103 protein-coding genes (1 of these 103 cut by a window edge) are annotated in these 114190 nt (G+C 71.0%); 31 read left to right on the plus strand and 72 right to left on the minus strand.

What is annotated here, in order from left to right:
* Window positions 1-181: 181 nt before the first annotated feature.
* Window positions 182-1579, minus strand: coding sequence for a cytochrome c peroxidase (locus VF092_12180; GenBank protein ID HEX6748042.1), 1398 nt, complete (start codon window positions 1577-1579; stop codon window positions 182-184).
* A gap of 790 nt (window positions 1580-2369) precedes the next feature.
* Window positions 2370-3041 carry a BON domain-containing protein gene (locus tag VF092_12185; GenBank protein HEX6748043.1) on the minus strand — a complete coding sequence of 224 codons (672 nt, stop codon included), beginning with the start codon at window positions 3039-3041 and terminating at the stop codon, window positions 2370-2372.
* 267 nt (window positions 3042-3308) lie between these two features.
* On the opposite strand from VF092_12185, the gene VF092_12190 reads away from it, so the two are divergent.
* The 13 genes from VF092_12190 (at window position 3309) to VF092_12250 (ending at window position 16893) form a co-directional block, all read left to right on the plus strand.
* Entirely contained in the window at window positions 3309-3662 is a 354-nt protein-coding gene (locus tag VF092_12190) for a DUF5335 family protein (GenBank protein HEX6748044.1), read from the plus strand.
* A 146-nt stretch (window positions 3663-3808) separates the two neighbouring features.
* The gene (locus VF092_12195) at window positions 3809-4447 is read left to right on the plus strand and encodes a hypothetical protein (protein ID HEX6748045.1); all 639 of its coding nucleotides are present in this window, start codon (window positions 3809-3811) and stop codon (window positions 4445-4447) included.
* An 83-nt stretch (window positions 4448-4530) separates the two neighbouring features.
* Window positions 4531-5079 (plus strand): DsbA family protein, encoded by a 549-nt coding sequence (locus tag VF092_12200; protein HEX6748046.1) that lies wholly within the window; start codon window positions 4531-4533, stop codon window positions 5077-5079.
* Between the two features lie 74 nt (window positions 5080-5153).
* Entirely contained in the window at window positions 5154-5774 is a 621-nt protein-coding gene (locus tag VF092_12205; GenBank protein HEX6748047.1) for an HdeD family acid-resistance protein, read from the plus strand.
* Window positions 5775-5787: 13 nt separating this feature from the next.
* On the plus strand, window positions 5788-7053 hold the full coding sequence (locus VF092_12210) for an FAD-dependent oxidoreductase (GenBank protein ID HEX6748048.1): 1266 nt from the start codon (window positions 5788-5790) through the stop codon (window positions 7051-7053).
* 287 nt (window positions 7054-7340) lie between these two features.
* Window positions 7341-7871, plus strand: coding sequence for a redoxin domain-containing protein (locus VF092_12215; GenBank protein HEX6748049.1), 531 nt, complete (start codon window positions 7341-7343; stop codon window positions 7869-7871).
* Between the two features lie 66 nt (window positions 7872-7937).
* Window positions 7938-8258, plus strand: coding sequence for an antibiotic biosynthesis monooxygenase (locus tag VF092_12220; GenBank protein HEX6748050.1), 321 nt, complete (start codon window positions 7938-7940; stop codon window positions 8256-8258).
* Between the two features lie 162 nt (window positions 8259-8420).
* Window positions 8421-8969: a DsbA family protein gene (locus VF092_12225; GenBank protein HEX6748051.1), complete on the plus strand. Its 549-nt coding sequence runs from the start codon at window positions 8421-8423 to the stop codon at window positions 8967-8969.
* A 36-nt stretch (window positions 8970-9005) separates the two neighbouring features.
* The gene (locus VF092_12230) at window positions 9006-9677 is read left to right on the plus strand and encodes a hypothetical protein (protein HEX6748052.1); all 672 of its coding nucleotides are present in this window, start codon (window positions 9006-9008) and stop codon (window positions 9675-9677) included.
* A 231-nt stretch (window positions 9678-9908) separates the two neighbouring features.
* Window positions 9909-10562 carry an MEDS domain-containing protein gene (locus tag VF092_12235; protein ID HEX6748053.1) on the plus strand — a complete coding sequence of 218 codons (654 nt, stop codon included), beginning with the start codon at window positions 9909-9911 and terminating at the stop codon, window positions 10560-10562.
* A 5-nt stretch (window positions 10563-10567) separates the two neighbouring features.
* Window positions 10568-12364 (plus strand): HAMP domain-containing sensor histidine kinase, encoded by a 1797-nt coding sequence (locus VF092_12240; protein HEX6748054.1) that lies wholly within the window; start codon window positions 10568-10570, stop codon window positions 12362-12364.
* A 1258-nt stretch (window positions 12365-13622) separates the two neighbouring features.
* Window positions 13623-16037, plus strand: a complete 2415-nt coding sequence (locus VF092_12245) for a PAS domain S-box protein (GenBank protein HEX6748055.1) — start codon at window positions 13623-13625, stop codon at window positions 16035-16037.
* A 376-nt stretch (window positions 16038-16413) separates the two neighbouring features.
* Complete coding sequence (locus VF092_12250; GenBank protein HEX6748056.1) at window positions 16414-16893, plus strand: hypothetical protein; 480 nt, start codon at window positions 16414-16416, stop codon at window positions 16891-16893.
* A gap of 59 nt (window positions 16894-16952) precedes the next feature.
* Here VF092_12250 and VF092_12255 read toward each other — a convergent pair whose 3' ends face one another.
* Together VF092_12255 and VF092_12260 are read right to left on the minus strand one after the other, a co-directional pair.
* Window positions 16953-17717 carry a response regulator transcription factor gene (locus tag VF092_12255; protein ID HEX6748057.1) on the minus strand — a complete coding sequence of 255 codons (765 nt, stop codon included), beginning with the start codon at window positions 17715-17717 and terminating at the stop codon, window positions 16953-16955.
* A gap of 7 nt (window positions 17718-17724) precedes the next feature.
* The gene (locus tag VF092_12260) at window positions 17725-19410 is read right to left on the minus strand and encodes an ATP-binding protein (GenBank protein ID HEX6748058.1); all 1686 of its coding nucleotides are present in this window, start codon (window positions 19408-19410) and stop codon (window positions 17725-17727) included.
* Window positions 19411-19692: 282 nt separating this feature from the next.
* Between VF092_12260 and VF092_12265 the strand changes: the two genes are divergently transcribed.
* Window positions 19693-19854 carry a hypothetical protein gene (locus tag VF092_12265; GenBank protein ID HEX6748059.1) on the plus strand — a complete coding sequence of 54 codons (162 nt, stop codon included), beginning with the start codon at window positions 19693-19695 and terminating at the stop codon, window positions 19852-19854.
* Window positions 19855-20319: 465 nt separating this feature from the next.
* Here VF092_12265 and VF092_12270 read toward each other — a convergent pair whose 3' ends face one another.
* Complete coding sequence (locus VF092_12270; protein HEX6748060.1) at window positions 20320-21507, minus strand: aspartate aminotransferase family protein; 1188 nt, start codon at window positions 21505-21507, stop codon at window positions 20320-20322.
* 625 nt (window positions 21508-22132) lie between these two features.
* On the opposite strand from VF092_12270, the gene VF092_12275 reads away from it, so the two are divergent.
* Both VF092_12275 and VF092_12280 read left to right on the plus strand, forming a co-directional pair.
* Window positions 22133-22456, plus strand: coding sequence for an antibiotic biosynthesis monooxygenase (locus VF092_12275; GenBank protein ID HEX6748061.1), 324 nt, complete (start codon window positions 22133-22135; stop codon window positions 22454-22456).
* A 504-nt stretch (window positions 22457-22960) separates the two neighbouring features.
* Complete coding sequence (locus VF092_12280; GenBank protein HEX6748062.1) at window positions 22961-23569, plus strand: hypothetical protein; 609 nt, start codon at window positions 22961-22963, stop codon at window positions 23567-23569.
* Between the two features lie 45 nt (window positions 23570-23614).
* On the opposite strand, the gene VF092_12285 is transcribed toward VF092_12280, so the two are convergent.
* Window positions 23615-23923 (minus strand): hypothetical protein, encoded by a 309-nt coding sequence (locus VF092_12285; GenBank protein ID HEX6748063.1) that lies wholly within the window; start codon window positions 23921-23923, stop codon window positions 23615-23617.
* Between the two features lie 166 nt (window positions 23924-24089).
* Here VF092_12285 and VF092_12290 point away from each other — a divergent pair, with 166 nt between their 5' ends.
* Entirely contained in the window at window positions 24090-24329 is a 240-nt protein-coding gene (locus VF092_12290) for a hypothetical protein (protein HEX6748064.1), read from the plus strand.
* Between the two features lie 173 nt (window positions 24330-24502).
* Here the strand turns inward: VF092_12290 and VF092_12295 are convergent, their stop codons facing one another.
* Complete coding sequence (locus VF092_12295; protein ID HEX6748065.1) at window positions 24503-25186, minus strand: hypothetical protein; 684 nt, start codon at window positions 25184-25186, stop codon at window positions 24503-24505.
* Window positions 25187-25324: 138 nt separating this feature from the next.
* Entirely contained in the window at window positions 25325-25924 is a 600-nt protein-coding gene (locus VF092_12300; GenBank protein ID HEX6748066.1) for a TetR family transcriptional regulator C-terminal domain-containing protein, read from the minus strand.
* A gap of 454 nt (window positions 25925-26378) precedes the next feature.
* Here VF092_12300 and VF092_12305 point away from each other — a divergent pair, with 454 nt between their 5' ends.
* Window positions 26379-27614: a sensor histidine kinase gene (locus tag VF092_12305; GenBank protein HEX6748067.1), complete on the plus strand. Its 1236-nt coding sequence runs from the start codon at window positions 26379-26381 to the stop codon at window positions 27612-27614.
* A 318-nt stretch (window positions 27615-27932) separates the two neighbouring features.
* Window positions 27933-28178, plus strand: coding sequence for a hypothetical protein (locus VF092_12310; protein ID HEX6748068.1), 246 nt, complete (start codon window positions 27933-27935; stop codon window positions 28176-28178).
* A gap of 615 nt (window positions 28179-28793) precedes the next feature.
* On the opposite strand, the gene VF092_12315 is transcribed toward VF092_12310, so the two are convergent.
* The 21 genes from VF092_12315 to VF092_12415 form a co-directional block, all read right to left on the minus strand.
* A complete protein-coding gene (locus VF092_12315; GenBank protein HEX6748069.1) occupies window positions 28794-29918 on the minus strand; it encodes a DegT/DnrJ/EryC1/StrS family aminotransferase in 1125 nt (374 codons plus the stop codon).
* Window positions 29878-31692, minus strand: a complete 1815-nt coding sequence (locus tag VF092_12320) for an AAA family ATPase (GenBank protein HEX6748070.1) — start codon at window positions 31690-31692, stop codon at window positions 29878-29880. The genes VF092_12315 and VF092_12320 overlap by 41 nt, the downstream gene beginning before the upstream one ends.
* A gap of 15 nt (window positions 31693-31707) precedes the next feature.
* Window positions 31708-32553 carry a hypothetical protein gene (locus VF092_12325; protein ID HEX6748071.1) on the minus strand — a complete coding sequence of 282 codons (846 nt, stop codon included), beginning with the start codon at window positions 32551-32553 and terminating at the stop codon, window positions 31708-31710.
* Window positions 32554-32596: 43 nt separating this feature from the next.
* The gene (locus VF092_12330; protein HEX6748072.1) at window positions 32597-33715 is read right to left on the minus strand and encodes a hypothetical protein; all 1119 of its coding nucleotides are present in this window, start codon (window positions 33713-33715) and stop codon (window positions 32597-32599) included.
* 8 nt (window positions 33716-33723) lie between these two features.
* Window positions 33724-34548, minus strand: coding sequence for a hypothetical protein (locus tag VF092_12335; GenBank protein HEX6748073.1), 825 nt, complete (start codon window positions 34546-34548; stop codon window positions 33724-33726).
* A gap of 239 nt (window positions 34549-34787) precedes the next feature.
* Window positions 34788-35429, minus strand: a complete 642-nt coding sequence (locus VF092_12340) for a group II intron maturase-specific domain-containing protein (protein ID HEX6748074.1) — start codon at window positions 35427-35429, stop codon at window positions 34788-34790.
* Window positions 35318-35851 (minus strand): reverse transcriptase domain-containing protein, encoded by a 534-nt coding sequence (locus tag VF092_12345; protein ID HEX6748075.1) that lies wholly within the window; start codon window positions 35849-35851, stop codon window positions 35318-35320. Before VF092_12345 ends, VF092_12340 begins: the two co-directional genes overlap by 112 nt.
* Window positions 35852-35896: 45 nt before the next feature.
* A complete protein-coding gene (locus VF092_12350) occupies window positions 35897-36142 on the minus strand; it encodes a hypothetical protein (protein ID HEX6748076.1) in 246 nt (81 codons plus the stop codon).
* A 529-nt stretch (window positions 36143-36671) separates the two neighbouring features.
* Window positions 36672-38600 (minus strand): hypothetical protein, encoded by a 1929-nt coding sequence (locus VF092_12355; protein HEX6748077.1) that lies wholly within the window; start codon window positions 38598-38600, stop codon window positions 36672-36674.
* Between the two features lie 178 nt (window positions 38601-38778).
* A complete protein-coding gene (locus VF092_12360; protein HEX6748078.1) occupies window positions 38779-41319 on the minus strand; it encodes a pyridoxal-dependent decarboxylase in 2541 nt (846 codons plus the stop codon).
* On the minus strand, window positions 41316-41879 hold the full coding sequence (locus VF092_12365; protein ID HEX6748079.1) for a hypothetical protein: 564 nt from the start codon (window positions 41877-41879) through the stop codon (window positions 41316-41318). Before VF092_12365 ends, VF092_12360 begins: the two co-directional genes overlap by 4 nt.
* Before the next feature lie 152 nt (window positions 41880-42031).
* Window positions 42032-42793, minus strand: a complete 762-nt coding sequence (locus VF092_12370; GenBank protein ID HEX6748080.1) for a hypothetical protein — start codon at window positions 42791-42793, stop codon at window positions 42032-42034.
* Between the two features lie 2 nt (window positions 42794-42795).
* Window positions 42796-47430 (minus strand): class I SAM-dependent methyltransferase, encoded by a 4635-nt coding sequence (locus VF092_12375; GenBank protein HEX6748081.1) that lies wholly within the window; start codon window positions 47428-47430, stop codon window positions 42796-42798.
* Complete coding sequence (locus VF092_12380) at window positions 47427-48626, minus strand: ABC transporter substrate-binding protein (protein ID HEX6748082.1); 1200 nt, start codon at window positions 48624-48626, stop codon at window positions 47427-47429. Before VF092_12380 ends, VF092_12375 begins: the two co-directional genes overlap by 4 nt.
* On the minus strand, window positions 48623-49393 hold the full coding sequence (locus tag VF092_12385; protein HEX6748083.1) for an ABC transporter ATP-binding protein: 771 nt from the start codon (window positions 49391-49393) through the stop codon (window positions 48623-48625). Before VF092_12385 ends, VF092_12380 begins: the two co-directional genes overlap by 4 nt.
* Entirely contained in the window at window positions 49390-50157 is a 768-nt protein-coding gene (locus VF092_12390) for an ABC transporter ATP-binding protein (protein HEX6748084.1), read from the minus strand. Before VF092_12390 ends, VF092_12385 begins: the two co-directional genes overlap by 4 nt.
* Window positions 50154-51023, minus strand: a complete 870-nt coding sequence (locus VF092_12395) for a branched-chain amino acid ABC transporter permease (protein HEX6748085.1) — start codon at window positions 51021-51023, stop codon at window positions 50154-50156. The genes VF092_12390 and VF092_12395 overlap by 4 nt, the downstream gene beginning before the upstream one ends.
* Window positions 51020-51904: a branched-chain amino acid ABC transporter permease gene (locus VF092_12400; protein ID HEX6748086.1), complete on the minus strand. Its 885-nt coding sequence runs from the start codon at window positions 51902-51904 to the stop codon at window positions 51020-51022. Before VF092_12400 ends, VF092_12395 begins: the two co-directional genes overlap by 4 nt.
* 319 nt (window positions 51905-52223) lie before the next feature.
* Window positions 52224-53978 (minus strand): Druantia anti-phage system protein DruA, encoded by a 1755-nt coding sequence (locus VF092_12405; protein HEX6748087.1) that lies wholly within the window; start codon window positions 53976-53978, stop codon window positions 52224-52226.
* Window positions 53979-54134: 156 nt separating this feature from the next.
* On the minus strand, window positions 54135-54281 hold the full coding sequence (locus tag VF092_12410) for a hypothetical protein (protein HEX6748088.1): 147 nt from the start codon (window positions 54279-54281) through the stop codon (window positions 54135-54137).
* Between the two features lie 50 nt (window positions 54282-54331).
* Entirely contained in the window at window positions 54332-54808 is a 477-nt protein-coding gene (locus VF092_12415) for a cupin domain-containing protein (protein ID HEX6748089.1), read from the minus strand.
* A gap of 254 nt (window positions 54809-55062) precedes the next feature.
* On the opposite strand from VF092_12415, the gene VF092_12420 reads away from it, so the two are divergent.
* From VF092_12420 to VF092_12435, 4 genes are all read left to right on the plus strand, one after another.
* Window positions 55063-56355, plus strand: coding sequence for an amidohydrolase family protein (locus tag VF092_12420; GenBank protein HEX6748090.1), 1293 nt, complete (start codon window positions 55063-55065; stop codon window positions 56353-56355).
* Window positions 56356-56618: 263 nt separating this feature from the next.
* Window positions 56619-56948, plus strand: a complete 330-nt coding sequence (locus VF092_12425) for a PadR family transcriptional regulator (GenBank protein ID HEX6748091.1) — start codon at window positions 56619-56621, stop codon at window positions 56946-56948.
* A gap of 8 nt (window positions 56949-56956) precedes the next feature.
* Complete coding sequence (locus VF092_12430) at window positions 56957-59623, plus strand: ABC transporter permease (GenBank protein ID HEX6748092.1); 2667 nt, start codon at window positions 56957-56959, stop codon at window positions 59621-59623.
* A 634-nt stretch (window positions 59624-60257) separates the two neighbouring features.
* Complete coding sequence (locus VF092_12435) at window positions 60258-61925, plus strand: retropepsin-like aspartic protease (GenBank protein HEX6748093.1); 1668 nt, start codon at window positions 60258-60260, stop codon at window positions 61923-61925.
* 477 nt (window positions 61926-62402) lie between these two features.
* On the opposite strand, the gene glmS is transcribed toward VF092_12435, so the two are convergent.
* Both glmS and glmM read right to left on the minus strand, forming a co-directional pair.
* Window positions 62403-64265: a glutamine--fructose-6-phosphate transaminase (isomerizing) gene (gene glmS, locus VF092_12440; GenBank protein ID HEX6748094.1), complete on the minus strand. Its 1863-nt coding sequence runs from the start codon at window positions 64263-64265 to the stop codon at window positions 62403-62405.
* 315 nt (window positions 64266-64580) lie between these two features.
* A complete protein-coding gene (gene glmM / locus VF092_12445; protein HEX6748095.1) occupies window positions 64581-65951 on the minus strand; it encodes a phosphoglucosamine mutase in 1371 nt (456 codons plus the stop codon).
* A 482-nt stretch (window positions 65952-66433) separates the two neighbouring features.
* Here glmM and VF092_12450 point away from each other — a divergent pair, with 482 nt between their 5' ends.
* A complete protein-coding gene (locus VF092_12450; GenBank protein ID HEX6748096.1) occupies window positions 66434-67858 on the plus strand; it encodes an AMP-binding protein in 1425 nt (474 codons plus the stop codon).
* Window positions 67859-67958: 100 nt separating this feature from the next.
* Here the strand turns inward: VF092_12450 and VF092_12455 are convergent, their stop codons facing one another.
* The 5 genes from VF092_12455 to VF092_12475 form a co-directional block, all read right to left on the minus strand.
* Window positions 67959-68531: a hypothetical protein gene (locus tag VF092_12455; protein ID HEX6748097.1), complete on the minus strand. Its 573-nt coding sequence runs from the start codon at window positions 68529-68531 to the stop codon at window positions 67959-67961.
* 85 nt (window positions 68532-68616) lie between these two features.
* Window positions 68617-69600, minus strand: coding sequence for a hypothetical protein (locus VF092_12460; GenBank protein HEX6748098.1), 984 nt, complete (start codon window positions 69598-69600; stop codon window positions 68617-68619).
* The gene (locus tag VF092_12465; GenBank protein ID HEX6748099.1) at window positions 69594-70445 is read right to left on the minus strand and encodes a hypothetical protein; all 852 of its coding nucleotides are present in this window, start codon (window positions 70443-70445) and stop codon (window positions 69594-69596) included. Before VF092_12465 ends, VF092_12460 begins: the two co-directional genes overlap by 7 nt.
* A complete protein-coding gene (locus tag VF092_12470; GenBank protein HEX6748100.1) occupies window positions 70439-71365 on the minus strand; it encodes a hypothetical protein in 927 nt (308 codons plus the stop codon). The genes VF092_12465 and VF092_12470 overlap by 7 nt, the downstream gene beginning before the upstream one ends.
* 19 nt (window positions 71366-71384) lie before the next feature.
* Entirely contained in the window at window positions 71385-71900 is a 516-nt protein-coding gene (locus tag VF092_12475; GenBank protein ID HEX6748101.1) for a UPF0158 family protein, read from the minus strand.
* 143 nt (window positions 71901-72043) lie between these two features.
* Between VF092_12475 and VF092_12480 the strand changes: the two genes are divergently transcribed.
* Both VF092_12480 and VF092_12485 read left to right on the plus strand, forming a co-directional pair.
* Window positions 72044-72298 carry a hypothetical protein gene (locus tag VF092_12480; protein HEX6748102.1) on the plus strand — a complete coding sequence of 85 codons (255 nt, stop codon included), beginning with the start codon at window positions 72044-72046 and terminating at the stop codon, window positions 72296-72298.
* A gap of 74 nt (window positions 72299-72372) precedes the next feature.
* Window positions 72373-72567, plus strand: a complete 195-nt coding sequence (locus tag VF092_12485) for a hypothetical protein (protein ID HEX6748103.1) — start codon at window positions 72373-72375, stop codon at window positions 72565-72567.
* A gap of 8 nt (window positions 72568-72575) precedes the next feature.
* Here the strand turns inward: VF092_12485 and VF092_12490 are convergent, their stop codons facing one another.
* From VF092_12490 to VF092_12500, 3 genes are read right to left on the minus strand one after another with little or no spacing between them, the layout of a single operon-like run.
* Complete coding sequence (locus tag VF092_12490; protein HEX6748104.1) at window positions 72576-73583, minus strand: asparaginase; 1008 nt, start codon at window positions 73581-73583, stop codon at window positions 72576-72578.
* Window positions 73576-74343: an SDR family oxidoreductase gene (locus tag VF092_12495; GenBank protein ID HEX6748105.1), complete on the minus strand. Its 768-nt coding sequence runs from the start codon at window positions 74341-74343 to the stop codon at window positions 73576-73578. The genes VF092_12490 and VF092_12495 overlap by 8 nt, the downstream gene beginning before the upstream one ends.
* Complete coding sequence (locus VF092_12500) at window positions 74328-74750, minus strand: hypothetical protein (protein ID HEX6748106.1); 423 nt, start codon at window positions 74748-74750, stop codon at window positions 74328-74330. The genes VF092_12495 and VF092_12500 overlap by 16 nt, the downstream gene beginning before the upstream one ends.
* 20 nt (window positions 74751-74770) lie before the next feature.
* On the opposite strand from VF092_12500, the gene VF092_12505 reads away from it, so the two are divergent.
* The 3 genes from VF092_12505 to VF092_12515 all read left to right on the plus strand — a co-directional run bounded on the left by VF092_12505 (window position 74771) and on the right by VF092_12515 (window position 76036).
* The gene (locus VF092_12505; protein ID HEX6748107.1) at window positions 74771-75043 is read left to right on the plus strand and encodes a hypothetical protein; all 273 of its coding nucleotides are present in this window, start codon (window positions 74771-74773) and stop codon (window positions 75041-75043) included.
* Between the two features lie 129 nt (window positions 75044-75172).
* Complete coding sequence (locus VF092_12510; GenBank protein ID HEX6748108.1) at window positions 75173-75490, plus strand: hypothetical protein; 318 nt, start codon at window positions 75173-75175, stop codon at window positions 75488-75490.
* A 111-nt stretch (window positions 75491-75601) separates the two neighbouring features.
* Window positions 75602-76036: a low affinity iron permease family protein gene (locus VF092_12515; protein HEX6748109.1), complete on the plus strand. Its 435-nt coding sequence runs from the start codon at window positions 75602-75604 to the stop codon at window positions 76034-76036.
* Between the two features lie 138 nt (window positions 76037-76174).
* On the opposite strand, the gene VF092_12520 is transcribed toward VF092_12515, so the two are convergent.
* The 4 genes from VF092_12520 to VF092_12535 all read right to left on the minus strand — a co-directional run bounded on the left by VF092_12520 (window position 76175) and on the right by VF092_12535 (window position 79294).
* On the minus strand, window positions 76175-76492 hold the full coding sequence (locus VF092_12520) for a hypothetical protein (GenBank protein HEX6748110.1): 318 nt from the start codon (window positions 76490-76492) through the stop codon (window positions 76175-76177).
* Window positions 76485-78374 carry an ATP-binding protein gene (locus VF092_12525; protein ID HEX6748111.1) on the minus strand — a complete coding sequence of 630 codons (1890 nt, stop codon included), beginning with the start codon at window positions 78372-78374 and terminating at the stop codon, window positions 76485-76487. The genes VF092_12520 and VF092_12525 overlap by 8 nt, the downstream gene beginning before the upstream one ends.
* Before the next feature lie 115 nt (window positions 78375-78489).
* The gene (locus VF092_12530; GenBank protein HEX6748112.1) at window positions 78490-79041 is read right to left on the minus strand and encodes a GNAT family N-acetyltransferase; all 552 of its coding nucleotides are present in this window, start codon (window positions 79039-79041) and stop codon (window positions 78490-78492) included.
* 73 nt (window positions 79042-79114) lie between these two features.
* Window positions 79115-79294 carry a hypothetical protein gene (locus VF092_12535; GenBank protein HEX6748113.1) on the minus strand — a complete coding sequence of 60 codons (180 nt, stop codon included), beginning with the start codon at window positions 79292-79294 and terminating at the stop codon, window positions 79115-79117.
* 208 nt (window positions 79295-79502) lie between these two features.
* Here VF092_12535 and VF092_12540 point away from each other — a divergent pair, with 208 nt between their 5' ends.
* Entirely contained in the window at window positions 79503-81110 is a 1608-nt protein-coding gene (locus tag VF092_12540; protein HEX6748114.1) for an MFS transporter, read from the plus strand.
* A 63-nt stretch (window positions 81111-81173) separates the two neighbouring features.
* On the opposite strand, the gene VF092_12545 is transcribed toward VF092_12540, so the two are convergent.
* The 21 genes from VF092_12545 to VF092_12645 form a co-directional block, all read right to left on the minus strand.
* Window positions 81174-83618 (minus strand): polysaccharide biosynthesis tyrosine autokinase, encoded by a 2445-nt coding sequence (locus VF092_12545; GenBank protein HEX6748115.1) that lies wholly within the window; start codon window positions 83616-83618, stop codon window positions 81174-81176.
* Between the two features lie 482 nt (window positions 83619-84100).
* Window positions 84101-85093, minus strand: a complete 993-nt coding sequence (locus VF092_12550) for a GDP-L-fucose synthase (GenBank protein ID HEX6748116.1) — start codon at window positions 85091-85093, stop codon at window positions 84101-84103.
* 9 nt (window positions 85094-85102) lie between these two features.
* Entirely contained in the window at window positions 85103-86230 is a 1128-nt protein-coding gene (locus VF092_12555) for a glycosyltransferase (protein ID HEX6748117.1), read from the minus strand.
* Window positions 86231-86354: 124 nt separating this feature from the next.
* Window positions 86355-87605: a glycosyltransferase family 1 protein gene (locus VF092_12560; protein ID HEX6748118.1), complete on the minus strand. Its 1251-nt coding sequence runs from the start codon at window positions 87603-87605 to the stop codon at window positions 86355-86357.
* A complete protein-coding gene (locus tag VF092_12565) occupies window positions 87581-88354 on the minus strand; it encodes a methyltransferase domain-containing protein (GenBank protein ID HEX6748119.1) in 774 nt (257 codons plus the stop codon). Before VF092_12565 ends, VF092_12560 begins: the two co-directional genes overlap by 25 nt.
* A 61-nt stretch (window positions 88355-88415) precedes the next feature.
* Window positions 88416-89582, minus strand: a complete 1167-nt coding sequence (locus VF092_12570) for a glycosyltransferase family 4 protein (protein HEX6748120.1) — start codon at window positions 89580-89582, stop codon at window positions 88416-88418.
* Window positions 89583-89832: 250 nt separating this feature from the next.
* Window positions 89833-90765 carry a glycosyltransferase gene (locus VF092_12575; protein HEX6748121.1) on the minus strand — a complete coding sequence of 311 codons (933 nt, stop codon included), beginning with the start codon at window positions 90763-90765 and terminating at the stop codon, window positions 89833-89835.
* The gene (locus tag VF092_12580; GenBank protein ID HEX6748122.1) at window positions 90762-91664 is read right to left on the minus strand and encodes a decaprenyl-phosphate phosphoribosyltransferase; all 903 of its coding nucleotides are present in this window, start codon (window positions 91662-91664) and stop codon (window positions 90762-90764) included. Before VF092_12580 ends, VF092_12575 begins: the two co-directional genes overlap by 4 nt.
* Window positions 91665-91671: 7 nt before the next feature.
* Complete coding sequence (locus tag VF092_12585) at window positions 91672-92424, minus strand: SDR family oxidoreductase (protein ID HEX6748123.1); 753 nt, start codon at window positions 92422-92424, stop codon at window positions 91672-91674.
* Window positions 92417-93757 carry an FAD-binding oxidoreductase gene (locus VF092_12590; GenBank protein HEX6748124.1) on the minus strand — a complete coding sequence of 447 codons (1341 nt, stop codon included), beginning with the start codon at window positions 93755-93757 and terminating at the stop codon, window positions 92417-92419. Before VF092_12590 ends, VF092_12585 begins: the two co-directional genes overlap by 8 nt.
* A gap of 406 nt (window positions 93758-94163) precedes the next feature.
* A complete protein-coding gene (locus VF092_12595; GenBank protein ID HEX6748125.1) occupies window positions 94164-94886 on the minus strand; it encodes a methyltransferase in 723 nt (240 codons plus the stop codon).
* Window positions 94887-94889: 3 nt separating this feature from the next.
* Complete coding sequence (locus VF092_12600) at window positions 94890-96026, minus strand: glycosyltransferase family 4 protein (GenBank protein HEX6748126.1); 1137 nt, start codon at window positions 96024-96026, stop codon at window positions 94890-94892.
* Entirely contained in the window at window positions 96023-97063 is a 1041-nt protein-coding gene (locus tag VF092_12605) for a hypothetical protein (GenBank protein ID HEX6748127.1), read from the minus strand. The genes VF092_12600 and VF092_12605 overlap by 4 nt, the downstream gene beginning before the upstream one ends.
* Window positions 97064-97386: 323 nt before the next feature.
* The gene (locus VF092_12610) at window positions 97387-98526 is read right to left on the minus strand and encodes a glycosyltransferase (protein ID HEX6748128.1); all 1140 of its coding nucleotides are present in this window, start codon (window positions 98524-98526) and stop codon (window positions 97387-97389) included.
* 13 nt (window positions 98527-98539) lie between these two features.
* Entirely contained in the window at window positions 98540-99769 is a 1230-nt protein-coding gene (locus VF092_12615) for a glycosyltransferase family 4 protein (protein HEX6748129.1), read from the minus strand.
* 7 nt (window positions 99770-99776) lie between these two features.
* Window positions 99777-100499: a hypothetical protein gene (locus VF092_12620; protein ID HEX6748130.1), complete on the minus strand. Its 723-nt coding sequence runs from the start codon at window positions 100497-100499 to the stop codon at window positions 99777-99779.
* Window positions 100499-101230: a hypothetical protein gene (locus VF092_12625; protein HEX6748131.1), complete on the minus strand. Its 732-nt coding sequence runs from the start codon at window positions 101228-101230 to the stop codon at window positions 100499-100501. Before VF092_12625 ends, VF092_12620 begins: the two co-directional genes overlap by 1 nt.
* Window positions 101227-101949, minus strand: a complete 723-nt coding sequence (locus VF092_12630) for a hypothetical protein (protein ID HEX6748132.1) — start codon at window positions 101947-101949, stop codon at window positions 101227-101229. Before VF092_12630 ends, VF092_12625 begins: the two co-directional genes overlap by 4 nt.
* Window positions 101950-101956: 7 nt before the next feature.
* Window positions 101957-102799, minus strand: coding sequence for an FkbM family methyltransferase (locus VF092_12635; protein ID HEX6748133.1), 843 nt, complete (start codon window positions 102797-102799; stop codon window positions 101957-101959).
* Complete coding sequence (locus VF092_12640) at window positions 102796-103953, minus strand: glycosyltransferase family 4 protein (protein HEX6748134.1); 1158 nt, start codon at window positions 103951-103953, stop codon at window positions 102796-102798. Before VF092_12640 ends, VF092_12635 begins: the two co-directional genes overlap by 4 nt.
* On the minus strand, window positions 103953-104798 hold the full coding sequence (locus VF092_12645) for an FkbM family methyltransferase (GenBank protein HEX6748135.1): 846 nt from the start codon (window positions 104796-104798) through the stop codon (window positions 103953-103955). Before VF092_12645 ends, VF092_12640 begins: the two co-directional genes overlap by 1 nt.
* A 78-nt stretch (window positions 104799-104876) precedes the next feature.
* Between VF092_12645 and VF092_12650 the strand changes: the two genes are divergently transcribed.
* A complete protein-coding gene (locus VF092_12650; GenBank protein HEX6748136.1) occupies window positions 104877-105008 on the plus strand; it encodes a hypothetical protein in 132 nt (43 codons plus the stop codon).
* A gap of 183 nt (window positions 105009-105191) precedes the next feature.
* On the opposite strand, the gene VF092_12655 is transcribed toward VF092_12650, so the two are convergent.
* The 8 genes from VF092_12655 to VF092_12690 form a co-directional block, all read right to left on the minus strand.
* On the minus strand, window positions 105192-106730 hold the full coding sequence (locus VF092_12655; GenBank protein ID HEX6748137.1) for a hypothetical protein: 1539 nt from the start codon (window positions 106728-106730) through the stop codon (window positions 105192-105194).
* Window positions 106727-107614, minus strand: a complete 888-nt coding sequence (locus VF092_12660; GenBank protein HEX6748138.1) for a glycosyltransferase — start codon at window positions 107612-107614, stop codon at window positions 106727-106729. Before VF092_12660 ends, VF092_12655 begins: the two co-directional genes overlap by 4 nt.
* A gap of 399 nt (window positions 107615-108013) precedes the next feature.
* Entirely contained in the window at window positions 108014-108988 is a 975-nt protein-coding gene (locus VF092_12665) for a class I SAM-dependent methyltransferase (protein HEX6748139.1), read from the minus strand.
* Window positions 108989-108996: 8 nt separating this feature from the next.
* Window positions 108997-110142, minus strand: a complete 1146-nt coding sequence (locus VF092_12670) for a glycosyltransferase family 4 protein (GenBank protein HEX6748140.1) — start codon at window positions 110140-110142, stop codon at window positions 108997-108999.
* Window positions 110143-110416: 274 nt separating this feature from the next.
* Window positions 110417-111829: a hypothetical protein gene (locus VF092_12675; GenBank protein HEX6748141.1), complete on the minus strand. Its 1413-nt coding sequence runs from the start codon at window positions 111827-111829 to the stop codon at window positions 110417-110419.
* Entirely contained in the window at window positions 111826-112734 is a 909-nt protein-coding gene (locus tag VF092_12680) for an FkbM family methyltransferase (GenBank protein ID HEX6748142.1), read from the minus strand. The genes VF092_12675 and VF092_12680 overlap by 4 nt, the downstream gene beginning before the upstream one ends.
* On the minus strand, window positions 112731-113396 hold the full coding sequence (locus tag VF092_12685; GenBank protein HEX6748143.1) for a class I SAM-dependent methyltransferase: 666 nt from the start codon (window positions 113394-113396) through the stop codon (window positions 112731-112733). The genes VF092_12680 and VF092_12685 overlap by 4 nt, the downstream gene beginning before the upstream one ends.
* Window positions 113393-114190 carry the 3' portion of a glycosyltransferase family 4 protein gene (locus VF092_12690; protein HEX6748144.1) on the minus strand. Its footprint extends 309 nt past the window's final position, so 798 of the gene's 1107 nt are visible here — the last part of the coding sequence; its start codon lies beyond the right edge, outside the window; the stop codon is at window positions 113393-113395. The genes VF092_12685 and VF092_12690 overlap by 4 nt, the downstream gene beginning before the upstream one ends.

Here is a 114190-nt window from a genome sequence, read left to right on the forward strand (position 1 = left end):
ACCTGCAGCAGGTGCGGCCCGGGGAAATTCCCAGACCTGGATTACCGGAGGGTGGCCCGGTCCAATCCCACCGCCCCTGGACCGTGAATGACGGAAGGGCCGGACAGGTGTCCGGCCCTTCACGCCAACTGGCAAGCCCGGGTGTCTGTTATGTGACGGCCGTGCTGCACTCGGAGGCTTTTCAGCCTGGGAAGGGATCGCTGAACTTCTCGGCAGTCAGGAAGGCCGGGTCTGTCAGGGTGCCGAGAAACGCCACCAACGCGTCACGCTCCTCCTCGGTCAGGTTCAGCCGCCGGACCCGGCCGTCCGGTGTGCGCAACAGCGGGTCCAGGTTTGGAGTGTCCTGCACGCCCGCGTTGTAGAAGTTCACCACGGCCCACAGGGAGGAGTGCCGTCCGTCGTGCATGTAGGGCGGTCGCACCGCGACGTTGCGCAGCGAGGGGACCTTCATTCGCCCGGCGCCGGCACCCTGGTCCCGAATCGTCCCGGGGAGTCCGTTGTTGCGCGGCTGGTTGCCGACCTGAGCGTGGGTGGTGTGGCACTGCGCACATCCCGACGATTCGAACAGCTGCTGCCCGCGCTGCTCCCGGTCGGTGAACACCGCCGCGAAGTTCGGCACCGCACTGCCCGCGAACGCCTGGTCGAAGCGCGACCCGGTGGAGGTCATCGAGCGGATGAACTGCGCCAGCGCCCTGGAGATGCGGTCGCTGGTGACCTCGGGCGTGCCGAACGCAGCCTGGAACAAGGCCGGGTAGTACGCGGTGAGACCCACCTTGAGCACCGCGTCGTCCAGCCTCATCCCCATCTCCACCGAGTCCTGGATCGGCTGCAGCACTTGTACTTCCAGGGTGGCGGCGCGCTCGTCCCAGAAGAAACGCCCGTTGTCATAGAAGCGGGCGTTCACGAGCGACATGCCTCGCCGGCCGGTGAGCTCGCCGGCGAAGCCGCGACTGAAGCGGAGGGAATCGGAGAAGGCGCGCGACTGCTGATGGCACGACCCGCACGACACCCGGTCGTTGGCGGAGAGTCGCCGGTCGTAGAAGAGGACGCGCCCCAGGGTGGCGCCAGCATCGGTGGTCGGGTTGCCTGGCGGGGTGTTGTCGGTCGAGAAGACGCTCCCGCCGGGGCCGTCGGCCAGGAAATGCTGCGGAAGCGGCACCCGCGCGTCGGAGTACGCGTGCGGCGCGAACGGGAGCCTCGGCGAGCCCAGGTCCGCGGAGAAAGCCACCACCGCGAAGCTCTGCGTGGCGGTGGCGCCGAGGTTATCGCGGGCGGTGAGAGTCACCGTGATGGTGCCGGCCGCCTCCGGCCGGCCGGTGATCCGCCCCGCGGAGGCCGACAGCCCGTTCGCCGACGGTGCGAACGCCACAGCGTAGCTCAGCGATCCGCTCCCGCCGCTGAACGCCGCGCCTCCGCGGGTGGCGTCGTAGTCGAAGGGCGTCCCGACCACCGCGGCCTGGGGCGCGTTCTGGGTCCGCACGGCGAGGGGGACGGCTTCCACCACCGCGGTGGTCGGGCCGGCGCCACCATCGCAGGCGGCGAGGGCGATGAGCCCTACGAGCGCGGGACGCTTGAGCATGGAGCGGCTCCGGTCGGCGGGTGGGTCGCAATGGCCTTCCCACGGACGACACGCTGAGGATTGTTCACGACAGGGGCGGAGAGCCTTACGCCCTTGGGCGCCGCGTGAACCCGGTGCGAAGGCTCAGCCCCGTCGCGTCGCTCAGCGGCGCGCATGGCGGGCGAGAGTCCTGGGCCCCTGAGTTCCTCCTGGACCGGGTGAGGGGCGGAGAACCGTCGGTTGGTCGACGGAGGAGCATGGCGACTCGATCGGCATCGCCCGAGGTGCCCACACCCTCCGCGTCGGCGCATGAACGCCAACGCCTGATGTGTAGGCGAGATTCGGCGGGCCGTCAAGAAGCTTCCAGGTGAGCGCCTTCAGGCCGCAGAGTCGCCAGGATACTCTACCGGCAGATGCCCTGCGGAATCACCGCGGCCACCGTGCCGGCTTCTGGCGATTCCCACGGCTGGTCGGGAAGGTCCTGCGCATCGACCAGAGCGCCCTCGTCGTCGCGAAACTCCACTCGTCGCGTGGCCGAAAGCGTCCAGGGACCGGTTCATTCCGAACACGAGCTTCGCCATCCCACTTCCTTTCCTCACGCGCGGCGGCGGCGGACACCGCCGCCACCCGGTACCGGCCCGCCGCATCGGTCCGGCCTCCGCGCTCACCGCCGCGCTGCCGGTCACCTGCACCCGTGCATCGCTGACCGCTGCCGGAGCTTTCGCTGGTCCCTGCCGGGAAAAAGGACGCCTCACGCAGGCGCGGAGATGCTGAGAATCTCCGCGTCTCTGCGTGAGGCGCCGTTTCGCCGTCAGACGGCCGCGGGGATCAGCGGGTCGACGATGATCAGGTTCTCCACCTCCGTCACCCCCGGGGCGTTGCGCGCCGCGCGTTCGGCGTCGCGCTTCTCGGTGTACGAGCGCACCGTGCCGCGCAGGATCACCCGGTTACCCTCGACCTCCACCCGGATGCGGTCGGCGTCGAGCTCGGCGCCCCGCTCCAGCGCGTCGCGGATCTTCTCCTTAACGTCCGACGAAGCCGGCCGCACGGCCACCGTGACCAGGTTGGTCACGCCCTTCACTCCCCTCAGCTTCCGCACCGCGCGCTCCGCCTCCTCCTTCTGGTAGTACCAGTCCACCTCCCCCTCCAGCGTCAGCCAGCCGTTCGCGACCTTCACCCTGATCCGGTCGTCCGGCACCAGGACGTTCCACTTCAGTGCGTCCACCGCGGCACGCGCGAGCTCGGGGTCCGGCCGCTCGGAGCTGGACGGGAGCCTCACCTTGATGTCGTTGGCCACCGCCTTCACGCCCCGCACCCGGCTCGCCACCCGCTCCGCCTTCCACCGGTCGGCCCAGCTGTCCGCGAACCCCGCCAGCGTGACCACGCCGTCGCGGACGGAGACGGCGATGTCGTCGTTGGCAAGGCTCGGGTCCCATCTCAGCTCCGCCAGCACGTCTTCCTGGATCTCGCGGTCGGTGCGCATCTGCCCCCCTCGCTCTCGCGGTTGATTGCACGAGCAGCCGCGCGACGGCGTGCCGGCGGCCCTCGTGCCACAAGCTCGTGCCGGCGGGCCGGTTCGAGTACCGGCGAAGGAAGAGATTCCGCTTCCGCCGCCGCCCCGGCCACGTGCCGGACGAACCGGAAGCGATTCGTCCCCATTTCCCGACGGTGCGGCGCGCAAACGGGCGTAGCTTCGTTCCCACCCGTGTGTGCGAGCAATGCGCTGACCCCTGCCCAAGGAGGGAACCGGATGCGCGAGACGACGAGAATCCCGCTGGAGCGGCTGGCCTCGTATCTGGAACACTTCACCCGGCGTTTCCTGGACGGCCCCCGGCCGAGAGCGGTGGACGTGGAGCACCTGGAGTCCGAGCTGGGCGACCAGTACCCGGTGCTCGGCGCCCGCCTGACGGGAATCACGTACGACGCACGCACGCATTCGCTGGAGATCGCGCTCGACTCCGGCGACCACCGCGTCTCCGAGCCGAGAGAGGTGTGGACCATCGAGGAGGCGGACGGCTTTCTCAGCACGATCGCCGTGGTGTGCTCGAACGGCTCGCGCGAGATCGTGAGCGTGAAGCGCGTCGGCCTCCTGCGCCTGGAATGATGTCGATCTCGAACGGACGTCGGACGCTGGAAGGCCGGGCCGGCCGGCGCAGCCGCTCTCCATCCCCCCGTCCGCCGGCGGACGGGAGGGTCTCCGGGGCGACGCCGTGCGCGCCTTCCCCTGACCCCGCATCCCCGCGAGCATCCATGAATCCGGGTTCCGTCTCCGAACCGTCGGAAGAACAGACACGCAGGCCCCGCGTCTCGCGTGCGCGGCCGCCGGGCGCGCCGCTCGCCGACCTGGTGAAGCTCACCACGCTACCCGCCTGGTGGAGCGGCCGCCCGCCGGGGGCGATCGCGGAAGGCCTGCGCGACCTGCTGGCGGGGATGCTCGCCCCGGACACCGTGTCGGTGGAGCTGCGGGACCCGTCGACCGGCGAGCCGGTCGACGCCCCGGCGGGCGCCCTTCCCGCCGCGGCCTCGACTGCGGCGGAGGCGTCCACCTGCGGCGGGCGGGCGGTGCGGCTCGCGCGGTTTCCCGTGGGGCCGGAGGGTGAGCTGGGGACGCTCACGGTAGGCTCGCGGCGGCCGGGCTTTCCCAGCCGGACCGAGCGGGTGCTCCTGTGGATGGCGGCCAGCCAGGCGGCGCTCGCGCTCCAGCACGCCTCGCTGGCCACCGTGGGGCGGCTCGCGGAGGAGCTGCGCGTCCGCGCCTCGGCGGTGCGCGCGGCGGCGGAGGCCCGCCGCGGCGGGGCGGACCCGGACGGAGACGGCACCGCCTCCGCCCCCAACGATGCCGGCGCCGCCACCAGCCCAGGTGAGCCCGCGGCGGGAGGCGCGGCATGAGCCGAACCGCGCCGCCCTTTCCGGCTGGAGCTCCCCGCGATCCGGCAGCCGCTCCACCACGACCCATTCCTCGGAGGCAGCGAATGACCACTGCACTGCTCACCCCGCCCGTGGGGCCGGACGACCACGTGGAGGGACGCGACGGAGCGCCCGTGACCCTGGTGGAGTACGGGGACTTCGAGTGCCCCCACTGCGCGGCCGCGTACCCGGTGGTCGAGGCCGCGCGGGCACGGCTGGGCGACGGCCTGCGCTTCGCCTATCGGCACTTCCCGCTGGCGGAGGTGCACCCCCACGCCATCCGCGCGGCCGAGGCGGCGGAGGCCGCCGGCGCGCAAGGGAAGTTCTGGGAGATGCACCGCCTGCTGTTCCTCAACCAGCACGCGCTGGCCGACGTGGACCTGATCCGCTACGCCGCCACGCTCGGGCTCGACCTGGTCCGATTCGAGGACGAGCTGGCCACGCATGCGCACGCGCCACGGGTGCGCCGCGACTACGTGAGCGGGGCGAGCAGCGGAGTGGAGGGCACGCCCACCTTCTTCGTGAACGGCGTGCGCTACGAGGGGCCGTGGAGCGACCCCGCGCTGTTCATCGCGGCGCTGGAGCTCGTGGAGCAGGGCGCGGCGGTGCCGTAGCGCGCGCCCGCCCGCCGATCGCACCGCCGCGCGCACGCCCTCCGGGGGGCGCGGCCGAACCAGGGAGGAAGACGATGCAGATCCCGATGGTGGAGGTGGACACCCTGTCCCGGAACTGGTGGGCCGTGGCGCTGCGCGGCGCGTGCGGCATCCTCTTCGGCATCCTCACCTTCCTGGCGCCGGGGATCTCGCTGGCCGCGCTGGTGCTGCTCTACGGCGCCTGGGCCCTCGCCGACGGCGTGCTCGCGATCGCCAGCGCCGTGCGCCGGCGGACCGAGGAGCGCTGGTGGGTGCTGGTGCTGAAAGGGAGCCTGGGGATCGCCGCCGGCGTGGTGACACTCTTCTGGCCCGGCGTAACGGCCATGGCGCTGCTCTACGTGATCGCCGCCTGGGCGCTCGCCTCCGGCGTGCTCGAGGTCGCCGCCGCCATCCGGCTGCGCAAGGTGATCACCGGCGAGTGGCTGCTGGCGCTGAGCGGCGTGCTCTCCATCGTCGTGGGCGTCCTGCTGATGCTCTTCCCCGGCACCGGAGCGCTGGCGGTGGTGCTCTGGATCGGCGCGTACGCCCTGGTTTCCGGCGCGCTCCTGGTGGCGCTCGCCCTGCGGCTGCGCGCGCGGCGGAAGTCGGGCACGCCGTACGCGCCGCTGGACGGCGTCACCATCGGCGGGCCGCGGCCGGCGCCGCACGCGAAGTAGGAGGGCGGGAGCAATGTCCCATCCCCGCCTGGTGGAAGGGGAGGTGCGCGTGATCGGGCACCGCTGGTCCCCGCGCGTGCACGAGATCAAGGAGTTCCTGGCGCGGAGCGGCGTCCCGTTCCGCTGGCTGGAGGTGGAGGGCGACGGCGCGGAGGTCGGCGCGGCCGAGCGCGCCCGCCCCGCCTTCCGCCGCTTCCCCGTGGTGCTGTTCCGCGACGGCTCCGCGCTGGAGGAGCCGGACGTACGGGCGGTGGCGCGGAAGCTGGGGCTGGAGGTGCGGCCGGAGGGGCGCGAGTACGACCTGGTGGTCGTGGGCGCGGGGCCGGCGGGGCTGACGGCGTCGATCCACGGGGCGTCGGAGGGGCTGCGGACGGTGGTGGTGGAGCAGGAGGTGCCGGGCGGCCAGGCCGGGCACAGCGCGATGGTGGAGAACTACCCCGGCTTTCCGCGCGGCCTGGGCGGGAGCGACCTGGCACGCAGGACCGTGGAGCAGGCCGAGCGCTTCGGGGTGGAGATCGTGGTGACGCGCCGCGCCACGCGGCTGCGGGCGGACGCCGGCCGGTGCCGGGTGGTGACGCTGGACGACGGGACGCAGCTGGCCGCGCACGCGGTGCTCCTCGCCCTCGGCGCCACCTTCCGCTGGCTCGACGCGCCGGGCGCCCGCCCGCTGGTGGGCGCGGGGGTCTACTACGGCGCGGCCACCGCCGAGGCGTCCGCCTGCCGAGGGCAGGAGGCGTACGTGCTGGGCGGCGGGAACTCGGCCGGGCAGGCCGCGCTCGTCCTGGCGCGCCACGCCCGCCGCGTCACCCTGGTGGCGCTGCAGGATTCGCTCGCGGAAACGATGTCGGCGTACCTGGTGGAGCGCCTGGGCCGTGCGCGCAACGTGGCGGTGCGGACCCAGCACACCGTGGCCGCCGTGGAAGGGAACGGGCGGCTGGAGCGGCTCACGCTGAAGCACGTGAAGACGGGGGAGACGGAGCGGGTGCCCGCCGACGCGCTCTTCGTGTTCATCGGCGCCGCGCCGCGCACCGAGTGGCTGGCGGAGGCGGTGGTGCGCGACGGCAACGGCTTCATCCTCTGCGGCCCCGAGGCCGTGCGGGGCACGCGGGTGCGCACCGGGTGGCCGCTGGAGCGCGAGCCGTACGAGATGGAGACGTGCACGCCCGGCGTCTTCGTTGCCGGCGACGTGCGCGGGGGATCGGTGAAGCGGATCGCGTCGGCGGTGGGCGAGGGCGCGAGGGCCGTGCAGTCCATCCACCGCTACCTGCGCGACCGCTAGGGCGCCGCCGTGCGCGGCACGGACCGTGGCCGGGCGCCCCGGCGCGATTCGCTACGGTCGTCTGCCGGCCGAGCAGGAAGCCGGGCTTCGCACTTTCCCGACAGCACCCGCGGTGCGCGCCGTATACCTTGACCGTTGCCCGCGCTCACGGAAGACAAGCGGCCCCAGGCGCTCCCCCGGGACATCGTTCGCCTCTCGGCGATGGCGAGCTGGTGGTCCAGCCGCTCGCGCTCCAGCACGTCGCGCAGCCGCCGATCATGCACGCGGTCACCCCAGAGGAGGTCGACATGCCGGAACGCGAAGCGCCCTCTCACGCCGCTCAGCTCCTCGGTCCCGGAACCCGGGCGCCCCAGTTCGAGCTGCACTCTACGCCCGACCAGACCGTCTCGCTGAGCGAGCTGGGCGGCCGGCCGGTGATTCTCGCCTTCTACCCCGCGGACTGGAGCCCGGTGTGTGGGGACCAGGTGGCGCTCTTCAACCAGGTGCTTCCCCTCTTCCGGGAGCACGACGCCGAGCTGCTGGGGATCTCGGTGGACAGCGCCTGGTGTCATGCCGCCTTCGCGGGTGCCCGCAAGCTGCACTTCCCGCTGCTCAGCGACTTCGAGCCCAAGGGTGGGGTCGCGCGCCAGTACGGGGCCTACCGCCAGCGCGACGGATTCTGCGAGCGGGCGCTCTTCCTGCTCGATGGCGAGGGGATCATCCGTTGGAGCTACTGCTCGCCGGTGGGTGTCAACCCGGGCGCCGACGGCGTCCTCGGCGCTCTGGAGTCGCTGGCCGGGGGGCGTAGCGGCGGAGCCGGCGAGGCGACCGCGAGCTGACGGCGCCCGGCCCCCCCGACCGCGACCCGTTCGGGCCACCAGACCCCCACCACCGGGAGACGTACGATGGAAACCACCAGACAGGAGCCGGCCACCCTCGGGCTGTTCGTACGGCTGGAGGCAAACCCCGGAAGGGAGGACGACGTCGTGGCCTTCCTCCTCGGGGCGCTGGCGCTCGTGCGCGAGGAGCCGGCAACGACCACCTGGTTCGCCGTCCGCATGGGACCGGCGACCTTCGGAATCTTCGACACGTTCCCGGACGAGGCGGGCCGCCAGGCCCACCTGGAGGGCCGCGTCGCGGCGGAGCTGAAGGCGCGGGCACCCGAGCTCTTCGCGGAAGAGCCGGCCATCGAACGAACCGAGGTCCTGGCCGCGAAGCTTCGGTAGGCTCCAGCGGGCGAGCCGCCGGAGCCGCGCCCCGCCCGGCGGGCTGCGCCCCCGCGGCGACGGCCGGCGGCCCTCGGCGCACCGGCCATCGCACTGCGTCAGCGCGGCTGGCCAGACGCATCGCCGAAAGCACGCTCCCCTTGATTCCGAGGATGGACGGCCGTGAGCAGAACTACACTTACCCCACCCGTCGGCCCGAGCGACCATGCCCGCGGCCCCGCCGACGCCCCCGTTACCCTGGTGGAGTACGGCGACTACGAGTGCCCGCACTGCGGGGCGGCTCATCCGGTAGTGCAGCTGGCCATGCGCCAGCTCGGCGACCAGCTTCGCTTCGTCTACCGTCACTTCCCGCTGGCCGAGATCCATCCGAACGCAGAGCCGGCGGCCGAGGCGGCGGAGGCCGCTGGAGCGCAGGGCCGCTTCTGGGCGATGCACGATGCCCTCTTCGAGCACCAGGATGCCCTCCAGGCCCGGGACCTGGCAGCCCTGGCGATGGCGTTGGATCTCGACGCCACGCGCCTCGCGCGAGAGCTGCTGGCACACACCCACCTGGATGCCGTGCGCGAGGACTTCCTCAGTGGGGTGCGCAGTGGGGTGAACGGAACGCCGACCTTCTTCATCAACGGAGTGCGCTACGACGGCGACTGGCGCGACCCGGTGGCCTTCATCGGCACGCTCCAGGCAGCGGGGACGGGGCTGGGGGTGCGGTGACCCACCCGCCACTACCCTCCAAGGAGCCTGGCCTCGATGGCGAAGCGAACGAAGTCGGAGCGGTTCGCTTTGGCAGACGAGCCAGTCTCGGCAGGCGACGAGTTCCCGCCCGGCAGCGGGAGGATCGAGGTCTACGTTCGTGACCTGGATCAGCTCTTCAACTCGATGGACCCCTCCCCCTTCCACCGGAAGACGCTCGATCGCGACGCCGAGGACTTCATCGTGAGCAGCGCGAAGGAGCAGCCAGCGGACGCACCGCTGGCGCTGCTCGTCCACTTGGCGAGACCGGTGGGACTGGCGGACGACAGCGGTATCCTGATGGACGCCATCCGGCAGCACTTCGCCCGCCGGCGCGAGATGGTGCGGCGTGAGCTGCGGCAGCTGCTGCGCCGGGGCCGGAAGAGCCTCATGATCGGCCTCCCCCTTCTGGCCGCGTCGGTGCTCGGCAGCCATGTGATCGCCGGCCTCACCCAGACGTTGCCGATCGCGGTGGTGCTGAGGGAAAGCCTGGTGATCGGCGGATGGGTCGCCATGTCGGGGCCGCTGGAGATCTTCCTCTACGAGTGGTGGCCGATCCGCGACCAGGGGCGGCTCCACGACCGCCTGAGCAGGCTGGCGATTCGCATCGTCCACACGGCCACTGGCCAGGACGACGGGGTCTGGTGGGGTCCTGGAGACGCGGAGAGACCGCGAGGCGCGGTGAAGTGAGGCGGGGACAGGCACTCATCGACCCCGGCATCCGCAGCGCGCGCCTGGTGCGGACCTGCGCGACCGCTAGTGCCGTGATTCGCTGCGGCCGTCTGCCGGCCAGGCAGGAAGCCCGGGCTCGCACTTTCCCGACACCACCCGTGGTGCGCGCCGTATACGTTGACCGTTGCCCCCGCGCGTGAGCGTCCGCTCCCAGGGGAGCCCCATCCTCCCCCCCTCGACGGAGTCCCGATGCATTCCGCGGCCGCCCCGATCCGCTTCGCCGGCTCCACCCTGGGCAGGTACCGGCACGTCTGCGCCTTCTTCAACACGCCGCAGGACGAATACCGCACCCTGCTGCCCTTCATCCGCGACGGGCTGGAACGGGGCGAGCGCGCCTTCCACGTCCTTGACCCCGAAAATCGTGCGCCCCACCTGGCCCGCCTGCGCGAGGCCGGGATCGACGTGGATGGGGTGCAGGAGAGCGGACAGCTCGAGGTGCGGGTGCCGCAGGAGACCTACCTGCGCGGCGGCTGCTTCGACAAGGACGCGATGCTGGAGCTGATCCGGGAGGTGCTCGAGGCGGGACTCGCACGCGGCTACCCGCTCACCCGGCTGGTGGCGCACGCCGAGTGCGTGCTGCACGACCGGCACGGGTCCGACGACTGGGTGGAGTACGAGACGCGGCTGAACCACGTGCTGCCGCGCTACGACGACCCGGTGATCTGCACCTACGACCTCCATCGCCTGGACGCCGCGACCGCGATCGACGTGATGCGGACGCACCCCGTGGTCATCGTGGGGGGCGTGCTGCAGGAGAATCCCTTCTTCGTGCCCCCCGACGAGTTTCTCCGCGAGCTGGAGGAGCGGAAGGGGCGCCGGCCGGTGTCGGGCTCGGGCCGGTGATCCGCATGGCCGAACTGCCCGATTCCGCCGCCGAGACGAAGCGGCTGCGGGCGTGCCTTCGCGACCTGGTGGCCCTCTCCACCACGCCCGTGTGGTGGGTCGGCCGCCCGCCCGCGGCGATCGCCGAAAGCCTGCGCGACCTGCTGGTGAGCATGCTGCGCGCCGACGTGGCGTACGTTCGGATCCGCGACGCCGACAGCGGGGAGTGCCTGGTGGCCGCCGCCGGCGCCGATCCGGCCCAGGTGGAGGCGGCGCTGGAGCGGGCGGCCGGGAGCGGGGAGCTCCCCACGCTCCCCGGCGAAGGGGGCGTCGGGGTGCGCCTGGCCTCCGTTCCCGTGGGGCTGGACGGCGACCGGGGCTGCATCGCGGTGGGCGTCGAGCGGTCCGGCTTTCCGGACGAGATCGAGTCGCTCCTCCTGCAGGTGGGGGCCAGCCAGGTGGCCGTCGCCCTGGAGCACGCCGCCCTCCTGGAGCGGCACGAGCGGGTCGAGCGGCTGATGGCGGCGCAGGCGGCGGAGCAGGCCGCCGTGGCCCGGCTGGGGCTGCGCGCGCTCACCGGGCTGGGCCCGGCGCGTCTCCTCCAGGAGGTGGTGGAGGCGGTGCGCGACGCCCTCAAGGTGGACTTCTGCACCGTGCTCGAGGTGGCCGGCGGCGGGGATTCGCTCCTGCTGAGGGCCGGCGCCGGCTGGGAGCCGGGGGTGGTGGGGCACGCGCGGGAGAGCGCGGGGCCGGGCTCGCAGGCCGGGTACACCCTGCTGGTCAGCCAGCCGGTGGTGGTCACCGACCTGGAGCGGGAGACGCGGTTCACCGCTTCGCCCCTGCTGCGCGAGCACGGGGTGGCGAGCGGGATGAGCGTGCTCATCCTCGGCCACGACGCACCCTTCGGCGTGCTCGACGCCCACACCCGCGCGGCGCGCGTCTTCGGCCGCGATGACGTGCACTTCCTGCAGTCCGTGGCCAACCTGGTCGCCACGGCGCTCCAGCGCCACCGGGCCGAGGCCGAGCGCGAGGAGCTCCTCGCCCGCACGCTGGCGGCGCAGGAGGAGGCCGAGCGGGCCGCCCGCAGCAAGTCCGACTTCCTGGCGGTCATGAGCCACGAGCTGCGCACGCCGCTGGGCAGCATCTCCGGCTACGTGGACCTGCTGGAGATGGGGGTGCACGGGCCGCTCACCGACACCCAGCACCACGACCTGGCGCGTATTCGCCGCTGCCAGGAATTCCTGCTCGGCCTGATCAACAACGTGCTCGCCTACATGAAGCTGGGGAGCGGACACGTGAGCTACGACATCACCAGCGTCCCGGTGGGCGACCTGGCCGCCTCGGTCGAGGAGTTGATCCGTCCGCAGATGGACGCCCGGCGTCTGCGCTACGAACGGCGCGTTCCCGGGGGCGACGTCCGGGTGCGCGCCGACCCCGGCAAGCTGGAGCAGATCGTACTGAACCTCCTCTCCAACGCCACCAAGTTCACCGAGCCGGGAGGCAGTGTGGAGCTGGAGTGCGCCGCGGAGGCAAGCACCGTGGGCATCCGGGTCCGCGACACCGGCTGTGGCATTCCCCGGGAGCAGCTCGAGAGGGTGTTCGACCCATACGTCCAGGTAGCGGACGCCGCTCCGCGGCGCTCCGGCCAGGGCACCGGCCTGGGCCTCGCCATCAGCCGCGACCTGGCGCGGGGGATGGGCGGCGACATCCTCGTGGAGAGCCGGCTGGGGGAAGGCTCCACCTTTACCGTGCTCCTCCCGCTGGACACGGAGCAGGTTCCCCGACCTCCCGCCGCGGCCGACCCGGGCCCCGGCCGGTCCTGACGCGGCGTCCCACCGGGGCCGGCGCCTTCGCTCAGGTTCCTGGGCCGTGGTGCGATCATCTCCACCGTCCGCCCTGCGCATGGGGCGGGTGTGCGCGTCGGTCGGCGCCAACGTGCAGCGTACGGGAGAGTCTGGAGCGGCGCTTCCTTCAAGGAATACCGGCTGCCGCAATTGATTGTGCATTCCGATCGGATGTCATTCCGAGCGGCGCCGCTGCTCCGAACCTCCAATCGCGCTGATGCCAGGCGGCGCCCGAGGAATCTGTGGCCTGCGTCTGAGCGACAGGCGGCCTGTGGCTCGGGAGCCGGCCACAGATTCCTCAGGCGCCACGGCTTTGGCACGGAGGACAGGGCGGCGCAGCGCCTTCGGAATGACATTCCTTCGTCCAATGCACAGTTGATCCTGGAATCCGGTAGAAGTCGACCAGACAGATTCTTGAACACACCCTGATACCGGATCCGTAGACTCACGTCCGGGAACCGTGCCGCTCACCTCGACCGTGGGGTGGGCGGATTGCTTTCAAGATCGCGCATCAGGGGGGCGGCCGGCTTGTTCCCGTGTGGTGCGGGGATCATCGGCCGATCCGCATCCGTCCCAAAACAACAAAAAATTCTCATCGCCCCCTGCCGCGCTTCCATCCCTCTCCCGTTCCCGACATCCTGCTGATACCGCTTCCACCGCTTGATTGTGCAAAGCCCTCGCACGTCATCCTGAGGCCGGACAGACCGCAACCGATTGCGGCGCAGTCACTTCGCAGGCCGAAGGATCTATACTGTGGGTCCGAGCGACAGGCCGCCTGTGGAGCGGACGCACGCGATAGATCCTTCGGGCTGCGGCCGATGTGCACGACGCGGCTGCGTCCGGTCCGCCCTCAGGATGACGTCCATAGCGTTTGCACCATCGATTCTCCGAAACGGTATGAGACGGTCTTCTGGTTGCTTCCGGATGCGGCGGGCGCCTTGCTCGCCGTCCCCATCGCCTGCGCGCTCGAGGTGCCGACGGACCGCACCGTCCGCATTGCCCCCTCGGCCGGCTGCCCGGCCGACCAGGTCGGAAGGCCGACGCCCATCATTCCGCGACATTCCGGAAGCCGGCGGTCGACCCGTGCCGGAGCACCCGGTCCGCCGCTGGGACACGCGTGGGTGCGTAATTGCAAAGCGTACGAAGGCCCCCGCACTTCGGACGCGCCGGACCCGCGAAGCCCCCGCCCCCATGCCACGCGGTCCGGCTCGAACCTCCCCATCAGGAAACGGTAGCGGTGACCCAGGAACCCTTCGTTCGATCCGAAACCCGGTCCGGCCGTGAAGCCGGGACGGGCACAGCAGGAGCCCCGACACCCGGGACCGACGGCGCGGACCGCGGCCCGGATCTCCCGGCGCCGGCGCCGCCGGCGGCTGAAGTCCGGTCCAGGGCGCGCCGGCGCCAGGCGGAGCTCCGGGACGGCACTGCCGACGTCCTCGACGCGATGACGGACGGGTTGATGGTCGTCGACCGCGGCTGGCGCCTTACCTACCTGAACGCCGCAGCCGAGAAGGAAAACGGAGTGGCGAGGGAAAGCGCGCTGGGGAAGTCGTTCTGGGAAGTGTTCCCGGCCGTGGTGGGGACGGAGGCGGACGGGGCCCTGCGCCGGGCCATGGCCGAGCGGGTGGCGATCGATCTCGAGTTCTTCTTCCCGCCGCACGGCACCTGGTACAGGATGAGCGCCAACCCGGTCGGGAAAGGGGGCCTGGCGTTCCACGGGCGCGACATCACGGAGCGCCGGAAGGCCGAAGAAGCCCGGCTGCGCCTCCAGCGCGAGCGGGACGAGCTGCTGGAGCGCCTGCGTCTGCAGTTCGAGCGGATGCCCATCGCGTGCTTCGTGACCGACACACAGTCGCGCATCGTGGAATGGAACCCCGCGGCCGAGGCAACCTTCGGCTGGCGGTGGGAGGAGATCCTGGGAAAGGAAGCTCCCGCGCTCCTGGTGACACCCGAGGTCCGGGCACGGACCGCCGGGATCATCCGCCGCCTGGAGCAGGGCGACATGGCCGCCCACTCGGTGAACGAGAACGTCACCCGGGACGGACGCACCATCGTCTGCGAGTGGCACAACACGCCGTTGCGCGATGCCGCGGGCGCGGTGACCGGCATCATGTGCATGGCCCAGGACGTCACCGAGCGAACGCGGGCGGAGGAGGCGCTGCACCAGGTCACCACCCGGATGGAGCTGGCCACGCGGGGCTCGGACATCGGCGTCTTCGAGCTCGAGTTCCCGGACGGGGCCTTCCCGGACGGCCGCGTCCTCTACAGCAGCGTGTGGGAACAGCTCGGCTACGGCCGCGAGCCGCTGCCCACCTTCGCCGCCGGGGTGGAGCTGGCGCATCCCGATGACCGGGCAGCTCAACAGGAGTTCTTCCGGGCCTTCCTGGCGGGCGAAAGCGGGCACCTCGAGTTCGAGCACCGGCTCCGGCACCGCGACGGCTCGTACCACACCCTGCTGGTGCGCGGGGTGGCCGTCCGCGACCCGGGAAAGCCCGTCCGGGTGATTGGCAGCTGCGTCGACATCACCTACCGCAAGCGGGCCGAACAGGCGCTGCGCGACAGCGAGGAGCGCTTCCGCGGCGCATTCCAGGCGGCGGCGATCGGCTTCGCCCTGGTGGAGACCGACGGCCGCTTCCGAGCCGTCAACCCTTCCCTGTGCAGGATGCTGGGCTACGGCGAGGCGGAGCTGCTCGCGATGACCTGGCAGGACGTGACCCACCCGGACGACGTGGAACGGGACCGCTCGCTGCGCGCCCAGATGGCGGCCGGCAGGATCGAGAGCTTTCACCTCGACAAACGGTACGTACACAAGGGGGGAACCGTCGTCTGGGGGCAGCTCGCGGTATCGCTGGTGCGCGACGCCGCGGGCGCGCCCGCCTACACCGTCACGCAGGTGATCGACGTTACGGCGCGCAGGGAGGCGGAGCAGGCGCTGGCCCGGCACGCGGCGGAGCTGGAGCGCTCGAACGCCGAGCTCGAACAGTTCGCCGCCATCGCCTCGCACGACCTGCAGGAGCCGCTGCGGGCGGTGGCCAGCTACGTCCAGCTCCTGGCCGAGCGGTACCAGGGGCTCGACGAGCGCGCCGTCCGCTGGACCGGCTACACCGTGGGCGCCGTGAAGCGCATGCAGCGCCTGGTCGCGGGGCTGCTGGCGCTGGCGCAGGTGCGGACGGACGGCGGCGCGCTCGCCCCGGTATCGCTCGAAGCCGCCCTTGCCCACGCCTGGGAGCACCTGCGCCCGCGGCACGCCGGCAGCAAGGCGCGGCTCACTCACGGCGCGCTTCCCACGCTGGTCGCGGACCCCGCCCAGCTGGAGCAGCTCTTCCAGAACCTGCTGGGCAATGCCCTCAAGTACCGGCGCCCCGGCGTGCCGCCGCGCATCCACGTTTCGGCCGAGCGCCGGGCGACCGCATCGGGGGCCGAGTGGGAGCTGGCGGTGCGCGACCACGGGATCGGGCTGAAGGTGGAGGACGCCGGCCGCATCTTCGAGATCTTCCACCGGCTGCACCGCGACGACGAGTACGAAGGAACGGGGATCGGGCTGGCGATCTGCAGGAAGATCGTGGAGCGCCACGGCGGCCGGATCTGGGTGGAGTCGCCCCCCGGCGACGGCGCCGTATTCCGTCTCACGCTCCCGGAGCGGAGGGACTGATACCCGTTTCCGAGGATTCATTGTGCATTCTGATCTCCTGAACTGAAGAATGTCACACGGCCACGGAGGGACGGAGGTAACGGAGGAACTTCGATCGCGTTCAGTTCCTCCGTTACCTCCGTTCCCTCCGTGTGAGCTCATTCTTCTGAGGAGGCCAGAATGCACACTGAATCCTCGAACTTGGTACGACGGAGACGATCGAGACCATGCCGTTTGCCGCCGGTCGGCCTACGGGCGGCGTCGGGCAACCGCGAAGCCGGAGGTGGCGCTGGCCCGGCGGCGCGTCCGCATTCCAGGCATACCTTCCATCCCACCGTGATCGTGCGGGGAGGCGGCCGTTCGGCCGCCCCGGGATTCCATCCGGAAGGGGGACAGGATGCACGCGCTCGTGACTCGCCGTGGAGCTTCGCTCACGCGGCTGCTGGTCCTGCTGCTCGCCACCGGTGGTCTCGCGGCGTGCAGCGACGAGGCCGAGGTCGACAAGGTGCCCGAAGTCGCCGAGGTGAAGGCCGACACGGCACCGGGAGGGGTGGTGGAGGTGAAGCTGGAGAAGGCGTACCCGCTGGGGCCCGAGGACGTGGGGAAGGTGATCTACGCAACCGGCACCGTGGTGGGGAAGGTTCTCCCGGCGGGGTTCTTCCTGAAGACCGAGGGGAACCAGGTGATCTTCGTGGCGACCCCCCCGGCGGTGAACCCTCCGCTGGGCGTCGCGTTGCGCGTGGTCGGCCCGCTGCGGGCGTCGACCGCGGCGATCTTCGAGGGGTGGAAGACCGACGCCCTGGAGGGGAAGGTCGAGGCCCAGTGGCAGCTCGTCACCACGTACTTCATCGAAGCCACCGCGGTCGCGGCCGCGTAGGCGGGACGAGTGCGAAGGTGCGAAAGCGCGGGAGGACACCTTTTCGCGCTTTCGCACCCTCACGTCCCCAGGATTCCCGCCTCGACGGCGAAGCGGACGTACTCGGTGCGGTGCTCCAGCCCCAGCTTCTCCCGGATGCGCTGCTTGTACGCGGCCACCGTCTTGGTGCTGATGCGCAGCCGCTCCGCGACCTCTGCCCCGCTGTACCCCTGCGCGACCAGCTGCAGCACCGTCCGCTCGCGCGGGCTGAGCTCCTGGAAGCGCCCGCTGGCCGTCCGCGCCGCGCGCCGGGTGACCACGGCCGAGGCGAGCAGGCGGACCGTGGCGGGGCGGACGTAGACCTCGCCCCCGGCCACCACCCGGATCGCCTCCACCAGCTCCTGCGACGCCGCCTCCTTGGTAAGGTAGCCGCCGGCGCCCGCCTCCAGCAGCTCCAGCAGGCGCTCCTGCTCCGGGTGCATGGTGAGGATCAGCACGCGCACCGCCGGCAGCACCGAGAGGATCTCCCGCAGCGCCGCGAGGCCGCCCCCCTCCGGCATGTCCAGGTCGAGCACGGCCACGTCTGGAGCCAGCCGCCGGGCCAGCGCCACCGCGGAAGTGCCGCTGGCGGCCTCGCCCACCACGTCGATGTCCGGGGCCCCGCGCAGCACCAGCCGCAGCCCCTCGCGAACCAGCTCATGGTCGTCGGCCAGGATCACGCGGATCGTCTCCGTGCTCGGCGGCACGCCGCGCCGGGCATACGGCTTGGCGGCGAAGCTTGCGCCGAGAGCCGCCAGGGCGTCGGGCGGGCCGTCGCCGGTCCGCCGCCTTGCCGTGGTCTCCATCGCCATTTCAGTTGATCGTGGTCGGTTCCGGCGCCGCCGGGACAGCCGCCGCCAGGGTGAACCAGAAGGTGCTCCCCCTTCCCGGCGCGCTCTCCACGTGCAGCCGGGAGCCGTGCGCCTCGATCAGCCCGCGCGCGATCGCCAGCCCCAGCCCGGCGCCGCCGCGGCGGGTGCGGTCGGACTGCCAGAACCAGTCGAAGACGTGGGGCAGGTCTTCCGGCGGGATCCCGGGGCCCGTGTCGCTCACCACGAAGCAGACCGCGTCCGCGCCGCCGTTCCCCTCCTCCGCGGCGGCCGTGCGCACCCGGAGCGCCACCCGGCCGCCGGCGGGCGTGAACTTGAGCGCGTTGCTCAGCAGGTTCGCGAGCACCTGCAGGAGCCGCCCGGGGTCGGCGTCGATCTCGGGCAGCCCCGCCTCGCACTCCACCGTGAGCTCGATCTCTTCCTCCTCCTCCGCCGCCACCACGAACATCACCTGCGCGGCCCCGATCACGTCGGAGACGGCGGTGGGCCGCCGCTCCAGCGCCAGCCGGCCGGCGTCGAGGCTGGCGCGGTCCAGGAGGTCGCGTACGATCTGCTGCATCCAGTCGGCCGAGCGCTGGATGATCCGGGCCATGTTGCGCATCCCCTCCGCGGGCTGCGGCTCCGGGTCCAGCAGCGCGGCGGCGCACACCTGGATGGTGCCGAGCGGGTTGCGCAGGTCGTGCGAGACGATGCCGAAGGCCCGGTCGCGTGCCGCCACCGCCCGCTCCGCCCGGCGGAGGAGGCGCACCCGCTCCAGCGCCACGCCCAGCCGGTCGGCGAGCGAGCGGGCGAACTCGGCGGCCAGAGCCCCGTCGGCGCGCGCGGGCCCGCACGCGAGCACCACCACCCCGTGGCCGGGGCCGCCGGTGTGCAGGCGGACCGCGCTCCCCGAGGCCATCGCCAGCGAGTCCAGCAGCGGCCGGAGGACGTCGCCCCTCGGCTCCGGGCCGTCCAGCGCCGCGAGCAGCGGGTCGCTGGTTCCGGCCGGCGGGTCCAGGAGGTGCCGGACGCGCCTGCGGAGCGCGGCGCCCCGCCGCCGGTTCGCGTGCTCCGCATCCGCGACCCCCGCCACCGCGTCTCCGCCGGAGAAGAGGAGGACGAAGCAGTCCGCCTCCGCCGGCACCACCAGCCGGGCCACCTTGCGGACCGCGGCAGCAGGGTCGTCCGTCGCGGCCAGCACGCCCGCCGCCTCGGCCAGGAGTTGCCAGCGCCGGGCGGCGGTCTCCTGCGCGTGCATCGCGGCGTCCAGCTCGCGCAGCAGGTGCTGCCGCTCGCCGGCGTAGCGGAGGATGCGGCGCAGGGTGGCCCCGTCGGGCGGGGGCTTCAGTACGTAGTCCTGGGCGCCCGCGCGCAGCGCCCGCAGCGCCAGCGCCTCGTCGGCGGTGCCGGTGAGCACGATCACCGGCACCCCGGGCGCCTCGGCTCGCACCCGGTGGAACGCGCCCGGCCAGCGCGCGTCGGGGAGGGAGAGGTCCAGGATCACCGTGTCGACCGGAGTCTCGCGGAGCGCGGCGCACGCTTCGGCCGCGCTGCCTGCGTGCAGCAGGCGCACCGGGGGCCCTCCCGCCGCGCCGGCGGACTCCAGCCGCAGGGCGATGAGCTCCGCGTCGGCGGGGTTGTCCTCGACCAGGAGCACCACGAACTCGGCGGTACCCGGCAGCGCGGTCATGTCGCCACCCTCTCCCCCGGATCTCGTCGCCCTGCTTCGTGCTTCGCCGCAATCCCCGGTCCCCTCCTGGTATCGGGGCCGGAGGGGCCGATGGGCGGCGCCGCACCAGAACTCGCAGTTGGCGCGGCCGAGCTGCGCCGGCTTCGCCACGCGGGCGTTCGCTCCCGGCTCGTACGACAGGATGCGGTCCTCCCGCAGCGCGGAGCCGGAGAGGGCCACCGCGGAGAGTGCGCGGAGCGCCGCGCCGCGCTCGATTTCCGCGAGCACGCGGCGCCGGTTCGCGTGCGGGAGGTCGAGGTCGAGGAGGACCAGGTCGGGCCGCGGCGGGCCGCCCGCGCCTCCATCATCATCGGGTACGCCAGCGCCTCGGCCCCGTCGGACCTGCACCGCGCGGTCACCTCGTCGCGCGGCAGCTCCGCGTCGGCCGGGTGGTCCTCCACGTAGAGGATCTCGGTTCGGCGGGCGCGCACCCGCTCGGGCTGCGGGATCTCGGGCGTCATGGGCTCGCTCGGGGTGGCACGGCGCGGCGGGAGGTTGGGCCCTGCGAGCCGCTGTGCCCTGCGCTCGTGCGCCAAGGAGGCAGGCGGCGCCCTCCAGACGCGGTGGCGCGCCGGATTCCGGCCGGGACACCCGCGGGAACGGATCGTCCGCGCAAACCACGCGCGGGCCACGCGGGTCCCTCCCGAATCTGGCAGCACAAACGGCCCGCCGCTGTCGGAGAAGAGGGAAGCTCCTGTCCTACGATCGGGAAGCGTCTGGACGGAAGCCGCGCGGGATCCGCCTGGCCGCCGGCCGCCCGACGCGGCCCAGGCCGCTTCGCCCTCGTCGGGCAGGCGCTTCCCGAATGCCCGGGACCGCTCGATGTGACCCCTTTTCTTCCCCGCCCGGCGGAACCCGTCGCGACCGACTTCATGTGGGCTGAAGGGACTTTTCGAAGATGTCGAGTCCGCGCTGGGCGGTTTGGCGGGTGATGGTCAGGGCGGGAAAGAGCATGAGGACGTCTTCTTCGGCCGAGACGAGTAGGCCGTTTTCGCGGCAGGTGTCGCCGACCTCGGAGGCATAGGCTTCGTCTTCGACTTCGATGCCGATGGCGAAGCCTTTGCCGTGGATGGTGGCTTTGCATTTGAAGCTCATCTGGGAGAGCCGGGTGAGGAAGTACTCGCCCAGCTGGGTGGCGTTCTTGAGAAGCCTGTTCCGGTGGCGCGTCAGATAGCGGAGGTTGGCCAGGGCAGCGGCGACGGCGCGCGGGTGCCAGCCATAGGTGGAATAGAGGCCGAAGTCTTCCTTGATGGCGTTTGCTATTCTGGACGTGGTGATCACGGCACCCAGGCCGCCGTAGCCGCCGGTGATTGCCTTGGCCATGCACAGGACATCGGGCTCGAGATCGAAGTGCTCGCAGGCGAACAGCTTTCCGGTCCGGCCGAAACCCGTGGCGACTTCGTCGGCGATGAAGAGGGTGCCGTAGCGGGTGCAGAGCTCGCGGACGCCGCGGACGAACTCGTCCTCGGGGACGAGGGCGCCCAGGTTGCAGATGATCGGCTCCATGATGAAGGCGGCAACGTCGCGCTTCTTCAGCAGCGTCTCGACCTTGCCAAGAGCCTTGTGATCCAGCGGCGGCTCGATCTTGTGGCAGTTGGGCAGGAGGTTCTTGAACGTTTCGCGGTTGCTCGATGCGCCGATGCTCATGGCGGCGATGGAGTTGCCATGGTAGCTGTCCTCCACGGAGACGAACGCGCCGCGGCCGGTGTAGGCCATGGCGATCTGCAGCGCGCCTTCCACGGACTCGGTGCCGCCGGTCGTGCGGTAGGAGACCGCGAGCTTGCCCGGCGTGATGCGGGCGAGCATTTCGGCCAGCTGGGCCCAGGGGCGGTAGAGGTAGTCGGGATGAACGTAATCGGGGCCGTCGAAATCCCGCACCGCCGCGCGGATGTCGGTGTTTCCCCAGCCCAGGTTGCCGACGCACCAGCCCATCATGAAGTCGATGTATTTGCGCCCGCGGGTATCTGTGAGATAGCTGTCGGCGGAGTCGCCGACGATGACGTCCCTGGGTTCGCCCTGGCGGCCGAAGTGCTTTTTGTCGAGCTGGCGGAGGTCCATGCGGGGGCTCCTCGCACATGCGGAAGCACGATCCGCGCAGCGTGGGGGTAAACGAAGAGGACGCGATTCCATCGCAGCAAATCGAGCGCCATCCAACTGCGTCCCCTCATCGACTCCCACCATGATGCGTCCCTCTGCGGCATGACTCGTTCTTGAATGGACGGATCTCCAGCGAACGCACATGCCTCGCCGGGTTCCAAAAAGCGCGCGGACCGCGCCGATCCTGTCTTGCGCATGGCCGAATTCGCTCATCTCCAGAAAACAACCCACCCCCCGGCCGTCGAGCGACGGTAAATCGCGCGCATTCAACTCGCTGCCAGGCGAGCCGAAGCGCGTTACGCGGGATACCACCTTCGGTGGCGGGATAACGCTCTGTGCGGCGCGCTATCGGGAACCACCGTGCACCGGCCACGACTCGTCTCTCTTTCCCTGCGCCAGGCCGCTTCGCCCTCGTCGGACAGGCGCTTCCCGAATGTCCGGCGGCCCGCAGCCCGGCATCCGGGCAGCTTTCGAGATCGGGATAGCTCCCACGCCCGTACGCCGGGGGCCGGCTCCATCCACGGCGGTGCGCCGGCGGGGAATCGCCTGAAATCTGCTCGATCCGTATCACGGGAGGAGGCATGCGATGATGGAGAGCACCGCAGAGAAGGTGGCGATGGTGGGACTGTTCGCGAGGCTGGAGGCGAACGCCGGGCAGGAAGACGACGTGGAGACCCTGCTCCGCGGCGTGCTGGAGCTGGTCCTCGAGGAGCCCGCGACCCTCGCCTGGTTCGCGATCCGCCTGCGACCGTCGACCTTTGCGGTCTTCGCCACCTTTTCCGGCAAGGCCGGCCGACAGGTACACCTCGCCGGGCGCGCGGCGGCGGCGCTGACTGAAAAAGCGCCGGAGCTGTTCGCGGAGCCGCCCGCCATCGAGCGGGTGGACATCGTCGCGGCCAAACTCCCGTAGCGCTGACCGCCGCGAGCGCGATGCAAACTGTCAGTTCTTCGCACGCCGCTTTCGCTGCTGTGGCGAACAAATAAAGTTGGCCAGTGATGACAGCCGAGGGCTGGCGCGGCTGATGGGCGGCGAGGTGTCGATTGACCGGACTGCCGCGGGCCCCGGGGCCACGTTCATACTCCGGCTCCCACCGCATCACCCGCGCCGGGCCACGAGCCGGCGGAGACCGCAGTGGGTGGGGAGGTGATTCCGCCGTCGGCCTTGGAGTCGGAGCGCGCGACAGCGGTGCGCGGACTCCGGGCGGCCGCCGAGGCGCTGCTGCGCCAGGTTGCTCCCACGATGAACGAGTTCGGCCGAGGCATGGCGCGGACCGTGCACCGTTCCGCAGGCTGCGGGTCGACGACGGGTCTGGGCGGTTCGGTCCCCCATAGGCAGCCAGGGCGACCGTTGCGCCCCGCTCCATGCGCATGATCGCGCCCCGGAGCGTTGTCTCCTGCCAGGTCGGTAACTCGGGTGCACCACACTCGTCCGCGGCACTTCTACGACGTTTTCGCCGACCTTGCGCGCGGCGCGTCGAACGCAGCCCGCATCCTGCACCGGATTTTCGCGGAGCCGCATCCGTTCACCGAACTGCTGGCGGAGATGACGGAGGTGGAGCGGGTCTCCAGCAATGCGCGGCAGGAACTGGTCGGAAAGATCGATGGCGCCACGGTGACGCCGCTGGACCGCGAGGACGTGCACGCGGTGGCGTCGCGCCTCGGCGGGTTGGTCAGCCTGCTGCACGACACGGCAAGGAGCGCCCAGGACCTGCACCTGATGCACCAGGGCCAGGCGGCACGTTCGCTCGCGGAGCTGCTCGTGCGTGCCACCGCGTGCATCGAGGAGTCGGTGGCCCAGCTCAAGCATCCGGCAGCGGTGGTGGAGATCCGCACGGAGATGGAGGGCCTGGCCGAGGAGGGGATCGCGGTGTACGACCAGGCCTCGGGTGTCCTGTTCTCAGGCGCGCCCGTGGCGATGGAGGTGCTGCGGTGGAAGGAGGTCTACGATGCCCTGGAGCAGGCGCTGGCCGAGTGCAGGAGCGTGCAGAACCTGCTGTCCAGCATCGCCCTGGAGAACCGGTAAGCGCTCCGCGGAGGCGCAGCAGCAGGCACCGGGGACCCGTGGAGATCAGGGAGGGACAGGCAGAACGCCGGCCGCGGCGTGTGCCAGCGCGTCATCCAGGCGGGCGGTGGCCCGGCGCACCGCCTGCGCACGCGTCTCTTCCGGGAGAGCATGGGATGCGTCGAGGTCGGCGAGCGCCGCGGTGAAGCAATCCGCGATCTCGCGCGAACGGGCGTAGCCGAGCCCGTGAAGGCGCCGGCCCAGCTGATCGATCTCGCTCGACGCGCGGTTGAGGACGACGTGCGTGAGGGGGGCGCCGCAAAGTTCCCTCGTGATCCTTCGCAGCGCTTCGTTGAACGCCGATGGTTCGCCCACGTCTCTCCTCCTTCGCATCTCCCCGCGCCCGCCGGCTGCTGCCCGCGATTCGCGCGGCCGCGGCCACGCGTGCACCGCATCAGGCGTAGATACTTCCCGGTCTCGCGGTTAGCTTCAGGTGCGCCCCCGTGGGCGCCACCTGCCGGTTCCCCTGTCCGGAGAAGTCATGGCAAGCTCGTTCTCGCTCCGTCTTTCCCACGTTTCGTCCACCCCCGGCGACACCCTGCGCGACGAGATCCGCGCGCACACCGAAGACGACGAGGCCGCCGAAAGCATCCTGCGTGGAATCGAGCGTCTCGGCAGCGACCCCTCGATCGCGCACTACGAGATGACACGCGTGGAGAACCGCCGCTCCTACCGCGGAGCCCAGCGCACGTCGTGGAGCGTGCGCGCCGTGCGGCCGTAACCGCCGCGCCTTACGCCGCTTCCGCGGCCGCACGCGGCCGCGCCGTTCCACCTGACCGGTCGCGAAACGGGGGGATTCCGTTCCCGTTGCAGCCCCTCGCCCCGAGCTCGCCCGCGCCCCCCGTCGCGGGCGTTTCAATTCAATCCACCGCGGGCGGACGGAACACGGACGCCTCACCCTCCACACAGGCCTCGCGGCGTCCAATCCGCCGCCGCCACGGAGCGCGGTTTCGTGGCGTCCTGGAGAATGAGCACCACCGAGCGCCGCACGCCCGTGCCGGTGCCGGTCAGCCTCATGGGAAGGCCACCCGGAACCATCACGCCCGGCCCTCCTGCCCGCTGTTCGAGCCTGCCATCGGGCGTCTCAACGCACATGGAGCCCTCCAGCGTATACCACGCCTCCACCCCCGGATGTCTGTGTGTCACCGAGCTCATTCCGGGCTGGAACACCCCCTCCATGTATACCGCCGCGAAACTGTCCGCATCCACCAGCGGCAGCGGACCGATGCGCGCCACGCGATGGCCCGCGGGCGGACGCCAGTCGGCCGCGGCCACGGTAAACAGCCACACCCGGCCGAATGACTCCACGACCGTCGAGCGCGGCCCCCGGTCCGCTTCCGCGCGGGCCCGGGTGGCGTACGTGTGCAGGTGCCAGAACAGGGCGGGAGTGGCGGAAAGCGGGCCCAGCTCCTGCCTTGCGGTGATGAAGCACCCGTAGATGCGGCCCGCCCGTTCGGCGGCTGGCACGCAGGTGCCGTCCGTCTGCGCGGCCAGCGGCGCGGCCGCGGCCGCGACCATGGCGATGGCGAGTCCGGGAAAGGATGCGCGGATCGCCCGCGCGAGTGGAATCCGGAGCATGCTCTGTAGCCTCGGTTCAAGTGCCTCGAGTCGCCTCGATGGGGCGCGGGCGTGAATCCGGCGCGCCGCGTGATTCCAGCCGGTCCAGGTGGCGCAACGCGCTCTCCCAGACCGTCCGGCGGCCGAGGGCCCACGGCATCACGCCAGGCGCCCGATCACGCCGCGCACGGCGGCCAGGTAATCGTCGGTGTCGAAACCCCCGGGGTCGATCATGGCCTGCACCGCGCAGCCGTGGATCCAGCTCACCGCCACGGCCGCCATCCCGTCGGCGGTCACGCGCGCGAGCGGGCCCGGCTCGGCCTCGAGCAGCTCTTCCACGATGGCGCGGAAGGCCGCCCGGTAGCGCCTCAGCTCCGCGCCGATGCGCGTCCGGATCTCCTCGTGCCGCGCGCCCAATGCCCAGAACTCGAAAAACAGCCGGGTGTGCCGCGGCTGGTGGCTGAGCCGTGCCATCTCCTGCTGCAGCAGCGCGTGCAGCCGGTCCACCGCGCGAGGGAGCCGGGCGATGTCGTCGGACATGTGCAGCACCGTGGTAGTCTCGATGAGCCAGTCCAGCAGCGCGTGCACCAGCCTTTCCTTGCGCTGGAAGTAGTGGACGACCAGCGCGTGGCTCACCTCGGCCTCGGCGGCCACCGCGCGGATCGTCAATCCCCCGATCCCCTCGCGCGACGCCACCTCGAAGGCAGCCCGCAGGATCTGCTCGCGCCGCACGTCCACCGGTGCCCGATTGCGTGCCATCGTTCGTCCATCCGCGAATGCCGTTTCACCCAAGGACCTCGCCCGGGTGGTTATTGACCACCTGTACAATTCAGTGTAGCTTCTCTTGAACGGTTGGTCAATAAGATGTCTGCCAAGCGTTTGCCGGTTGCGGACGAACGCCGGCAGACGAGCTCACCCGGAGAAGGAAAGCCGCGATGGCGTGCCGCCTCAGCCATCTTACGGCAACCGGGCAGCCCGGCTCGACGCCCGAGCGCGCGCAGGCGCCGAGGTCCGCGACACCGACATCGCCCGCGAGCACTCGCCCGCGTCTTCGGCCGCTCCTGCGCCCCTGGTCCGCTTCTTCGGAGGGATCGGGCTGTCGGCGGCCCGTGAGTTCAGCCGGCTGCTGGGGGGCGGGGTGGAGGATCGAGAGCGAGCCGGGGCGCGGGAGCATCCTCCGCGTCCAGCTTCCCCGCACGCGTGGAGACGAGTGATGCCGAGGAGAGAGCCGCCGGCCTCGTTCGCCAACGGCCGCGGACGCGAGCATGCCCTGCAGCGGGCCGTCGCCGTCCCCGCGCCGGCCGCGGAAGCGATGCGGCTGGCCGACTTCATCGTCGCGAACCGCGAGCCGATCCTTGCGGAGTGGGAGGCGTTCGCGCGCACCTGCACGCCGGCCAGCGGGGCGATGGACATCGTGGCGCTGCGTGACCATGCCAACGAGATGCTCACGGTCATCGCCGCCGACCTGCGCACGCCGCAGGGCGAAGACGCGCGGTCGGAGAAGTCGAAGGGAAACGCGCCGGACGACGGCGCGGACTCGCCGACGGCGGCCGAGGAGCACGGGGCCGGACGGGCCGAGAGCGGATTCACCGTCGAGCAGATGGTGTCCGAGTACCGCGCCCTGCGCGCCAGCGTGATCCGGCTGTGGACGCTCGGGCGGGGCGAGCTCGGGCCGGCGGACCTGGCCGACCTGACCCGGTTCAACGAGGCCATCGACCAGTCGCTGGCCGAGTCGCTGTCGCGGTACACCGACGACCTGGACTACTCCAAGGAGATGTTCCTGGCGATCCTAGGGCACGATCTGCGGACGCCGCTCGGGGCGGTGAGCACGTCCGCGCAGTTCATGCTCGACACCCAGGAACTGAAGGAGCCCTCCCTGACGCTCACCTCCCGGATTGCCAGCAGCTCCGCCCGCATGATCCAGATGGTCGGCGACCTTCTGGACTTCACCCGCAGCCGCCTGGGCGGCGGGATCCCGGTGGTGCGCGCCGACATGAGCATGGCGAAGGCGGTGCACGACGTGGTGGACGAGCTCGCCGCGGCGCGCCCCGACCGGACGCTGCAGGTCGAAACCCGCGGCGCGCAGCGGGGGGAGTGGGACTGCGCGCGCATCACCCAGGCGCTGACCAACCTGGTGGGGAACGCGCTCGAGCACGGCTCCCCCGGGACCGTCGTCCGAGTCGACGTCCAGGGCAACGACGACGAGATCACGGTGGCCGTCCACAACCGCGGAGCCGCAATCGCGGCGGACCGGCTGAACGGGATCTTCAACCCCATGAAGCCGCGGGAGGCGGGCGGGAGCACTACCGCGGGCGGGTCGGCCGGGCACCTGGGGCTGGGGCTCTACATCGCCGAGCGGATCGTGAACGCGCACCACGGCAGGATCGACGTGGAGTCTTCGGAAGAGCGCGGCACCACCTTCACCGTCCACCTGCCGCGCCACGGATGAGCGCCGGCCGCATTCCGCGCATCGTTCTGCCGGTGCGGCCTGGCCCCCCGGGTCGTCCGGCGCCTGCGTGTACCACGCGGGCGCGCCGCGGCGGACAGGTCCGGTCTGAACCCGTCCGGGGATTCCCGGCCCACGAGCGGCCGGACCCCGCGGGTTCCATCACCGACCCGGTGCGGAACACCCGCGGAGGAGCCGCGCATGGACGATCCCGCCGGCTCTATGGACCGATGGACCCGGTCGCCCAATCCTGACGGCCGCGCAGGTAACTCACAGCAAAGCGAGGCGATTGTGACTCCCTCCTCCGACGCTCCTCCTGGGATGCTTCATCCGCCGGGCACCGACGCCTTCCCCACGACCGCTCCGCACGGCGTGAGGCCCTATGCCAGCACGCGCCGGACGTCCCGGCTGGCCCGCTGGTGGCACGCGATCTTCGCGCGGAACGCATACGCGCGCGGGCCCGACACGGTGCGGTCCGGGCGCAGCGGCCACCGCTTCTTCCAACACCTGATCGAGACGGATGACACGAACGGCGCCCCCGCCGGTCACGAGGCGGGGGAGAAGTAGCCGCGCCCTGCTCTCCCCCGCTCCTTGTCGTGATGCAGGAACGGAGGTTTACGGGTGCAGCTCGGCGCGCGGCTCATTTCCGGGCCGCGTGAAAGTGATGGAACTGAACCAAGCGCGCGCAGGCGGCGGGGTGGTGTGGATTCCGTGCGTGAAGCGGCAAGGGGAAAGGCTCCGCGAGCACTGCGCTCACGGAGCCGATTTCTACTAGCCAACTTTATTTCTTACCAGGCTAGCCAACTTTATTAGTTCAGCACAGCTGCTGCTGTGCGATGATAATAAACTCGGCTACCGGAACAACAGCAAATACCCGCGAAATTCGAGAACGTCTAAAGAATTACTCGGCTACTGAGCAGGGATTCAGACGAAGGAGGGTGATTGCATGCGAAATAATAGAGTTGGCTACTCGTCCCAAGGACCGTCCCGCGCGCCTCCCGCAACGGTGCGGCGATGGCCTCGCGCTCAAGCGCGGCACCGCCCCCAGCGCTGGACGGCGCGGTTGTCCCCGCCTGGCGCGCCAGTTTCCTCTATCCGGACTGAACCCCCCACAGCACCACGCTCAACTCCTCCTCCGTCACGCCGCCGTACTCGATAGCAATCCGCCCCCGCGCTGCGGCGCTAGAGTGCTATCTCAAACCTGCGCTGCAGCTGTTCTTCTGCATTTTTGCAGCATGGGTGCCCGGCGACGAGCGTGCTGGGCACTTGAGCATAAAGTGGTTCTATCGCCAGCGACCGAACGCGCGGAGCGTCACGGACCGGACCGAGAAGCTCTTCCAGGCGTCCAGCATCCGGACGGTCAGCCCACGCGCATGTGAGCCGAAAATACGATGGCTGGAGCTCGCGCTCAGCGAACGAGAGCGGTTGGACCAGTCCGGAGGCTTCCACTTTCCTTCGAATCGCGTTCGCGCGCCGCTGCCGTGCACCCAGACGGCGCAGAGCGGCGGAGAAATCCTCGTTGGCCCACACCGCGGCGACCGGGTGGATACGGAGGTTTAACGCGAACTCATTGGCGAGTCGCAGACCGAGTTCCCGCTTGTGCCGGTGCGGGTGCTGGGTCAGCCACACGAGGCGTGCGTAGAGGTTGTCGTCGTCGGTGAGCACCGCCCCGCCCTCCCCCGCGAAGAGCGTCTTCCCAGCCGTAAACGAGGTGACCACCACGTGCGCGAGCGCCCCAGCGGGCCGTCCCTCGCGCGTCGCCCCCAAGCTTTGCGCAGCATCATGGATGTACCACAGCCCCTTCTCGTCCGCTAGCGAGCGGAGAGCTTCGTCGTCGGCAGGCACGCCAAACAGGTCAACGGCAAGCAGCGCCCGCACTCGGGAGCTAAGAGCCTCTTGTGCTGCGGCAGGACAGAGGGTGAGTGTCAACGGATCGACATCTCCAAACAGCAATCGGGCACCGACGTGGAGGAACCCCGCGATACTTCCCCCCCAGGCAAGCGGCGGCGCAACCACCTCCCCCTCCCCGAGGTCCAGCGCGATCGCCACCGCGAGCAGAGCGGACGTGGCGTTGGCCACCACCAGCGCGTGCCGTTTCCCATAGTGCCGGCGGAGACGGTCCTCGAGCTCGCCCACTGCCCCAGTCCCGAGCAGGTGCTCGTGCGCGGCAGCTGCATCAACCCGCGCCCGACGCAGATACGCCACCACCGCGGCCTCCACGCCGGGGGCGGCGCTGCCGACGCCCCGCGCCGCCCGTGCGGTCTGGCTAGACATGGGCACCCGGCCCGAGCGCGCGGATACGCGCATCCAGCCGCTCCACGTCCACGTCTCCGCTAACAGGATCCACTAGCTCCCGGAGGTGGGCCGGGTACGGATAGGCGCCGGGGTCGGCATACCAAGGCAGGTAGCGCTTCGACGTGCACGCTCGGATCGCCCACAGGTCCGCGTATTCGCTGGATACGCGGTCTGCGCTGGGCCGGAGATCGCGAGCCGCCTGCAGCACGATCTTGGGGTCGAGCCCGGACGCCGCCAGAAGAGCCATGCTCAGCGCCGCGCGAATCTCCCGGGGCGACGCGCCCTTGTCGTAGAACAGGTCGGCCGCGCCCCGCACCTCGTCAGGGCCCAGCCGGGCCTCCGGCATCATTCGCGTGGCGATCACGGAGATGATGGCGGGATAATCCTCCCGCAGCGGTTGGAGCACCGGCACGATGGTGAACCGGCTCCGCATCGCGGCGCCCATCCGCCACGGGCAGTTGGTCGTGGCCACCAGGAGCGACCGGCCCCGCCGCGATTCGTCCGAGAGGGCCGTGAGTAGTGCGGCAGTTACCGCCCTGCTCGCGCCCGAGTCGCCGTCGAAATCGGAGCGCTCCAGGGGAAGCGCCTCGGTGATCTCGTCCACGAACGCCACGTTGGGCGTCCAGTCGGAAAGCGCCAGCGTCAGGAGGCGGGCCTTCCGTTCTGTCTCGCCCACGATTCCACCCTTGGGCGAGTGGACCTGGTATGCCGACGCTCGCGCCTCGCGCGCCGCGAGGAGCGCCAGGTCCGTCTTCCCCGTACCGGGCGGCCCCACCAGGAGAACGTTGGCCGGGATGTGCGGGTTGCCGTGCAGAAGCCCGTTCCCGAACCGGAGCAGGAGGTCCAGGGGACACTTGATGTTGCAGCCGACCAGCCGGAGCTGGTCGATCCGGCGGGTGTCGAGCACGGTGAGGGTGTGCTCCGAGAGAATGACCACGTCGCGGCTCTTTTGCTCCTGCAGCTCTTCCACCGTCACCGGAGCCGCGCGCAGGTGCGAGGCGCGCATCCGCCCTTCGAGGCCCCGGTTGGGGGTGTTGCTCGTCAGCCGCGCGACGTCCTCGTCCGTGACTCCCTCTTCGAAGCGGGCCTCCGGGTACACCGCGCGCGCGGCGACCAGGAACGCGTACTTCTCGGTCGCGTCGGGCTGCCCCAGCCGGACGGGATGCAGCACGCCGGCCACCAGGTCGTCGATCCGTCCCTCGCGGCCGTGGAACACCACGAGGTTTCCCGACTGCCTGAGCGCGTTGCTTTGCCCCAGGATGTGGGCGAGTTCCACCGCCGTGATCTCCGGATCGGTCCGCCCGGTCCCCTCGCCGCTCGGCGTCAGGTGCTCGGCGAATTCCAGCACGAAGACGAACCGGAGCGGCATGCCGTCGCTCCAGGCGAGACCCTCGGCGGGGGCGCGCGCCAGCGCGGCGATGCCGCGGATCACCCGCACCATCTCGTGCTCGTCCGCTTGGACTTCGAGCAGCCTGTGCGAGCGCAGCACCGTCTCGATTGTGTGGCGGTCGCGCCCGTCCCGCAGGCGCGGCGCATCCCAGTCCAGCCCGTTCGCCAGCGAGTACGTCAACAGGTGCATGCCGTGCGCGCTGCGTGCATGTCTGCGCAGGTGTTCCAGCAGCGTCAGCAGACGCCCTTCTCCGTCCGCCACCGGATCGTAGAGCGAGCGGCCCGTGACGAGCAGCGCGCAGTTCCCCTCAGTGTAGGCCTGCAGGATCCGCTCGGCCGGCGGGAGACGCGGCGGCGTCGCGCGGGCGTCCGGTGGGTCCAGGGTCACGGGTGCCATGCGCTCCTCCTCCGGTCAGCCCCGCTGCGACGCCTGCGGGCGCACGTTCCGCCGCCGCGCGTGTGCGTGCTCCGATGCCGCGGGCACGCGCGCCTCCGGCTTCGGGCGCAGGATGCCCCCCACGAAGTCACGCGCCGCCGCGAGCTGGCATACGCCGCCAGTGCAGGTGCGTGCTGGAGCGCTCGAGCGGACGCCGGCCGCCTCCAGCGCCGCATCGAAGCGGTCGAGGATGTCGCCGCATGACCCGTCGTACACCCCGATCACCTCGGTTTCCAGGGCGGCGTCGCCCTCCGCCGAGGTGCGAAGCTCGCTGACCAGCGCGTGCCCCGCCGGGTGCTCCGCCACAATCCGCACGGTGCCGTCAGCCGTCACGCGGGTATCCACCGCCGAGAAGCCGAGGGTGTCGGCGGCGCGGGCGCAGGCGGACACCACGCACCGGGTGAACAGGGTGCCGTGCTCCACCCGGACAGCCTGGAGCAGGTCCTCCCGCGCGCGCATGGCCTGAGCGGGCGTGACGGCTGCCCGGAGGGCGCGGAGGGGAGCGGCGAGCCGCTGCACGTCGGCGACCACGTAGCCGGCCAGGCTCGCCGCCGCCTCGACCCTGATCCGGTCGGTAGCCGCGAGTGATCCTGCGGCACCGGCCACGGCCGCCAGACTCGACGTCTCCTGGTCCCGTGCCGCGCGAAGCGGCGGTATCACTCCCTCCGTCACGGCACGCAACGCGGGCCGGGCCGCCGCGCGTACGGCGGACCCCGCCGCGCGGAGGAGCAGGGCGGCCAGGGCCGCCCCAGCCATCACGGACTCCGCCGTCACGGCAGAGGCTACCCCGCTGATCCTTGGTCGGCTCGTGACTGCGCTCATCGGTACCTCCCGAGTTCTGGGTTCAGTTCTGGATCGAGCGGGTTCAGACGTGAAATTCCGCATCCCTGTCGCGGAGCCGCGCGTCGAGGATCCGGCGGAGGTACTCCGCCTCGGCCTGGGCATCGCCTTGGTCGTCCGGCCTCTCGGCGTCGGCCGGAGTGGACGCCCGCGCACCGTGCACGCCGGGCGGAGGCGGCGGCGGGGGCGCCTCGACCGAGGGCTCCTCGTTCCCCGCCGGCGGCGGCTCGTCACCGTCGGCGGAAAGCACCACGCGCTCGCCCAGCGCGTCGTTGATCAGGTCGGCCTCGTGTCGCGCCAGGAGGAGGGAAGAGAGGGGCGCGCCGTGAATTCGCCGGTACTCGTCGAGTGCGGCGGAGTACGGGGGCATCGCCTCCCACGCCCGGCTGCGCGCGCTGTCGACACGGCGCTGCGCCCGGCCGGCTCGTCGCTCGAAGGCCCGCAGACGGAGCCTCCCGACCAAGTGGGAGATGCCGTCCAGCGTGGCCTGCGCGGTGAAGATCATGACGGCGTGGCACACGAAGGCGAGGGCGAGGATCCCGATCCCCAGCATCGCCGTGGCTGCATCGAGGACCTCTTCCTTGGCCTCAAGCGAGAGCCGGAGCGCGTACCAACTCATGGCAGGCATTACCAGCGCCAGCGTGACAGCCACCACCCACCAGCCCCAAGCGGCCCCTCGAGCGGCGCGCCGGGCATGCTCACGCGAGGCAGCCACCTGCATTCCCACCAGAGTCTCGAGGCACTGCAGCGTCAGCGGCACCGGGAGGAGCATCCAGGGCGGCGGGGGCGCCCCTTCCGGGAGGATGTACGCCAGCGAGATGGCGAATTCGGCGACCGCGGCGAGGAGGATGACGTCGAGGGTGAGCACGCTGAGCGGCTTCACCATGCCAGAGAGGATGGCGCCGGCCATGCGCCGGACGCCGCCTTCCACGACCGTTGGGTTCTCCTCCACGAAGCGCGTCCGCGCCTCCTCCCGCCGGTCCAGTTCCAGGCGTCGCATCTCATACTGCCCCGCGGCGTCCACGAGCTCCGCCCGCGTCGCCGCGACCTCACCCTGCGCGCCTTCCCGGGCCATAGCGGAGCGAGCGGCATCGACTCGCTGCGCCCGCTCGGCCCGTCGCGCATCGAAGTGGTTCTCGGGCATCGGACACCTCACTTCTGGCTGAGCACGAGCCGGATCGCGGCCTCCGGTGACTCGAGCTGAACCGGGGCGGGCCGCAGCTCCCTGAGCTCTTGCGGGAGCGTATCCGCGTTGACCACGTAGAACTCGGTCCCGGCGGGCAGGGGCCGGAGTGCACCCGAAACGTTGTTCTGGAGGTCGGAGATCACGATGGCGACCCGCCGGGGCGGCGTTCCCCACTGGCCAGGCTCATCCAGGAAGTAGCCGATCCGGCTGATCGCGGTGATCACCGCTGAATGCGACGCGTCCCGGGGGTGGGAAAGCAGCGGCCCGGCCTCGGCGCGGAATACCTCGGCGGCGCGCTCCGCATCGGCCAGGCGCCGATGCTCCTCGGCGTTATATGCGGCGGTATCGGCTTGGTAGCGGCGAACCGAGCGGGCCACCTGCCGTGCGGTGCCCTGGCGGAGCGGCGCGTTGGGCGGCTTCCCGGGTTCGGGGACGTAGAACCGGATGAACGGCGTCCGCGAGTTCGAGTCCAGTTTCCCCAGCGCCAACTCGCCTCCGCACGCCTTCACCCGGTTCATGACCAGCGTCAGGTGCTCGATCCGGATCTCAGGGGTGAGATTGCTGTCGGCCGATGCGCTCTTGTCCGGCACGATCGCGATCCGGAGCGGTGGTCCGCACGGCGCTTCCGCTGCTGCGGCGGCGGAGACCGTTGTTTCCGTCGGGTTCGGTCGGGCGGCGGTCCCCTGGCAGGCGGCAAGCCCCAGCGCGATGCCGAGGATTGCCAGGAGGCGCAGGCTGCGTCGAGCGCGAGCGCGCCGCCGCGGAGCAAGTGCTCTGTCGATCCCGGTCATCTCCTCCTCCTTCGTACGAGGTGTCGCCCGGAGCCGCAGTGCCCGCGCGCCTCAGCGACAACGGAGTGCGGCATTCCGGCACAGTGAAAGATCACCGGCGGCAGTCTGCACCAGTTAGCCTGCCCGGAGCGGCTTGGATGCGCCCGGATCGGGATAGGGGGCAGCCGGGGAATTCCGGCTGCCACCCTCCCACACCACCGGACGTGCGGGTCCGCATCCGGCGGTTCGGAGAGTTGAGGTCAGTGCGGTGCGAGCCGGGGAAGACCCATCTGCTCGAAGAGCTTCCCCGGCAGGGCGGTGTGGAGCGCACCGTGGCTGGACAGCCTCCACCAGCTTCGCATGTGCGCGGCGGCGGCTCGGGCAAGCTGATCGGGCACTCCCCGAGTTCTCATCTCCCGGTACGCCGTGCGTCCACGCTTCCACTGCTTCAGCCGCACCATCCGCAGCCTTCGGGCGATCCACTGGTCGAGGTCGTGAAAGACTCCGGGTGTATCCGCCAGTCGGAAGTAGGCCTTCCAGCCCAGCAGGTACATTCGTAACTCCTCCACCACCTTCTGCAGCGACCTCCCTCCGTTCCGGCGGGTGATCTGCCGGATGCGCTCCTTGAATTCCGTCAGGGCCTTCGGCGCGACGCGGCATTTGACCTCTCGCCCCTTGGCTACCCAGAAGCTGTAGCCGAGGAACTTGCGGTCCCACACGCGCGCCACCGCGCTCTTGTCCTCGTTGACCTTCAGCCGGAGCTTCGCGAAGAGCCTGCGCAGCCGCTCCATCACACGCTCGTCCGCCCGCCTCGACCGCACGTACACGTTGCAATCATCGGCGTAGCGTACGAAGGCGTGCCCGCTTCTCTCCAGCTGCCGGTCGACCTCGTCCAGGAGCACGTTCGCCAGCAGCGGCGAGAGGGGGCCGCCCTGCGGCGTCCCCTCGTGCCGCTCCACCACCACGCCGTCGGCCAGTACTCCGGCCCCAGGTAGCGGCGGATCACCCTGAGCAGCCGTCTGTCTCCGATCCGCTTCTCCAGACGCGACATCAGCACGTCGTGGTTCACGCGGTCGAAGAATTTCTCCAGATCCACGTCCACCACCCAGCGCCGGCCCGACTGGATGTAGCGCTGCGCCTGACAGACCGCGTCGTGCGCCCGCCGCCCCGGCCGGAAGCCGTAGCTGTGCTCCGAAAACGTGGGATCGAAGATCGGCTGCAGCACCTGCAGGATCGCCTGCTGGATGAACCGGTCGAGCACGGTCGGGATGCCCAGCTGCCGCACCCCTCCCCCGCTCTTCGGGATCTCCTGCCGACGCACCACCGAAGGCCGGTAGCTTCCCCCGAGCAGCTCACTCCGGATCCGCTCCTAGTTCTCCCGCAGGTACGGCAGCAGGTCGTCCACCCTCATCCCGTCGATGCCCGGACTGCCCTTGTTCTTCCGCACGCGCTGCAACGCCAGCTTCAGGTTGCCGCGCTCGACCACCCGTTCCATCAACTCCACCGGGCGGCCGCTTCCCGAGCGCTCGTCTCCCTGCGCCGCCCGAAAGGCTTCACCGCTCCGCCGTACGCTCGGGGCTTCACCCCTACCCTCCAGCGGGAGCTCGATCTGCATCGACTTCTGGTGCGCTGCCATTCCGAGACGCAACGTCGTTTCGCTCTCCTCTCCGTTCGGCCCTTCACCGGCGGGGCTGGGCCCAAGCGCATGTGTGCACCCCAACCGGCTACTACGGCCTCTGCTGACTTCTCGCTCCGCCCGGTGCTTTCACCGTGCGTCGCCCTTTCAGGCGTGAGGCGAGACCTCCCCGGGTAAGAACTGAGACTTTCACCGCACCACCGCCGGATCTACGCCGCCTGAGCCTTGGTCGTGAGAGCTTCGCGGTCGTTTGCCCGCTCGCCCTGCTCGGCTGCGCCTCCTATCCGGTTTCTGTTCGTCGGCGCGCGGTTTCGCTCCACGCTTCTTTCAGCGCCACCCTCGCGGGTGGTTCGTTTCCTCGCCTTGCGCTTCGCTCGGGTCGCTACGACCAACTCCCCGGAGGACTTTCACCTCCTAGCCTCAGCCCATGCCGGGCACACAAACAGAACGCCCCGCCCCTTCTGCAGGGGGCGGGGCGCGGTCGGGAGCGCCTAGCCGGTCCGCGTCGTCAGGCTGAGAGACGGTTGATCACGTCGTTCAGGCGCGTCCTCCACGACGGGAGCTTCCGGTACAGCTTCTCGAACACTCCGTCGTCGATAAAAAACTCGAGTTCGTGCTTCAAGAGGCTTGCGGCGGCCCGGACGGTGTCCGGCCGGACCTCGTCGTGCCGGCCCAACTCCGCCAGCGCTCTCGCCGCGGCCTCCACGGTCGCCACGGCCTCCTCGCCGAGGGCCACGGACAGGGCGCCTCCAGCGGGATCGTCGTCGTGCACGTCCTCCGTCGCCGCGTCCAGCACGGCCGGCGGTACCTGCTCCCGGAGGCGCGCGAGGATGTCTTCGATGCTCTCCACCAACTCGCTGGCCTCTCCCTCCTCGTCGGCGGTCAGGAGCGGGGGAAGCCCCAGGTCGAGCGCCTGCTCGTCCAGCCAGCGCACCTCATGCGGCATCAGACGCAGCTTTCCCAAGTCGATCCGGGGCCCGCTCCGGGGAAGACCGAGGACGGACATGATCGATGGGAACGAGGAAGGGTACGGATCCGCTCCGCGGTCCCCCTTACGGATCGCGTTGCTTCGTGCCTTTTCCATCATCTGTGGAAACAGCCTGGCCAGCACGGTCCAGTAGCTCCGCTCGGGCCGCAGCTGGCGGCCGTACAGCGTAAGGACCACCAGCCGGCCGCAGAGCACGTCCTGAAAACGCGCGAAGGTGTAGGGCTCCGCCCGCGTGCCCGAAGGTACGTTGAGCGCTAAGGAAAACGGCGGTTCCGAGACGTCCTGCCGCTGACCCCCGGTTTCGTAGGCGTCCAGGCTCTCGCGGGCGCGCGTGAAGCACTCGCTGAAGAACGCCTGCTGCCTGGCCTCGCTCCACATCCGGACGGTTACGTAGTGCTCGCCCAAGCCGTGCTTGCGCCAGGGTGCGAATCCGAGTTGCGCCGGCGTTTCGTCTTGAAATCCCAGCGCCTCCTGGATCTTGGTGGTGATGTGGTGTGCGAGGCCCCGGTAATTCTGCACCCCGAGATCGCCGGGCTCGTGTTTGGGATACCACGAGAGGCGCGCGCGCGCATCCTCCGGCGCGGCGTTGAGGATGGCCGCCACGATGTCGCTGGGAAGCGAGGTGAGCCCCACGAGGGGGCCGGTGCACAGAGCAGCGGCGTGCAGGAGCACGTCCGGCCCCTGCAGCGGCTGCATGAACCCGTCCGTCTCCCCCTGTTCCCGCAGGTCCCAGTCGGAAACCACGCCGCTGAACCGCCGTCCCGCCGCGTCGCGGTTGCGCAGCTCCGCGAGCGCCGAACGTCCCTCCTCGAACCCCTGCACTTCGGTGAAGTAGCGCTCCAGACCCTGCACGATCTGCCTCCGCTGGGCCGCATCGTCCTCCACCACGACCACCGCATACGGCGCCGCTTTGTCCCTCTCCTTGTCCTCTTCAGCCTCGCGGTGCACCCGCCGCAGGCGTTCCTGGATCCGCGCGCCGAGCTCCTCGGCGGCGCGCAGGTCGCCGTTCTGGACCGCCTGCTGTGCGTCGCTGATCCACTGCTCGAAGGTGCTCAGATCTTGGAAGGTGCGGGCGAGAGCCGGCCTGCGCGCGCGCACCTTCGCGGCCAAGCGGTCGAGCGCCCGCCGCAGCCCTGCGGGGTCGCCGCTGGTGTCACGCCGGAAGTTGTGTTCCCACATCAGGAAAGGTCTAGCGCTCAGCACGTGGTCCCTGAGCCACACGTGCACCATCTGAGACACGGGCTCCGCGCTCGACGCGGCCTCCGCCAGCGCGGCTGGCGGGACGGGAAGGCGCACGAACGGAAATATCAGGCGGGCGGCCTCGCCCCGTTCGTCGCCGAGGGCGACGAGCGCTCGTCGCGAAAGGAACGAGCAGACGGCCAGCTGCGGGATCTGTCGCTCCGATTCGAAGAGGTCGACGATGAACCTCAGCCCTTCGAACTCGGTCAACCTCCCGCTCGCGGGGGCCCACTCGGCTAGGACGACCAGGGGGGCTTCGCGGAGCCTGGTGTAGCGGCGTAGCTCCCGGAGCTCGCGGGGAGAGGTGGCGACCGCGTACCCTGCGCGCCTGAGGTAGGTGGTGAACGCTCCCGGGTTCCAGAGGAAAACGGCAGGAGGAGACATCGCGTTACCCCGCGCGGCCGTTCGTCAGGATGCCGGTCACCAGCTGCTCCAACAGCCTGTGCAGCGCTTCTTTAAGCGCGGCGATGTCGCCGCCCCTGGGCTTCTCGATCATCTGGTCCGGGTTCAATCCGAGTTCCGCCAGCTCTTCCCGGACCTGCGGAATGCCGGCGAACCGGGAAAAGACCACGAGCTGGCCCGGGCTGAGCCGGGCAGTCTCGATGAGCTGCCTTGCCACGAACAGGCCCGACAGGTCCAGCTCCCGACCCGGGTGGAGCTGGAGGTCCAGGACCACCTTGTCCCATTCCCGAGGGTCCATCGCGCGAATCTTGTCCGCGGACGGGAACGACTTCGACTCGAGGTACCGAGAGTAGCTGTCGCCAAAGCAGATCGTCCGGGTGATCGAGCTCGCGTCCGCCGTTTCGTCCTCCACCACCGCCACGCGCAGGCGCCGCATCGCTCTATCGGGACGGCTGACGAAGCGCTCGAGCAGGAACGGCGGGAGCAGCCGGTGGGCGGCATCGAACACATGCTTCGCGAACGCAACGTCGAAGGGCGTCTGGCCGGGCTCGACCGGTCTCTCAATCCACGCGCTGAGCAGCGGGTTCAGCACGAACACACGAAGCAAGGTGACGGATTTGGCCGAACCGTCCTGAAGTTCCGACAGCGTATCGTCCAGCATCCGCTGTAGAACCGGTATGTAGTCGTTGACGTTGACGTCCGATTTCGAGATCAGGAACGCGTAGCCCCCCACATTGAACGTTTTCTCGTCAACCGTCATGGTTTCCCAAACCGCCAGCGTGAACGCGTTCAGTTCGGCGAGGGAGAGGGCGTCGTTCCGGGGGACGAGCGCGAAACAGAAGCCTGTGGTGTCGGGGTGGTTGAACGGGCAAAACCGCAGCCGGCTCCTGGGATCGTGTTCGAAGATGTCGGCCAGCCTGCGAAAGAGCGCTTGGGTTGCCCGGACACAGTTCGCGATCAACTCTCCATGACCATCGCGGGTCAACGGGATCACCGCCTGCGAGAGGTAGCAGCTCACCGCGGCCGCGCCTGATCGTGAGCCTTCGAGCGTCCACATCCCCAGGAACCCGCGGAAACCGTCCCGCCGGTCGCCGGCCAGATAGGGCGCCTCATACGCGATGAAGTCACGCGCCGCGTGGCTGCGGAAGAGGACGGCTCCGCAGGGATAGGGAACGTACCCGAATTTGTGCGGATCCAGCGCCATGGAGTCGGCATTGCGCAGAGAGCAGATCGCCCGGAAGACCTCCTCCTCGAGGGGGAAGCGCTCTCCTTGTTCCTCGAAGGGTAAGGGCTCGCCGTCCCTGTCCCGCGCCACTAGGGTCGCGAAGAACCCGCCCAGCGCGGCATCACAGTGGTGCCAGAAGCGGGGCAGCCCGGGATCTTGCCGGAGGTCGTGGAGTTCGTGCAGGGGGTCCACGGCGGCTTCTTCGGTCGTCCCGCACACGCTGGCGACCATGAGCACGTTCTGACCCTTCTCTTCCAGCTTTTCTCGCAAAGCGTGGAGGCTGAGGCGGATGCGGTTGTCGACGCCGGTTTGGAGCAGGGCCTCGGACCCCAGCCCTACGAGATCCATGGCCTTCTTCCAGCCGTAATGGCTGGTAACAGGAACCAGAACGACCGGCAGTTGCTCGAACTGGTCTCCGGTGAACGCCTTGTTGTACTCGGTCAGGAACCCTGCGAGACCAATTCTCTGAGCCGTACGCAGCTTCTCTTCGAATTCCCGGGCCAGACTCGAGGGCTGCGCCGCTGGTCCGCCTGCACCGCCTCTCATAGCCAACCAGCGTTTCACGGCTTGGTGCAGCGCCAGGACGCTGTCTACGGACAGGTTCCATAACTGCGCCGTGGAGAGGCCGGAGAAGCTGACTCGCTCGGTCCCGACGGCAAGCTCCAGCTCTCCCAGACCCGCGAAGTGAGGGCGCGACGTCACAAAAAGCCGGAGGGCGAGCGGAAAGAGACGCACGTTCCGGGCGATCCATAGGGCCTCCATGTTAGCCGTCGTGCCACCGCTGCACAGGTGCCCCCACGAGGGCCCGGCCGTGGCAAGCGCACCGTCCGCGCGATCGGGCTCCGGCACTATCTCGCCGAGCAACTCGGGATACCTCACCATCCGCGCAAGCGCCGCGACGTACTCGCGCTCCCGGCACACCGTTTCGGGCGCCACCTCCTGCACTACGTTGTTCTGGTTGTACAGCATCCCCGCGAAGTACCCCACCATTCCCGGAAGCGAGGGATCGCTGACGATGTGGGCCACCTGCCGCGGAGAGTAGAGTGGCGCCCCGCGCTTCAGCCCGGCTAGAATCTCGAACAACTCGTCGCGGAGGCGCGCTCGGGTGTGCACGAAGGCGGGATCAGTCTTCTCGTCCTCGCGGATCAGGCGCGGGTCTTCGGGGTGGAAGTTCCGTCTCCAGAAGACGTGGTCGCGCAGCACGTCTAGGATGAGTTGCTCCAACTCCCCGGCGTTCTCCCCGCGTGGACCCAGGAAGGCAGCGCTGTGCGCCAGACCGGGAGCGTGGGCGGAGATGGTCACGAGGCACCTCCGGAGCGGGGAAGATGATACGAGGGAAAGGTTTCCCGCAGCTCCTTCACCTCCCGCCACGCCTCCTCGGTCATGGGTTGCAGTCGACCTAGCGTCTCCACCAGCGACGCGGGCCGTGCCGGCAGTCGGCGGAACGCGAAGCTGCCCTGCTCCTGTTCGTGCTTGCCGGCACGGTAGCGGTGAAACAGGTGGAGGCAGGCGTTCAGGTGGCTGAGGCGGAGGACTTCGGGATCGAACCAGGTCAGCAGGACCACGGGAAGCAAGTAGCCCCGCTCGCGGAGATCGGCGAAGAAGCGAAGCCCGGGCGAATCACGCATCGTGGTCCACGATGCATACGGGGTGTGCGTGTCCAGGATGATTCGCCTGACATCAGCCATCCCGTTGCCCTCGTTCTCGCTGGGCAACGAGGAGCCGGCGATGACGGTGGACGTACCTGCCGCAGGAGGCAGGACTGGACAACTGCGTAGTTCAGCGGGGGGATGGGGATCGCCCGGTATGTCGCGGATGCTTGCACTCAGGCCCGCAATCCTGGTAATGACGAGTGTAGTCATGATTACCTCCTCCGGATGATGTTGCCGAGCTCATCTATAGATGCAACCGGAGCTTGAGGGCGCCGTCCGACGGATTTCTCCGTCCATGCCTGTTTCCACCGTCGTCCAGACGACGCCTCGACCCGGGCTGACCCTCAGCAGGATGAGCGGCTTCATTCGCCACCCGAGACCGTCCAACCCGTCCGCATCTCAATGAAGGGCTTCAACATCTTGTCGCGCAGGACACCGAGTTCCGCTATGGCGCGTTCTTCGCCGTCCTCGAACGCAGCCTTGAGGCGGACCAGGTCATGCTCGATTTGCCGACTCCTTGCCACTGCCTCTTCGAATCCCTCCCGGGTATAACAGAGGTGCAGGATCTGCAGCGCGTTCTCAAGCTCCTCATCCTCATCGGCCCCATTTACATAAGCGTCGAACGCAGCCTTCAACTCCTCGGTCCATTCCTGCGACGCTTCGAACGCACGAACCTGCCTGGCCAGCGCGCCCAAGCGAGAGCCAGGGCCCGCCAGCTCCTCGCGGCTATGAAAACGAAGCAGTGTTTCACCTGCCAACTGCAATTGTGCGACCGACCGCCGCCAAACTTCCGGAAACCCCGCCGGGGGCGAGGAGAGATGGCAGCTGACCACCAGCTTGCTTCCGGCCAGCCGGTCGTCTAGGCAGTTCGTCAAATCCTCGATGAGGTGGTCGGTTGTTCGCTGAGGGTCATCACGTGGGTACCGCGAAGTGTTGGTTGCCTGATCCACCCGGTATCCACGGATCAGCACGAGCGAGCGCTCGGTGCCGTCACTGTAAACGACCCACGGCTCATGGGTATCCTTCCGCCCCCAGCCCCACTCCGCGACGAATTCATCCGCATGGGCGTTTCCCTGTTCTTCCGGGAGAAGCCAACGAGTAAGGACGGATACGATACGGTGCATTTTCAGAACTCTCCCCGAGGGCGGCGACCGAGAGCCATTATGGCCGAGGTGAGGCTCAACTTTGAAATTTGGTCCTGAATGTAGTGCTGTACGAGCGAGTACGGAATGAATTTCACGTCCGAATCAGACCGCGGGATGCCGCGCCCCGAGTCCACCACGACGTAGGGGACGGCGTCGCAGATATTCTTCAGGAAAGTGGGTGCTTCAACGCCGAAGAGGCGATGCACCCCATCCAGGATACCCTGGTGGATGATAACCATCTCCGCCTGAACGTCAACGTACTGTGTATCGGCCCCGGTGATCCAGTGACTCCTGACGGCGCCGTCCCTGGCGCGGCTGACTACGAACCGCCGCGGGGGGGAAAGTGATGAAGCGCTCGTCTCCCGCGCCGCGGGGGCGGTTCCGCCAATCGCGTAAAGTGGCTCCTCCTTGTCGTTCACGCGGAGGTGCGTACAGATGAACACGTTGGCGGCCCCGGCCACCTCGAGCCGGGTCGGTGGCGCCTCCGCGCCGCTGATGTAGGAGTAGACCTTTCTCAGGTTTTCGGAGTCGTTGTCGTTCACGCGCTCGGACGCATGCTCGGCCAAACGTTCGTCGATGACGATCACCCGAAGCAGGCCAGCCTCGACCATCTGCCACGGCAACGGCCAATGTTGCCGCATGGCTTCCGGTTCGTTCTCGTCGGGAAAGGTTGGCGAGAAAATCGGCACGAAATCCGCCGAGGCCTTGTCGAGCACCATGTAGGCATGGCGCTGTTGAAGCAGCGGTGGCATGGATTCATCATCCTGCCGGCTACAATTGAGAAACGACCTCACCACGCCCTCTCCCCCCGTTCCATGCCGATCGTAGATGACCAGCCGCCGCCCACAAACATCCGGAGGGGGGGTCGTGCGGAATTCGACCGGATTGTCTCTCACCGGGAAATCGAACACTGCGCGGGACCATCCCTTTTCGGAGGCATGCGGGTCGGTTCCCTGCGCGCGAAGCTCCAGGTGGAGAAGGAGGAGCACCCTCTCAGGGTTCTCCCCATCGCGAAGGAAACGTTTCGTCACCCATGTCCTCCAGAGCGCACTGGTGAACTTGCTCACCTCCAGGGGATCGGATGCGTTCCGGAACAGCGTTTGGATGATCTCGTCCAACGTCTCTGCGACAACCGCCCGGCCTCGTTCGTGTAGCGCCCGGATCGGGGCGATTCCTGCGGCATCGGCGCCGGTGATCAGCACGCGAAACGGAAGTTGCGAAAGAAGCGGTTCCAGGGTTTCAAGATCTCCCATCGACGGATGCACCTGGATCAGGGCGAACTTGAACCTGGACGCGTGTTTTGCCAAGTGCTTCTGCAGCGAGGAAAGAGAGTCGAAGATCCAGATTCCTCGCAGGTGGAGCAGGTTCCTCGGTGTCTCGTCCATGACACCCGCAGCTTCCGGCGCTACGATGCATACGAGCTGCGCGCGCAGCATCTTGAAGCGATATCGAAGAATCCTGTCTTTTCCCAAGACGAGGGTCAGGGCGTCCTTGAGACCCTTCTGTGAGTTGGTGTCGCTTCCGCGCAGGAGGTTCGCACAGATCCGCATCTCCGCGAGACCCCAGTTCGCCTTTTTCAGGCTGCCGTTTTCCTCGATCAGATCCTCATTCCGTATCTTGTCGAACCTTTCCTGGAAAACCCTGAGGTACCTGTACAGTTCGCGGTCCGTGCTGGCGTCCCACAGGTTCGTGGTCAGCTCGACCGTGTGGTGATCCGGATCCTCGTCGACGCCAGGGGGATCGACGTGAAGCCTAACCTCGATCGTCGCCTCGGCGCCCTGCGCAAGAAGTTGAGTCTTGTGGTGTTTCGCCACATTGCGCACGAAGTTCTCCAGCAGGCCGTATACGGCAAGGTCACCCTGCGCTCCCGGCAGCGCCACCTCCACGTCCACCCGTTGATGCATCACGGGCCTGAGCCATCGCTTGTCCCCAGGTTCAGCCGCGGCTTGCAGCGATCCGTAGGGGAACGTATACGGAATCGTGGTAGGATAGGTGAACGTGGCCACTTCCCCCTCTCCGGCCCCGCTGTCTTCGTAGGTGACGCCGAGCTCGGTTCCCCGGATGCTCACGTGGAATTGCAGGCCACACGGCGTGCCATCGATGACCACCCCCTCGTGGTTCACCCGATACCCGACTCCCTCGTTGCGGGCAAGGTTGTCGGAAAGCAGTGTGTTCTGAATGAGGGAGAGCATTACTTCGCGATAGAACAGCGCAGAGCGGGTGGTCGTAAGCGGCTCCGTGGTCAGCTCCGCCAGGAAGTCACCCTTTCTCTGGATCAGGTAGTCGAGACGCCGTTTCAGCTGTGACGCCACGTTGAAGTGCTCGATGCCAGCTGTGCCCCCAAGTCTCCTGTGAATTGCCTCCAGCGTGGACCGGGGAGTCACATGCGAACCGAGGTTGTGCGACAGGTTGCGAGACATGATCGCAGCCACCGCGAACTTGCGGGACTGCTCGTGGGTCTTCTGCGTATGCTGCTGAAGGTAGCTCGCGCGGTTCCTCAGAGTGAGCAGTTCCGCCAGCAGGGCGTCGTCGATGCGCGTATTGTCCGTGACGTGGACGATGAGACCGCCGGCGGAGACCTCCTTGTCCTGCTCCAGCGAGTCGCGCGAGGCATAAAGCCTCACTTCCGGGATGTCGCGTGCAACGAACGCATTGAACGTGAGCACCTTGATCAGCTTGATGACGAGCTCGTCGTCGAGGTTCCAGCCATCGTTGCGGCGAAACACCGCTAGGGACGCGAACACCCGCTGAAAATCCTTCAGGATGCGATCGAGCTCGTCGGTGAACGGTTCCGACGACTCTCCGGGTGCATCGTTGAACAGCCAGGTACGAAGTTGGCTCGATACCTCCTCCAGATCTTGATTATTGATGGAAAGATACTGTCCGTACTCGAACTCTTTCTGGAAACGCAGCTCGCGGACCGCCCGAGCCAGGAGCGGTGTCGCGGCATCCTCGAGCCAGATTCGGAACGTAGGATTGAGGATGGTGTCGGGCAGAGTCACCGTGAGCTGCTCCACGCTTCCGTCCCTTCGCAGGCGCACGGTCAGTGGCGCGGAGGCTTCTGCTCGGCCGTTCAGGCGCTTGACCACGACGCAGGCTTTGTCGGGTAGTTCCCGGAACAAGAAGTTGGTGACCTTGAACCCCTCCACGAACTGCAGCGAGAGAGCGTAGTACAGGAGAAGTCGGCGGCTCGCGTCCCTGTCTTGGAAGAAGACGGGCACGTTCCGCGTCCAGTTCCCAGTCACCAGGTCCCACTGGAGAAAAAGAACCGCGGCGGGATTCCGGATGGCGCCATAGTTGAGAAGCGACTTCGTGTCACCCTTCCAGACTCGGAACTGTTCTTTGGAATTGTGTCGCGTTGGAACGCGGACGTCCATGAATAGCCTACGGATGTCTACCGAAGCGGCCGGCGTGACGCCAGGCGAATCAGAGGTATCCGCTTCGCCGCACGGAAGCCGATGATGCAGAACGTAGAGCTTCAAGCGGTCCTTGACCGTCAGCTCTGCATTCAGGTTCAGGCCACCAGCCAGCTTCTGAAGCGTCCGCCGGAGGCCGGAGTTGACGCTCTTCGCATCCGCGCTGCCCTTCTTGCGCTGCTTCGAATCCTGTTCGTGGTAGGGGAAGATCGAAAAGATGCGCAGGGCCGCGGCTTCCAACCAATCATCCGGCTTGATGCGGGTGCTGTACTCGACGCAAAGAGAGGGGATGGGGCGTAGGGAGTCGTCCCGGCGAGGTCCCTCCCCAGCGGGCGGAGGACAGAGCCGGAAGCCAAGCTCCTGCAGTCGTTCGACCGCGGGCGCAACTCTCGCCGCGGTGACCGGCCGGTAGGTCCGCCAGCCGCGGTCCGCGAAATCTTGGAGCGCCCGGCGGATGAACGAGAGGTATTTCAGTCGTTCGTCCTCCTCGTGCAACGTATGCAGGTCCTCCACCTCCTCGAACGAGTGCGACCAGCACGCGTGGTCTCCGCCCATCTCGGAGATGACCACCATGCCACCCGTACGCACCAGCTCTCTGCTCTGCGCAATCCCCTCATTCCAATCGTCAAGGTGGTGGAGCAGGAGAAACAACAGGCAGACGTCGAACGGCTCGGTGGCGGTAGGCCCGTATTCGGACAGGGACTTCTGGATCAACTCCACCCTGATTCGCCTCCGGCAGCCGGCGTCTTCAATCTCAAACGATGTCGGGACCGCCTCAGCGCCCCACTCGGGGGGGGCAGGGAGGGAGGGAGCATAGGTGAGGGGACCGTCGGGCATCGCTGCGGCAAGCTCCCGGTACAGGCGGGAGAGCATCGCCGGGCTCGTGTCGATCCCGACCAGTTCGATCGTCGTGGGGCCGTCGCCCTCGTGGGCGAAGACGCGGCTGAGCAGGAGGGCCGTGAGCCAGCCACCCCCGATCCCGGCATCCAGGATCCTCCAGGTTTTTCGTACGGCTCCGCATTCGTCGCGCAACAGACGCAGGAGCAGCGAGAAAAGGTCGTCCGCGAGTTTCCGCCGAGTTTCAATGGAGTCGGTCGGATGCACAAGCCGCTGGTAGCAGTCGACTCCCTCGGGTGTGTGCGAGGTGACCCCTCGCTTCGTTCGCACGGCGCCGACAAGCGGCGTGACGTCCGTACTCATCGTTCACCCGAGCCGGCGGCGGGCGGGTTCGCCACGGCGGAATCGAGGGCGGCGACGAGGCGCCCGTTCTGGAAGCGGGCCAACACCCAGGTGCTTCTCGAATTCCCGTCCGGACCGATGGAGATTTTCCCGCTGGCCGTCTCCACCTGCGAGAAAGACCGCAGCGTCCGCTGGACCTGTTCAGGGTCGGTGGTTCCCGCCCGAGTGATCGCGTCGGCCAGCAGCTTCATCGTGGTGTAGCCGAATGCCGCGTCGTAGTTAGGCATTCCTCCGAACCGCGCCCTATAGGCGGTGATGAACGAATGGGTGACCGGGCTCACCTGTTGGTTCAAAGTGTAGGACGGAACGGCCACCACTACGCCCTCCAGCAGCGCTGGCGTGAGCTGACCCCGGTCCGCAGCCATGGCAACGTCGTGCACGCCGAGGATCCGCGACGTCTGCCGAAGCCCGCTCTCGTCCACCGCCCGCAGGAGCGCGGGCATGTTGTTATAGTATCCGATCAGGATGATCAGCTCCGGCTGCATGCTTCTGACCCTGACCATCACGTTCCGGATCATGGCGAAATCGTCCCCGGTAAACGATTCGGCTGCAACTGACGTGGCGCCCATCTGTCTGAGTCCCGGAGTGAGCACTTCCTGCGCGAGGCGCTGGAACGCCGGGTTTTCCTGAAAGATGATGGCAACCTTCTTGGGTTTGAGGGTGCTGGCGTGTGCGAGCAGCATATCCCCCTCTTCGTGGATCCCCGGGTAGATGCGGAAAACATTGTCGGCGTTCGCGGGAATCGACTCGTCCATGGCGAAGACGAACTGGAGGACGCCGGCGCGCTCCGCGACGATGGGCTTGACCGCCAGGCTCACCCCAGTCATGGAGGTGATGAGGAAGGAGGCGCCGCTCGTGCTAATAAGCTTCTGCGCCGCCGCGGCGCCGTCCGCCGGCTGCCCCCTGCTGTCCTCGAAGACGATTTCGAGGCGGCGCCCCAGGATCCCCCCGTTCGCGTTGATCTCCGCTACGGCGAGTTGCATCCCTCGCTGCTCAGACTCTCCCAGGAAGGAGACCGGCCCGGTAAGGGGCAGGACAGCCCCGACCCGGATTTCCGGGCCGCCGGACGATGTCGGCCGGCGTGCGAGCAGGATGCCGAGCACGAGCACCGCGGCCAGAACAGCCGCGCCAATGATCCAGCCGGTCTTGCGTTTCATCTTGACCTCGACGTGCTGGAGGAAGGATGGTCGACCGCTGTGTCGCCGATGCGTTCCCAGTAGAGGTCCAGGAATCCCTCTGGCTTGTGCAGCCAATCCTGGGGGTGATCCGTCTGGCGTGCCGTTCTCCCGGCGACGAGGACTACGGCGCGGCTGGCAACGCGCAATGCTCCCGTTACGTTCTGCTCGACGAGAAGGACTCCCAGACCCGCTTCGCGGGCGAGCGCCGGCACCGCGTCGAGAATACCGTGGGCCACAGCCGGAGCGACCCCAGCGGAAGGCTCGTCCAGGAGGAGCACACTGCGGCACCGGACCAGGGCCATCGCCACAGCCAATGCCTGGCGCTCGCCCCCCGAGAGCAATCCGGCGCGAACATCGAGGCGTGTCCGCAACACGGGGAAGATTTTGAGGGCCAGTAGGCGCCGCTCGCCCGCCGGCGTGAGCGCATCGCCGGCAGGACCGATCGTCAGGTGTTCTCGTACGCTGAGGCTCGGGAATATCCGTCCCCCCTGCATTGCGTACGCAAGACCCAGTCTGACGCGCTCATGGGCAGGCAAGGCCGTGACGTCGCGCCCATCCAGACACACGCTCCCCCGGCGGGGTGTCAAAACGCCGGCGGCCACGTGCAGCAGTGTGGACTTGCCTGCGCCGTTCGGTCCAAGCACGGCAACGATCTCGCCCCTACCCACCTCGAGCGTGATGCCGTGCAGCACCTCTTTCTGCCCGAAGCCGGCATGTATCTCCCGGATGCACAGCCCGGTGCTCACGGCAACGCCTCCATGCCCAGGTACGCGGCACGCACCGTGGCGTCCCGCAGCACTTCGTCCGAAGTGCCGGAGAGGCTAATCCGTCCTGCTTCCATGAAGCAGACCCGATCTGCCACTTCAGCCACTACACCCATGTCGTGCTCAATCACCACGACTGTGGATCCTTCATTCGCGATCTTCCGGATCGTGCCCAGCAGTTGTGGCACCAGGTGGGGAGCGACACCCGCGGCAGGCTCGTCCAGCAGCAGCACGTCGGCTCTCGCCGCCAGGAGGCGGGCGAGCGCAACGAGTTTCTGCTGTCCAAACGATAGGTTCCCTGCCAACTCGTCCGCGCGGACGTGCAACCCTACGGATTTAAGCAGAGACGAGGCCCGTTCCTTGAGGCTCTCTTCCTGGACGCGAACGCTCCGCCGCCACAAGATCGCCCGCCAGACGCGCTCTCCCGATTGGCCGGGGAACGCCGCGAGCACGTTGTCGAGCACGGTCATCCGCCCGAAGAGCCGTACGTCCTGGAACAGTCGACCGATCCCCAGCCGTGCCACCTTCCAGGGAGCGAGTCCGTCCAGCCGTTGTCCGTAACAGCGGATCGCCCCGGCGTCCGGGCGTAGGTAGCCGCTGATGAGGTTGAACAGCGTGGTCTTGCCCGCCCCGTTCGGCCCGATCAGTGCGCTGACGCGGCCGGGCGCGAAGCGGAGGGATACGTCGTTGACGGCGTCGATTCGACCGAATGACTTCCGGATCCCGATCAACTCGAGCGGCATCATGCGAAGCGGTACTCGCCGATGAGCCCCTGAGGACGGAAGCGCATCAGCAGGATTATCAGCAGGCCATAGATCACCTGCCGGAGGTTGGCGGCAACGGCATCGGGGAGGCCGAGGAAACGGAGCGCCTCGGGAAGAGTCACCATGAGCGCGGTGCCGGCGAGGGGGCCGGAGAAGTTGCCCGCCCCTCCGATGACGAGGATGGACAGGATAAAGACGGACTCGAGCAGGGTGAAGCTCGTTGGATCCACATAGCGGAGTTGGCTGGCGAAGAGTGCGCCGGCGACCGCGGCGAAGCCGCTGGCCAGGGCGAAGGCCGAGACTTTGAACACGGTCACGTTCTTCCCCAGGGCAGTGGCGGCGACCTCGTCTTCCCTGATTGTCTTGAGCGTACGTCCGTAAGGAGAATGTCCCACCAGGTAGAGCAGCCCCCCACACCCGGCCGACACGGTTCCCGTGAAGAGCGCCAGCGTTGCAGGCGAGTCGATCACGATCCCGAAAAGCGTGGGACGGGGAATTCCCGAAATGCCGTACGGCCCGTGCGTGAGGTCCACCCAATTGTAGAGAACCGCGAAAACGACGGCCTGGAATCCGAGCGATGCCAGGACGAAATAGTCACCGCGCAGGCGGAGCGACGGGAGAGAGATCGCGAAGCTGAGGAGAAGGTTGAGCGTGACCGCAAGGATCACTGCCAGCCAGAAACCGGCCCCCAGGTTGACCATGCTGAGGGCGCTCGTGTAGGCGCCCAGCCCGAAGAACGCGGCGTGACAGAGCGAGAGCAACCCTGCGTATCCCACGAGCAAGTTCAGAGACCACGCCAGGATCGCGTAGATGCCGAGCATTATGAGAAGGTGGAGAAGGTAGCTCATGCGGCAGCCTCCTCAATACGGCGGCGGCGGCCCAGCAGGCCTTCCGGACGGAGGAGAAGAACGACCAGGAGCATCACGAACGTGACGGCCTCCTGCCAGCGTGCCCCGCCCTGCCACACGGCGAGGCTCTGAAGCGTCCCGAGTGCCAAGGCTCCCAGGACTGCGCTCTCGAACACACCCAGTCCGCCGAGGATGACCGCCACGGCTGCATTCAGCACTGCGGAAAGCCCCATGTGTGGGCCGAGCCCCGCGTCGAGGGAAAGCAGAATGGACGCGATCGCGGCCACGCCCGATCCCACGCCGAACACGACCGCCCGAATATGCGCCGGATCGATGCCCGCCGCTGACACCAGTTCGGGATCGTCGCGCATGGCCCGCAGCATCCTCCCCCACGAGGAGCATCGCAACGCGACAACCAACGCAGCGAACACACTCAGGAACACGATCACGGCCACGACCTGCACCTCCGTCAGGATCAACTCGCCCACCCTGAACGTCTCCTGGGCTTCCGCCCCAAGCACCCTAGTCTGATTTCCATAGACCAGAGCGATGAGGTTGACCACGACGATGTAAACCCCGACCGAGCTGAGCAAGTGGATTGACGGCGAAGCACGTCGTCGGTGCAACGGCGCATGCACGGCTTTCTCCACCCCAATCCCCAGCGCCCCCGCTGCGACGACCGTGAGGACGGACGCGGCAGAGAGGGGAAGCTTCCAAACCACCAAGAACGTATAGATGAAATATCCGGCCGCAGCGTAGACCGCCCCGTGCGCGATGTGGAAGACCCGGGTGGTGTTGTAGATCAATCCGAATCCCAGTGCGAGCAGGGCGTAGACGCAGCCCGTTACCCACCCGTTCACGATCGTTTGCAAGAAGAGCATGCGGCGATTCTGCTGGAATGCGACCGCTCCCAACGGACTGACGGTGACCTCACGAAGTAACACCCGGACGAGTTAGCACGAGTTAGCAGACGCAGCAGATCGCGAGTTTACTTGCTCCGGGCTCTTCGGTTCAAAAACCGTTCGTCGAAGGTCACGATATCTCAACGATGGACGCGCTCGTCCTCCGCTTCGCGGAGGCGCCGCGTTACCCAAGGTAGGCGGCGCTCAGAGCGCCAGGGGAAGCGGTTCCTCGTCGGGCTCGGGGAGCGGGACCCGGGCGCCATGGGTGATCGGATGGGCGAGGGAATGCCGGGCGACCTCAGCGAGCACTCGGGGGTCTTCGATCCGCCTGCCAAGCCATCGCTCGGTCCAGTACCGGCCGATGGCCTCGGCGGTGCGACCGCGGCGCGGCAGCAGGTAGTCGCCCCGTCGCGCGCGTCCTAAGAGCACCTCGCGGAAGTTCGCCGGCCAGCGGGATTCCGTAGACGACGCGGGGCTGGCCATGCTGGAGAAGGAGGTCTGAGGGGAGCCCGATCTCGTCAAGCGCCGCGCGCACCTTCCGCAGTTTCGGGTTGACTCCCTCGCCGAAGATGCTGTTGACCTCTCGCCCGCGGTGATTGCGCGCGAGGAGGATCTCCATCGCCTCGACCGTCTCGGCGGAGAAGTGGTAGGAGCCGAAGCCAGTGGTCTGTCCGAGGCGTTCATACTGGATCTCCGCCCCAGGCGTCCCTTCGGCAGCCTCGGCTGGCATGCGCACACGATTGTACTGGCTCGGTGCATTTCCGTAGAGGCTGGTCGTCCCCAGCAGGACCAACTCGGGATCGCGCCGGACGGGTCTTCCGGCCATGGCAGAAGCAATTACGCTGGGGGTGTTCCGGTACTGGTCGGCGTAGGCGCGGACAACCTCGGAACTCGCCATCAACAACGATACCAACTTGCCGCCCAGTAGCGCATTGTAAGGGGCAACCGCGCCGCAGACGGTGATGTCCATCATGTTGACGCCTACGTGCTTGGCCTTCACGCGCCGCAGGATGCCCAGCAGCGCGCGAACGCCGCGCGGGTGGGCGAGCGCGCGCTCGAGGTCCGGCCCGCGTGCGCGCCGTAGTCCCGCCTCGCGCAGGTAGAACCGGATGGCGAGCAGATCGGCCAGCGCACGTGCCCGCTTGTACCGGAAGAGATGGGTTCGCGCCCGCGCCTCCCAGTCGGTGTCGTCCTGGACTTTTTTGTGCTCGTCCAGCTGAGGGAAGAGCCGGTGATCACGGCGCGCCTCCTCACTCAGCCCGCGGAGACGTGCGAGGACGGCGAGATCGGGCTCGGCGATCTGCTCCGCAGTCAGAACGCCCTCCGCCGCCAGATCGGCGCAGTACACGTCTCCGATCAGGTCATCCAGTGCGCGGAGCGCCCACCGCGCCCACGATTTGGGATCCTCTCGGACCGCTTGCAGAAAATTTTCTGCGGACCAGCCGATCCAGGTGTCACGTACACGCAACTGGACGATCGAGCTTCCGAGCGCACCAATTCCGATGACGGGGTGGTTCGGAGCGGCGGCGTCGCGGATCAGGAACGCGAGGTTCCGTCCGGGCGTGCTCTGGTAAACCGTGGTCCAGGTATGGCGGAAGTACCGCCATATCTGGGATAGGTCGAGCCCGGTGAAGCGGCAGTGCTCACCGCGCCGCGCTACCTGGACGTAGGGCCGGATTACCGCGGAGACCGCCGCACTTCGCTCCAGGCCGGGCGGCAGAGATCCGGCCCGTTCGAGTTCCCGGGCGAGCGTGCGGCCGTCCCGGATCAGGGAGAAGATGGAGTGCCATCCCGTCGGTCCCAGCCGGCGCCGCTCCATGGACTGGACGAAGGCGCGTGTCGCGGGCTGCGCGAGTTGGGCGTCGCGCTCGATCAGGTGGCCCGTGCGGACAAAGTCCTTGAACGCCTCCGGCGCGAGGGCGGTGGCATCGGGCGGACGTGTGCAAACCACGCCATCCTCCACGTAGTAGCACCACCCCATCGCACGCAGGTCGCAGAGGATCCCGACCAAGACGCGCAGGTGATCCGCGTGCGGGCCGGGAAGCCGTCGCACATGGGCCACGTAGCCGGCTGCGCCGACAGCCGGCTCTTCGACCGCCTGCTGCCGGAATTCGCCGATCTACGCGAGCCGGCCGGCCCCTCGCCGCTGGTGGCGCAGGCGCTGTGGCCGAAAGCTCGCCGCTCGCGGGACTGCCTGAAGATCAGCGCCTCACTCCACCGTCACGCTCTTGGCCAGGTTCCGCGGCGGGTCGACGTTGGTGCCGCGCAGCACGGCGATGTGGCAGGCCAGCTGCTGCAGCGGCACGCTGGCCAGGATCGGCGTCAGCGCGTCGAGCGCGCGAGGGATACGGATCACGTGGTCCACCCCCTCCCCCGCTCGAGGTTCGTCCCGGCTCGAGACCCGGTCTACGGGCGCGGCGCATTCACCAGGTTGATGGCGAAGGGGCCGGTGCCGTGGAGCTGGATCACGGTTTCGCCCCGCGCGCCGCCGAAGTGCGGCATCTGGGGAGGGATGTAGAAATAGTCGCCCGCCCCGTAGGTGTGCAGGCCGCTCTCGTCGGCGCGCTCTCCCATGGCCAGCAGGAAGGTGCCCGAGAGCACCGTCAGGTTCTCGGCGGCGGGGTGCCAGTGGGGCGGGAAGCGGTAGCCGTCCGGGAAGCTGAGGCGCATGGTGTACGGGCCCGCCTGCGCCGGGTTTCCGTCGACCACGGCCATCTTCATCCCCGGCGCGAAGCCGGGGATGTTGGCGTCGGCCCAGGTGAGCGAGCTGTTCGCCACCATCCGCATGCCGCCGGCCGGCGGCGCCGGCTGTTGCTGGGCCGCGGCGTGGACACCGGTCAGCACCAGCGCCGCAGCCGCGAGCGTGCACGTCATCCCGCGCATACGCACCTCCCTCGGGTTCGGGTTGCGCGTCGGAAGCAGGCGGGCACGTCCGGGGGGCTCGCCGTCCTGCTCCCGGAGTGGACAGCGAACCAAGGTGCGTCCGGCCAGCCCGGACAGCAACACTTTCGACCGAAGGGCGGGACGAAGCCCCTGCGACACGACCGGTCACGGATACCTTGACATTCGACAACAGGACCACTAGCCTGGCCTTTGTTGTCGGATGACAAGGTATCCTGCCTACCGGGAGCTCTCCGATGTCAGAGACGACTCGCGAGCGGCCTCGCCGCCCGTGGCGCGGGGCGGCGGCCGCCCGCCTGCTGCGGGGCACCCTTCTCGCCGCCGTCGCCGCCTGCGGGCCGGTCGGCGGACCCGCTCCCGCCGCGCACGGCGTGGAGTACCGCGGCGGCCGCTGGTTCGACGGCACCCGCTTCGTGCCGCGCACGATGTACGTGGTGGACGGCGTCTTCCGCTCCCGGGCGCCGGCGCGCGTGGACTCGGTGGTGGACCTGGCGGGCGGGTACGTGGTGCCGCCGTTCGCGGACGCGCACCAGCACCTCCTCGACCCGCGGATCGGCCCCACCGTCGCCGCGTACCTGCGCGACGGGATCTTCTACGTGAAGGACCAGGGGAACGCGCCGATCATGCGGCGCCTGATCGACCCCGCGCTGAACCGCCCCACCTCGATCGACTACATCAGCGCCAACCAGGCGTGGACCTCTCCCGGCGGGCACCCCGTGGAGGTCATCCGGCGCGGCGTGGCGATGGGCGGGCCGATCGCGGCGTTCATCCGCGACAGCCTGGACCCGGGGACAGTGATGCAGGTGGACACCCGCGCCGACGTCGAGCGGCGCTGGCCGTACTTCCTGGCCGGGCGCCCCGACTTCGTGAAGGTGCACCTGCTCCGCTCGGAGGACTACGCGCGGCTGCGAGCCGACCCGCGCGCCGAGGGGAACCGGGGGATGGATCCGGCGCTCGTCCCGGAGATCGTCCGGCTCGCGCACCGCGCGGGGCTGCAGGTCTCCGCGCACGTCTACACCGCGCAGGACTTCCGCAACGCCCTCGAGGGCGGCGTCGACCAGATCGCGCACCTTCCCGGCGGGCGCGGCGACGCCGCTCCCTTCCTCCTCACCGACACCGACGCGGCGCGCGCCGCGGCCCGCCACGTCACCGTCGTCACCACGGTGACCCAGCACGGCGACAGCGCGCTGACCGACCGGCTGATCCGGGACCAGTACACGCACAACATCGACGTCCTGCGCCGCCACGGCGTTCCCCTCCTGCTCGGCAGCGACAAGTTCGGCGGCACGGCGGCCATCGAAGCCGCAGCGCTGGCCCGCTCGGGGCTGTTCGGCAACCTGGAGCTCCTGCGCATGTGGAGCGTGACCACGCCCCGCGCCATATTTCCCGCCCGGCGGATCGGCGCGCTGGCCGACGGCTACGAGGCCAGCTTCCTGGTACTCGCCGCCGACCCGCTGGCGGACTTCCGCGCCACCCGTACGATCGTGCTGCGCGTCAAGCAGGGCGTGCCGATCCGCCTGGCGCCGTAGGTTCCATCGCACGACCAAGCAAGTAGTCCCAAGTCCTGAGTCCTAAGTCCTAAGTGATTAAATTCAAGCAAGATGCGGGGCTCGTTCACCCAGGACTTGGCGACTCGGGACTTAGGACTTAGGACTTGGGACTTAGAACTTGGGACTTAGAACTTGGGACTTAGGACTCAGGACTTAGGACTCAGGACTTAGGACTCGTGAATCCGGCAGAACTTCTGAGCACCTGCCTGGGATATACCACCGCTTTCGCGAAGGGCGCCGCCATGGGTGAAGCCGTCGATCTGCTGCAGGGCACGCTCGACCTCCTGATCCTCAAGACGCTGGCCCTGGGGCCGCTGCACGGCTGGGGGATCTCCAAGCGCGTGCGCCAGCTCTCCGAAGACGCGCTGCAGGTGCACCAGGGATCGCTCTACCCCGCGCTGTACCGGCTGGAGGACCGGGGGTGGATCGAGGCCGAGTGGGGGACCTCGCCCGAGGGGCGCCGCGTCAAGTTCTACCGCCTGACCGACGGCGGCCGGCGCGCATTCGCCGACGAGCGGGCGAGCTGGCGGACGTTCGTGGCGGCGGTGGAGCAGGTGCTCCAGGCTACCTGAGGCGCGCCATGGAAGCACTCCCGCGGTGGCTGCGCCGCCTCTCGCGCCTGGCGCACAGGCGGCGCCTGGAGCGCGAGATGGACGACGAGATGCGCTTCCACGTGGAGATGGAGGCCGCGGAGCTCGTGCGCGAGGGGATGCCGCCGGCCGAGGCCCGCCGCCAGGCGCTGCTCCGCTTCGGCGGCGTGGAGCGGTTCAAGGAGGAGGCGCGCGACGCCTGGCCGCTGCGCGGGGCCGAGCGCGTGCTGGCCGACCTGCGCTACGCGCTGCGCTCCCTGCGCCGCGCCCGCGGCTTCACCACGGCGGCGGTGCTTGCGCTGGCGCTGGGGATCGGCGCCAACGCCGCCGTGTTCGGCACCGTGGACTCCATTGCCTTCCGCCCGCTGGCCGCGCGCGCGCCGGAGGAGCTGGTGGCGCTCTACGGCGTGCAGGGCGAAGCCGGGCTGCTGAACTTCTCCTGGCCCGCCTTCCAGGACTTCCGCCGCGGCGCCGCCGCCTTCTCCGACCTCGCGGCCTTCACCGAGGGTCCGGTGAGCCTGGGCGGGCGGACCGAGCCCGAGATCGCCTGGGCCGTGCACGCGAGCGACAACTACTTCACCCTGCTGGGGGTGAAGCCGGCGCTGGGTGCCTTCTTCGGGCCGGGCGACCTGGATGCGCCGGTGGTGGTGCTGAGCCACGCGCTCTGGCTGCGGCGCTTCGGCGGCTACCCCGACGTGGTGGGGCGCACGCTGCCCGTGAACGGCACCCCCTTCACCGTGGTGGGCGTGGCACCCGCCCAGTTCACCGGCACCCGCCTCTTCACCTACGAGCCGAGCGTGTGGCTCCCGGCGGGGATGCACGCCAATACGATCCCCGGGAGCGCGGGGCTGCTGGCCAGGCACGACGCGGCGCGCTTCATCCTGCTGGGGCGGCTGCGTCCCGGGGTGACGCCGGCCCGGGCGCGCGCCGGCGCCGACGCGGTGGCGCGGCGGCTGGCGGCAGAGCATCCCGAGCTGTACCGGGGGCTGCGCACCCGGCTGGTCTCCAACCGGACGCCGATCAACCCCTGGCTGGCGCCCCCCGCGCGGATCGCCGCCGCCGCGCGGATGGTGCTGCTGGGCGTGGCGCTGGTGCTGCTGATCGCCTGCGCCGACGTGGCCATCCTGCTGCTGGCGCGCATGACGGTGCGCCGCCGCGAGATGGCGATCCGGCTGTCGCTGGGCGCCTCGCGGAGGCGGCTGGTGCAGCAGCTGCTCACCGAGAGCGTGGCGCTGGCCGCCCTGGGTGCCGCGGCGGCGCTCCCCGTGGCCTGGCTGGCGATGCGCGGCGTGCAGCGGCTGTTTCCCCGCCTGGAGTACGCCTCCACCCTCCGCCCCGCCGCCGGCGCGCGGGTGTTCGCGTACGCGGCGCTGCTGGCCCTGGGCGCGGCCGTGGTGTTCGGCCTGGCCCCCGCGCTCCAGGCCTGCCGGCGGAGCCCGGCGCCCGGGCTGCGCGGGGGCGAGGCCGGACCCGGCGGGCGGAGGCCAGGGCTGCGCGAGCTGCTGGTGGTGGCCCAGGTGGCGCTCTCGGTGCTGGTGCTGGTGAGCGCGGGGCTCTTCCTGCGCAGCCTGCGCCAGGCGCGCTCCCTCGACCCCGGCTTCGCGGTCGACGGCGCGCTGGCCTTCACCCTCGACCCGCGGCTCGCGCCGGCGTACGACAGCGCGCGCAGCCGGCTCGTCTACGCGCGCGTGCTGGGCCGGCTGGCGGAGCTCCCCGGCGTGCGGGCGGTGGGGCGCGCGGCGTCGGTGCCGCTGGACGGGAACAGCGCGGTGGTACGGGTCTTCGCCGACGGCGCGCCGGCCGATCCGGAGCGCGCTCCCGTGGCCGAGTACATCCTTAGCGGGCCCGGCTGGTTCCGCGCGATCGGCACCCCGCTCGTGGCGGGACGCGACTTCGTGGCGGCCGACACCGGCGCCCGCAGCGAGCCCGTGGTGGTCAACGAGGTGCTGGCGCGCCGGCTCTGGCCGGGGGAGCCGGCGGTGGGGAAGCGGCTGCGCCTGGATTCGGCCGCGGGTCCGCCGCTGGAGGTGGTGGGCGTGGCGCGCGCGTCGAAGTACCGCGCCCTCGGCGAGGCGCCGCGCGCGGCCGTCTGGCGCGACCTGGACCGCGCCGCGCGCTCGCGCAGCACCGTGGTGGTGCGTGCCGCCGGCAACGAGGCCGCGCTCCTTCCCGCGGTGCGTGCCGCGGTGCGCGAGGCCGACCCCGCGCTTCCCCTGATCGGGCTCGGCACGCTGCGCGAACGCGTGTCGGTGGCGTACGCCGCGGTGCGGAGCGGTGCCTCGGCCGCGCTCGGCTTCGGCGTCCTGGCCGTGCTGCTGGCGGCCTCGGGGATCTACGGGGTGGTCTCCTACGACGTCACCCAGCGCCGGCGCGAGATCGCCATCCGGATGGCGCTCGGCGCCGGGCGGGCGGCGGTGGTGCGCCTGGTGGTGGGGCGCGCGCTGCGGCTGGCGCTGGCGGGCACGGTGCTGGGATTGCTGGGGGCGGTCGCCGTTCCCACCGGGATCGAGCGCATGCTCTTCGGCGTCTCGCGCACCGACCCGCTCGCGCTCGCCGCCTCGGTGGTCCTCTTCTGCGCGATCGCGGCGCTGGCGGCGTTCCTCCCGGCGCAGCGGGCGGCGCGCCTCGACCCGATGCGCGTGCTGCGCCTGGAGTAGACGAACACCGTCGTGCCGGATCCCGGAAAACAACGGGCCTCACGCGGAGACGCGGAGAACTGCGGAAGACGATGACCGCGGTTCTCTCCGCGACTCCGCGTGATATAAAATCCAAAAACAACAGGTCTCACGCAGAGCAGCAGAGGCAGCTGAGGTGAGTTCTCTGCTGCCTCCGCTGCTCTGCGACGGCAGGCGCATTGCGCCGTGATGCACCGTCAGCGTATCGCGTCATAGTCACTGCGTGGGTTCGGAACCCGGGACGAGATCGAGCACGACGCCGGGTGGGCTGTCATGCCATGCGACGAGGGGAATGCCGAGTTCCCGGAGGGCGATAGTTCGCACCCTTCAAACGGTTTCCTTAATCGCGACGGCATCCTCGTCCTCTCGGGCCGAATGGCGTCGCGACTCGGCCAGTACCATTCCTTCACGAAGCCAGCGGCGCACAGCGGCCCAATCCTCAGGCCTTCCCCGCGCTCATGAAGGACGACCTCGCACGCAAATCGCCTGTACTTTGGGCGCAAGGCTCTCGAACATTCTCCTGGGCCTTGGACATGCGGTAGAATGGCATCCACTCAGCCCGTTGTGGGAATTCTGATCGCGCATGGCTCTGAGGTACTTGCAAAGACGCGCCGAGTTGAGCGCGAAGTCCCCCGGCGTGTACATGCCGCCGCACGCGCATAGGCATCTCGGCGTCAGCGTGCTTGCCGCCGTGTGCCTGCTCGTGTCGTGCGTCGCCCCCGCCTCCGCTCCGCTCGCGCTGACCGCTTCCCCGTCCGCCGAGGGAGTACGCGCCGCCGTTCGATCCGCCGTGGGCTACGAGCGCCTGCGCTCGCTCGGCAACGGGTTCGAGATCGTGGAGACGGATTCCGCGGACCGCGACACCGTCGTCTACCGCTTCGGACTGGAAGGCGAGTTGATGCGGCTGCAGGGCGGCGCACCGTCAGCCGATCTCGGGTTCGACGGCCGCTTCGCCTGGCAGGTGACCGCGCGCAGCCAGGGCGTGGCCGACCCGCTGTCGCAGCGCAACCGCGAGAAGCTGCTGACGCCGTTGTGGGTGCGCGGTGATTGGTGGCTGGACGAGCGGGCGCCGTTCGACTTCGCGACGGTGGATTCGCTCTCCGACGCCTCGCGGGTCGCGCTGTCGCTGAGGGCGCCCGGCGGCCTGGTGGGGAGCACCCTCTTCGTCGACCGCGCGACCTCACTGCCGGCGGAACTGGTGGTGGAGTACGAGCGCGGGCCCAACCGCATCGTCTACGGCGACTGGCGATCGGTGCTCGGGTTCCGCGTGCCTTTCCGCGTGATGGCGACGTACGCCGGCAGCACGTCCAGCCGCCGCGTCGTGGCCGTGCGCCCGCTGGCGGAGCCGGCGCGGACGGCGTTCGCGGTGCCGCCGCTGCCGCCCGGTATCACCTTCGACGACGCGCAGCCCGCCGCGCTGCGGGTGGCGCGCGCGGCGCCGTACGCGGACGGCACGCCGGGACACGTGTTCGTGCGGCCGCGGGTGGACGGCCGCGAGGTGGGGTGGTGGAACTTCGACAGCGGGGCCGAGGGAATGACGATCGACGCCGCCCTGGCGGACTCGCTCGGGCTGCCGGTGGTCGGGCGCACCGCCGTCACCGGCGCCGACGGCCGCCGGCGCGAGGCCACCATCCGCCGCGCGCGCACCTTCACGCTCGGCCGGCTGACCTACCGCGATCCCCTGCTGCTGGCCGAGGACCTGTCCGCGACCACGGCGCCGCCGGGGACGAAGCGTGGCGGCGTGGTCGGCTATCCCGTCTTCCGCCGCGGCGTGGTGGAGTTCGCCGCCGGCGGCGACTCGGTGGCGCTGTACAACCCGGCGACGTACTCGCTCCTGGATAGAGGGCGCTGGGCGGCGCTGTCGTTCATCGACCTGACGCCGGCGGCGTGCGCGGGGCTGGAGGGCGGCCGGCGCGGGCTCTTCCAGCTCGACACCGGCGCCGGTGGCACGGTCAGCTTCTACGCCGCGTTCGTGGCGAGGGAGAACCTGCTCGCCGGGCGCGACACGCAGACGGTCACCAGCACGGGCACGGGCGGGACGTTCCGCACCACCGAGGGCCACCTGGAGTGGTTCGAGTTGGCCGGACGTCGCTGGGAGCGGCCTCTCGTCGAGTTCCGCACCGGCGGGTTCAGCCGCGAGGGTGGGGCGGGGGTGATCGGGAGAGAATTCCTGCGGGCGTTCACCGTCGTCTTCGACTACCCGCACCTCCGCCTGGCGCTGCTGCCGGCGGATGGAACGGCCGCCGGCGAAGACGTGGTGCGGTCGCTGGAGCGGTGCCGTTGAGGCCGCGGTGTCCGGGTCCGCGTCCGAGACGACTCTCGCACGGCCACGGCGTCGCTCAGCGGCGAGCGGCGCTCGCGGTGGCCGGGCTCACGGCGCAGGGACCGTGTAGCCCGTCACCACCGCCTTCATCACCCCCCGCGCGCGGTTCGACACCAGGCTTCCCGGTTGTCGTAGATGCGGCTTCAACCGCTTGGCCCGGCCGACGTAGACGCGCTCGGCGCCGGGCGGATTTCTGCGATAAACACTCCATCTTCATTGATGATGCGGCGGTGACAATCTGGAAATGCACATTCATTCCCGGATTTGAGGTACAATTCCCGTAGCGTGTCATTGGTTGGAGTCAATCGCTTAGGTGTTTCACTCATCTGATAATCGATCGTGGAAACTGGTGCACCTCAGCCCCACGGCAGATTTGCCATGGGGCTGAGTTGGTGCAACCGTTACACGTGACGCGGGCAGCAGCCCCCGGTTGAAGTTTTACTCCACCGTCACGCTCTTGGCCAGGTTGCGCGGCTGGTCGACGTTGGTGCCGCGCAGCACGGCGATGTGGTAGGCCAGCTGCTGCAGCGGCACGCTGGCCAGGATCGGCGTCAGCGCGTCGTGCGTGCGCGGGATGCGGATCACGTGATCCACCACCTTGTCCAGCTCGGTGTCGTCCTCGCTGATCACGCCGATGATGCACCCGCCGCGCGCCTTCACCTCGTCGATGTTGCTGCGCACCTTGTCGTAGACCGCGTCGCGCGGCGCGATCACCACCACCGGCATCTGCTCGTCGATCAGCGCGATGGGGCCGTGCTTCATCTCCGCGGCCGGGTATCCTTCCGCATGGATGTAGCTGATCTCCTTCAGCTTCAGCGCCCCCTCCAGCGCCGCCGGGAAGTTGTAGCCGCGGCCCAGGTACAGGAAGTTGCGGCTGTCCTTGTATTCCAGCGCCAGCTTCTTGATCTCCTCTTCCTGCTGCAGCAGCTGCGCGACCTGCTCGGGAAGCTGCTGCAGCGCGCGCACGATCTCGCGCCCGCGGCTGGCGGTGAGCGTCCCCCGCAGGCGGCCGAGGTGCACGGTCATCATCGCCAGGACGACAACCTGCGAGGTGAACGCCTTGGTCGACGCCACGCCGATCTCCGGGCCCGCGTGCAGGTACACGCCGGCGTCGGTCTCGCGCGCGATGGTGCTGCCGACCACGTTCACGATCCCCAGCGTGGTGCTTCCCTGGCTCTTGGCCTCGCGCATGGCCCAGAGGGTGTCGGCGGTCTCGCCGCTCTGGGAGATGGAGATGCAGAGCGTGTTGGGCTCCACCACGGGGCGGCGGTAGCGGAACTCGCTGGCGTACTCCACGTCGGTGGGGATGCGGGCGATGTCCTCGAGCATGTACTCGCCGATCAGCCCGCTGTGCCAGCTGGTGCCGCACCCCAGGATGATGATCCGCTCGGTCTCGATCAGCTCCTCGTCCATCCCCGTCAGCCCGCCCAGCTTGACGTTCCCCTCCTCCTCCAGCAGCCGGCCGCGCATGGTCTCACGGAGCGTGTCGGGCTGCTCCATGATCTCCTTGAGCATGAAGTGCTCGTAGCCGCCGCGCTCCACCTCGTCCAGGTCCCAGTCCACGCGGCTGATGGGGCGGCTGACGGGCCCCACGTTGTGGCGGTGGACGGTGTAGCCGTTCTCGGTCACCGTCACCATGTCGCCGTCGTCCAGGTAGATCACGTCGCGCGTGTGGGCGATCACCGCCGCCGCGTCGCTGGCCACGAACGTCTCGCCGTTCTCGCCCACGCCGACCAGGAGCGGGCTGCCGAGGCGCGCGGCCACGATCTTCCCCGGGTCCTTCGACGAGATCACGGCGATCCCGTACGTCCCCTCGATCTGCTGCAGCGCGGCCTCCACGGCGCGCTCCAGCTTGCCGGCGCGGCCGCCGTCCTCGGTGATGCCGCTGTTGAAGATGTCCTCGATCAGGTGGACCAGGACCTCGGTGTCGGTGTCGCTGGCGAAGGTGTGCCCGCGCTCCTGCAGCTTCCGCTTGAGCGCCGCCGCGTTCTCGATGATCCCGTTGTGGACCACGGCGAAGTCGCCCTTCTCCGACACGTGCGGGTGGGCGTTGCGCTGGTTGGGCGGGCCGTGCGTGGCCCAGCGCGTGTGGGCGATCCCGTAGACGCCCTCGACCGGGTCGCTGGAGATGAGCTTCTCGAGCTCGGCGATCTTCCCGGCTTCCTTGCGGACCAGGAGGTGGCCGTTCTTGGCGACGGCGATGCCGGCCGAGTCGTAGCCGCGGTACTCCAGCCGCTTGAGCCCCTGGATCAGGAGCGGGGCGACCTGCTGGTCGCCGATGTATCCCACGATCCCGCACATAGGCGTGTCCTTCGCGTGGATTGTGTGTCCGGCACTGCGTGTTGAACCGACACTGACGGCAACTGCGACTGCGGATTGGGGAAGATCCCCGGCCTGTCTCTCTGCACCCCTCGTACCGCTGGGACTGAGTGCCCAGTGCCCAGTGCCAAGTGCCCAGTAACTGAATCGTGAACCGGCTGGCGGTATCTACCTCACGCGGGCTTCCCGGCGGCTCCAGATCACGTCATGCACCGACCCACTGGGCACTGGGCACTGGGCACTGGGCACTGGGCACTGGGCACTGGGCACTGGGCACTGGGCACTGGGCACTGGGGTTCACTCCGGCAGCGCCGCCCGCAGCGTATCCACCAGCCCCTGCGCCTCGTCGCGCGTGGGGGCTTCGCAGATGATGCGGACGATCGGCTCCGTCCCCGACGGGCGGAGATGCGCCCAGCTCTTCTTCTCCGGCCAGGAGAGGCGCAGCCCGTCCTGCCGGTCCGCCTCGGCCTCGGGGAAGCGCGCCGCCAGCGCGTCGTAGACGGCGTCGAGCGGCTGGCCGGGGCGCGGCAGCTTTTCCTTCACGATCTCGTAGCGGCCGATCTCCGCCGCCAGCTCGCTCAGCGGCTGCCCCGTCTCCGCCAGCAGCTGCAGCACCAGCGCGGCCGCGACCGGCGCGTCGCGCGTCAGGTGCACGTCGGGGAGGATCACCCCGCCGTTCCCCTCGCCGCCGACGGTGGCGTTCTCCGCTTGCATCCGCCGCGCCACGTTGATCTCGCCCACCGGCGCGCGGAAGAGCGGCACGCCGGCCTTCGCGGCCACGTCGTCCATCAGGCGGCTGGTGGAGAGGTTGGTGACCAGCGCGCCCGGCCGGTGGCGCAGCACCAGCGCCGAGGCGAGGGCGAGCGTGTAGTCCTCGCCGATCGCCTTCCCCTGCTCGGAGACGAGGGAGAGGCGGTCCACGTCCGGGTCCGTCGCCAGGCCGACCGCGGCGCCGGTGCGGCGGACCAGCGCCTCCAGCTCGCCCAGGTTCTCCGCGACGGGCTCGGGCTCGCGCGGGAAGAGGCCGTCGGTCTCCAGGTTGATCGCGTCGACGGTGCAGCCGAGCGCCTCGAGCAGCCGCGGGAAGATCGTCCCCCCCGCGCCGCGCACGCAGTCGAGCGCAACGTGGTAGCGCATCGAGCGGATCCGCTCCACGTCGAGGAAGGGGATGGCCAGGATGCGCTGGACGTGGCGCTCGGCGGCGCCCTCGTCCGCGCGCCATCCCCCCAGCTCCTGCCAGGTCGCGCGCGGGATCTCGCCGTCCAGCAGCGCGCGCATCTCCTTCCCCTCGTCGGCGTCCAGGAACATCCCGCTGGGGCCGATGAACTTCAGCGCGTTCCACTCGATGGGATTGTGGCTCGCGGTGACGGCCAATCCCCCCGCCGCCTTCAGGTCCTCCACCGCCAGCTGCACGCTCGGCGTGGCGGCGATGCCCACGTCCACCACGTCGCAGCCGGCGGCCTGCAGCGCGGCGGTGGCGGCGCGCGCGAACATCGCCCCGGAGACGCGGCTGTCGCGGCCGATCACCACCGTCTTCCCCGGCCCGCGGCGCCGCGCGTATGCGCCGAACGCGGCCGCGAACCAAGCGATCACCTCCGGCGTCAGCCCGTCGCCCACGCGCCCGCGGACGCCGGAGACGCTCACCATCAGCTTCGAAGTATCCAGCATCCCACTCGCACCCAGAGTTCAAGATCTGTCTTGCCCCACCGCCCGGCGCCGCCTCCGCGCGGACTGCGGGGAAGGTCATGACGCGCTCTGCAACCTTCCACGCGGTCCTCGGACTCACGAGAGCCCGGGGAATCGCGGGATACCGCGGCCGCAGTCCCGAAGGGACTTTGTGCCGTTGTTGCCGCGAATTCATTCGCCCGGCATATCCCGGCGCCGCCGCTCACTCAGCACTCAGCACTCAGCACTCAGCACTCAGCACTCAGCACTCAGCACTCAGCGGGGACAAAAGTCGCGCCGCGGGCACGGAGTGCCGGGGGCGCGACGGGGCGGTGAATGTCGGGGCCGCCGTGCGCTCCGTCAAGGCAAACAGATGAGTGAAAGCGGGGTGGCGATTGCAAGAACGGTTCTCGTCTTGCGTTCGGCGCGCCGAACGGTAGGTTGGCGCGCCGTATGCCGGCGCGGACCCCCACATCGGACCCAACGTGACGCAGCCGCTGGACTCCCTGCTGACGGCCACCGCGCGGCTCGCCCCCGAGCGCATGGCCCTGGCCGCCGACGCGCCCGCCACCTGGTTCGAGCTGGAGCGCCGGGTCCGCGACTTCGCCGACGCGCTGCGGGGGATGGGGGTCAACGGCGGCCGCCTGGGCCTTCTCCTCCCCAACGTCCCCGCCTTTCCCACCGCCTTCTTCGGCACCCTGCGCGCGGGCGCCGGCGCGGTGATGCTCAACCCCCTCCTCTCCCCGCGCGAGACCGGCGAGTACCTGGCCGACGCCCGCGCGCGCGGGGTGATCACCATCGAGGCGCTCGAGCACCTCGTCCCCACCGGCATCCCCAAGCTGTGCGTGGACGCGGCCGATGGCGCGCTGGAGACGGAGTGGGACCTCCGCCCGCGCGACGCCGAGCTCGACGGACCGCTCCCGCGCGGCGACCGCGAGGCCGTCGTCATCCACACCTCGGCGATGGACGGGTGGGCGCGCGGGGCGCGGCTCACGCACCGCAACCTCGTCTCCAACCTGAACGGGGTGATCGAGGCGATGCAGCTGACCGCCGACGACTGCGTGCTGGGGCTGCTCCCGTGGGTGCACGCGTTCGGGTTGACGGTGACGCTGAACGCGCCCGTGGCGGCGGGCGCGCGGATGGTGCCGGTGGAGCGCTTCCACCCCGCGAAGGTGCTGGGCTGGCTGGAGTCGGAGTGCGCCACGGTGATCTCCGGCGTTCCCGCGATGTTCGTCGCCCTCGTCTCCGCGGCCGAGAAGCACGGCGTGCCCATGCACCGGCTGCGCATCGCCATCTGCGGCGGCGCGCCGCTGCGGGGCGAGGTGGCGCGGCGCTTCGAGGACACCTTCGGCATCCCCCTGCGCGAGGGCTACGGGATCACCGAGTGCTCGCCCGTGGTCCTGTTCAACCGCGTCGACCGCCCGAACCGCCCGGGGACGCTCGGCTATCCCTTCCCCGGCGTGGACGTGACGCTCCGCGACGCGCGGGGCGGGATGGTGCCGCCGGGCGAGCCGGGGGAGATCTGCGTGGAGGGCGCCGGCGTGTTCGCGGGCTACGTGGGCGACGAGGGGCGCGACCCGGCGGTGTTCTGGGACGGCGCCTTCCGCACCGGCGACCTGGGCGTGGCCGAACCGGACGGCGCCGTGCGCTTCCGCGGCGTGCAGAAGCGCATGTTCACCCGCGCGGGCTTCAACGTCTATCCGCGCGAGGTGGAGCGCGCGCTGACGGCCGACCCGCGCATCGCCGAGGCGTGGGTCACCGCCGCGCCCGACCCGGTGAAGGAGAACGAGGTCGTCCTCACCGTCGTCCCCGCCGACGACGCCGAGCTCGACGAGGCCGCGGTGAAGCTGATCTGCCGCGAGCGCCTGGCCGCCTACAAGCAGCCCGGCGTCATCACCATCGAAAACTGAACCTGAAAACAGCAGGTCTCACGCAGAGGAGCAGAGGCAGCAGAGAACTCACCTCTGCTGCCTCTGCTCCTCTGCGTGAGGCAAAATCGTCTCTGGAGATTCAGAACCAGCGCGTCCAGTTGCTGGTGTAGCGCATGTCGCGGCCGCGGCCATAGCGGTGCACGTCCATCCCCGCCTCGTCGCTGTCGGGGGTGAAGCGCGGATGGTACTCCTCCGGCCGCATCCCCTCCATCTGCCAGCGCCGCCGCGCGCCGTAGCCTTCGTCGTAGCCGCCGCGCGCGTATCCCCCGCGGAAGCCGGGGTCGTATCCCCGATCGTAGCCGCCGTAGCCGCGCGGCGCCCCGCGGTATCCGCCATCGTACCCGGCCTGCATCCGCTTCTGGTCGATCAGCCCCCACGGGCGGTCGTCCAGCGCCGCGCGCGAGTAGGGGCGGCCCAGGAAGTCCGTCTCGCCCGGCATCGGGTGCTGGTTCTCCGACGGGTGCGCGGTGGGCCCGAACGCCGTGGGCACGTCGTGCCACCCCATCCGCCCGGCATCGCGCCCGCGGCGGCCCTGCGGCGGTCCCGCGTGCCGCTCGCGCCCGCGGAACATCTCGTCGTAGCGCGGCATCCCCGCCATCCGCCCGCCCTGCCAGCCGCCGAAGTCGCGGCCGTATCCCCGGTCGTACCGCATCGTCTCCCTCCCTGCGTTCACACCGCCCGCCATTGGGCGGCAGGCCGGGGGAGACCGGCAACGTCCGGGCCAGAAACCCGGCCGATCAGCACCCGCCCGCGTCGGCGATCGAGCGCCACCCGTCCGGGCCGCGGCGGAGGATGCTGTACTGCTGGGGGTGCGGCCCGCCGGAACCGGTGAAGATCTCGGGCACGCCGTCGCGGTCCAGGTCCAGCACGTCGAGCAGCACCGGCGCGTTCGCGTCGTCACCGAACTCGCGCCAGTACAGCGCGGGGCGATACGCATCCCCCTCGCCTTCCGCCAGCACGAAGATCGCCCACGCGACGGTGCCGATCACGTCGTCCATGCGGCGATACGCCGAGCCGGCGAGCACCGTCGCGCCGCCGGGGAGCGGGCTCGCGTCGACGGCGACGCTCACGCCCTCGTCCCACGTCGAGCCGTGCGCGTCCGCGCTGTCGCGCAGCAGCGCCGTCATCGCGCGCCGCTCTGCGGGCGTGGGGCGGCGCCGCGGCGCGGGGCCGGCGGGGAGCTCGAGGTCGGTCGCCAGCCCCGACCAATACGGCGGCAGGCCGCGCGGAACGTGGGCGTTCACGCCGGGGGCACACCCGATTCTCCCGCCGATCACCTCCATCCGCCCCGCCGGACGGCCGGCGCGAAGGAGCGTGTACGCGTGCCCGTCGTCCAGCCATCGCCGCGCGAAGGGAAACTCCGGCGCCGGCATGGCCGACGGCATGCGCGGCCGGCGCAGCTCGCCGTTCGGCTTCACCAGCACGATGGCGTCGGCGTCCGCCCAACCTCGGTGGGCGTCGCGGACCGCCAGGACCAGGTGGTCGCCCGCGCCACCGGTGTCCGCGGCGAGCTCGGGTGCGCCGTGGTCGGCCGCGCGCCCGCTCGACTCGTGCGACACGGGCGACTCGGCGTAGAACACGTCCGTGTCCGGCGCCGCTGCGGCCGGCGACGTCGGAGGAGGCGCGGCGGCGGCTCGTCGCGCGGGCGGCGGCCGGTCGTGCCCGCACGCCGCCACGGCGATGAACAGCAGGGGGATGGCGATGCGGTGGCTCGTCAGCATCCGGGCCCTCCCCAGAGAATCTCCCACTGGTCCGCGCGGCGCTGGATCACCTGGTAGAGGGGATACTGCCCCAGGTTGCTGGTGACGAGCTCGGGGATGCCGTCACCGTCGAGGTCGACGACGTCGAAGAGCGCCGTGTAGTACGCCTCGTCGGAGTCGCCGGTGACGGTGAGCACCGGCTGCCAGCGGCCGTCCACGCGCTCGGCCACGATGAACGCGCCCCACGCCACCGGCGTGCCGTGCGTCCACTCCGGCCACGATGACCCGACCAGCGCCGTGCCGCCGTCCGGCATCGCCACCGCGTCGATGCGCTTCCGCGGCGCGTCCACCCACCGGACGGTGTCGTACGCCTGGATCGTCTCGCGCAGCAACGCCTCCATCGCCGCGCGCTCGGCGGGCGTGGGCGGGCGGCGCAGCGGCGGGCCGGGCGGGACGGGGCGATCCGTCGCCAGCGCGGACCACTCCTCCGGCGCCGACGCACCCCCGAGCACCTCGGCGGACGAGTCGCCGCCGCAGGTGGGCTGGCGCTCGCCGGCGACCACCCGGCCCGCGGGGCGGCCAGCCTCCAGCAGCGTGAGCGGGTGCGCGCGGCCGAAGCGCGAGAGGTCGCCCTCCGGCGGGCGGAACGCGTCGGCGCCGAGCCCGCCGGAGTCCGCGACCTGCGCCAGGACGATGATCCGCGCATCGCCGCGGTACGACTCCACGGCGGCGAGCGTGCGGAAGGGCATGGCCTGGATCACGATCGCCGAGTCGCCGCCGGCCGCGATGGACGGAGCCGGACGGCGATCGCACGCGGCGAGGGGGACGAGCAGGAGGGAGACGGCGACGCGGCGGAGGATCAGCATCCCCCGCCGTGCGCGTCGTAGACCGCGGTCCATCCACCGGCGGCGCGGCGGTAGATGGTGTACTGCGACCACTCGCTGTAGCCCGTGCGCGTCACCAGCTCGGGCGACCCGTCGCCGTCCAGGTCGGCGGCGTCGAGCAGGAGGCGGCTCATCGGCCTCTCCTCCGTGGGCGACGGCGGGACGGGCACCCAGGTGACCGCCGGCCGCCACGCGCCGCCCGCGCGCTCGGCGATCACGAACGCGGCGGCGGCCGGCGGCGCGTCCGCCTCGTCGCCGCGCAGCTCGACATCCCCCGCCAGCACCTCCGCGCCGCCGGGGACGAGGATGCGCGTCACCCGCACGCTGGCGGACTCGCCCCAGCCGCTGCCGTGCTCCGTCACCGCGCGGCGCAGGAGCGCCGTCATCTCCGCCACCTCGGCGGCCGTGGCGGCGCGGCGCATCGGCGGCCCCGCCGGGATGGCGAGATCCGTCGCCAGCGCGCTCCCATCGTCAGGATGGAGCGCGGCGCCGCTCAGCTCCGCGCCGCCCGCGCCGCATCCCTCCTGGTCGGTGCTGCCGACGATCACCGTCCCCGCGGGGCGCCCGAAGTGCAGCAGCGTGTAGCGGTGGCCGCGGTCGAGCCAGCGCGCATAGAACGCATCCATCGAATCCGCCAGCGGGACGGCGCGATACCCGCCGCCCGCCGGCAGCACGGCCACAGCCTCGCCGTAGACGTGCCCTTCCTCGTTGTCGTCCACCGCGAACAGCACGTGGTCGCGCGCGGGCTGCGCCGGCGCCTGCGCGGCGGGCGGCGCCGGTGCTGGCGATGCGGGCCGCGCAGCGACGGCATCCTCCCCGCGCGCGGGCTTCGCCGCCTGGCAGGCGGTGACCGTGGCCGCGAGCAGGAGCGCGGCGGCGGAAAATGGATGGAAGGGAGACATCGGGCGGGAGGGGTGGAGGTCAGGGGGAGGCGGACTCCTCCGAGCTGCGATCGACGAAGGGCACCAGCTCGGCGTCGATCTCCTCGCTGCGCAGCCAGTCGAGCGCCGCCTCGCGCAGCTGGTTCTCGTGGTACGTGAACCATTGCTCGCGCACCTCGGGATGGGCAAGGAGCGCATCCTTGAACGACCGGAACGGCCGCCGTCTGTCGAGCGCGTCGAACAGCTCCTCGCGAATGCGCCGGTCATCCACCGTGCCGGCGAAGCGCTCCATGATCCGGAACCCCTCGTCCGACGAGAGCGACGGGATCGGCAGGTAGCGATCTTCCTTGTCCTCGTCGATCATCTTCCGGACCGCCGCGTCTTCATCCAGGAGCTCGTCTTCTTCCTCGTCCTCGTCGCTCTCGTCGTCCAGAAGATAATCCTCGTCGGTAAGGATCACCGCGCCGGTCCGGCGGTCCAGGTACCAGAGGTCCGTTCCGTCGCCGCTGTCCATCGCCATCAGCAGCTCGCCCTCGTCGATCTGGATCTTCGTCATCCCACACCTCCAGGCGTCAGGGTAAGTGACCGCGTAAAATGCGCCCCATATGCGCCTTGACGTTCTGTCAACATCGTACTAGTTTACGTCTACCACGTCGAATATCATCGCTGCGCCAACCGCCGTCTACCCCGGAGCGAAGCATGAAGCGATTCGATTCCAATGGCAGTCCCGTCACGGACGAGTCCAGAAGACGCGCCCACGAGTTCATGGAGGAACTCCGGGCCGAGCTAGAGAAGAATCCTGATCTGCTCGACGAGTTTCTTGAAGGATTGAAGGAGTTGAATCGAACCCTCGCCCGCACCGTCGCGGGGCTGGAGGAGTCGAACCGGCGCAGCGAGCACACCCGGAGGGAGATCGACGCGCTGAAGGCCGAGATCCACGCCCAGGCGAGGTGACCGTCATGTCTCTCAGCGACCTTGCCTCACAATTCAAGGCCGTGATTCAGTTTTCCGGGAAGATGGAGGCGAACGTGGGCGAGCTCCGCACCCGGGTCGGCTCTGTCGAGGCGGACGTGAAGGACGTCGAGCGCGACCTGCGGTCCCACGGCGAACGCATCGCGCGGCTGGAGGCGGCGGGCGAGACGCTGGAGGAGCGCACGACGCTGTACCTCGAGCGCGCGATCCTCCGCGCCACGCGCGGCGACGGTCCCCGCCTGGCGCCGTAAAACCCCGCCTACCCCTCGTCGTACCGCCCCGCCTCCACCGTGTCGCGGACGCGCTGCACGTCGCGGCCGTGCACGCCCAGCGCGAGGATGAGCTCGATCCGCGCCTGCTGCCCGGTCATGTGGTCGGCGAAGATGCACCCCAACTCGCGCAGCTGGTGGCCGCCGCCCTCGTACGCGTAGGTGTCGAGCACCCGCCCCCGCGACGAACGGCTGGCGATGACCACGGGGCGGTCCGCCTCGATCCAGCGGTGGATGCCGGGGAGCACCGCGGGGGGCACGTTCCCCCGCCCCATCGCCTCCAGCACGATGCCGTGCGCGCCCGAGTCCAGGCTGGCCTCCACCAGCCGCGCGTCGGCGCCGGCCACGATCTTGATCAGGTCGACGGGGACGACCGGCTGCCGCGGCGCCAGCGTCGGCTTGCGGCGGCTCTCGCGGTAGAACAGCGCCTGCCCCTTGTCGGTGATCCCCAGTGGCCCCCAGTTGGGCGAGCGGAAGGTGCCGGCCTGCTCGGTGTGCGTTTTCACCACCTCGGCGCCCTGCACGATCTCCTCGTCCATCACCACCATCGTCCCCCGCCCGCGCGCCTCGGGAGCCGACGCCACCTCCACCGCACTCATCAGGTTCGCCGGGCCGTCCCACGACAGCTCCGACGAGTTGCGCATCGCCCCGGTGATCACGACGGGGATCTCGGCCGGGAGCGAGCGGTCGAGGAGATACGCCGTCTCCTCGATGGTGTCGGTGCCGTGCGTCACCACCACGCCGTCCACGCCCTCGGCAAAGGCGTCGAGGATGGCGGCGCGCAGCTCCCACATCCGCTCGATGGTCATGTGCGGGCCGGGATGGCGCCCGAACTCGCGCACCTCCAGCTCCGCGACGGCGTCGATCCCCGGCACCGACTCGATGATCTCGCGCCCGGTCAGCCGGGGCACCGCGCCGCCCGCCTCGGGGTCGCGGCGCATGGAGATGGTGCCGCCGGTGGCGAGGAGAAGCACGCGCGGGAGCGGCCGCTCAGCCACAGAGCACGCTCCCGCCGTTCACGTTCAGGATCTCGCCGGTGACGTGCCGCGCCAGCGCCGAGCAGAGGAAGACGATCGGCCCCGCCACATCGTCGGCGCTGGCCACGCGGCCCAGCGGGATCGACGCCTCGATGCGCGCTCGGCCGGCCGCCATCGGCTTCTCGATCATCTCCGTGTCGGTCCACCCCGGCGCCACGCAGTTGACCGTGATCCCCCGCGGCGCCAGCTCGACGGCCACCGACTTGGTCAGGGAGATGAGGGCGCCCTTGGTGGCCGCGTAGTCGGCGTGGAACGACTCGCCTCGCTGCCCGGCGGTGGAGGAGACCAGCACGATGCGGCCGTTGGGGGTGACGAAGCGCGCCGCCAGCCGCACGGTGTGGAAGATGGAGTCCAGGTTCTGCTGGATGCTGCGGCGCCACTGCTCGTCGGTCATGTCGGCGATGGAGACGTCCTCGGCCACCCACACGCCGGCGTTGCCCACGAAGATGTCGATCCCCCCGAACTCCACCAGCGCGCGCTCGAACAGCAGCTCGGCGCCCCAGGGGGTGGAGATGTCGCCCGCCTGCGCGTACGCCCGGCGCCCGAGCGCGCGCACCTCGGCGGCCACGGCCTCCGCCTCCTCCGCGCGATTGAGGTAGCCGACGCCCACGTCGGCGCCGGCGCGCGCCAGCATCAGCGCCGCGGCGCGCCCCACCCCGCGCGACGCGCCGCTCACCACGGCGCGCTTTCCCGTCAGTCCCAGGCTCAGGCCGCCGTCCACTTGCCCCCCAGCTCCGCGGCGTGGTGCCGCTCCGTGTCCAGGATCTCGCGCAGCAGCGCCTCCGTCTGCGCGTCGATATCTCCGCTCTCCAGCATCCCCTCGTAGCGCGCTACCTCGCCCTCCTCGCGCCGCCGCGCCTCGTCCTCCCACCCCTCCAGCCGCGCCTCCCCCGGCGCGATGTCGCCCAGGTCGTCGAGCGCGGCACCCAGCTCCAGCAGCCGCGCCGTCAGCCGCGACAGGTGATGCTGCTCGTCGGCGTGCAGCTCGTTGAAGCGCTCGCTGAGCACCGCGTCGCCGCGCTCCTCGGCGGCGGCGGCGAGCGCGCGGTAGAACAGCGCGTGCTCCTTCTCCGCTCGCCGGGCATCCTGGAGCGCGTCGGTCAGGTCTTCCGGGAGTTCGTCCGGCATGTGAGATTGATGGAATCGGGATGATCGGCCGCGAAAAGTACGTCCCGCCGCCGCGCGGGACCAGAATCAATCCACCGATGCGCACCTGGGCCATCTGCCTCCGATCCGGAGATAACCCGGCATCGCTCGAGCGCCGCAAGCTGTACGAGGTCGTCCCCGACCCCGTCGCCGAGCGGTCCGGCTTCGTTCGCATCGTTGACGAGAGCGGAGAGGACTATCTCCATCCCCGATCATCGTTCCATCTCGTCGATCTGCCCGGCAAGGTAGACGCCGTCTTGCGGCAATCGCCCTGATTCAAACGACGCGGCGGACGCTGACAGGATCGGTGCGGCGCGCCGGGCATGTGGCTTGCGCCCCGGACGCGGCCCGGCGGCCGCGGCTGCGGCCTGATGTCAGGGGAGATCACGAGCAAGGAGCGGGAGATGACGGGGAAGCGGCTGGCCGCGGTGCTGGGCGTGGTGGCGATGCTGGGCGCGGCGTGCAGCAAGCAGGGCGGCGGCGACTACCAGGGCGGCAGCGAGGGAGCGACGGGCGATACCACGGGGATGAACGGCGGCGCAAACAGCGGCAGCAACTCCGACCAGGCTAGCCCGCAGCCCGCCGCCACGCCGTCGACCGTGCCCCCGGTGCAGGCGCCGCCCGCGTCGGAGACGGGGCCGAACACCATCTCCAGCCCGTCGGGGAGCGGCACGCCCGCGCACATGGGCGGCACGCGCGACACCACCGGCAAGCGTCCCTGACTGCGTCGCGTCGCGGGGAAGAACGGGTGCGGGGCACGCCCCGCACCCGTTCCTTTGTTCATTGGCTCGGAAGTTGACATTGCGGCGCCCCGGGAGAGGAGGCGACCGCAGATGAAGGACCGGTTCCGGCGCTTCGCGCAGGCGGTGTCGAACGTGGTCGGCTCGGCGTGGACGTTCATCGCCGCCGTGCTGGTGATCCTGGCGTGGGCGGTCACCGGGCCGATGTTCGGCTACTCGAACACCTGGCAGCTGATCATCAACACCGGCACCACCATCGTCACCTTCCTGATGGTGTTCCTCATCCAGAACACGCAGAACCGCGACGCCAAGGCCATCCACCTGAAGCTCGACGAGTTGCTGCGCGCCGTGGCCAAGGCGCGCACCGGGCTGGTGGACGTGGAGTCGATGTCCGACGAGGAGCTGGCGAAGCTGCAAGAGGAGTTCCACCGCCTGCGCGAGCACAAGCAGTGGGAGGAGGAGCACTTCCCCAGCCACCGCGACCGCCGCCGGACCGGCCGCCGCGCCGAGGACCAGGTGGAGGAGTGACCCCCGAAGACGTTGATTTCACGCAGAGTCAGCAGGGTCAGCAGAGAGACTGACTGCAGTTCTCTGCTGACCCTGCTGACTCTGCATGAAACCAATCTTTTCAGATTTTCGGGATGATGCTCCGCCCGCCGCGACGCACTATTCCTTCCCCGCGTCTCCCGAATCCTTGCGCGTCAGCCGCTGGAGGTTCGCGCGCGTCTGCTCGATCACCTTGCGTGTATGGTCGATCACCGCGCGGGTATGGTCCAGGAGCGCGTTGACGTCGCGGTCGTGCGCCGTCCGCTCGGGCGAATCGGCATCCTCCGTCTTCCCGCCGTCCTTCTTCGCCTTCCCGGGCTTCGCCGCCTCGCCCGCTTCTCCGGCGGCGGGCGCGGGGTTGCCGCCGCGCACCTCCTTCACGGTGTTCGCCAGCGACTTGCGGATGCGGGCGGCGCGCTCGACGGGATCGTCAGCCATAACGCTCCCGGCTCCTTCCCGGCTCCGCTTCCCTCTCCCCGGGCCGATCGCCGCCGTCCTCGTCCGCCGCGCGGTGCGCCTGCACACCCACGCGCTCGCTCTGGCGCAGCAGCCGGGCGGCCACGGCCACGGCGGCGTCCGCGCCCTCGCCAGCGGGCAGGTGCGCGCGGATGCACCCCTCCACCTCTTCGCGCAGCACCTCGAAGTCGCGCCGCAGCTCGGTCTCGTCCCAGTCCAGCCGCTGGCGCTGCTCGGCGTGCAGCTCGGCCACCAGGCGCTGGATGCGGGTGCCGTCGCGCAGCAGCCGCGGCGCGTCCTCGGCGCTGCCGCCCAGCACCACCATCGACTGCGCCACGTCGGCCACCAGGGTGGCTGCGTGATTCAGCAGGTCCACGTCGGTGGCGCCACGCGCGTGCGGCACCTGCGGGTCGCTGCGAACGCGGCGCACGTACGACTCCATCACGACGTCCACGTGGCAGGTCAGCGCGCTTCCCGCCGCCTCGATGGCCCACCCGGCGCGGCGGCGGGTGCGCTCGTCGCGGCCCACCTCGCTCTCCGGCGCCGCGGGAAGCCAGAGGGTGAAGCACGAGCCCTGCCCCGGCACGCTGCGCACCGTCACGTCGCCGCCCATCAGCCGCGCCAGCTGCCGGGCGACGGTCAGCCCCAGCCCCGCGCCGCCCTCGGTGCGCGTGTGCCCGCTCTCGCCCTGGCGGAAGGGCTCGAACAGCTCGTCCATCCGCCGCGGATCGATCCCGATCCCCGTGTCCTCGACCTCCACGCACGCCCACGGCCCACGGCCCGCCACCCACGCGCCGGGATCGGCGGAAGCGGCCACGCCGCAGCTCACGCGCACCGAGCCGCCGCGCCGGGTGAACTTCACCGCGTTGGAAAGGAGATGGTCCAGCACCTGGCCCACGCGCCCCACGTCGCCCAGGTAGAAGGCGGGGTTCGACGGCGCGCAGCCGTCGTGCAGCGCCACGCCCCCGTCCGCGGCGAAGGCGCGGGCGCGCGAGAGGGCCTCGTCCACCGCCTCCTGCACCGACGCGCGCTCGCGGGCCACCGTCATGCGGCCGGACTCCAATCGCGCCAGGTCCAGCACCTGGTCCACCATCGCCAGCAGCTGCGCGCCGGCGGTGCGCACGCGGCCCAGGTGCTCGCGCTGCTCCCCGGTCAGCGGCCCGGCGATCTCCAGCTCCATCAGGTCCACGTAGCCCAGCACCGCGTTCAGCGGGGTGCGCATCTCGTGGCTCATGGCCGCCAGGAACTCGCTCTTGGTGCGGCTGGCCTCCTCGGCCTGGGCGCGGGCGCGCTCGGCGGCGCGGTACAGCCGGGCGTTGTCGATGGAGATGGCGGCGCGGCGGGCCAGGTCCTCCGCCAGCTCCAGGTCTCCCTCGTCGTAGGGGGAGTGCTCGGCGCTGACGAAGGTCATGGCGCCCAGCACCTGCCCGCGCGCCGTCATCGGGGCCACGATCACGGAGCCGATCCCCAGCGCCCGCAGCGTGCGCAGGTGGTCGGGGTCGCGCGCGGCGGCGGCCACCATCTCGTCGCTGACGTGGGGGATCAGCTCCGGGCGGCCGGTGCGCACGACGACGGGCACGCCGAGGGGGTCCTCGATCCGCGGCGGCCACCCGGAAACCAGGCGGCGGGCCAGCGGCTGCAGCGCGGGGTCGGGATGGACCACGGCCAGGCGGCGCATGGTGCCGTCGTCCTCCACCAGGTCGACGATGCACCACCCGCCCAGGTGCGGCAGCGCCAGCGCGGCCACGGTGCCCAGCGTGGTCTCGTAGTCGAGCGAATCGGCAAGCAGGCGGCTGGCCTCGGCGAGGTACGCACCCCCCGCCAGCGCCGCCGTGCCCGCCGCCTTCCGCCCGCCCTCGCGCATTCGCCCGCGCTCCGTGGGTGTCTCCGGCCCGCGCTCCGAGGCGCATTCGGTCCGCGCAGGAGGCAAGACGCGTGCAACGCACGTCCCCGAGTCGGCGAGCAGCGTTGGGGCCGAGTCACTCCATCTGGAGGAGATCGAACCGCATGCTGATGGGGACACCGGAAGCATCCGGATGAGCTTCCTCCCTCCGCTTCTGTACGACCCGATTGCGTACAAACCCTTGGCGCGCGTACCAGCCCTCCAGATCCGGTTTCGCGTCGACCGTCACGTAGCGGGCCCCGATCCTCGCGCATTCGCGGCGGGCAAACGTGAGCGCATAGGCCACGAGGGATTGCCCGAGTCCGCATCCTGCGAAGCGGCGGTCGACGCCGAGCTGCGCAATCTTGATCGCCGGCAGGGAACGATATCGAATGCCCGGGTCTTTCTCGCGCGTACCCAGTTCCACCAGGTCCGCGGTGGTCGTGAGGTAGCCGGCGAGTATCCCTTTGACGAAAAACAGGCGAGTGGCGGACAGGCGACGGCAGTGGTCGCGCCACGCACGCTCGTAGAGATACTCGTTCTGCTCGGCGCGCCCACAGTCAAACCCACCGGGCGGTTCCCCATCCAGCGGAACGACGTCGATGTCGCCTTCGCTCCACCCGGCAGCAGGGTCGTAGAACGAGTGCATTGTGGGATCCGGCAAAAGAAAACCCGGGCAGGTCGGTCGACGTGCCCGGGATTGAACAGCGGACGTGCGCAGTTCAGCTGCGTTTCTTCCTCTTCTCCACCAGCGCGAGCTCCCGTTCGACCAGGAACTCCATGCGACGCATGCGCTCGAACGTCTTGCGGCGTTCCGGCGTGTCGGGAGACCCGTTCTCCAGTTCCTCCAAGACTTCCCGCGACCCTTCCTCGGTGAAGGGCGGCGTCCGCTCAAGGCCCATGTCGCACTCCAGGTACGGGTGGAACTAAACATAGTATACGCGCTTGAAGTCGTCAAGGCTGCGCCGGATGCCGGCCCGCCCGGTCGACCGGCGGTGGATTTCCGCGCAATCTGTTTGCTTGCACCCGCCGGCGGGCGCGGCCTACCTTCGTCGCTCCCGATTGACAGACCTTCGGCGCGAGCGCGGCCATGCACGCGGTTCCGGCGAGATGAGCACCCACGCCATGCACGCGCCCTGCGACGAGGGCGTCGTCCGCAGCGCGCGCGCGCCCGCCTCCGCCGCGCAGACGGCGGCGGGGGGATGGGTGCTCGCCGCGGCCATCCTCGGCTCCAGCATGTCGTTCGTCGACGGCACGGTGGTGAACGTCGCCCTTCCCGTGCTGCAGCGCGCGCTGGGCGCGGACGTGGCCGGCGTGCAGTGGGTGGTGGAGTCGTACGCGCTCCTCCTCTCCGCGCTCCTGCTGGTCGGCGGCGCGCTGGGAGATCGGTATGGGCGGAGACTGGTCTTCGGCGCGGGCGTGCTGCTGTTCGGCGTCGCGTCCGTCGCGTGCGGGCTGGCGCCCTCGCTGCCGTGGCTGATCGCCGCGCGCGCGGTGCAGGGCGTGGGCGGGGCGCTGCTGGTGCCGGGGAGCCTAGCGCTGATCAGCGCGTCGTTCCCGCCGGAGAAGCGCGGCCGCGCGATCGGGACGTGGTCGGGATCGACGGCCATCGCCGCGGGGCTGGGGCCGGTGCTGGGCGGCTGGCTGGTGGAGCACGCGTCGTGGCGATGGATCTTCTACATCAACGTTCCCTTCACCGCGGCGGTGCTGGCGATCCTGGCGCTGCGCGTATGCGAGAGCCGCGACGACGAGGCGGCCGGCGCGCGGCTCGACCTGGCCGGCGCCGCGCTGGCGACGGTGGGTCTCGGCGGGATCACCCTCGCGCTGGTGGAGTCGTCGCGGCTGGGATGGGGGTCGCCGCTGGTGCTGGGGGGGATGATCGGCGGCGTGGTGGCGCTGGCGGCGTTTGTGGCCGTCGAGCACCGGGCGCGGGCGCCGATGGTTCCGCCGGAGCTCTTCCGCTCGCGCACCTTCACCGGCGCCAACCTGCTGACGCTGCTGCTGTACGCGGCGCTGGGCGGGGCGATGTTCTTCATCCCCTTCGACCTGATCGACGTGCAGGGCTACGGCGCGGCGGCCGCGGGCGCCGCGTTTCTTCCCTTCATCGTGCTGATGTCGCTGCTGTCACGCTGGGCGGGCGGGCTGGTGGACCGCTTCGGCGCGCGGCTGCCGCTCACCGTCGGCCCGCTCGTGGCCGCGGGGGGACTCGCGCTCTACACGCTGCCGGGGATCGGCGGGAGCTACTGGGCCACCTTCTTCCCCGCCGTGGTGGTGCTGGGGCTGGGGATGACGATCGCCGTGGCGCCGCTGACCACCGCGGTGATGGGCGCCGTCGAGCAGCGCCACGCCGGCGCCGCGTCGGGGGTGAACAACGCCGTGTCGCGCGCCGCGGGACTGCTGGCGATCGCCGTGTTCGGGCTGATCGCCGTCGGCGCGTTCGGCGATGCGCTCCCTGGCCGGCTCCGCGCGCACGCCGTCCCCGCCGACGCGGCGAGCGCGGTCCAGACGCAGCGGATCCGCCTCGCCGCCGCCGAGGCGCCGGAGAACGCGCCCCCCGCCGTCCGCGCCGCCGCCGCCCGCGCCGTGGACGAGGCGTTCGTGCACGCCTTCCGCGTGGTGATGCTGGTGGCCGCGGGGATGGCGGCCGCGAGCGGCGTCATCGGCTGGGCGATGATCGAGCCCATCCGCCCGAAACGCCGGCAATCATCGAGCGGGTAAGAACAACAAGTCTCGCGCAGAGCAGCAGAATCGCGATGATCCGGCGCACTCGGCACTCAGCACTCACGCGTTGGCTGGCTGGCTGTAGTAGTCGTAGTAGTAGGTGTACCGGCCGTAGTCCGCCACCTTCTCGTCCGGGTCGTTCAGCACCGCGCCCACCACCCGCGCGCCGATGGCGCGGAGCTGCTGCACGGCGTACTGCGCGGGCTGGCGGTCCGTCTGCCCGGCGCGGAGGACGAGGAGGACGGCGTCGGTCTGCACGCCCAGGATCTCCGCGTCGGCGGCGGCCAGGACGGGCGGAGTGTCGACCACGACCAGGTCGTAGCGCGAGGAGAGCTCGGCCATCACCGCGCGCATCCCGGCGCCGCCCAGCAGCTCGCTGATGTTGGGCACCAGCGTGCCGGCGGGAAGGATGTGCAGCCCCTCCACCTGCGTCGAGCGGATCGCCTCTTCCAGCGTTCCCTGGCGCGCCAGCACCTCGGTGAGGCCGGGGGTGCGCTCGGCGCCGAACAGGGTGTGCAGCCGGCTGCGGCGCATGTCGCAGTCCACCAGCAGCACGCGCATGTGCTGCTGCGCGAAGGTCACCGCCAGGTTCGCGCACACCGTGCTCTTCCCCTCGCTGGCGCCCGGCGAGGTGACCAGCAGCGTGCGCAGCGGGTCGCCGCCGGTGGAGAAGATCAGGTGCGTCCTGAGCTTCCGGTACGCCTGCGACCCCGCCGAGTGCAGGTCGGTGACGGTGATCAGCGCGTCGGCCGGGGCCGGCGAGCGCTTGACCAGCGCGGTGCCGGGCACCTTCAGCTTGCGGCCCGGGCGGCGGCGCTTCTCGGCCTCGGGGACGATCTTCGGCACGATGGCCAGGACGGGCACGTGCAGCAGCGCCTCGATCTCCTCGCGGCGGAAGAGCGCGGTGTTCAGCCGGTCGAGGAGGAACGCGCCGCCGGCGCCGATCATCAGCCCGATCAGCAGCGCGAAGAGCACGCGCTTCTTCACCCCGCGCGGCATGGGGCCGCCGGGGACGAGCGCGTGGTCCATCATCTCCACCTGCCCGGCCTCCACCGCCTCGTCGATGCGCGCCTTCTGCTGCTCGCGCAGCAGGTCGTCGGTGAGCGTCTGCAGCGTCTCCACCTGCCGCGCCAGGCGCTGCTGCTCGGCCTCGGCGTCGGGGAGCTGGCTGACGCTGGCGGCGTCGGTGGCCATCATCTGGTCCATCACCCGCACCTGCGCGTCGAGCGCCGTGGAGCGCGCCGACACCGCCATCCCCAGCCGGTTGCGCGAGCTGGCGATGAGCGAGTCGAGCCGCTGCACGTCGGGGTTCGTGGCCGCGCGCGACCAGGGGCCGGTGGTCAGCGAGTCGCGCAGGACCTGGTAGCGCTGCATCTGCTGGTAGAGCGAGACGAGCCCGCTGTTCGTCCCCACCTGCGGGCTGGCGGCCAGCGCGGCCAGCTGCTCGCCGCCGTCGCGGGTGTTGCCCAGCGCCGTGCCCATCTGCGCGTAAATGCGGCGCTCCTGGTCCAGCTCCTCGCGGTGCATGCGCAGCCCCGCCAGCCCCTCCTGCGTGGTCCTGAACTTCTCCTGCGGGCTGAAGGCGTTGACGTTCTTGCGGAACTGGCTGAGCTGGTACTGCGCGGCGATCAGCAGCGAGTCGGTGCTGCGCAGCTGCTCGCGGATGAACAGCGCGCGGCGGCGCGACGCCTGCTGCGCGCTCTCGGTGTTCACGTGCTGGAAGCTGACCGCCGCGGCGTCGGCCACGCGCTGCGCCAGGTGCCGGTCGTACGCCGTGTAGGCGATGTCGATGACGTTGGTCAGCTCGCGCGGCTTGGCGGTCAGCCCGTTCAGCACGGCGTTGATGGCGTCCTCGCGCGAGACCAGGGAGAACTGCGCGGAGGAGAACGACGGGCGGCGGATGAACGTCGCCTCCACGCCGGGAAGCTGCAGCGGGCGGCGATAGGGCGCCTTCGCGGTGACGCCGTTCAGCGTGGCGGTGACCTCGCGCTCGCCGAACTCCACGGCCATGGTGTCGCCGTCCTGCGCGGCCGAGTTGACGCGCACCGCGCCGACCACCGCGTAGGGGAAGTCGGGCTTCACCGGGCGCAGGCGCAGCCCCAGCGAGTCGGCCACCAGCCCGGCCACGCTGCGGCTGCGCAGCACCTGGATCTGCGAGAGGATGGGGTCGGTGTAGTAGCCGGGGAGCTGGTCGGGGTTGGTCCCGCTGGTGGCGCCCAGGTCGCCGCCCATCTTCACCGACGCGTCGCGCAGGCGCACCGAGGTGGTGGCCAGGTACATCGGCAGCTCCTTCGACACGCGCCAGAGCGCCACGCCGGCGGAGAGCACGACCGCGGCCGCGACGAGCCACCAGTAGCGGCGGAGCGCGCTCAGGTAGTCGCGGATGGGGATGCCGTCGCTCTCGTCCTGGGCCTGCGGGGTCAGCTGCGAGCGCAGCAGCGGCGTGCGCGACGAGCGCTCGGACAAGCTGGTGGTCACGGGATCGATGGGGGTCAACTCGGACACGTGCGTCACCGGGGGTGCAGCGGAAACGCAGGAGCCGCCGCGCGGGGGGCGCGGGGGATTGCCTGCGACTTTGAAAGATTCAGGAAAAGCCGCGCGGGCCAGCCACGGCCAGATCAGCAGAATGTGTTGGAAGATAACGACTTATCGGGGAAAACGGAACGGTGCGAAAGCACACATCCGTTCATCCCCGCGCCCCGCGGGACCCTCCCCCGGCGGGACCCTCCCCCCGCGGCTGGGGCCGCGTACCCCCTCCCGATAACGGGAGGGGGTAACTTCGAGCGCGCGGCGCGGCTATCCTCGCGTTCCTCGCCTCACGTGCGACGCGATCGTGGCGACTGCCCTCGCTCTCCGCGCCACCGCCGCCGCCGCGCTGAGTTCTCCCCTCCCCTGCGCAGCGGGGGAGGGGCCGGGGGAGGGGGCCAGCCCGCGGCCGCGCCGATCCCTCCCCCTCACCCCGATGCCGTCCCCACCTAACTCAGCACTCAGCACTCCTGCGCCAGGTACCACTCCACCGTCCGCTCCAGCCCCTCGCGGACGTTGACGTGCGCGCGGAAGCCGAAGAGCGACAGCGCCTTGGAGGTATCCAGGCAGCGCCGCGGCTGGCCGTCGGGCTTGCTGGTGTCGTACACGAAGCGCCCCTCGAACCCCACGATCCCGGCGATCAGCCGCGCCACCTCGGCGATGCGGATCTCCAGCCCGATCCCCACGTTCACCGGCTCGTCGGCGTCGTAGTGCTCTGCCGCCAGGAGGAGCGCCCGCGCGCAGTCTTCCACGAACAGGAACTCGCGCGAGGCCTGCCCCGTCCCCCAGATCACCAGCTCCTCGGCGCCCGTCCGCCGCGCCTCGACCACGCGGCGGATCAGCGCGGGGATGACGTGGCTGGTCTCGGGGTCGAAGTTGTCGCGCGGGCCGTACAGGTTGGTCGGCAGCAGGTAGATGCCGTTCATCCCGTACTCCTGCCGGTACGCGGTCAGCTGCACGTGCAGCGCCTTCTTCGCGATCCCGTACGGCGCGTTCGTCTCTTCCGGGTAGCCGATCCAGAAGTCCTCCTCGCGGAAGGGGACCGGCGTGTACTTGGGATACGCGCACACGGTCCCCACCTGGACGAACTTCTCCACCCCGCGCAGCCGCGCCTCCTCGATCAACTGCGCGCCCATCATGATGTTGTTGTAGAAGAAGCGCCCCGGGTGCGCGCGGTTGGCCCCGATCCCCCCGACCTCGGCGGCCAGGTGCATCACCACGTCGGGGCGGCTCGCGTCCATCACCCGGCGGACGTTGTCGTGCTCGGTGAGATCGTACTCTTCGCGCCGGGGGACGAACACTTCCGCCGCGCCCAGCCCACGGAGGCGGTCGACCACGTGCGAGCCCAGGAAGCCCGTGCCGCCGGTGACCAGCACGCGGCGCGTGCGCCAGAATTCAGGCGATAGCTCGCGCTCCGGGTGCATCCCGGGGGCGAACGGTGCCGACTCGCTCATCAGTTGTCTTCAGGGAGATCCGGAGAGTTTGCTGCGGGCAGGCGTTGCTGCGACGGTACGATACAACTCCAGCGTGCGCCGGGCCATGGTCGCGGCGCTCAGCTCGCCGGCCACGCGCTCGCGCCCGCCCCGGCCCAGCCGCCCGCGCAGCGCCGCGTCGCCGAGGAGGCGATTCAGCGCGTCCGCCAGCGCGTCGACGTCCGCGGGGGCCACGGTCAGGCCGCTGACGCCGTCGGGCGAGACGAAGGGGACGCCGGTGTCGAGCGCGGTGTTGACCACCGGGAGCCCGCAGGCCATCGCCTCCATCTGCACGATCCCGAACGCCTCGCTGCGCGCCACGCTGGGGAGCGCGAACACGTCCGCCGCGTGGTAGTACGGGCGCAGGTCCGGCACCGGGCCCAGCAGCGTCACCCGCCCGGCGACGCTCTCCTCCGCCGCCAGCCGCGCGAGCTCCCCGCGGAGGGGCCCGTCGCCGGCGATCAGGAGCGCGGCGTCGACCCGGCGCATCGCGCGTACAAGGTAGTCGAATCCCTTGTAGTAGACCAGCCGTCCCGCGGCGAAGACGATGCGCTCGCCGTGGTGCCGGCGGATCGCGGCGGCTTCGTCCTGATCCACCTGCTGAAACTCGTGCGGATCGATGCCGAAGGGGATCACCGACACCCGCTCCGCGTGGCGGCGGAGGACGGGCGAGCTGGCCGCGTAGTTCGGCGAACTGGCGATGACGGCGTCGGCGCGGCGCAGGAAGCGGTGCAGGATGGGCGAGAAGAGCGGCCCGAGCACACGCTGGCGGACGATGTCGCTGTGATAGGTGACGACCAGCCGCCCCCGCGGCCGCGCGGCCCGGTACGACAGGACGGCGGTGGGATTGGGGTGATGGAAGTGGACGAGGTCCGCGTCCGCGCGCCGGATCTCCCGTGCCATCCCCGGATTGAGCGATGCCGACGCGAGCGTGAGCTTCGTCCCCACGCGCGTGACAGGGATGCCGTCGACCAGCTCGTGGACGGTGTGGGGATCGTCCGCGCTCACCAGCACCTGGAGGTCGACGTCCGCCTTCGTCATCCGGCAGAGCAGCTCCAGGTGACTCTCCATCCCTCCCGCGTGCGGCGGATAGAACTTGCCGACGTGCAGCACCCTCATTCCGCCATCCTCGACAACAGAATGGTCTCACGCAGAGGGCGCAGAGGACGCAGAGGAGTTCGTCGCATGCCGAAGCATTCCTCTGCGACCTCTGCGCCCTCTGCGTGAGACAAAATCTTTTCGCTCATTCCTCCCCCATCCCCAGCACGTGGCGATAGACGGAGAGGAGGCCGCGCGCGTACGACTCCAGCGAGAAGGCGTCGGCGCGCTCCAGTGCGGCCTCGCGGCGGCCGGCCCACTGGCGGCGGTCGCGGCGGTCGAAGAGCACGCGGTCCACCGCCTCCACCCAGCCGCGCACGTCGCGCACGGGCGCGTACGTCACCGCCTCGCCGCCGACCTCGCGGAAGACGGGGAGGTCGGTGGCGACGACCGGCGTCCCGCACGCCATAGCCTCCACCACCGGCCAGCCGAACCCCTCGCGCTTCGACGTGGCCAGCAGCGCCGACGCACGGCGGTAGACGGCGGCCAGAACGGGCCGCTCGAGGAACGGAAGCTCGACCACGCACTCCGCGGGGATCTCCAGCTCCGCGCGGATCCGCCGCTGCTCGTCCGTCAGCGGGCCGCCGATGCGGACGAGGCGGGCCGCCGGATACCGCTCCCGAAGCGCCGCGTACACGCGCAGCACGAAGCCCACGCGCTTGCGCGGCACGTTGATCCCCACGTGCAGCAGGTCGATGCTGCGCCCGTCCGCCGGCCCCAGCAGCCGCGCGGCCTCCGCGTCCGCCGCGCGGTCCGGCTCGGCGGTGAAGTCGGGGTGCACGGGGAGGGGGATGACGGTGGTGCGGTCCGCGTAGACGAGGCCATGCTCCAGCAGCTGCGCGCGCACTGCGTGAGTGTCGCAGATGACGTAGTTGGCCGCGCGGAGGCCCATCATCACCCGCTTCATCGTGCTGCGGAACCACCACGGCCGCTTCTCGCGATCCGCGCCGACGAGCGAGCGGAAGGCGTCGAGGTCGTGGCAGGTGACGACGGCGGGGCGGTGCTCGAGGTGATGGACCAGGTGCGCGTAGCTGTGGTCGATCACGTGGAAGAGGCGGAAACCACGCACGCGCGGCTTGAGCCACCGCGGGTACATGATGTAGCGGCCGAGGTAGCGGTCCGCGCTCGGCCGCTTCGTCCCCGCATGGCCGAATCTTCCGTGCAGCACGCGCGGCAGCTTCGGCCGCAGCAGCGCCGCGTCGAACGCGTCGCCGCCGTAGCGCTCGATGGCCAGCATGGTGAGCTCGGCGGCCAGGTCCATGCTCGGCCACCCTTCTTCCAGGTAGTCGGCCAGGATCCCGACGCGCCTCGGCTTGCGCGGGAGGACGCCCGCCAGCCGCGGCCGCGTCTCGGCGACGACGTCGTCGAAGTCTATCTCGGCGACAGTTCGAACCATGCCTGGCTGTTCAGCAGGGGGCCGAGAAGGGGGACGGGGGAGAAGCGCGTCCGGCGAACGACGAAATCGCGAGCGAGCCGCCGCCGCAGGGCGCGCCAGTTGAAGCCCTTGTGCCCGTGGTAGACGTTCGGCTCGCCCGAGGCGAAGCGCGACGCGTAGACCGGCCGCGCGATCGCCGTGCCGCCGGCCGCGAACACCATCCGCGCGAACTCGCCGGGCGAGTAGGTCTCGCGCTCCCTGTACCCCTCCAGCCCGCGGCGGGCGGCGAGGGCGCGGTACAGCTGCTTTCCGGCCAGCGTGGGACCCGTTTCGACCGGCACGCTGACGATCACGGTGCCGTCGGGCGCGACCAGGCGGCGGAGATCGGCGACGACGCGGTCCACCGTCTCGAGTGTGCAGTGCTCCAGCACCTCCATGCACACCGCCACGCCGAAGCTGCCATCGGGCTCGCCCGCCAGCGCGGAAGTGTGCACGAAGCGCAGCCCCTCGTCAGCCGCGAACCGCGTGGCGGCCTCGGCGGCCAGCGCGGCGTCGACCTCGGCGCCGACGGCGTGCGGGAAGAGGTCGCGCACCATCGACAGGAAGGTGCCGTCGCCGCAGCCGTAGTCGAGCAGGCGCTTGCCGGCGTACGGCGCCACGAGCTCCCGCGCCACGCGGAAGCGCGACCCATGGCTCCAGCGCAGCAGCCGCAGCCCGCCGAACAGCTGGCGCCGCGCGTACGCGCCTTCGCGAATGCGCTCGTCGCTCATCGCCCGGCGAACTGCGTTCTCACGCGGAGACGCGGAGACGCGGAGGACTCAGTGCTGCGATTCATTTCTCCGCGTCTCCGCGGCTCCGCGTGAGGCTGCTGTTGAGGATCTCATCGAAAAACGCCAGGTGGCGGCGCGCGACCGCGGGGAGCGCGTACTCCGTGCGCGCGCGTTCCAGGCCACGGCGGGCAAGGTCGGCGCGGCACTGCGACGACGAGACGACGTTCTCCAGCACATTTCTCCACGCGGCGATGTCGCCCTCGGGCGCGACCACGCCGGCGGTGCCGACGACGTACGGGATCTCGCCGCTGTCGCTGCCGATCACCGGCACGCCGCACGCCATCGCCTCGATCAGCATCCGCCCGAACTGTTCGCGCCACCGGGGCGTCGTGAGACTCGGCGCCGCCAGCACGTCCATCGCCGCGAGGTATCCGGGAACGCGCTCGTGCGGAACGCCCGTCACCACGCGGACGGAATCGCCAGTGCGCGCCGCCCACTCTCGCAGCTCGCCTTCCATCGCCCCGCCGCCGACGAGGAGGAGGCGCGACGGACCCGCCATCTCCCACGCGCGCCGCAGGACGTCGAGTCCCTTCTCGGGGACGAAGCGGCCGAGGTAGCCGACCACCGGCGGCCCCTCATCCCCCCACGCCAGCTCGGCGCGGACGCGGCGGCGCGCCTCGGGGGCGGGGCGGAAGCGCGCGACGTCGACGCCGGGCGGGATCACGGCGTGCGGGCGGTCGCGGTAGCCGGGGCGGCCGCGCAGCGTCTCCTCCACCGTGCGCCCGAAGGCGATCCACGCGTCGGCGCGGCGCATCACGCGGCGCTCGAGCTGCGCGAAGGGCGGCGGGTAGCGCTTGGGGAGATTCTGGAACGTCGCGTAGACGAGCTTCGCGTCGGGCCGCGCCGCCCGCGCGATTTGCGCCGCGGAGAGCACGTACGGCTCCGTCCACGCGTGCACCACGTCCCACCGCTCGGACAGGATCCGCCGCAGCTCGCCACCCCAGCGCATCAGGTGCGGCTTCCGCGCGAAGCGCACGGGGACGCCGACCGTGCGGCACGCCTCGCCCTCCAGCGGCTCCAGCTCGATCTCACGCAGGTCGCCGGGATAGCGCGCGGGGGCGACGCACGTCACCTCCCACTCGCCCGCGCCGACGACGGCCATCTCGTGCGCCAGCCGGCGGTTGGCCGCGACGACGTAGCTGTGGCCGAGGGTGAGGAGGCGCTTCATCCCCGCCCCGCCGGGCCTTGGTGCGGTCCCTCAACGTATCGATGCAGCCGCGGCGCGGAGGCCCCCCTCCCCGCGCTGCGCGCGACCCTCCCCCCAAAACCGACTGGGGGGAGGGTGGATGGGGCGCTCCTCCGGCGACAGCGTGTTTCCACAACGATCGTGTGGCGACAGGCGACAGATCCTTCGGCCTGCAACTTATGGCGCTGACGTGAGTTCGGGGTGACCGGCCTCAGGATGACGTCCTTTCGGGTCACGTATCACCGTTTACCGGCGAGACATACGGCTCGGGGGGAGATTGGGTCATCTCGCGCCACCGCATCATCGTCGACCAGCGCACGGGGTTGCGCTCGCGCAGGAGGGCGGGGAGCTCGCGCGCCAGGCCGCGCACGATGCGGCCGAACCCGCCGGGATCGTGAATCCCCCACCCCTTGCGCATGGGAAAGTAGCGCCAGAGCCGCAGCGCCGCGCCGCCCAGCACCAGCGGGAACGGCTCATCGCAGATGGCGGAGACGGCGGAGTTGCGCACCGTCTGGTGCAGGTAGCGCCGCTCGTCGCGCCCCGCCGCGGCGGCCACGTGCCCGATCCGCGCGCCGGGGAGGTAGACCACGCGCATCCCCCTGTCCAGCAGCCGCAGGCAGAGCTCCTTCTCCTCGCCGTTGATCCCCAGCCGCTCGCGGAAGCCGCCGGCCGCCACGAATGCGTCACGCCGCAGCAGGTGCGCGTAGCCGATGAAGGCGGGGATGTACGACGGATGGTCCGCCGCCGCCGGCTGCGCGGAGGGCGCGAACGGCACCCCGTGCTCGTCGCACTGCGCGAACGCGACGGCGGCGATCTCGGGGTCCGCATCCATCACGCGGACCGCGCCTTCCACCGCCTCGCGAGTGACGATGAACGCGTCGTCGTCCAGCATCAGCACGTACGGCGTGCGCGCCTCGCGGGCGATGCGGTTGCGCGCTGCGGACACGTTCAGGCTGCGCTCGTTGCGGATGAAGCGCAGTTCCGGCGACAGGTCGGCCGCCAGCGCGGCCAGCGCGGCGCCCTCGGCCGGCGGGTCCGACGCGTCGTCGACCACGATGGCCTCCAGCATCACCCCGTCCAGCAGCCGCAGCGAGCGCAGGCAGCGCACCAGCGCCTCCGGCCGGTTCTTCGTCGCCACGCCGACGGTCAGCACGGGCTCCGTCATCGCCCCGGGAGGAGGCCGTGGATGCAGAGCGCGACCCAGGCGACCACCGTCAGGATCAGCGGGACGTCGGTCCAGAGCGCCTCGGTGGGCGACTCACCCAGGCTGCGCGTCTGCACCAGGTACGAGTAGCGGAAGATGCCGAGCAGCACGAGCGGCACCGTCACCGCCAGCTGCGGGCGCACGTCGATCACGTACAGCGAGTAGAAGACGATCGACGCGCTGGCCGCCGTCTGCGCGTAGCCGTCGAGCAGCGGCAGCGTGTACGAGCCGAGCACGCGCCGCGCCTCGGGGCCGCTGGTCGCCAGCTCCTGGCGCCGCTTGACCGCCGCCAGGTACAGCGCCAGCGACAGCGTGGTGATCAGCATCCAGCTCGACAGCGGCACGTCCACTGCCCGCGCGCCGGCCCACACCCGCAGCACGAACCCCAGCGCCACGCAGAACAGGTCGACGACGGCGACGTGCTTCAGCTTCAGCGAGTACGCGGCGTTCAGCGCCAGGTAGATCAGCAGCGGCGGCGCCGGAGCGGGGAAGATCACCAGCCCGGTCGCGAGGATGGCGAGGAGCACGGCGAGCAGCGCCCACGCGGCGGAGACGGGGAGCGCGCCGGAGGCCAGCGGCCGCGTCGCGCGCTTCACCGGGTGGAGACGGTCGGTGGGGACGTCGCCGACGTCGTTGAAGACGTAGACGGCGGACGCGGCCACGCAGAACAGCGCGAATGCGGCCAGCGCACGCACGTCCGCCGCCGGGTCCGCGAAGACGCCGGCGAACACCGCGGGCGCCAGCACGAACGCGTTCTTCACCCAGTGCCGCGGCCGCACCAGCCGGGCCACGGCGCGCGCGCGTCCGGGCCGCTGGGCGGCCGGGGCGGGCGGTGCGCTGGGTGGAGATGCGGTGATCACGTCGGCGCTACAGCTTGAGGCGCTTGAAGATACGCTCGGGGACGGCGCGGATGGCCAGCATCACCGGCCGCCAGAAGCCGGGAAGGTAGACGACGTCGGCGCCGCGGTCGATGGCGCGCACGATCCCCCTCGCCACGCGTGCGGGGGACGCGACGAGGAAGCGGCCGCGGCCGAAGGTCATCCGCGTGTCGACGAACCCGGGCTTCACCGTCACCACGCGCACGCCGGCGGGATGGAGGCGGTTGCGCAGGCCCTGGAGATACACCGACAGCCCGCCCTTCGCGGCACCGTAGACGTAGTTGCTCTGCCGCCCCCGGTCGCCCGCGACGGAGGAGACGACGCAGATGAAGCCCGCGCGCCGCGTCTCCAGGTGATCCGCCAGCGGCGTCAGCAGCGAGACGACGGCGGTGAGGTTGACGTCGATCGTGCGCCGCGCCTCGTCCGCGTCGTGCTTCGACGCATCCCCATCTCCCATCCACCCCAGCGCGACGACGACGCCCGCGAGCGAGTCCCCCTCGTCCGCGATCACCCGCTCCGCAAACGCCACGTGCGACGCGAAATCGAGCGCGTCGAACGCCACCGCGCGCGCGGAGATGCCGTGGCGCACCCGCAGGTCCGCGGCGACGGCCTCCGCCTCGCCCGCGTCGCGCGCGGCGAGGACGAGCGCGTGGCCGCGGCGCGCCAGCTCCGCCGCCACCGCCCGCGCAATGGCCGACGTGGCGCCGGCGACGAGGACGGTTCCGCGCGCGCGCTCAGGCAAGCCCCACCCTCCGCGCCAGCGACGAGGTCAGCACCCCCGCCGGGTCCAGCTCGCGCCGCACCGCGCGGAACGCGTCGGCGGCGGGGTACATCGCCGCGAAGGTGGCGGCGTCCATCACCGCGTCCTTGGCCAGGTACACGCGCCCGCCCGCGTCGGCCACGATGCGATCCATCTCCCGCAGCATGGCGATGACGGCCGGCGCGGCGGGAAAGTCGAGCGCGAGCGTCCACCCCTCCATCGGGAAGGAGAGCAGCCCCTCGCCCGCGGGGCCGAAGCGCTTGAGCACGGCCAGGAACGACGCCTGCCCACTCCGCGCCGCGCGCTCGAGGATGGCCCGGAGCGCGTCCGTGCGGTCGGGCGGGACGACGAGCTGGTACTGCACGAAGCCGCGGCGGCCGTACATCCGGTTCCAATCCGCCACGGCGTCGAGCGGCCACATCCAGCGCTCGAGCGGCTCCAGCGCGCCCGTCCGCGCCCGGTGCGCCGCGCGGTAGAGGCGGTTGAAGACGCCGACCGTGACGCGGTTCAGCGCGCCCGCGGGAAGGCCGAACGGCAGCCGCCGCGCGCCGCGCTTCGGCCGCGCGAACGGGTCGCCGGGGACGGCGGAGGAGGGCGCGTGGTCGGCCTGCATCAGCACGCCGCGGCCAAGCGCCTTTCCGGCCGCCAGCGCGTCGATCCAGGCGACGGAGTAGCGGTGCGCATCCGCATCGGCGAATCGCCCGAGCGCGTCGTCGAGGTCGCGCAGGGGGAGGGTGTCGACGGCGACGAACGCGGACTCGACGCGCATCAAGCGCAGCTTCGCGCGGACGATGGCGCCGGTGAGTCCCATCCCCCCGAGCGTGGCGCGGAAGGCGTCCGGCTCGGCGTCACGCGAGCAGCGAAGCGGACCGAGGCCGGGGGTGAGGAGGGAGATCTCGTCCACCCAGCGGCCGAACGTGCCGTCGCGGTGATGGTTCTTCCCGTGCACGTCCGCCGCGATCGCGCCGCCGACGGTCACGTGGCGCGTCCCCGGGACGACGGGGAGGAACCACCCGCGCGGCAGGAGCGCGTCGGCGACGTCGCCCAGCGCCACGCCGCCCTCGCACTCCAGCACGCCGGCCGCGTCGTCCCACGCCAGCATGCGGTCGAGGCGGAGATGCGAGACCACGGCGCCGCCCTCGTTCAGCGCCGCGTCGCCGTACGCGCGCCCCAGCCCGCGCGCGATCACCCCGCCGTCGGCGGGCGATGCGATGACCTCCGCGAGCTCCGACACCTTCTCGGGGCGATAGACGCGGCACTCCGCCACGGGGTACCGGCCCCAGCCGGAAAGGCGCTCGGTTCGCGAGGGGATCATCGAGGTGCGGCGAGGATCACGCGCGGGGCGGGAAACGGACGGAAGATAGTGGAGATGGACGGGTGCGGGTAGGCGGCTTCAAGAATGCGGGACAGCCTCCTGGCACGAAGCCAGCCCCCAGCCGCCTCCGCGCGGAGGCCCCCCTCCCCGCGCTTCGCGCGACCCTCCCCCCAAAACCGACTGGGGGGAGGGTGGAACTCAGTGATGGGTTCAGTCTCGCGCCCGATTGCATGCATTCGCGCGGCCGCAGGCTGGCCCCCTCCCCCCGGCCCCCTCCCCCGCTTCGCAGGGGCGGGGGAGAACTCAGCTCGGAGGAGAATTCTGCTCGTCGCGCAAATGCCGCGTCGGCAGTCGCGCAGCGACTTTGTGCTGTTGTTGCCGTGAATTCATTCGCCCGGCCTCCAGCTCATCCCCCGCGGCGGACGAAGGCGTTCAGATTGGCGGCGTACCAGGGCGGCAGGTCCAGCGCGGCCACGTCGGCGCGGAGGGCGTCGTTCTCGGGGGCGAGGTCGTAGCCCAGGTTGCGGAAACGGGCGATCCAGTGCTCGGGCGGGCGCTCGTTCACGTGCAGCACGCCGCCCTGCAGCGGCTGCGCGCCCGAGAAGACGATCGCCGGCGCGCACGCGGCCAGCAGGCGCAGCAGCTTGGCCGAGTGCCACGCGGGGACGTGCTCCACCGTCTCCAGCGAGATGGCCAGGTCGAAGCTGCCCAGCTCGCGCGCCAGCGCGTCGGTGCCGCGGACGCTCGTTCCCGCCAGGTCGAGCGCGCGGGTGGAGATCCCACGCGCCCTCGCCCGCTCCAGCGCCGCGGGCGACTGGTCGACGCCCATCGCGCGGAGCGTGGGAGACGCGCGGCGCATCGCGGCGAGCAGCTTCCCGTCGCCGCAGCCGACGTCCAGCGCGGAGGCCGCGGGAAAGCGGCGGAGGATGGCGCGCGCGAAGCCATCCCAATCCCCCGTCTCGTTGCGCCGCCAGAAGTCCTCGTCGAAAGGCGTCGCGCTGGCGGGGCGGATGCGGTCGCGGGCGCGCTGCGCGTACCACGCCGCGAGCGACGCGGCGGTGCGCACCCGCCAGTAGGTTCCGGGCGCGCGGCGCTTGGCGGCGTCCAGCGCGCCGCGGAGGATCGGCACCGGCTAGGCCCCCGCCGTCGCGGCCTCGTAGGTCTCCAGCGTGCGCTCGGCGGTCGCCGTCCAGCTCATCCCCTGCACCGCGGCGTGGCCGGACTCGGCCATGCGGCGGCGGAGCGGGGCGTCCTCCATCAGCCGGCGCACGGCGGCGGCAACGGCCTCGGGCTGGCGCGGCGGCACCTGGATCCCCCCGCCGCCGCCGGCCAGCAGCGGCGGCACCCCGCCCACCGACGTCGCGACGACGGGAAGACGCTGGCTGAGCGCCTCGACCACCACCATCCCGAACCCCTCGTAGGTCGACGTCATCACCAGCAGGTCGTGCACGCGGTACTGGCGCATCACCTCCGCCTCGTCCGCGCGCGGGAGGACGGTGACCAGCGGCCGCACCTCCGCCGGGAAGGCGGCCAGCACCTCTTCCTCCGATCTCCCCGGGCCGAGGATCGTCAGGCGCGGAGGATCAGGGCGCTCGGCCAGGATCGCCATCGCACGGACGAGGTAGTCGACGCCCTTCACGGGATCCCACGAGCCGCAGAAGAGGAGTCCCGCCCCGCGCGGCGCGTCCGGCGGCGGCGCATCGGCCAGGAACGCGCTGCTGACGCCGTGGGGGATGACATCGATCTCCCCCGCCTTCTTCCACCCCTTGTGGACGACGAAGTCGCGCTCGGCGGGGTTGAGGACGATCATCCGGTCCGCGAGCCGCGCGGCGAGCGCCACCTGGCTCATCCGCGCCATGGGATACCAGATGCGGCGCGGCCACGGCTTGGGGATGAGCCCCCACTCGTGGTCCTCCACCATGCGGCGGAAGTTCAGGTGCTCGATGCCGTGCGAGCGGCTGACCAGCGCCACGCCGCGGTACGCGCGCAGCTTTCGCCGCGCGCCGATCACCGCCCCCTCCGCGCTGGCGACGTCGACCACGTCGTACCGGCCAGTCGCCTTGAACGCGCGGCGGATGGCGCGCTCGGCCAGCAGCGGCCCCACCGCCCAGCGCAGCCGCGCGTTCTTCGGGCGCTCGCCGAGGTGGGGCGAGAGGAGGACGTCGCAGGTGTGGCCCAGGCCGCGGAATTCCTCGCGCAGCTTGTGGTAGACCTTCCCCGAGCCGAGGCGCGGATCGTCCGGGTAGTCGCCGACCAGCAGGATCTTCACGCATCCCCCCGTTTCGCGGCGGCCCAGCGCACGCGGGCCTTCAGCGCACGCCCCGCCTGCAGCGTATGGGCCAGCGGCCCGCGCCGGCGCCGGAAGATGCGCTGCAGCCGCATCTCCTCGTCCTCGCTGACGCCGGCCGGAGTCGTCCCCAACTCGGCGCTTTTTGTGGATCCCTCGCTCAGCCCGGCCGGGAGGGCTCTCTCCCTGCCCCCGACCAGCCCCTCGCCCGCCTCGCCCGGCGTGGCCCTCTCCCTGCCGCTGCGCGGCTGTCCCTCCCCCAAAACCGACTGGGGGAGGGACGGGGGCTCGCTGCGCTCGCGGCTTCGTCCGGCGCGCAGATCTTCGAGACGTGCGTGGTATTCCGCCCAGAGGGAGAAGTAGGGGCGGTCGAGCGCGGCGAGGTAGTTCAGGTAGCGGGCGAACGGGCTGCGGCGCCAGTCGCCGGCGGGGTGGCGCTCGTGGGTGACGAGGGGTTCGCGGTTCAGCAGCTCGGCGTCGGCGTGGCGGAGGAGGATGGCGGTGTAGACGTTGTCCCAGATCGGCTCGCCGCCGATGTACGCGCGGAAGCGCCGCCGGTTCGCGCGCCACCACCCGGCGGAGATGGCGAAGGCGTCGATCCCCGCCGTCACCATCTCGATCCCCTCGCCCGTCTCGGGATGCACGTCCATGCGCGAGAACGCGTACGCGTCGCGCCCGCCGCCGAGGATGCGGTCGATCGCCGCCTGGGTGAAGGCGATGTCGGAGTTGGCATACGCGAACCAGCGGCACCCCTCGGCTTCCGCGATCTCCGCTAGCCGGTCGAAGGCCTCGGAGACGATGGGCTTGCGCGGGCCCTGCTGTCCGCTCGCGGTGCGCGAGTCCCGCGCGAGCACGGCGTGCGTCGCGAAGCCGTCGACCTCGAAGACGTCGCCCGGCCAGCCCAGGTTCGCGAGCCGGACGCCGTCGAGCGCGCGCCAGGTGGCCAGCGCCTCCGCCTGCCGCCGCCCGCCGTCGCCCGTGGCGGGGAACGCGTTCACGCCGAGAAGAACCTTGGTCATGCAGGAGTGACGGGGATGATCGTCATGAGAGATCGGAGATGATCGTGCGGGTGAACGGGTTTGCGTGCCCGGCGCGGCGTCGGCGCCCTCTCCCTGCCGCTTCGCGGCTGTCCCTCCCCCAAAACCGACTGGGGGAGGGACGAGGGCTCGCTTCGCTCGCGGCTACTTCGTACCGCACCTGACTTCGGTGCGGCGGGGCGAGATTCTGCCACGCGCGACGATAGCTCCACCACGCCGAAGCCTGTAGTCCGCGAAGGCGGACTTCGTGTGGTTGTTGCAGCGAATTCATTCGCCCCCACCCAGCCCGGCCCCGCGGAGAGATCTCAATCCCCCAGCAGCACGTCGATCGTGCGCTGCATCGCGAAATTCCGCTCGTAGAACTCGCGGCCGTGCGCGGCGAGGTCGCGGCGGCGCGCGTCGTCGTCCAGCAGGTTCAGCGCCTCGGCGGCGAGCGCGCTGGCGTGGCCGGGGGGGACGAGCGGGATGCCGCTCTCGCGCCACTCGGGCTCGGTGAAGCGGCCCTGTGTCGTCACCGCGGCCACGCCGTTCGCCAGCGCGGCCATCATCGTGGTGCGGCGCGCGCTGACGCCGTCGGGATAGGGCTGCACCAGCACGTCGCACGCCTGCAGGTGCACCGACAGCCGCTCGCGCGGGAGACGGCCCGGCGCCACCAGTCGTCCCCGCAGCGCGGGATCGGCGCGCACCAGCCGCTCGGCGAACGCGGGGCCGCCATCCCCCAGCAGCAGCGCGGCGCTGGTGGACGGCGGGGCCAGGATCGCCAGCAGCGCGGGCTCCAGCAGCGGCGCGATCATCCCCCCGTACGTGCCGAAGTGGCCAACGATGTGCCGCCCGGCCACGTTCGCGCCCACCTGCGAGCGCAGCACGGCCACCGCCTCCGGATCGTCCACGCGCGGCACGGTGGAGGGGATGGGGAGCCAGCGCATCACCCCGAGCGCGCGCGGCGCCCAGGGCCGCAGCAGCCGCTCCCACGCGGGGGTGGAGACGTACGCCGCGCGGGCCGCGCGCAGCAGCAGCATCGCCATCCAGCGGTTCGCCAGCGCCAGGACGTTGCGCTGCGGGCGCCGCCAGCCGAACTGCACGTAAGGCTCGTGGAACATCACCCGCACGTCGTCGCCCCGCCGCGCGCGGCGCAGGACCCAGCGGCAGAAGGCGACGTTCATCCCCCGCCGCCCGAACGCCTGCGGCGCGTACTGCACCAGCAGCGTCCGCGGCGCTGGGAAGGCGTCCAGCTCCGCGTCCAGTCTCCTCAATCCCCCGCCCGCAAACCCGGCGCGGTGCACCTCCACGCGCCCGTCTCGCGCGGCGTCCGCGGGCGCCCAGACGTGCGGCTCGCACCCCTCGGCCGCCAGCGCGTGCGCCAGCGCCTGCGTGTACTCGCCCACGCCGCCGCCCGCGGGCGGGTATTCGCCGGTGAGGAGATGCCAGACGCGCGGAGGTGTCATCCGCAGAGAATTCTCACGCGGAGCCCGCGGAGTCAACCGAAGACGCGGCGGAAACGTCTCCGCTCGCCCCGCCTGACGCCGCGGCGAGAACGTGCTCCAGCGCATCGACGTGCGCGTCGAGCGACATCCTCCGTGCCGTCGCCAGCGCGCGCGGACGCATCGCGGCCAGCTCGTCCGGGTGCGTCGCGGCCCGGGCGAGCGCGTCTCCCAGCGCCTCCGCGCGCGGTGGGTGGCCGGGGACGAGGCGGCCGTTGTCGCCGTCCTTCAGCCACTCGCCGATACCCCCGACGTCGAAGGCGATGGAGGGGACGCCCTGCGAGCCGGCTTCCAGCCCCACCAGCCCGAACGGCTCCGGCCACACGCTCGGCACCGCCAGCACCGACGCGGCGCGGAAGAGCCGCAGCCGCTCGTCCGCGTCCACCCAGCCGGGGAACGCGGCAGCGACGCCGAGCGCGCGCGCGAGCTGCTCCCACTCGCCGCGCTGCGGGCCGTCGCCGCTCATCGTCAGCGCGATAGGGCGGCCGATCTCCCGCGACGTGCGGGCGACGGCGCGGATCAGCGCGTCGCCACCCTTCAGCCGCGTCATCCGGCCGAGGAAGAGCACGCGGAACTCCGCCGGCGCGCCCGCGTCCTCGCCGATCTCGAGGGTGGAGAAGAGAGGGATGGCGTGCGCCTTCGTCTCCGCCACGCCGTTGCGGACGTACTCGCGGCGCATGTGGCCGCTGGCGGTGACGACGGCCGCATAGCGCGCGAAGAGCGACTTTTGCTCGTTGGCCCATCTCCATTGTTCGGAGATGTAGGGCAGGCTCAGGCGTCCGTTGCGCCGCGGCACGTACAGCGCCAGGCACGCGGGGCCGAACCGCCGCTCGCAGGGGGTGGGATGGGGGAAGAGGTGCGCCTTCTGGCCGCCGATGCAGGTGCCGAAGTAGCCGTGCATGAACTTGACGGCCGGCGCCATCGCCATCAGCGCGCGGTCGACGTCGAGCGGGCGCATGTTGTGGCTGAACGCCACGTCCGGCCGCCACGCGCGCGCGTCCGCCAGCGCGCCGTCCATCCCCCGCTCGGCGATGCAGAAGTGCGGCGCGCCCGACGGCGCCGGCGTTCCCTCGCCGCCGCGCAGGGCGTCGAGATGGAGGAGCGCGACGTCGTGGCCGCGCGCGGCGAGCGCCGGCATCACCGCGGCCAGGTACGTCTGCACGCCGCCCGCGTCGCCGATCCCGTCGTTCGCGAAGAGGATGCGCATCGCGACGTCAGCGCTCCCTCGGCGGCCACCAGCCGGCTCGGCGCCAGTCGTCGCACGGCGCATCGCGCTGCAGCTCGGCCGCGGAAACGCCGAGGCGCGCGGCCAGCGCGGCGTTGTACCGGGTGGCGTACGCGCCGGCCTGGCGCTGGAACCGCGCGTGGTTCGGCGTCATCAGCACATCGCCGGTGCCCTCGATCGGGTGGACGCCGAAGCGCGCGAGCACGCAGTCGTTCTCGACGATGGGAGCCTCCAGCGCGTACCCCATCACCCCCAGGAACGCCGAATCGCCCGCCGCGAGCGCGCGGGCGGCGGCCTCGGCGGGGGGCACGCGCATCGCCTTGCGCGGCCTGATCATCATCGCGTTCGCCTCGCGCTCCATCGCCGCAAACTCGACGGACCAGCCCACCGCGTCGAACGCGACCGGCCAGGCGACCACACCGTAGACCAGCAGCATCGCCGCCGCGACGATGCGCGGCACGAGGCCGAGCGTGCGCCACGGGATCGCCGCCGCCACGAGCGGGACGCTGACGAGAAGGAGGGTGGCGATGATGATCGCCCAGGTGACGGCGTCGCTCCACCACGGGCGCGACGCGCGCAGGAGCCAGTCCTCGAGCCAGCCGTGCGCGGGGCGGATGAGCATCCACGCCCCCAGCAGCGCGAACAGCCACGCACAGTGCAGCCATCCCGGCTCCCGGCGAGCGCCTTCGCGCGGCACGGTCGCGGCCGTCATCACCGCCCGCCCGGCGGCCATGGCTGGACGCGCCGCGTCACCTCGCATGCCCGCGCGTAGAGGTCCGCCACCTCGTGTGACACGCCGAGGCGCCTGGCCAGCTCGGCGTTGTAGCGCCTGGCGTAGTCGCGCGCGCGGAACTGGAAGCGCCGAAAGTTCGGCGTGAACATCACGCCGCCCGTGCCCTGGATGGCGCGCTCGCCGTAGCGCTGGAGCACGCAGCCGCTGTACACGCCCGGCGTGCTGATCGCCACTCCCACCACCGCCAGGAACGACGAGTCGCCCGCCGCCAGCGCGCGCATCACGGCCGTCTCCGGCGGCACCCGCATCGCCCGCACCGCGACGCGCATTCTTTCGTTCGCCATGCGCTCGTCCGCGGCAAAGCGCTTCAGCCACGCAAGGTGCCCGTGCAGGGCCGGCAGCGCCATCGCGGAGTAGACGCCGAGGATCGCCACGGCCGCGATCCGCGCATGCCGCCCCAGCGATCGCCATCCCACGGCGACGGCGGCGAGCGGCGCGAGGTAGGCAGCGGCCTGGCCGAGGGAGTCCGCCCACGTCCACGCGTCGGTCCACGCGCCGGCCCACCCGTCGTTCGCCCAGGCGTGGAGGCCGCTGCTCGCCGCGCGCAGGACCGGGCGGACGAACAGCCACGCGCCCAGCACGGCAAACACCCACGCGCCGCCGGGCGACCGCGCGCGCGGCTCGCGGGCGGCGGGGACGGACGCGCTCACCGCGCCGGCACCTCGTCGAACGGCAGCCACTCGGCGGCGTCGCCGCGCGCGGGGCAGGCGTCGTACGCGTCGAGCGCGCCGGGGGCGAGGTGGAGCGCCTCGGCCAGCGCGGCGTTGTAGCGCTCGGCGTAGGCGGATTCCGCGTCCCTCAGCCGCAGCATCGCGGGCGTCCCGGTCAGCTCGAATCCCACCGGCATCACCTGGACCCCCCACCGCGCCTTCACGCACCGGCTGCTCACGCCGGGGACGTGGTTGCCGAAGAGCCCACGGACGGCCAGGAAGCGGTAGTTGCCCGCGGCCACGGCGGCGCGCGCGGCGTCCGGCGGCGGCAACCGCATCGCCCGTCGCGCGAGCGGGCCCGTGCGCATGAACTCGACGGCCGAGATCGTCACGCCGCCCGCGTAGGCGAGCTCCGCCACCGACATCTGCGCGGCCGCGGCGACACCCAGGACCGTCGCGCAGACGAGCGCGATCCGCGCGCCGCGCGCCAGCACGCGCCATCCCGCCGCGGCCACGATCGGCAGCGCCAGCGGGGCGGCGACGCAGAGCCCGATGAATCCCCAGAACAACCCGTCCGATCCGGCGGGGAGGTTGTCCAGCCGCCCGCTGTTCCCCAGCCACCACGGCACCCACGGCAGCGCGGCCGCCGCCGCGAGCGCGGGAAAGACCCACGAGATCCGCGTCACCCGACCCACCGGCACTTCCACGATCGTGCTCATGGCAGCCTCACTTGGGAACCAGGCGCAGGCACTCGCCCTCGAGCGCCCAGGGATCGGACACCGGCCGCAGCGGCTCGGCGCGCAGCCCCTGCCGCTCGAGCTCCGCCCGCACGTCCGCCGGGGCGATCCCCATCTCGCGCCAGACGGTGGGGTGCATCTCCACGAAGAGTGCCAGCTCCCCGCCCGCCCGGGCGATGGTCTCGCGCGCGCCGCGGAGCACGTCGAGCTCGGCGCCCTCCACGTCGATCTTGAGGAACGACGGGGTGATCTCCTCGCGCGCGCAAAACTCGTCCACCGCAACGGTTTGCACCGTCTCGCCCCCGCCCTCTCCGCCCAGCCGGTTGCCGCCGGAGAGACCGTCGACCGCCAGCGTCGCCGTCCCCGTCGAAGCGGCGACGGCGGCGCGCACAGGGGTGACGACGGCGGCCAGGCCGTTCAGGCGAACGTGTTCGGACAGTCCTCTGAACGCCTCGGACGCGGGTTCGAACGCGTAGACGCGGCCGCGCGGACGCACCCACTGGCCGAGCAGCAGCGCGTACGCACCGACGTTCGCGCCCACGTCCAGCGCGACGGCGCCGGGCTTCGCCGCCGCGCGGAAAGCCTCGTACTCCGCGGGGTTCCAGGTGACGAAGCGGTACTCGGAAAGCAGCCGCACCGCCTCGCCGCGGGGGAGGCGCGCGGTGACGCTGCCGCCGGTGCGCAGGCGCACGGCCGCGCGGTAGGCCGAGCGCAGCCAGCGCCGCACCGCGCCGTCCGGGAGTGCGCGCCCCAGCCGCGCGCCGAGCCCCTCCAGCGCCGTCGGCCGGCGATACGCGTGGCTGTGCGCCACCTCGGGCCGCTCGTCGGTCATCGCCCCGCCGCCTCGTGGATCAACCGCGCCAGCCTTTCGCCGTAGGTGGTGATGGAGCCCGCCGCCTCGATCCGCCGCCGCGCCGCGATCCCCATCTCCCCACGCGTTTCGGGGGATGAGACGAGCCGCGCGAGCGCATCCTTCAGCGCGCCGATGTCCCCCGGCGGCACCAGGATGCCGGTCTCGCCGTCGGCGACGATCTCGGGGATGGCGTTGATGGCGGTGCCGATGGACGGCAGCCCCGCCGCGGCCGCTTCCTGGTACACCATCCCGAACGCCTCGCCGCGCGTGGGCATGGCGAAGACGTCCGCCTGGCGCCAGAGCGCGAACCATTCCGGCGTGTACGCGCGCACCCCGCGGCGCACCTCGACGCCGGGCGGGAGCGCGCCCTCGCCGATCTCCGCCTCGGTGACGACGATGAGCCGCGCGCGAGAGGCGAAATCGCCCGCGCGCCAGGCCGCCAGCAGCTCCGCCCCGCCCTTCCGCGCGAAGTCCCCACCCACGAAGAGGACGGAGACGGGCCGCGATTTCTGACGCGCGCGCCGCTCCTCCGCCCACCCCGCGCCGAAGCCGTCGAGGGGGACGGGATACGGCATCACCCGCACCTTCGCCGCCGCGTCGGGGAGATCCGAGATCAGGTCGTCCGCGGCCCAGCGCGAGGTGGCGACGATGGCCGCGGCGGCGCGGAAGACGCGGCGGTCGCGCGCGGCGCCGGGCGCGTAGTCACGCCGCGCCAGCCCCGGCGGCGCCTCGAGGCTGGCCAGCCGCTGGGTGATGTCGATGGAGACGATGGACGGCGTGCGGCGCATCCGCCCGAGGCTCGCCCACGCGGCAGCCTGGGTGTGGAAGTGGACGACGTCGAACGCGCGCCCCGCCCGCTCCAGCGCGGCGATGCGGCGCGCCGCGCGCACCCCCGCGTCCATCTCGTGGCGATACCGCGCCATCGTCAGAGCCCCCGCCACGCCGCCCGGCCGCGGCCCCAGCGTCCGCAGCCGCCGCGCGATCCGCTCGCCCGTGGTCAGGCCGGCGGAAAGGTCCAGGTGCTCGGCCGCGATCGACGGATCGACCGCGATGGCCTGGCGGATCAGCCGCGCGACGGAGCGGTGGCCGAGGATCCCGGTGTTGACGAACAGCACGCGCAGCGGCGTGCCCATCACCGCGCGACCAGGCGGAGGACGGCGTTGGGCGAGCCCAGGATGGCGCGCGCGCTGAGCGGGCGGCGGCCGGGCGTCTCGAAGCGGTAGCCGAACCCCTGCAGCATCTCCACGATCTCGCGCGCGGGGGTGCCGCGGCGCTCCAGCAGGTCCAGGTGCAGCTCCAGCAGCAGCATCGGCTTGCGGTGCGTGAGCAGCTCGCGCGCGCCGCGCAGCACCTCCAGCTCGTGCCCCTCGACGTCGATCTTCACCACGTGGGGGAGCACGTTCAGCCGCGCCACCTCCGCGTCCAGCGTCACCATCTCCACCGGAAAGGTCTCCGCGCCCGCGGCGGGGGAGAAGTCGATCAGCCCCATCTCGTCCGCCGCCCCGCGCAGCTCCGCCGCGGCCGCGCCGGCGGCGATGGGGCGCACCGTCATCCGCCCGGCGATGCCGTTCATCTCCGCCAGCCGCCGCGCGTCGCGCACCTGCACCGGCGAGGGCTCGAGCGCCACGGCGCGGTTGCGCTCGCCGGCCAGGCAGAAGATGGCGGAGATGAGCCCACGTGCCGCGCCCACGTCCAGCAGCACGCCGCCGGTGCGCCCCTCGCGGACGACGGCGGCCAGCTCCTCGACCGAGTCGGCGTTGTCGACGATGTGGTAGCGGAGATCGTCGTACGCCGCGCGCGGCACCCGCAGCGCCACGCCGCGGAACGACGCCTCCACCACGTCGTCGCCCACGCGCAGGATGGTACCGGGCGAGGGCGGCGCGGCGCGGTAGCCAAACAGGCGCGCGCGGAACGGCGCCTTGAGCGGCTCCGGCACCCAGCGCGCCAGGTTCCTCCGCATCCACCGCAGGTTCAGCATGAAGCCATCACCGATGAACGGACCAGGACGACGCTCGAGGTTCGAACAAAATATTGGTGCGCGACAATGCGAGATTTGATGCGCGACGATGCATCTGTGCACGACGACGCGTTTGTGCGCGACGATGGGTTTGTGCGCAACGATGCGTTTGTGCGCGATGATGCATTTGTGCGCGACAATGCGAGATTTGATGCGCGACAATGCGAGTAAACTCGCGGCTACAAACACACGCAGTCCGCCTTCGCGGACTTCATCGGCGCAAGGAGCACCATCGTCGCGGTCAGCGCGGCATTCGCGCGGCCGCAGGCGGGCCCCCTCCCCGGCCCCTCCCCCGCTGCGCAGGGGAGGGGAGAACTCAGCGCGGCTGAAAGTGCAGCACTCAGCACTTGGGACTTAGGACTTAGGACTTAGGACTTCCTCCGGCACCAATCTCAGCCTCGCCAGCCACGGCCGCACCCTCGCGGGAAGCGGCAGCCCCGCGTACAGCGGCCGCATCGCCCACAGGTACACCAGCGCGAGCACCGGCGCCAGCGCCAGCGGCAGCCAGACGTTCGCGCGCATCGCCAATCCGACGAGCGTGCCGAGGACCAGCAGCGCGCCGCCGCGGGTCGCCCACGGGCGCAGCGCGCGGCGCCAGAGCTCGCGCTGCGGCAGGCCGGTGGTGCGGCACACCATCCACACCCCGGCCGGGTACGCGACCGCCGCCGTGCTCACCACCGCGGCGAGCGCGATCCCCGCCAGCCCGAACAGGCGGCCGAGGAGGATCGCCGCGCACAGGTTCACCGCGCCCTGCAGCAGCGACGCCCAGCCCGCCTGCACGCGCGTCCCCAGCGTCGCGCTGGTCGTGAACAGCCCGTGCGCCAGGGAGTGGGAGAGCACCACCAGCGCCAGCATCAGGTTCAGCGCGAACCCGCCGAAGCGCTGCGGCCCCACCCAGAGCGTCACGAAGCTGGGGTTGAAGGCCGCGATCGCGCACGCCACCCCGCCGCTGGTGATCAGGATCATCCGCAGGAGGGAGACGACGACCTCGCGCACCCGCTCCGGCCGCCCCTCGCCCTTGAGCTGCGCCAGGCCGACCAGCCCCGAGTCGGGGAGCTGCCAGCTCATCTGCATCGCCACGGTGCCGAGCTTGAACGTCATCGCGTAGACCACCGCGGCGCCGGGGCCGAGCACGGAAAGGATGATGATGCTGTCGCTCGCCGCCACCATCCGCCATCCCAGCCCCGCCGTCCACGAGCCGAACCCCTGCGCCGTCATCGTCCGCATCGCCGCGAGCGAGGGGAGGCGCCAGCCGTGCAGCAGGTCGGGGGCGACGCGCCGCAGCCGCGCCAGGCTCGCGACGCCCGCCACCACGCCGGGGAGCGCCGTGGCCGCCGCGAGCGCATAGAGGCCGAATCCGCCCAGCAGCAGGCCCAGCGTCAGCGCCACGTTCAGCCCCACCTGCACCAGCGACAGCGCGCCGGAGAAGGTGACGTCCTGCAGCCCGATGATCCCCGCGTAGAAGGTGCGCAGCGGCATCCCCACCGCCATCGCCACGACGAGGAAGACGAGCGGGCCGGAGATGGCGGCGTGCTGCGCCGGGGTCACGTGCGCGACCGACGGCGCCAGGCGGAAGGCCACGAAGGCGAGGATGCCGAACGCCGCCGCCGCCGCCGCGGAGAAGAGGACGCCGCCGGCCAGCAGCCCGCGCATGGCCTCGCGGTCGCCGCGCCCGTCGTTCTCCGCCATCAGCCAGGGGATCACGCCCACCACGCCTAGATCGACCATCGACGAGTACGCCAGCAGCTCGCCGAACGCCAGCCACACGCCGTAGAGGTCGTTCGGCACGTGCGCCAGGACGAACGGGACGAGCACGATCCCGCTCACCAGCGCCAGCGCGAACTGCAGATAGCCGAAGACGGCGGTGATCCCCGCCCGGCGGGTGCGGCTCATCCGTTCCGCCTCAGGCCCACGGCATAGAGCGCCATCTGCTTCATCGCCGCCATCCACCCGGCGCGGGTCGCCCGCCGCCGCCACGCCGTCCGCGCGCGGGGATGCTCGCGGCGGATGGTCTCGCCCCAGCGCTCGAAGAAGATGCGCGCGTTCCGCAGCCCCAGCGCCATCCGCTTCTCCGACGGCGTGCGGGAGAGGGTGGAGCTCACCTTGTGCTCGTACGCGCCGCCGCGCTCGAACCCGTGCGTGGCGATCTTCCACCCCGCCGCGCGGATGCGGTAGCAGAGGTCCACCTCGTCCCACTCCGTCGGCCGGAACGCCTCGTCCAGCGCGCCGACCCTGTCGATGCACGCCTTGCGGACGACCCAGGGCCGCATCACCCCGTCCACCTCGTGGATGCGCACCCAGTTGAGCGGCGCGGGGCCGATGGTGCTCTGAACGCGCTTCCAGTCGATGGTGTCGTGCCACGTCTCCAGCGGCGCGGCCACGGGGGTGAAGGTGAGGCCGCGGCTCAGGCTCATCAGCCCGATCTCGGGGATGGACGCGAACGTCGCCAGCAGTTCGGGGACGAACCAGTCCGCCTGCAGGAACATGTCGTCGTGCCAGCTCATCACCAGCGGCGCGGAGGCCTCCTTCAGCCCGAGGTTCGTGCACATCAGCTCGTGCACGTCGGGGGTATTGGCCCAGCGCAGGTGCCGCTTCCCCCACGCCGTGGCGCAGAGCTCGTCGAGGTACGCGTCCGTGCCGTCCGTGCACCCGTCGGCGATCACGATCAGCTCCACCGGCGCGCCGTCCGCGTGGCGCCGCCACGACTCCAGGCAGCGCCGCAGCATCGGCAGGTTGTCGTGCGTGGGGATGACGACGGAAAGCTCGGGCGTGCTCAACGGGAATGGCTTGGAGGTGATGGAGATGGAATTCCGCCGTGATGTCATCCTGCGGACGGGATGCCCCGAAACCCGACCCGACGTCATCCTGAGGCCGGCCAGACTGCAATTGCCAGGTGCGCCAATGCATGCAGGCCGAAGGATCTATGGCATCGTCCGCACGACAGCCGGAGGTGATGTGCGGTGAGCTTCATCCCCGGGTTGAAACCCGGGGCTGGAACATCAAGAAGTCCGCCTTCGCGGACTCCCCCCAATATCTTCGCGATGAGCGGGCATCAGAGCGAAGCCTGTCGCGCGCACCGCCACATCGGCCACACCGAAGCCTGTAGTCCGCGAAGGCGGACTTCGTGTGGTTGTAGCCGCGATTTCAATCGCCCTGTCCCCCTCGGCTCCCCGGACCTACCCCGGCTTCCGCGCGTACGCCTGCAGGTGCAGCGAGAGGGGGGATTCCACGCCTCGCGGCAGCAATCGCCCCAGGTGCCACACCGCCAGCCGCACCGCGTTGCTCACCGCCCGCCGCGCACGCATCGGCCCCGGCGGCATCAGCTCCGGCGCGGCGATGGCAATGCGCACGTCGGCGAAGCCCGCGTTCTCCAGCGCCCGCCGCAGCGAGCGCACGCCGAAGTGGTTCACGTGCACCAGGTTGTCGGCCACGGTCGCGCGGTAGCCGCGGCTCAGGCGCGCGCGCAACTCCTCCTTGCGCAGCTGCACCCGCCCGTGCGGCACCTTCACCGCGATCCACCCGCCCGGCTCGAGCACCGTCCGCGCGGCCTCCAGCGCCACCACCGGCTGCGGGATGTGCTCCAGCACGTCGATCAGCGTCACCGCGCCGAAGCGGCGCCCCTCCTGCGCCAGCTCGCGCGCGTCCATCCGGTGCACCGGCAGCCCCGTCGCCTTCTGCGCGTACGCGGCGGTGGACGGGTTCAGCTCGACGCCCTCGGCCGCCCATCCGCGCTCCGCGGCGACGTGGATCAGCCGGCCGACGTGCGCGCCCAGGTCCAGCAGCGTGCGCTGGGGGACGAGGCGCTCCAGCCCCTCGATCACCTTGCGGAAGATCAGGTCCTTGTAGCCGGAGGTGAACTCCGTCTCCATCCACTCCGCCGACCAGCGCTGGTCGTACATCCGCCCGAAGTAGTCCGGGAGCGCGGGAAGCGCCTCGGGCTGCCCGAAGCCGCACGCCGCGCAGCGCACGATGCGCACGCCGGCGCCGGTGTAGCGGGCCAGCTCCGGGTCCTGCCGCGCGTACTCGGAGAGCTCGAAGACCGCGGTGTGGACGGGATGGAGATCGGTGCCGCCGCACACCCAGCAGGCGGCGACAGGGGCGAAGCCGGCGTGGGGGGATGGGGCCGTGGAGGGAGGGGAGTCCGGTTGCACGCCCAAAGCTACGCCGCCGCCTCGACGATGTCCACGATGCGGGCCGCCATATGATCCCACGTCCACGCCCGCAGCCGCGTGGACAGATCGAGCGCGGCGGCGCGGTGGTCCGCCATCCCCGCGCGCCAGGCGAGGAGGCGCTCCGCCAGCTCCCCCGCGTCGTCGGGATCGCCCGGCAGCAGCGCGTCCAGCGGCGCCGGGATGCGCTCCGCCACGCCCGCGCCGCGGCTCACGATGGCGGGGATGCCGGTGCACAGCGCCTCCTGCACGGCCAGCCCGTACGCCTCGTAGCGCGTCGGCGCGACCACGGCGTCCGCCGCCCACAGCACCTCGCGGACGTCCGTGCGGAAGCCCAGGAAGCGGATGCGATCGCCCAGCCGCGCCTCGGCCGCGCGCCGCTTCCACTCCTCCAGCTCGCCCCCCGCCCCGGCGACGAGCAGCGTCGCGTCCCACCCCGGCTCGGACGCGCGGAGGAAGGCGAAGGCGTCGAAGAGCGTGTCGAACCCCTTCCGGCGGTCCCCCAGCGCGCCGACGAAGGCCAGCGTGGGCGCGTCCTCGTCCACCCGCAGCGCCCGCCGCGCGGCGACGCGCTCCTCCGCCGACGGTGGCCGGAAGCGCTCGGCGTCGGCGCCGTAGTAGACGGTGTGCACGCGCTCGGGATCGGCCGACAGCAACTCGACGGCGTGGCGCGCGGTGAGGTCGGAGTTGGCGATCACCGCGCGCGCGCGGCGGGCGACGGCGCACTCGTCGCGCAGCGCCAGCCACCGCGCCGCGCGCTCGACCATGCGCCGCACCGGCCGCCCCACGATCTCCGGGCGGTACGCGGCGTGGACGTAGTGCAGCCAGGTGGCGGTGACGCGGCGGCGGTGGAAGTTGCCGCCGTTGGCCATCGTCACGATCCGGTGCGGGAACATCCCGGCCTGCAGCGACGCGGCCCAGTCGAGGAGGGGAAAGCCGAGGAGGTGCGACCCCAGCGGCCGCGGCACCCGGAGTACGGTCACCTCGCGCAGCGCCTGGAGATCGGGCGCGACGCGATGCGCGACGAGGTGCGTCTCGCGTCCGTGCCGGGCGAGGTACGAAGCGAGCGCGTGGTTGGCCGCGTCCATCCCCCCCGTCGTCACGAAATCCCCCGCCACCACGAGCCACGGCTTCATGGGCGGGGGATGATGGAGATGGGGTGATCGAATCGCGAATCGTGCAGCCCGAGCCCGCCTCCACCCGGGGTTGAAACCCCGGGCTGGAACATCGGGAAGTCCGCCTTCGCGGACTCCAACGCACGCATCGGCGCGACAGGCGACCGTCGCCGAGGACGAATCAGGAAACCCGGGCCGAAGCGGCGTTTCGCGGTGAGGTCTCCCCTCCCCCATCCCTCCCCCTTCGTGGGGGAGGGGCCGGGGGTGGGGGGGAGCCCCCGCGCCGATGCCGGCCTCACGACGCCGCCTGCGCGCGCAGCGCCGCACGGGCGCGCGCCTCGCGGCGGGCGTGGCGCGCGGCGGCGAAGAGCGCGGCGTTCAGCAGCCAGAACTCCATCCCCGGCTGCGACAGGAAGATGGGATACGAGAAGGTCAGCGCGAACGCGCCGATCCCGTACGCCAGCACGACGGTGGCCCAGAAGGGCAGGTCCGGCGACCCCTCCGGCGCCGGCGCGCGCGCCACCTTCCACATCGCCCAGAGCGCGGCCAGCAGCGCCGCGCAGTACAGCAGCGCCAAGGGCGCGCCGCCGTCCACGATCCATCCCGCCCACTGGATCTCCACCCAGACGTCCCGGGTGCTGGGCGCGCCCTGGCCGAAATAGGTCGCCATCATCCCCCAGTGCCCCAGCCCCATCCCGAAGGGCGACTCGGGGAGGGTCTTCGCGATCGCGTCGTAGAAGAAGTGGCCGCGCTCGTTGTAGTACACGGCGCCGGGACGGTTCGCCGTCAGCGTGGCCACGCGCTTGGCGACGGAGGGACCGGCCAGGGACATCGCCGCGGTGTAGCCGATCACCGCCACGGAGACGACCACCAGCGCCAGCGTCCCCACGCGCGCCACGTCGCGGCGCCAGACGAGGATCCCGCCGATCACCATCACCGCGATCCCCGTCATCACCAGCACCGCGCGCACCTGCGAGAGGTAGAGGCAGGTCATCCCCAGCACCATGCTGAGCGCGGAGAGCGCGAGCATCCCCACCCGCCGCCGGGTGAGGAAGAAGCCGGTGCCGAAGAGGATGGCGTACAGCCCCGAGATGGCCGCGCCGCCGGGGATGTCGGTCAGCCCCATCGGCCGGAAGGTGCGCACGCCGGTGTTGGTGGTGATCATCAGCGTTTCCACGTAGCCGCGGCGCGACGCGATGATCGACGACAGGTGCGGCTGCAGCTGGCCGGGGAAGTACACCTGCAGCACGCCCAGCGCGGCGCTGACGGTGTGGAACGCCCACAGGATCAGCGCCACGCGCCGGATCACCCGCAGGTCCACGTCCAGCCGCGGCACCCAGAACAGCGGCGCCATCACGGCGATGTAGAGCACCGCCTGGGCCGTCCCCGCCAGGTAGTTGGTGGTGTCGGGATGGAAGATCTGGACGGCCACCACGATCAGCGCCAGCCCGCCGGCGATGGCCGCGGGATGGCGCCCGCCCCTGCCGCGCAGGAGAACGAGCAGCGCCAGGCTGGCCCCGAAGGTGGCGATGCGCAGGACCAGGCGCGAGGTGCCGAAGTCGGGGAAGAGGAGGAGCACCGCGCACGCCAGCTCGAACACCACGAACGCCGGCACCCAGAAGTCGGGGCGGCGCGCGCGCGCGGCGATCCCCGGCGGGGCCGCCGCGGCGGGCGCGCCGAAGGCGGGGACGGGCCGGACGTGGCTCACAGCGGCTCCTCTCCCGGGGCGATCCAGAGCTGGTGCGGCCAGGCGTCGTCGGCGCCGGCGTCCAGCGGCTGCAGCAGCGAGCGCGCGTCCGCCGCGCGGTACGCCGCCCGCCGCGTGGCCGCGCGCGACGAGGCGACCGACCAGCCGCGGTACCCCGCGCCCTCCATCGTCCCGCGCACCCGCGCGGCGAGGCCGCGACCGCCGGGCGCGAGGGTGGGATGCAGCTCCACCAGCACGCGGCGGTAGCGGCCGCGCGCCAGCCCGGCCGCCATCCCCGCCAGCGCCATCTCCTCGGCTCCCTCGATGTCCATCTTCAGCAGCTCCACGCGCTCCACCTCCCACTCGTCCAGCAGCTCGTCGATCCGCCGCGTCCGCACCTCGAAGCGCGGGCCGGCCGTCTTCGCGACGATCGACGACACGCCCCAGTTCCCGGTCGCCAGGTCGCATCCGGCCAGCTCCGCCATCCCCTCGCGGTCCGACGCCGCTTCGGCGACCGCGGAGACCTGCCGCAGCCCGTTGGCCGCGGCGTTGCCGGCCAGGAGCGCGTGCAGCCGCGGGTCCGGCTCCATCGCGATCACCCGCCCGGAGCCGCCCACCAGGTGCGCGGCGAGCAGGGTGAAATATCCCCAGTTGGCGCCCACGTCCACGAAGGTGGCGCCGGGACGCAGCGTCGCGCGCAGGATGGCTGTCTCCTGCGGCCCGTAGGCGCCGGTGAAGAACACCTCGCGGGCGATCAGGTCGCGCAGGTCGCAGGCGTAGGCGTAGCCGCCGGCCGCGCGCGGGAGCCGCGCCTGGAACGCGCCGCCGCCGCGGGGGACGCGGTTCATCACCCGGTAGCGCCCGGCGGGAAGGCGCCGCACCGCCCAGGCCAGCACGCGCAGGTGCAGCGGGGCCCCGGCGCTCACCGCGGCTTGCGTCCGGCGAGAAGGACGTTGTCGGAGAAGCCGCGCGGCCACAGGCGCGACACCCAGCGCGGATAGTGCGCGCCGGTCAGCACCACGCGCCCGCTCCCGCTGTAGGCCGCCGACACCTCCTCCAGCCCGCACTCCGCCGCGATCCGCCGCAGGTCCACCTCCAGCAGCGCGGTGATGTGCGCGGGGTAGCTGGCGTCGCGGAAGGCGTTGTGCTCGCCGCGCGCCAGCAGCGTGGCCCGGCTCAGCAGCGACAGCTGGTTGGGGGTGGTGATGACGATCCATCCCCCCGGCCGCGCGATTCGGACGAGCGAGCGGACGAACGCGCGGGGATTCTCGAGGTGCTCGATCGTCTCCACCGCCGCGACCACGTCGCCCGAGCCCGCGGGGACGGGGATCTCGCCCGCGTCCAGGTCGGCGGCGGCGAACTCGCCCCCGGCGGGGAAGCCGTCGTAGCGCACCGCGTCCACGCCCACGTAGCGCTCGAAGCGGTCGCGGACGAAGGGCCACAGCTTGCCGCTCCCGCAGCCGACGTCGACCAGCGTCCCGCCGCCCGCGTGCCGCGCGGCGATCGCGTCCGCGACCATGCGGTAGATGGCCTCGCCGCTGGAGCCAAGGCTCTGGCGCGCGCGCTCCTCCACGCCCGGCTGCGTCATCGCGCAACCGTCGCCAGCAGGTCGTGCAGGCGCCGCATCTGCATCTCCGGATCGCACAGCTCGCGGGCGCGCGCGGGGCCGGCGGCGCCCAGTCTCCCGCGCAGCTCCGCGTCGCCGAGCAGCGTGCCGAGCGCCTCCGCCGTCGCCGCGGGATCGTCCGCGGCGACGAGCATCCCCGTCTCCGGCGTGACGATCTCCCGCGCGCCGCCGAGCGCCGCGGCGACCACGGGGAGCCGCGCATGCATTGCTTCCACGTACGTCATCCCGAAGGGCTCGGGTCCAAGATTCGGTTGACACAGGACGTCCGCCGCCGCCAGCAGCCGCGGCACGTCGGCGCGCTCGCCCAGCCAGCGCACGCGCCCCGCGATCCCCAGCCGCTCGGCCAGCGCGCGCATCTCGTCGCGGTGCTCGGTCTCATGGGGGCGCTGGGCGCCGCCGGCCAGCCAGCAGGTCCAGCGCGGGTCGTCGCGCAGCGCGCCGAGCGCTTCCAGGTGCACCCGGTGCCCCTTCCACGGCTCCATCCGGCTCGCCTGGATCACGACGACGGAATCCGCGTCCGTCTCCAACTCCTGACGCACGGCCTCGCGTTCGGCGGAGAGGTCGGGCGGGGCGGGGACGGACGGATAGACGACGGTGCCGCCGCCCGGCCCCGGAAAGATCTGCCCCAGCGTCTCGCGTACGGAGTAGCTGGTGCAGATGGACAGGTTCGGCCAGGTGCGCCGCGCCAGCCGCTCCGCCGCGCCGCCGGACGCCATGTCGTGCAGCCAGAAGGCGATGGGGATCCCCGCTCGTCG

Origin of the sequence: Longimicrobium sp. (assembly GCA_036377595.1) — a bacterium.
Classification (GTDB): Bacteria; Gemmatimonadota; Gemmatimonadetes; order Longimicrobiales; family Longimicrobiaceae; genus Longimicrobium.

Excerpts from the sequence above, each read along its gene's own strand:
- VF092_12610 (HEX6748128.1), bottom strand. The coding sequence starts at position 98,526 with ATGACACCTCCGCGCGTCTGGCATCTCCTCACCGGCGAATACCCGCCC.
- VF092_12430 (HEX6748092.1), top strand. The coding sequence starts at position 56,957 with ATGGAAGCACTCCCGCGGTGGCTGCGCCGCCTCTCGCGCCTGGCGCAC.
- VF092_12370 (HEX6748080.1), bottom strand. The coding sequence starts at position 42,793 with ATGCACCGTATCGTATCCGTCCTTACTCGTTGGCTTCTCCCGGAAGAA.
- VF092_12235 (HEX6748053.1), top strand. The coding sequence starts at position 9,909 with ATGCATTCCGCGGCCGCCCCGATCCGCTTCGCCGGCTCCACCCTGGGC.
- VF092_12650 (HEX6748136.1), top strand. The coding sequence starts at position 104,877 with ATGCGCGACGATGCATCTGTGCACGACGACGCGTTTGTGCGCGACGAT.
- VF092_12380 (HEX6748082.1), bottom strand. The coding sequence starts at position 48,626 with ATGAAACGCAAGACCGGCTGGATCATTGGCGCGGCTGTTCTGGCCGCG.
- VF092_12190 (HEX6748044.1), top strand. The coding sequence starts at position 3,309 with ATGCGCGAGACGACGAGAATCCCGCTGGAGCGGCTGGCCTCGTATCTG.
- VF092_12590 (HEX6748124.1), bottom strand. The coding sequence starts at position 93,757 with ATGATCCCCTCGCGAACCGAGCGCCTTTCCGGCTGGGGCCGGTACCCC.
- VF092_12270 (HEX6748060.1), bottom strand. The coding sequence starts at position 21,507 with ATGGACCTCCGCCAGCTCGACAAAAAGCACTTCGGCCGCCAGGGCGAA.
- VF092_12620 (HEX6748130.1), bottom strand. The coding sequence starts at position 100,499 with ATGACGGCCGCGACCGTGCCGCGCGAAGGCGCTCGCCGGGAGCCGGGA.
- VF092_12375 (HEX6748081.1), bottom strand. The coding sequence starts at position 47,430 with ATGAGTACGGACGTCACGCCGCTTGTCGGCGCCGTGCGAACGAAGCGA.
- VF092_12180 (HEX6748042.1), bottom strand. The coding sequence starts at position 1,579 with ATGCTCAAGCGTCCCGCGCTCGTAGGGCTCATCGCCCTCGCCGCCTGC.
- VF092_12630 (HEX6748132.1), bottom strand. The coding sequence starts at position 101,949 with ATGAGCACGATCGTGGAAGTGCCGGTGGGTCGGGTGACGCGGATCTCG.
- VF092_12670 (HEX6748140.1), bottom strand. The coding sequence starts at position 110,142 with ATGAAGCCGTGGCTCGTGGTGGCGGGGGATTTCGTGACGACGGGGGGG.
- VF092_12260 (HEX6748058.1), bottom strand. The coding sequence starts at position 19,410 with ATGACCGCGCTGCCGGGTACCGCCGAGTTCGTGGTGCTCCTGGTCGAG.
- glmS (HEX6748094.1), bottom strand. The coding sequence starts at position 64,265 with ATGTGCGGGATCGTGGGATACATCGGCGACCAGCAGGTCGCCCCGCTC.
- VF092_12605 (HEX6748127.1), bottom strand. The coding sequence starts at position 97,063 with ATGACCAAGGTTCTTCTCGGCGTGAACGCGTTCCCCGCCACGGGCGAC.
- VF092_12655 (HEX6748137.1), bottom strand. The coding sequence starts at position 106,730 with ATGAGCCGCACCCGCCGGGCGGGGATCACCGCCGTCTTCGGCTATCTG.
- VF092_12570 (HEX6748120.1), bottom strand. The coding sequence starts at position 89,582 with ATGAAGCGCCTCCTCACCCTCGGCCACAGCTACGTCGTCGCGGCCAAC.
- VF092_12510 (HEX6748108.1), top strand. The coding sequence starts at position 75,173 with ATGACGGGGAAGCGGCTGGCCGCGGTGCTGGGCGTGGTGGCGATGCTG.
- VF092_12480 (HEX6748102.1), top strand. The coding sequence starts at position 72,044 with ATGAAGCGATTCGATTCCAATGGCAGTCCCGTCACGGACGAGTCCAGA.
- VF092_12520 (HEX6748110.1), bottom strand. The coding sequence starts at position 76,492 with ATGGCTGACGATCCCGTCGAGCGCGCCGCCCGCATCCGCAAGTCGCTG.
- VF092_12220 (HEX6748050.1), top strand. The coding sequence starts at position 7,938 with ATGGAAACCACCAGACAGGAGCCGGCCACCCTCGGGCTGTTCGTACGG.
- VF092_12275 (HEX6748061.1), top strand. The coding sequence starts at position 22,133 with ATGATGGAGAGCACCGCAGAGAAGGTGGCGATGGTGGGACTGTTCGCG.
- VF092_12390 (HEX6748084.1), bottom strand. The coding sequence starts at position 50,157 with ATGATGCCGCTCGAGTTGATCGGGATCCGGAAGTCATTCGGTCGAATC.
- VF092_12330 (HEX6748072.1), bottom strand. The coding sequence starts at position 33,715 with ATGCCCGAGAACCACTTCGATGCGCGACGGGCCGAGCGGGCGCAGCGA.
- VF092_12420 (HEX6748090.1), top strand. The coding sequence starts at position 55,063 with ATGTCAGAGACGACTCGCGAGCGGCCTCGCCGCCCGTGGCGCGGGGCG.
- VF092_12505 (HEX6748107.1), top strand. The coding sequence starts at position 74,771 with ATGATCGGCCGCGAAAAGTACGTCCCGCCGCCGCGCGGGACCAGAATC.
- VF092_12320 (HEX6748070.1), bottom strand. The coding sequence starts at position 31,692 with ATGGCACCCGTGACCCTGGACCCACCGGACGCCCGCGCGACGCCGCCG.
- VF092_12615 (HEX6748129.1), bottom strand. The coding sequence starts at position 99,769 with ATGCGCATCCTCTTCGCGAACGACGGGATCGGCGACGCGGGCGGCGTG.
- VF092_12215 (HEX6748049.1), top strand. The coding sequence starts at position 7,341 with ATGCCGGAACGCGAAGCGCCCTCTCACGCCGCTCAGCTCCTCGGTCCC.
- VF092_12195 (HEX6748045.1), top strand. The coding sequence starts at position 3,809 with ATGAATCCGGGTTCCGTCTCCGAACCGTCGGAAGAACAGACACGCAGG.
- VF092_12335 (HEX6748073.1), bottom strand. The coding sequence starts at position 34,548 with ATGACCGGGATCGACAGAGCACTTGCTCCGCGGCGGCGCGCTCGCGCT.
- VF092_12185 (HEX6748043.1), bottom strand. The coding sequence starts at position 3,041 with ATGCGCACCGACCGCGAGATCCAGGAAGACGTGCTGGCGGAGCTGAGA.
- VF092_12535 (HEX6748113.1), bottom strand. The coding sequence starts at position 79,294 with ATGGGCCTTGAGCGGACGCCGCCCTTCACCGAGGAAGGGTCGCGGGAA.
- VF092_12640 (HEX6748134.1), bottom strand. The coding sequence starts at position 103,953 with ATGGGCACGCCGCTGCGCGTGCTGTTCGTCAACACCGGGATCCTCGGC.
- VF092_12565 (HEX6748119.1), bottom strand. The coding sequence starts at position 88,354 with ATGAGCGACGAGCGCATTCGCGAAGGCGCGTACGCGCGGCGCCAGCTG.
- VF092_12300 (HEX6748066.1), bottom strand. The coding sequence starts at position 25,924 with ATGGCACGCAATCGGGCACCGGTGGACGTGCGGCGCGAGCAGATCCTG.
- VF092_12400 (HEX6748086.1), bottom strand. The coding sequence starts at position 51,904 with ATGCTCTTCTTGCAAACGATCGTGAACGGGTGGGTAACGGGCTGCGTC.
- VF092_12205 (HEX6748047.1), top strand. The coding sequence starts at position 5,154 with ATGCAGATCCCGATGGTGGAGGTGGACACCCTGTCCCGGAACTGGTGG.
- VF092_12525 (HEX6748111.1), bottom strand. The coding sequence starts at position 78,374 with ATGCGCGAGGGCGGGCGGAAGGCGGCGGGCACGGCGGCGCTGGCGGGG.
- VF092_12250 (HEX6748056.1), top strand. The coding sequence starts at position 16,414 with ATGCACGCGCTCGTGACTCGCCGTGGAGCTTCGCTCACGCGGCTGCTG.
- VF092_12310 (HEX6748068.1), top strand. The coding sequence starts at position 27,933 with ATGCTTCATCCGCCGGGCACCGACGCCTTCCCCACGACCGCTCCGCAC.
- VF092_12305 (HEX6748067.1), top strand. The coding sequence starts at position 26,379 with ATGCCGAGGAGAGAGCCGCCGGCCTCGTTCGCCAACGGCCGCGGACGC.
- VF092_12555 (HEX6748117.1), bottom strand. The coding sequence starts at position 86,230 with ATGAGGGTGCTGCACGTCGGCAAGTTCTATCCGCCGCACGCGGGAGGG.
- VF092_12415 (HEX6748089.1), bottom strand. The coding sequence starts at position 54,808 with ATGCGCGGGATGACGTGCACGCTCGCGGCTGCGGCGCTGGTGCTGACC.
- VF092_12500 (HEX6748106.1), bottom strand. The coding sequence starts at position 74,750 with ATGCCGGACGAACTCCCGGAAGACCTGACCGACGCGCTCCAGGATGCC.
- VF092_12210 (HEX6748048.1), top strand. The coding sequence starts at position 5,788 with ATGTCCCATCCCCGCCTGGTGGAAGGGGAGGTGCGCGTGATCGGGCAC.
- VF092_12540 (HEX6748114.1), top strand. The coding sequence starts at position 79,503 with ATGAGCACCCACGCCATGCACGCGCCCTGCGACGAGGGCGTCGTCCGC.
- VF092_12240 (HEX6748054.1), top strand. The coding sequence starts at position 10,568 with ATGGCCGAACTGCCCGATTCCGCCGCCGAGACGAAGCGGCTGCGGGCG.
- VF092_12645 (HEX6748135.1), bottom strand. The coding sequence starts at position 104,798 with ATGCTGAACCTGCGGTGGATGCGGAGGAACCTGGCGCGCTGGGTGCCG.
- VF092_12350 (HEX6748076.1), bottom strand. The coding sequence starts at position 36,142 with ATGCAGATCGAGCTCCCGCTGGAGGGTAGGGGTGAAGCCCCGAGCGTA.
- VF092_12365 (HEX6748079.1), bottom strand. The coding sequence starts at position 41,879 with ATGACTACACTCGTCATTACCAGGATTGCGGGCCTGAGTGCAAGCATC.
- VF092_12200 (HEX6748046.1), top strand. The coding sequence starts at position 4,531 with ATGACCACTGCACTGCTCACCCCGCCCGTGGGGCCGGACGACCACGTG.
- VF092_12295 (HEX6748065.1), bottom strand. The coding sequence starts at position 25,186 with ATGCTCCGGATTCCACTCGCGCGGGCGATCCGCGCATCCTTTCCCGGA.
- VF092_12255 (HEX6748057.1), bottom strand. The coding sequence starts at position 17,717 with ATGGAGACCACGGCAAGGCGGCGGACCGGCGACGGCCCGCCCGACGCC.
- VF092_12470 (HEX6748100.1), bottom strand. The coding sequence starts at position 71,365 with ATGTCTCCCTTCCATCCATTTTCCGCCGCCGCGCTCCTGCTCGCGGCC.
- VF092_12325 (HEX6748071.1), bottom strand. The coding sequence starts at position 32,553 with ATGAGCGCAGTCACGAGCCGACCAAGGATCAGCGGGGTAGCCTCTGCC.
- VF092_12530 (HEX6748112.1), bottom strand. The coding sequence starts at position 79,041 with ATGCACTCGTTCTACGACCCTGCTGCCGGGTGGAGCGAAGGCGACATC.
- VF092_12550 (HEX6748116.1), bottom strand. The coding sequence starts at position 85,093 with ATGAGCGAGTCGGCACCGTTCGCCCCCGGGATGCACCCGGAGCGCGAG.
- VF092_12460 (HEX6748098.1), bottom strand. The coding sequence starts at position 69,600 with ATGCTGACGAGCCACCGCATCGCCATCCCCCTGCTGTTCATCGCCGTG.
- VF092_12475 (HEX6748101.1), bottom strand. The coding sequence starts at position 71,900 with ATGACGAAGATCCAGATCGACGAGGGCGAGCTGCTGATGGCGATGGAC.
- VF092_12455 (HEX6748097.1), bottom strand. The coding sequence starts at position 68,531 with ATGCGGTACGACCGGGGATACGGCCGCGACTTCGGCGGCTGGCAGGGC.
- VF092_12230 (HEX6748052.1), top strand. The coding sequence starts at position 9,006 with ATGGCGAAGCGAACGAAGTCGGAGCGGTTCGCTTTGGCAGACGAGCCA.
- VF092_12560 (HEX6748118.1), bottom strand. The coding sequence starts at position 87,605 with ATGGTTCGAACTGTCGCCGAGATAGACTTCGACGACGTCGTCGCCGAG.
- VF092_12635 (HEX6748133.1), bottom strand. The coding sequence starts at position 102,799 with ATGACCGACGAGCGGCCCGAGGTGGCGCACAGCCACGCGTATCGCCGG.
- VF092_12685 (HEX6748143.1), bottom strand. The coding sequence starts at position 113,396 with ATGACGCAGCCGGGCGTGGAGGAGCGCGCGCGCCAGAGCCTTGGCTCC.
- VF092_12290 (HEX6748064.1), top strand. The coding sequence starts at position 24,090 with ATGGCAAGCTCGTTCTCGCTCCGTCTTTCCCACGTTTCGTCCACCCCC.
- VF092_12315 (HEX6748069.1), bottom strand. The coding sequence starts at position 29,918 with ATGCGCGTATCCGCGCGCTCGGGCCGGGTGCCCATGTCTAGCCAGACC.
- VF092_12465 (HEX6748099.1), bottom strand. The coding sequence starts at position 70,445 with ATGCTGATCCTCCGCCGCGTCGCCGTCTCCCTCCTGCTCGTCCCCCTC.
- VF092_12425 (HEX6748091.1), top strand. The coding sequence starts at position 56,619 with ATGGGTGAAGCCGTCGATCTGCTGCAGGGCACGCTCGACCTCCTGATC.
- VF092_12515 (HEX6748109.1), top strand. The coding sequence starts at position 75,602 with ATGAAGGACCGGTTCCGGCGCTTCGCGCAGGCGGTGTCGAACGTGGTC.
- VF092_12575 (HEX6748121.1), bottom strand. The coding sequence starts at position 90,765 with ATGACGGAGCCCGTGCTGACCGTCGGCGTGGCGACGAAGAACCGGCCG.
- glmM (HEX6748095.1), bottom strand. The coding sequence starts at position 65,951 with ATGCTGGATACTTCGAAGCTGATGGTGAGCGTCTCCGGCGTCCGCGGG.
- VF092_12395 (HEX6748085.1), bottom strand. The coding sequence starts at position 51,023 with ATGAGCTACCTTCTCCACCTTCTCATAATGCTCGGCATCTACGCGATC.